Here is a 115343-nt window from a genome sequence, read left to right on the forward strand (position 1 = left end):
GCGCCCAAAGGTTCCCTCAGAATGGTTGGAAATCATTCGCAGAGTGTAAAGGCACAAGGGAGCTTGACTGCGAGACCTACAAGTCGAGCAGGGACGAAAGTCGGGCTTAGTGATCCGGTGGTTCCGCATGGAAGGGCCATCGCTCAACGGATAAAAGCTACCCCGGGGATAACAGGCTTATCTCCCCCAAGAGTCCACATCGACGGGGAGGTTTGGCACCTCGATGTCGGCTCATCGCATCCTGGGGCTGTAGTCGGTCCCAAGGGTTGGGCTGTTCGCCCATTAAAGCGGTACGCGAGCTGGGTTCAGAACGTCGTGAGACAGTTCGGTCCCTATCCGTCGTGGGCGCAGGAAATTTGAGAGGAGCTGTCCTTAGTACGAGAGGACCGGGATGGACGCACCGCTGGTGTACCAGTTGTTCTGCCAAGAGCATAGCTGGGTAGCTACGTGCGGACGGGATAAGTGCTGAAAGCATCTAAGCATGAAGCCCCCCTCGAGATGAGATTTCCCATAGCGCAAGCTAGTAAGAACCCTGAAAGATGATCAGGTTGATAGGTCCGAGGTGGAAGTGTGGTGACACATGGAGCTGACGGATACTAATCGTTCGAGGACTTAACCAAATGAATCAAGCATACTTGCCAAACTTACATTATCCAGTTTTGAAAGAATGATTTCTTTCTAACCAAATAGTCCGGTAATGATGGCGAAGAGGCCACACCCGTTCCCATTCCGAACACGGAAGTTAAGCTCTTCAGCGCCGATGGTAGTTGGGACGCGAGTCCCTGTGAGAGTAGGACGTTGCCGGGCTATTTTTTATATTGGAGGATTAGCTCAGCTGGGAGAGCATCTGCCTTACAAGCAGAGGGTCGGCGGTTCGATCCCGTCATCCTCCACCATTATTGTGAGCCATTAGCTCAGTCGGTAGAGCATCTGACTTTTAATCAGAGGGTCGAAGGTTCGAGTCCTTCATGGCTCATTTTTTTTAGATAAATAAGCGAGTGAGCAGGAACGATAACCTCATTGGCCTAAGTTCTTATCACTGCTTTACTGTATAATGCGGAAGTAGTTCAGTGGTAGAACATCACCTTGCCAAGGTGAGGGTCGCGGGTTCGAATCCCGTCTTCCGCTCCAATGCCAAGTTATATGCCGGGGTGGCGGAATTGGCAGACGCACAGGACTTAAAATCCTGCGGTAGGTGACTACCGTGCCGGTTCGAGACCGGCCCTCGGCACTCTATATGCGCCCGTAGCTCAATTGGATAGAGCGTTTGACTACGGATCAAAAGGTTAGGGGTTCGACTCCTCTCGGGCGCGCCATTATATCGGGAAGTAGCTCAGCTTGGTAGAGCACTTGGTTTGGGACCAAGGGGTCGCAGGTTCGAATCCTGTCTTCCCGACCATTTTAAAAATTTGGGGCCTTAGCTCAGCTGGGAGAGCGCCTGCTTTGCACGCAGGAGGTCAGCGGTTCGATCCCGCTAGGCTCCACCATAGTCCGGTAATGATGGCGAAGAGGCCACACCCGTTTCCATTCCGAACACGGAAGTTAAGCTCTTCAGCGCCGATGGTAGTTGGGACGCGAGTCCCTGTGAGAGTAGGACGTTGCCGGGCAGCCAAAACCAGTTCAAATTGAACTGGTTTTTTTGTATTTTAGGGAAAAAAGATCCTTTTTACAGGAAGGTTTCAGGGTTTTAAAAAAGGAAATTTGGGTAGAATTGAAGTATTGGTTTTTTATAAAAAGGTTAATTGTGCAGTATACATATAATAAGTTAGAGTAAAGTATAATGATTGCCAAATTGAGGATGCTTTTGTATAATTATAGTCAAATATAGTCAAAGTCAAAACAGTGAGAGGGGGAGCCTATATGAAAAATATATCCGATATTATTGAAAATTATTTGAAGAGCGTTCTCGATATAAGCGAGAAAGAATTGGTAGAGATAAAAAGAAGCGAAATTGCTGATAAGTTCCAATGCGTTCCCTCTCAAATTAATTATGTGATCAATACTCGTTTTACAATCGAAAGAGGTTATCTGGTAGAAAGTAAACGGGGTGGTGGGGGTTATATTCGTATAATGCGGGTACAGTCCCATGACAGAGCACATTTAATTGAACAAATCAGTAATTTGGTTGGACAGCGTATCTCTCAAAGTAATTCTGAAGATTTAATTGGCAGATTAGTTGAGGAAGAAGTTATATCTTCACGGGAAGCAAAAATCATGTTGAGTGTAATGGACCGTTCTGTACTCCATTATGATTTACCTGAACGAGATGAATTGCGCGCGCGAATCTTAAAAGCGATGTTTATGACATTAAGGTATAAATGAGTTGCTACGGAGAGGGTGAAAACAATGCTTTGTCAGGAATGTAACGAAAGACCCGCTACGATGAAGGTTACAAAAATCGTTAACGGCAAACAAATGGAAGTAAACCTTTGTGAATATTGTGCTGAAGAAAAAGGCGATTTTTTTTCATTCAATAATCTGTTAGCAGGTTTATTAAATATGGGATTAGGTATGAAATCAGCCGACTCTAAATCGCCCTTTAGTAATGAAGATCAACTGATATGTCCCCATTGTGGATTAACATACCGTGAATTTGTTAATATCGGTCGGTTTGGATGTTCGGAGTGCTATAAGACATTCAATCCATATTTGGAATCCATATTAAGAAAATTGCATGGAGGGAATGTTCATCATAACGGAAAAATTCCTAAACGTGCTGGCGGAACTTTACATATAAGAAAGCAAATAAATGATTTAAAGGCTCAAATCAATGATTATGTTGAGGCAGAGGAATTTGAGAAGGCTGCAGAAGTCAGGGATCAGATTCGTTCATTAGAGAAGGAAATTGAAGCCTCTCAAGAAGGGGGCGAACAAAAATGACAATTGAACACTTTATGGAGAATGCCATCAGCTCATGGATGAACCAGGAAGGGCCGGAATCGGATATTGTATTGAGCTCAAGAGTCCGATTGGCCAGAAACGTAAAAAATGTCGCCTTTCCGATCGTTTTTTCACAGGAAGAAGCCAAAAGATTACTAAAAAAAGTTGAAGATCGTATTGGCGGTCAGTATCTTTCAGGATTAGGACATTTGGAAATGGTAAAAATGATAGATCTAAATCCATTAGATAAGCAAGTACTGGTAGAAAAACATTTAATAAGCCCTCTGTTGGCAAAACATAAAGATGTAGGTGCCTGCCTTATTTCAGAAAATGAAGAAGTCAGCATAATGGTTAATGAAGAAGATCATATCCGAATTCAATGTCTTTATCCTGGACTGCAAATTTCTGAAGCTCTCGAAGTAGCAAGCAGAATTGATGATTGGGTAGAGAGTGAATTGGACTATGCATTTGACGAAAAGATTGGATATCTAACAAGTTGTCCAACGAATGTTGGAACTGGATTAAGAGCATCTGTCATGGTTCATTTACCGGGCATTGTGTTAACAAGACAGATAGACAGAGTGGTATCTGCTATTAATCAATTAGGATTGGTTGTGCGCGGTATCTATGGTGAGGGCAGCGAGGCACTGGGAAATATATTTCAAATATCCAATCAAATGACGCTCGGAAAGACCGAGGAAGACATCGTTGATGATTTAACCAGTGTAGTGGAACAGATTATTATGCAGGAAAAGGCAGCAAGGGACACATTAGTACAATCATCAAACATACAATTGGAAGATAGGGTTTTCCGTTCACTTGGTATACTGTCTCATGCCAGAATCATTGAATCCAAGGAAGCGGCAAAATGTTTATCAGATGTTAGATTAGGTATTGATTTAGGTTACATTCCTAATATATCTAAACATATATTAAATGAATTAATGATTGTTACTCAGCCTGGATTCCTTCAGCGATATGCAGGAGGGGAGTTAAATTCAAAAAACAGGGATATTCGAAGGGCTACTTTAATCAGGGATCGATTATTGATGGAAGATAAAACACAAGATGAATAGGAGGAAAACATAATGATGTTTGGTCGATTCACAGAAAGAGCACAAAAAGTATTGGCACTTGCACAGGAAGAGGCAATTAGGCTTGGGCATAATAATATTGGCACTGAACATATCTTGCTTGGTTTAGTGAGAGAAGGGGATGGAATAGCTGCTAAAGCGCTCTATGCTCTTGGGTTAAGTCCTGAAAAAATTCAGGAAGAGGTTGAGAGCCTGATTGGTAAGGGATCTGAGACTGTACAAACTATTCATTATACTCCTCGTGCTAAAAAAGTCATTGAATTGTCTATGGATGAAGCCAGAAAGCTGGGACATTCTTATGTAGGTACTGAACATGTCTTATTAGGGTTAATTCGCGAAGGCGAAGGTGTAGCAGCCCGTGTTCTGAATAATCTGGGTGTAAGTTTGAATAAAGCAAGACAACAGGTATTACAACTCTTAGGCAGCAATGAAGCAGGTATTCATCAGGGAGGATCATCTTCTGTAGCAAGCACGCCTACCTTGGATAGCCTTGCCCGGGATTTGACTGCGATTGCGAGAGAAGGCAGCCTGGATCCGGTAATAGGAAGAAATAAAGAAATACAACGGGTTATTGAGGTATTAAGTCGTCGTACTAAAAATAATCCTGTGCTTATTGGTGAACCGGGAGTCGGTAAAACAGCAATTGCAGAAGGACTCGCCCAACAAATCATTAATAATGAAGTTCCTGAGATCCTTCGAGATAAAAGAGTTATGACACTCGATATGGGGACAGTTGTTGCCGGTACGAAATATCGCGGTGAATTTGAAGATCGCCTTAAAAAAGTGATGGATGAAATTCGTGCTGCAGGTAATGTTATTCTGTTTATTGATGAACTCCATACCTTAATTGGTGCAGGCGGAGCCGAAGGAGCAATTGATGCCTCCAATATTCTAAAACCTTCATTGGCTAGAGGGGAGTTGCAATGTATCGGAGCCACAACACTTGATGAATATAGAAAATATATTGAAAAAGATGCAGCTTTGGAAAGACGCTTTCAGCCAATTCAGGTTGACGAGCCAACAATTGAGGAATCTATCCAAATACTTAAAGGCTTGCGCGATCGCTATGAGGCACATCACAGAGTATCAATCACAGATGAAGCAATCGATGCTGCAGTTAAGCTATCTGATCGGTATATCTCCGATCGGTTCCTACCAGATAAGGCAATTGACCTGATTGATGAATCAGGTTCCAAGGTAAGACTCCGTTCCTACACTACGCCGCCTAATTTAAAGGAACTTGAAGTTCGCCTGGAAGAGGCACGAAAAGAGAAGGATGCGGCTGTTCAAAGTCAGGAATTTGAAAAAGCGGCATCATTGCGTGATATCGAACAAAAATTACGTGAAGAACTTGAGAATACAAAACGTGAATGGAAAGAGAAACAAGGGAAAGAAAACAGCGAAGTTACTGTAGAAGATATTGCGCACGTTGTATCGAGCTGGACTGGTATACCGGTTACGAAGCTTGCACAAACTGAATCTGATAAGCTTCTGAATATGGAGGAGATTCTCCATAACCGTGTGATTGGTCAGGAAGAAGCAGTTATAGCTATTTCTAAAGCTGTGCGTAGAGCAAGAGCTGGACTGAAAGATCCTAAACGTCCAATCGGGTCATTTATCTTCCTTGGTCCTACAGGGGTTGGTAAAACAGAATTAGCTAGAGCACTGGCCGAATCAATGTTTGGCGATGAAGATGCAATGATTAGAATTGATATGTCTGAGTATATGGAAAAGCATTCAACATCCCGCCTTGTTGGGTCACCTCCAGGATATGTTGGGTATGAGGAAGGCGGACAATTAACAGAAAAGGTTCGTCGTAAACCATATTCCGTTGTGCTTCTTGACGAAATTGAAAAAGCGCATCCGGATGTCTTTAATATCCTGTTACAGGTATTAGAAGATGGACGTCTGACAGATTCAAAGGGTAGGACAGTTGATTTTCGTAACACAATTTTGATTATGACTTCCAATGTCGGAGCTCACAGTTTGAAAAAGAATCGTTATGTTGGGTTCAATATGCAGGATCAAGGCCAGGATTATAAAGATATGAAAGGCCAGGTTATGGAAGAATTAAAACGTGCTTTCCGTCCAGAATTCCTAAACAGAATTGATGAGATTATTGTGTTCCACTCTCTGGAAAAAGAGCATTTGAAATCGATTGTTACGTTGCTGGGTGACCAGCTGATTAAACGCTTGGCTGAGCAGGATATTAATCTTGAATTGACGGAAGCGGCAAAAGGAAAAATTGTAGAAGAAGGCTATGATCCTGATTATGGAGCACGTCCTTTGAGAAGATCTATCCAAAAACATGTTGAAGACTTCTTATCAGAACAACTGTTGAAAGGAAAGATTGAAAAAGGTAAAAAAATTACTATCGATGTGGTTGATGGTGAGTTTACTGCCAAAACAGGGGATGAAGTAATAGCTGCTAAGTAAGAAATATTGGTTTGAGGGCACTGCCATAGGGTTGTGCCCTTTCCTTACAGATAGCTATAAATACTTTATAATGACAAATAATAAGAATAAGAATAGCGATATAATCCGTAAAATAAAAAGAGAAGCACATAATTAGTTAATTTATTCCCCGGAGAGGATTAAAGAAATATGGCAAAAAAGAAAACGAAATTTATCTGCCAAAGTTGTGGATATGAATCAGCAAAATGGATGGGGAAATGCCCTGGCTGTAATGAATGGAATACCATGACAGAGGAAATTGAAATAACAGCTAATAAAAATCAGAGACGTACAGCTTTTACCCATTCGGATCAGGCAATGGCGAAACCTACATCGATTACTTCCATAGGTACGGAGCAGGAACCTCGCGTATTGACAGATTCAAATGAACTCAATCGTGTTCTTGGAGGAGGAATTGTACCTGGGTCCTTATTATTGATAGGTGGAGATCCAGGGATTGGAAAATCTACTTTATTACTGCAGGTTTCATCCCAGCTAGCGAATAATAATTACGATGTTTTGTACATATCTGGCGAAGAATCAGTGAAGCAAACAAAACTGAGGGCTGTTAGACTGGGGGTATCTTCAGACCATCTCTATGTTTATTCTGAAACAGATATGGGGATGATTGAACAAGCTATCAATGAAATGAACCCTAATTTTGTCATAATCGACTCTATTCAAACAGTATTCCATCCTGATGTAACATCTGCTCCAGGCAGTGTATCACAGGTTCGTGAATGTACAGCTGAATTAATGAGACTGGCTAAGACAAAGGGAATTGCAATATTTATTGTTGGCCATGTTACAAAAGAGGGTAATATTGCCGGACCGAGACTATTGGAACATATGGTGGATACCGTGCTCTATTTTGAAGGGGAACGTCATCATACTTATCGTATTTTAAGGGCAGTCAAGAACAGATTTGGTTCTACAAATGAAATGGGTATTTTTGAAATGAAGGAAGAAGGATTAGAGGAAGTTTTGAATCCTTCGGAGATATTCCTCGAAGAACGTTCTCAGGGCGCAGCGGGTTCAACTGTCGTAGCTTCGATGGAAGGAACACGGCCCATACTTGTAGAAATACAAGCCCTCATTTCTCCATCTATCTTCCCTAATCCAAGAAGGATGGCAACAGGAATTGACCATAATCGTGTCTCTTTGTTAATGGCTGTTCTGGAGAAAAGAGTTGGTCTCTTACTTCAAAACCAAGATGCATATTTAAAGGTCACCGGTGGAGTAAAGTTGGGTGAGCCTGCTGTAGATTTGGCTGTAATTGTCAGTATAGCTTCAGGCTTTAAAGACGTACCTACTAGAGCAACGGATTGTATTGTTGGTGAAGTTGGATTAACCGGTGAAGTTAGAAGGGTATCGCGGATAGAGCAAAGAGTAAAGGAAGCAGCGAAGCTTGGATTTGAGCGTATTATCGTGCCTGCCAATAATTTGGGTGGCTGGAAACCTCCGTCAGAAATCAAAGTGATTGGAGTCAATTCGGTAAGCGAAGCTTTAAAATATGCATTAGGGGGTTAAGGTAATGGATAAAAAGGCAGCAGAAAAAGCCAAGGCGCAAATCATTCAATTGGTATCCCCAGGCACACCCTTTAGAGAGGGCCTCGATAATGTTTTGCGTGCCAATACGGGTGGATTAATTGTGGTTGGATATAACGATAAAGTTAAAGCCCTTGTAGATGGAGGATTTAAAATCGGCTGCCCTTTTTCACCCAGTTATCTATATGAATTAGCTAAAATGGATGGAGCCATTATCCTTAATGAGAAAGTAGAGACCATTATGCTTGCGAATGCCCATCTTGTACCAGATAAAACGATACCTTCAATGGAAACCGGAATGAGACATCGAACAGCCGAGAGAATTGCTAAAGAGACGAAGGCATTGGTAATAGCCATTTCTCAACGAAGAAATATCATTACTCTTTATCAAGGAAACTTTCGATACGTGCTGAGGGAATTGTCTGTGATATTAACAAAGGCTAATCAAGCGATGCAAACACTTGAACGATATCGTTCTGTTTTGCAGGAAAGTATTCATAATTTAAGTAAGCTGGAATTTGAAGAGATGGTAACATATGCGGATATTCTATATGTAATGCAGAGGCTTATAATGGTTATGAGAATTAAAACCGAGCTTTTGATTTATATGAATGAATTAGGTGTTGAAGGAAGGCTGCTGCGTTTGCAATTACATGAAATGCTGCATGTGGTGGAACAGGAGGTAATGCTTGTCTTAAAGGATTACACAATTGATTCGGAGGGCCTTAAGCCAGAACAGGTTTTTCAGGCATTTGTTGATTTATCCTATTCAGAATCTGTTGAGGACACAGCTATTATGAAAACTCTTGGATATACAGGGTTTGTACCGATGGAACAGATCGTCTCACCCTGTGGGTATCGGGCCCTTCATAAGATACCAAGGCTGCCCTTTAGTATCATCCATAATCTCGTAAAGAGGTTTGGCAAGCTATCTAATTTGTTGAATGCAAGCGTAGCGGATTTGGATGACGTAGAGGGTATAGGAGAAGTAAGAGCTAAAAAAATCCACCATGGGCTGAGACATATAAAAACAGAAATTGGGCAGCACAGCTTATAAGATAAGATAAAATATGGAAGTTCTGACATCTGTCTGACGTATAATCAGGTTATAATAATAGATAATGCATAAAAAGGCTGATATATGCTTTTTGTTACAGTGTAATTACATCTTCTTTACAGCAAGTTAATTAATGGGTAAAAACTATTAAAGCAGGAAAGTCCTCGTTTATAATTATTAATGGGAGGTGAAGGAATGTTAAAAAGAATTATACAACTGTGTTTCTTAATCGTAGGAGGAGCTATAGGAATCATCGTATTGCCAGATTTATTTTCATTAATTACTGATAATTCATTTATTACTAATCCTATTTTTACTGGTTTCGCAGGTGCAATTATTTTTTATATCATTACTTTCTGGATGGTTGATCATGTAGTACATTTCATTAAATGGGTGGAAGAACAATTAATTATTGCTCCCATCACGGATATTATATTTGGAAGTATGGGGCTTTTACTTGGCCTTCTATTGGCCTTCCTTATTGGTCTTCCGCTGAATTCAATTCAGTTACCGATCATCAACACAGTCGCTCCAATTCTCTTGACTTTAATATTTGGTTATTTAGGCTTCCAGGTGGGCTTTAAAAAACGGGATGAGCTAACCAACCTTGTGACTAACTCGGTTAAAACAAGGAAAAAAGGTACAGAGCAAGATGGCGATACAGAAGCTGCTCCATCCAATATAAAAAGGAAAGTTCTCGATACAAGTGTAATTATCGACGGACGTATTGCAGATATTTGTAAAACTGGCTTTTTGGAGGGACCTATCGTTATTCCGCAATTTGTGCTTGGTGAATTGCAGCATATTGCTGATTCTTCTGATGCATTGAAAAGAACAAGGGGAAGAAGAGGGCTCGATATTCTGAATAAAATCCAAAAAGAGCTTCCAATTGAAGTCGAGATGTATGAAGGTGACTTTGAAGACGTACAGGAAGTAGATAGTAAGTTGGTCAAATTAGCCAAGGTATTGGACGGTATTGTTGTAACAAATGACTTCAATTTGAATAAAGTCTGTGAGTTCCAAAATGTCCAGGTATTAAATATTAATGATTTAGCAAATGCAGTTAAACCGGTGGTTATTCCTGGTGAAGAAATGCTCGTCCAAGTTATCAAGGATGGGAAAGAGCAAAATCAGGGTGTAGCGTATCTGGATGACGGAACGATGATTGTGGTTGAAGAAGGCCGAAATTATATCGGTAAGAAGATTGAGGTCATTGTTACATCCGTTTTACAGACTTCGGCTGGACGTATGATATTTGCGAAACCAAAATTATTGGAAAAAGCATTATAAGAGAAATAGCTATCGATGATATAGGAGTAGAAGATGGATTATGAAGTGATTATCCCTGCAGCTGGGCAAGGGAAAAGAATGAAGGCAAGTAAAAATAAGCTTTGGATTGAACTGAAAAATAGCCCGATTATCGCACATACCTTGTCTGTGTTTGGCACGGATAAGCATTGTAAACAAATTATTTTGCCAATCAATCCTGCTGAAAAAGAAGAATTTAATAGGCTGATCAAAACATTGTCACTACCGACTCCTATTGTATTGATAAATGGCGGCAGCGAGCGGCAATATAGTGTCAGTAATGGGTTGAAAGCCTTAAGTGACGAGGCAGAAATCGTCCTCGTGCATGATGGAGCAAGACCGTTTATTAATCATTCTATGTTAAGAAATTTAATTGCTGATGCAAAAGAGTTCGGTGCAAGTGTGTTAGCTGTACCTGTTAAGGATACGATTAAACAAGTCAGAGATACCATGGTAGAGAAAACAATCGATCGATCAAGCTTGTGGGCAATTCAAACCCCGCAAGCTTTTCGTGTGTCTCTGTTAAAAGAGGCACATGAGGCAGCGGTTAGCGCAAATTACCTTGGAACAGATGATGCGAGTTTGGTTGAGCAGATTGGGAAGAGAGTAGCCATAACAGAAGGAAATTACGATAATATTAAAATTACCACACCAGAGGATCTATATTTTGCTGAAGCGATTCTGGAGAAAAACTTAAAAGGAGACCGTCATGTTTAGAATAGGACAAGGTTTTGATGTACATCAATTAGTAGAAGGACGACCATTGATTATTGGGGGTATTACTATTCCTAATGATAAAGGATTGCTTGGGCATTCTGATGCGGATGTTCTGCTCCATACTGTAGCAGATGCATGTCTGGGTGCTGTCGCAGAGGGAGATATCGGCAAGCATTTTCCGGATACTGACCCGGCTTTTAAAGATGCCGATTCTAAAAAGCTTTTAACTCATGTATGGAAACTTGTAAAGCAAAAGGGATATAAGCTAGGCAATATTGATTGCACAATCATTGCAGAGCGGCCGAAAATGCGCCCTTATATCGATCAAATGCGTGAAGTGATAGCCGGTCTACTTGAAGGTGACATGGAACAAGTAAACGTAAAAGCTACTACAACTGAAAAGCTTGGATTTCCAGGCAGAGGTGAGGGCATAGCGGCTCAAGCTACGGTTCTTTTAATAAAAGAATAGAACTGGTGGTTTTAAACCAGATTAAAATAGTGGTAAAATGAATCCTACTTAGGTACTTTATCATTTGGGAGGAAATATTAATGACTAGCAGTATACGTGTTCGGTACGCTCCAAGTCCAACTGGACATCTTCATATCGGTAATGCCAGAACAGCTTTATTTAACTATTTATTTGCACGCAGCCAGGGTGGCAGCTTTGTTATAAGGATTGAAGATACAGACCAAAAAAGAAATATTGCCGGTGGAGAAGAAAGCCAATTAAAGTATTTGAAATGGCTGGGCATGGATTGGGACGAAAGTGTCGATGTACCTGGTGCATATGGACCTTATCGCCAATCAGAACGTACTCATATTTATGAGGAATATTATCGTGATCTTATTAAAAGAGATATGGCTTATAAATGCTATTGCACAGAAGAAGAACTAGAACAAGAACGTGCGGAACAGATGGAACGTAATGAAACTCCGGCTTATTCGGGTAAATGTCGCCATCTGACAGAAGAAGACCATGCAAGGCTCGAAGCGGAAGGCAGAAAGCCAAGCATTCGCTTTGTTGTTCCAAAAGGTAAAGTATACACATTCAATGATATGGTTAAAGGTGATGTATCGTTTGAATCTGATGGCATTGGAGACTTTGTCATTATTAAAAAAGATGGAATTCCTACGTATAACTTTGCAGTAGCAATTGATGATCATTTAATGGAAATATCTCATGTACTTCGCGGAGATGACCATATCACCAATACGCCTAAGCAATTGATGGTTTATGAAGCCTTTGAATGGGATCCTCCTGTTTTTGGCCATATGACATTGATTGTCAATGAGAGCCGTAAAAAATTAAGTAAGCGTGATGAATCCATTATTCAGTTTATCGAGCAATATGAAGAACTTGGCTATTTGCCTGAGGCTCTGTTTAATTTTATTGCGCTTTTAGGATGGTCTCCAAGCGGTGAGGAAGAAATCTTCTCGAAGGAAGAATTTATCTCAATCTTTGATGCAGACCGATTATCTAAATCACCAGCTTTGTTTGATAAACAAAAGCTTACGTGGATGAATAATCAATACATGAAAAAGGTTGATACGGAACGAGTGCTTGAATTGGCGTTGCCTCATTTACAGCAAGCAGGTCTTGTACCAACTGAAATGTCTGAGGAAGAACATCATTGGGTACAAAAGCTTATAGCTTTATATCAGGATCAAATGAGCTACGGAGCAGAAATCGTGGACCTATCAAGCATCTTCTTTAAGAAAGAGATTGTTTATAATGATGAAGCGAAGGAAATACTGGGAGAAGAACAGGTTCCTGAGGTATTGAAGGCCTTCCTTGATGAAGTAAAGAGTATGCCTGAATTTGTTGACAGTGAGATTAAGGCAGCAATTAAACGAGTGCAAAAAGAAACAGGCCATAAAGGCAAAAAATTATTTATGCCTATCCGTGTAGCGGTAACCGGACAAGCTCACGGTCCTGATCTGCCAAAAGCAATCGAGCTTTTCGGCCGCAATCGAGTGATTTCTCAATTAGAAGAACTTTTACGTTAACATTTTAACCGTAATATAATATAGTATAATTAAACATTCATACTTAAAGTGATGAATGGGGATAAGTAGGATTAAAGAAGATGTTTATTAGAGAATAACCATCATTGGCTGGAAATGGTTATAACCTCTCTTAATCTGAATGCACCCCTGAGCCCTTCTTTGAACGCCTGGTAATTTAGGTCAGTAGAGGAAGGCGGCATACCCACTGTCGTTAAAAAGGGGAAAGTTGGAGCTCGATACTTAAGCTCAAACAGAGTGGAACCGCGCCTATAAGCGTCTCTGTCTTTTGGACAGGGCGCTTTTTTTATGCAGAAAAATGGCCGATGATGGGAGAAACAGGATGTTTATTATACGATCTTTAGGAAGGATAAGTTACCGTGTTTCCATCTTTCGTAAAGTACATCTCTAGAGAAGAGAAAAGTACTGCTTGTTTTTGCTTTTATGCGTTTAAGGAGGGGTAACATCATGTGGAAACGGTTAAAAGAAGATATAGACGTTATATTTGAACAGGATCCTGCAGCAAGATCGACAATTGAAATCATCCTGACGTATTCAGGTTTACATGCTATCTGGAATCATCGAATTGCACATTTTTTTTATAAGAGAAATTTCAAATTTATTGCCAAGGTCATCTCCCAGTTTAGCCGATTTTTAACCGGTATAGAGATACATCCGGGAGCGACAATCGGCAGGCGCTTTTTTATTGATCATGGCATGGGTGTCGTTATTGGAGAAACTTGCGAGATTGGTGATAATGTGACTGTATACCAGGGGGTTACACTTGGAGGTACAGGTAAAGAGTCAGGCAAACGTCATCCAACAGTTGAGGATAATGTATTGATTGCAACGGGGGCTAAAGTGCTCGGCTCCATCGTCATAGGGGAAAACTCGAAGGTTGGAGCGGGTTCAGTGGTTTTAAAAAATGTCCCTGCCAACTCAACGGTAGTCGGCATTCCCGGTAAGGTAGTTATCAAAGATGGCGTACGATTAAAACAAGATTTAAATCATCGGGACCTTCCTGACCCTGTAGAAGATCATTGCAATCGAATGGAACAGGAAATTGATATATTAAAGAAAGAGATAATGGATTTGCGAAAGGAGTTAAATAAACGTGAGCGTTCAAATTTATAATACACTGACAAGAAAAAAGGAAACCTTTCAGCCGATTGAAGAGGGAAAGGTTAAGATGTATGTGTGCGGTCCGACTGTATACAACTATATTCATATAGGGAATGCGAGACCGGCGATTGTATTTGATACGGTCCGCAATTACTTACAATATAAAGGCTATGATGTAAAGTTTGTTTCTAATTTTACAGATGTTGATGACAAGTTAATCAAAGCAGCTCGTGAACTGGGAGAAGATGTACCGGCTACAGCTGACCGGTTCATTAAAGCTTATTTTGAGGATGTTGGAGCACTTGGATGCAAAAAAGCTGATGTGCATCCAAGGGTAATGGAAAATATGGACTTAATCATTGAATTTATTCAGGCCCTAATAGATAAAGGAATGGCTTATGAATCCAGTGGGGATGTGTACTACCGTACAAGAGATTTTAAAGATTATGGAAAGCTTTCGCACCAGTCCATTGATGAGCTGCGGGTAGGCGCGAGAATAGAAGTAGATGAGCGGAAACAGGATGCACTTGATTTCACTTTGTGGAAAGCGGCTAAAGATGGTGAAATTTCTTGGGATAGCCCATGGGGCAAAGGAAGACCGGGTTGGCATATAGAATGTTCTGCGATGGCTAAAGAATACTTAGGTGATACGATTGATATTCATGCTGGAGGACAGGACTTAGCATTCCCTCACCATGAAAATGAAATTGCACAGACAGAAGCTTTAACCGAAAAGCCATTCGCAAATTATTGGATGCATAATGGCTATATTAATATTGATAATGAAAAAATGTCTAAATCTCTCGGTAATTTTGTAATGGTACATGATATTATTAAGCATCATGATCCGGCAGTATTAAGATTCTTTATCCTGTCCGTTCATTACAGAAATCCAATTAATTACAGTGAAGAGTTATTAGAGTCAACGAAGATTTCATTGGACCGCTTGCGAACTACTTACGAAAACTTAAAACACCGCCAAACGGCAAGCACCAATATTACTCATAACGATGCGGAATGGTTCGAGAAAATCGGAGAATTACATGCAATGTTTGAAGAAGCAATGGATGATGATTTCAATACCGCAAATGCTATTTCGGTATTGTTTGAACTATCAAGGCAAGGAAATTATTATCTGTTAGAAAAAGTGACCTCCGATGCAGTTATTGAAGCATTTTTAAATGAGTTTCGCATTTTATTTGATGTACTCGGTATTAAGCTTGAGGTTGAACAATCGCTTGATGCTATGGTAGAAAAATTAATTGAAGAACGTAATCGGGCAAGAAAAGAACGTAATTTTACTCGCTCTGACGAGATTAGAGATGAGCTAAAAGCAATGAATATTATTTTGGAAGATACTGCCCAAGGTACACGCTGGAAACGGGGATAAAAAGAATGCTTGAGGACTTAAAGGAATTAGATGTAACGGCTTTGGGAAGTCTGGCTCTGGCCTATATTGGAGATGCGGTATATGAAGTATATATTCGCCATCATCTGCTATCTATTGGACAAGTAAAACCAAACAGGCTTCATAAAGAAGCAACGAAGTATGTATCTGCTAAATCACAGAGTGCAGTCGTACATTATTTATTAAATGAGCATCTTCTAACTGAAGAGGAAGAAGCTGTTATCCGCAGAGGGAGGAATGCTAAGTCAGGCACAATCCCAAAAAATACAGATGTGCAAACATATAGATACAGCACAGCTTTTGAAGCATTAATTGGTTATCTATATGGGAGCAAGAAACAGGAACGTCTTGATGAAATTATAGAGTTGGCGATTCAATTTAAAGAGAGGAGTGAAGTGCAGAGATGAGCGATGATTTAATTATGGGACGTAATACCGTCTTAGAGGCATTGCGATCGAAACGCGATATTCATAAGATTTGGATTGCAGAAGGAGCTACGAAAGGGCAGATTCAGCAGGTAATCGCGGTTGCAAAAGAAAATAAAATTATGATACAAACAGCACCAAAGAAAAAACTGGATCAAATGATTGAGGGGAATCACCAGGGAGTTATTGCTCAGGTGGCGGCCTATCAATATGCAGAAATTGACGACATGTTTAAGCTGGCGGAATCCAGACAGGAAGACCCATTCATTCTGTTGCTTGATGAATTGGAGGATCCGCACAATTTGGGTTCTATCTTAAGGACAGCTGATGCATCCGGTGTTCATGGTATCATTATTCCCAAGCGGAGAGCGGTTGGGTTAACAGCTACAGTTGCTAAATCATCGACCGGGGCAATTGAGCATATCCCGGTTGCACGCGTAACGAATTTATCACGCACGATAGAAGATTTAAAGGAACGCGGTGTATGGATTGCTGGTACAGATGCGAAGGGAAGCCAGGATTATCGGTTGATGGATGGAACGATGCCTCTTGGGATTGTAATTGGTAGTGAAGGGAAAGGAATCAGCCGGGTAATCAAGGAAAAATGCGATTTCTTATATCACTTGCCAATGGTGGGGCATGTTACCTCTCTCAATGCAAGTGTGGCAGCCAGCTTGCTAATGTATGAAGTATATCGAAAGCGATATCCGTTAGAGGGATAAAGATGGAAACCATACTGGTGGTAGATGGCTATAATATCATAGGTGCATGGCCTGATTTGCGCAAGCTGCGCGATCAGGACCTTGCTGCCGCTAGAGACCGTTTAATTGAAATGATGGCTGAATTTCAAGGTTTTTCCGGACACCGGGTTATAATTGTATTTGATGCTTACTTCGTACAGGGAATGGAGAAAAAGTATAGAAATTCAAAAGTTGATGTTATTTTTACAAAGGAAAATGAAACAGCTGATGAATGTATCGAAAGGCTGGCTTCTAAATTAATAAAAATAAATACTCGTGTGTATGTTGCGACATCAGATTACACGGAGCAGCGAACCATCTTTGCGCAGGGGGCTTATCGGAAATCTGCCCGTGAACTGTTGCAGGAGATGGAATATGTAGAAAAAGAGATTGAAAAAAAGGTCGTGCAAACAAAGGATGAACAGCCTGTATCAAGGATCCCGTTGAGTCGAGAAGTGTCGGAAATGTTCGAAAAATGGAGGAGAGGAAATCTGTGAGGGCATTGACGCTATAAAAGCGCTTACTGTATAATATTGCTATCTTTGGTATCTTACGGAGGGATCGGTGTGGCAATTTCTATCGGGGTAATGCTGGATGATGATTATGGTCATATGGAAGATGAACTGTTAGTCGACCGGGTTCATCAAGGGGACAGCGGGGCCCTGGATTTTTTGATCCACAAATACAGAAACTTTGTAAGGGCTAAAGCGAGAACCTATTTTTTAATAGGTGCAGATAAAGAAGATATTGTTCAGGAAGGTATGATTGGTTTATTCAAGGCCATCCGAGATTATAAGGAGGACAAGCTTACATCCTTTAAAGCGTTTGCTGAGCTCTGTATTACCAGGCAAATTATTACTGCTATTAAAACTGCGACAAGGCAGAAACATATACCGCTCAATTCCTATGTCTCTTTGGATAAGCCTATCTATGATGAAGAGTCAGATCGCACATTGATGGATGTTATAACAGGTGTTAAAGTTATGGATCCAGAGGAATTAATTATTAATCAAGAAGAATTTGATTATATTGAGCTTAAAATGAGCGAGCTGCTAAGTGATCTGGAACGAAAAGTCCTGTCTCTGTATTTAGATGGACAATCCTATCAAGAGATATCAGAGGAATTGGATAGACATGTTAAATCAATTGATAATGCATTGCAAAGAGTAAAGCGTAAATTGGAACGGTATCTAGAAGTTCGCTAGTTTAGTATATTCATAGGGTTATATCTTTAACCCGCTTTCTTTAACCCGCTTATTGACAGACAATTTCCTACATGATAAATTTGTATTGGACTTGTTAATTAAAATAAAGGTGCATTTTTATGAATAAAAAAGTTATCATCGCATGTACAAAATGCGGTTCAAGGAACTATTCAACGAATCATAACCAGTCTAACCAAGAAAAGGTGCGACTGGAGCTAAATAAATTTTGTAAAACTTGTAATACGCACACACCTCATAAACAAACAATCTAATGATTTGGATTGTAAAACTGTATTGGCTGGAGGTTTCAAATTAATGCGACGCATTCTAGAATTCTTCCGAGGCGTTTCTCGAGAAATGAAAAAGGTAAGCTGGCCTAAGAAAAAAGAGCTTACAACCTATACGATAACTGTTTTATCAACAGTCATCATTATGGCAGTGTTTTTTGCGGTTATTGATCTAGGGTTATCCGAACTTATTCGTGTCATTCTTAAATAGTGAATAAACAGCACAAAACATGGTATAATGAAAACTAGCATAAGAAAAGACTTGAAAGCCCGGAAACGGGTTTTTTAATTTGTCTAAAAAATAGATTCGATACTTAGCAGGAATCTGCTGGATTTAAAATTTGCGCAAAAATTAAAAAATAACAGCTGACAAGATATATTTGAATATCACTGTTTGCAAGGAGGGAAGGACGTTTAGTCCTAATAGAATATGGAGAAAAATTGGTATGTTGTTCATACGTATTCCGGATATGAAAATAAAGTTAAAGCGAACTTAGAAAAACGTGTAGAGTCAATGGGTATGCAAGATAAGATCTTCCGTGTCATTGTTCCGGAAGAAGAAGAAACTGATTTCAAAAATGGTAAGAAGAAAGTAGTTAAGAAAAAGGTATTCCCAGGATATGTACTCGTGGAAATTGTTATGACAGACGATTCTTGGTATGTTGTCCGCAATACACCAGGTGTAACTGGGTTTGTAGGTTCGACTGGATCAGGTTCTAAGCCGGTTGCGTTAATGCCTGAAGAAGCAGCAGTGATTCTGAAAAGAATGGGTATGGACGAAAAAAGAATTGAAATCGATTTGTTTATTGGCGATTCAGTTAAAGTTAAGGAAGGTCCTTTCGCTGAATTTGCTGGTACAATAGAAGAGTTGGACAAGGCTAAGGGTAAACTGAAAGTTCTTGTTAATATGTTTGGCCGCGATACCCCGGTTGAATTGGATTTTGACCAGGTGGAAAAATTATAATCCTGAAAAACTTGCCTTTCATATTAAAAAGTGATAATATTTCTAGGGTCAGTATGTCTCAAGACAGAGACCTGAACTAATGGTAAATTCTTTATGAGTGAAATAAAGAATGATTGTATATTTGAGTGGGAGGGCAAAGTCCAATTACCACATCACGGACGATAAGGAGGTGTGTCTCGTGGCTAAAAAAGTAATTAAAATCGTGAAATTGCAGATTCCTGCAGCTAAAGCTAATCCAGCTCCACCGGTTGGTCCAGCATTGGGTCAAGCGGGTGTTAACATCATGGGTTTCTGTAAAGAGTTTAATGCTCGTACAGCAGAACAAGCAGGTCTAATCATTCCTGTTGAAATCACAGTATTTGAAGACCGTTCTTTCACTTTTATTACAAAAACTCCTCCAGCGGCTGTTCTTCTTAAGAAAGCAGCAGGAATTGAGTCTGGTTCTGGTGAACCAAACCGTAATAAAGTGGCAACAGTTAAGCGTGACAAAGTACGTGAAATCGCTGAATCCAAAATGCCTGACTTAAATGCAGCAAGTGTTGAATCAGCTATGCGTATGGTAGAAGGTACTGCACGCAGTATGGGAATTGTCATCGAAGACTAATTGTTGTATGGAGGTTGCGAATGTACGGTACATCGCAACCTTTTTCGTGGGAGGTCAATTCCGTTAAAACCACAATATTAGGAGGATATAATAATGGCTAAGAAAACTAAAAAATACGCTGAAGCTATTCAGCTTATCGATCGTACAAAAGCTTATTCCGTAACAGAAGCAATTGAATTAGCGAAGAAAACAAGCTTCACTAAATTTGATGCAACTGTAGAAGTAGCATTCCGTCTTGGAGTTGATCCTAAGAAAGCTGATCAACAAATCCGTGGAGCGGTTGTACTTCCAAACGGTACTGGTAAAACACAACGTGTATTAGTATTTGCTAAAGGTGAAAAGCTTAAAGAAGCTGAAGCTGCAGGTGCTGATTATGTTGGAGATACTGACTACATCAACAAAATCCAACAAGGTTGGTTTGACTTTGATGTTATCGTAGCGACACCTGATATGATGGGTGAAGTTGGTAAATTAGGTCGTGTATTAGGACCTAAAGGTTTAATGCCAAACCCTAAAACAGGAACTGTTACATTTGATGTTGAAAAAGCAATCAATGAAATTAAAGCTGGTAAAGTAGAATACCGTGTTGATAAAGCAGGTAACATTCATGTACCTATCGGAAAAGTTTCCTTCGAAGATAGCAAGCTAGTTGAAAACTTCACTACAATTTTTGAAACTCTTCAAAAAGCGAAGCCAGCAGCAGCTAAAGGAACTTACATGAAGAATGTAGCTGTGACTACAACTATGGGACCTGGAATCAAGGTAGATCCATCTTCTTTCTAAGCTAAAAAATAAAATTTGACAACAGGGTAGTTATTTAATATAATTACAAATGTTGTTATAAATAAATTTAACATTTATGCCATAGACAGCAGGTGCTGGTTAAAGCTTAATTTCCTGCCGAGGTATTCGATCATAATAGAACTATTTTGTTCGGACTATCATCGTACCTCCATGTCTGTCATGATATGGAGGTTTTTTTACGGGTGTGAATGGTAACATTCTACAGGAGGTGTTAATATGAGCAATGCGAATAATGTTAATGCAAAGAAACAAATTGTTGATGAAATCGCTGGTAAACTGAAAGACAGTGTATCCACAGTTGTTGTTGACTACCGTGGTTTAAACGTTGCTGAAGTTACAGAACTTCGTAAACAATTACGTGAAGCTGGCATCGAGTTCAAAGTTTACAAAAACTCCATGACTCGCCGTGCTGCTGATCAAGTTGAACTTTCTGACCTTAACGAAGCTCTTACTGGACCAAATGCGATTGCATTCAGTACTGAGGACGTTGTAGCTCCGGCTAAAATCTTGAACGACTTCGCTAAAAAACACGAAGCTCTAGAAATTAAAGCAGGTGTAATCGAAGGAAACGTTGCAACTGTTGAAGAAGTTAAAGCTCTTGCAGAACTTCCATCTCGCGAAGGTTTGCTTTCTATGTTGCTCAGCGTGCTTCAAGCACCTATCCGCAACTTGGCGCTTGCTACAAAAGCAGTGGCAGAACAAAAAGAAGAACAAGGAGCTTAATTGCTTCTTGATTAGAAATACGTATACAACGATTTATTAAAAACTAAGGAGGAACTTATAATGACTAAAGAACAAATCATTGAAGCAGTTAAAAATATGACTGTTTTAGAACTTAACGATCTTGTAAAAGCAATTGAAGAAGAATTTGGCGTAACTGCAGCTGCTCCTGTAGCTATGGTTGGTGCTGCTGGCGGAGAAGCTGCAGCTGAAAAAACTGAATTTGATGTTGTTCTAGCTAGCGCTGGAGATCAAAAAATCAAAGTTATCAAAGTAGTACGTGAAATCACTGGCCTTGGTCTTAAAGAAGCTAAAGAAGTTGTTGATAACACTCCTAAAGCTATCAAAGAAGGCGTTTCTAAAGACGAAGCTGAAGAAATCAAAGCTAAACTTGAAGAAGTTGGCGCTGGTGTAGAAGTTAAGTAATTTTACACACATCATATGAAAAGGCTCGCTGCAAATACAGCGGGCTTTTTCTGACTTTAGAAATAAAAGTTGGAATTTAGGTTTTCGTTAAAACGATCCGAAATGCAATTGGTCAGGAGGGATCTGGGTTGTCAGATCATTATTATTCCCGCAATCCTCAGGTTGATAGTAATCCTGATGAATGGAGCTATACTTTAAGAGGGAAGACATTTCGTTTTAAAACAGATGCTGGTGTTTTTTCTAAACGTGAGGTTGATTTTGGTTCAAGATTGTTAATCGAGGCCTTCGTGGAACCTGAGGCTTCCGGCAAACAGCCAATCATTGATGTCGGCTGTGGATATGGCCCGATAGGTTTATCTTTGGCTGATTCTTTTTCTGACAGAACAATTCATATGGTAGATGTGAATGAAAGAGCTCTCCATTTGTCAGGGGAAAATGCTCGAATCAATGAGATCAAAAATGTTAAGATTTATGAGAGTTCTGTTTATCAAAATGTTACGGAAACTGAGTTTGCAGCGGTTGTTTCGAATCCGCCCATCAGAGCCGGAAAAAAAGTAGTTCATGAAATACTTGAAAGAAGTAAGAGTGTTTTACAGGATGGCGGCGAGTTGTGGATTGTCATTCAAAAGAAACAGGGAGCTCCATCCGCAATGGCTAAAATGGAAGATGTTTTTGGAAACGTGGAGGTCATTATAAAGAAAAAAGGGTACTATATTTTGAAGTCTAAAAAAGTTTGACTTGACAATATGCCTATGTTAATATTAAAAAATGCATATATATAATTTGGGACACCCTGCACATTTTGGTAAAGAAATAAATAAATGTGTATATGTTCTGGAAAATATGGAAAAAATAAACCAATACTATGCGTTTTTGAAATTGAGGTTTTCAGATTGAAACCCTTTTTCTTTTTTGTTCTATCAGCTTGTATAGTGCTGTTGGAATATAAATTCTATCATAAACGCTTTATTTGAGGGGTGAATCAGTTGACAGGTCAACTTGTTCAGTATGGACGACATCGCCAACGCCGGAGCTATGCGCGCATTAGCGAAGTGCTCGAATTACCGAATTTAATTGAAATTCAAACCTCTTCCTATCAATGGTTTCTTGATGAGGGCTTAAGAGAAATGTTCCAGGACATTTCCCCTATCGAGGATTTTACAGGAAATCTGTCTCTTGAGTTTATCGATTATAGCCTCGGAGACCCGAAATATCCTGTGGAAGAATCTAAGGAGCGGGATGTAACCTACTCCGCCCCATTACGGGTTAAAGTAAGACTTGTAAACAAAGAGACGGGAGAAGTTAAAGACCAAGATGTCTTTATGGGTGATTTCCCTCTCATGACGGAAACGGGAACGTTTGTTATAAACGGTGCCGAACGTGTTATCGTATCCCAATTAGTACGATCCCCGAGTGTATACTACAGCGGGAAGGTTGATAAAAACGGAAAGCGTGGATTCACAGCTACCGTAATTCCAAACCGCGGAGCATGGTTGGAATATGAAACTGACGCGAAAGATGTAGTTTACGTAAGAATCGATCGTACAAGGAAGTTGCCGGTAACGGTTCTTTTGCGTGCTCTTGGATTCGGCTCTGATCAAGAAATCATCGATCTAATCGGTGATAACGAGTACATCCGTAACACATTGGAAAAAGATAATACTGAAAGTACAGAAAAAGCTTTGCTTGAAATCTATGAGCGTCTTCGCCCAGGTGAACCACCTACGGTCGAAAATGCGAAAAGTTTGCTTGTATCACGTTTCTTTGATCCGAAGAGATATGATTTGGCAAATGTAGGACGCTATAAAATTAACAAGAAACTTCATATAAAAAATCGTCTTTTCAACCAAAAAGTAGCTGAAACTTTGGTGGACCCTGAAACAGGAGAAATCTTAGTTGAAAAAGATACTTTGTTGGATCGCCGTACTCTCGATAAAATCATCCCTTACTTAGAAAATGGGATTGGCTTCAAAACGTACAACCCTGTTGGGGGAGTCGTGGAAGAAGATGTACTGGTTCAAAATGTAAAAATCTATGCACCGAGCGATGCTGAAGGTGAAAAAGTAATTAATGTTATCGGCAATGCTTATGTAGAAAAGAAAGTTAAAAACATTACACCTGCTGATATTGTATCTACTATCAGTTACTTCTTTAACTTACTGCATGGTGTTGGCGACACAGATGATATCGATCATTTAGGTAACCGACGTCTGCGTTCAGTTGGTGAGCTATTGCAAAACCAATTCAGAATTGGTTTATCCCGTATGGAGCGTGTGGTTCGTGAGAGAATGTCCATCCAGGATACAAACACAATTACACCGCAGCAGCTTATTAACATTCGCCCGGTTATAGCTTCTATTAAAGAATTCTTTGGAAGCTCCCAGTTGTCTCAGTTTATGGATCAAACAAATCCACTTGCTGAATTGACACATAAACGGAGATTGTCTGCACTTGGACCTGGTGGTTTAACAAGGGAACGTGCCGGAATGGAAGTTCGTGACGTTCACTATTCCCACTATGGACGTATGTGCCCAATTGAAACACCTGAGGGACCAAACATTGGTTTGATTAACTCACTATCTACATTCGCAAAAGTAAACCCATACGGTTTCATTGAAACGCCATATAGAAGGGTAGACCCTGCGACAGGCAAAGTAACTGATCGAATGGATTACTTGACTGCTGATGAAGAGGATCTTTATGTAGTGGCACAGGCAAATGCCCCGCTAACTGAAGATGGTGGATTTATGAACGAGGAAGTTGTAGCTCGTTTCCGTGGTGAAAATACAGTTGTTAAACGTGATCGCGTTGACTATATGGACGTATCACCTAAACAGGTTGTATCAGCTGCAACAGCTTGTATCCCGTTCCTTGAAAACGATGACTCCAACCGTGCCCTTATGGGAGCGAACATGCAACGTCAAGCGGTTCCGCTTATTCGTCCGCAGGCTCCAATTGTTGGTACAGGTATGGAATATGTATCCGGTAAAGATTCCGGTGCTGCTGTAATTTGTAAGCACGATGGAATCGTAGAACACGTGGAAGCCAGAGAAATCTGGGTAAGACGTGTTAGTGAAGTAGATGGTGAAGAGGTAAAAGGTAATCTTGATAAATACCGTACCCTTAAATTCATCCGTTCTAACCAAGGAACATGTTATAACCAACGTCCGATCGTTAAATCGGGTGACCGTGTTGTTAAAGGAGAAATTCTTGCAGATGGTCCGTCCATGGAGCTTGGCGAATTGGCATTAGGCCAAAACGTACTTGTTGCCTTCATGACATGGGATGGTTATAACTATGAGGATGCCATCATTATGAGTGAACGTCTTGTTAAAGACGATGTATATACTTCTATTCATATCGAAGAATATGAATCTGAAGCTCGTGATACTAAACTTGGACCGGAAGAAATTACACGTGACATTCCAAACGTTGGGGAAGATGCTCTGCGCAACTTGGATGACCGTGGAATCATTCGCATCGGTGCCGAAGTTAAAGACGGTGACCTTCTAGTTGGTAAGGTAACTCCTAAAGGGGTTACGGAGCTGACTGCAGAAGAAAGATTGTTACATGCAATCTTTGGTGAGAAGGCTCGTGAAGTTCGTGACACATCTCTCCGTGTACCGCATGGCGGTGGAGGAATTGTCCATGATGTTAAAGTCTTTACACGTGAAGACGGTGATGAACTGCCACCAGGTGTGAACCAGTTGGTACGTGTATACATCGTTCAGAAACGTAAGATCCATGAAGGAGATAAAATGGCCGGTCGTCACGGTAACAAAGGGGTTATCTCCCGAATTTTACCTGAAGAAGATATGCCTTTCCTTCCGGATGGAACACCTGTCGATATCATGTTGAACCCATTAGGGGTACCATCACGTATGAATATCGGTCAGGTATTGGAATTGCACTTAGGTATGGCTGCAAGACAGCTTGGAATCCATGTGGCAACTCTCCTGTATTTGACGGTGCGCGTGAAGAAGATGTTTGGGATACAATCGAAGAGGCTGGTATGTCTCGCGATGCGAAAACAATTCTTTATGACGGCAGAACTGGAGAACCATTTGATAACCGTGTTTCCGTTGGTGTCATGTATATGATCAAACTGGCACACATGGTTGATGATAAACTTCATGCCCGTTCAACAGGACCTTACTCACTTGTTACGCAACAACCATTGGGTGGTAAAGCTCAATTCGGTGGTCAGCGTTTTGGTGAGATGGAGGTATGGGCACTTGAAGCATATGGTGCTGCATACACACTTCAAGAAATCCTTACAGTTAAATCTGATGATGTTGTTGGTCGTGTGAAAACTTATGAAGCAATTGTAAAAGGTGACAATGTACCTGAACCGGGCGTTCCGGAATCTTTCAAGGTTTTAATCAAGGAACTTCAAAGTTTAGGTATGGATGTTAAGATTCTTTCTGGTGATGATAAAGAAATTGAAATGCGTGATCTGGAAGATGATGACGATATTCACCAAGCAGATACATTAACCATAGATCCTGATGTGAAAAGTCCCGAATCAGAAACAGTTGGTACAATCGAGTAACCTTAGTGATATTGGGATACGGAAAGGGAGGTAGGCCCCTTGTTGGATGTAAACAATTTTGAATATATGAAAATAGGCCTTGCTTCACCGGATAAGATTCGCTCTTGGTCTTTCGGAGAAGTGAAAAAGCCAGAAACTATAAACTACCGTACACTTAAACCTGAAAAAGATGGGTTGTTCTGTGAGCGCATTTTCGGTCCTACAAAGGACTGGGAATGCCACTGCGGTAAATATAAAAGAGTACGCTACAAAGGTGTAGTTTGTGACCGTTGTGGTGTTGAAGTAACTAGAGCTAAAGTGAGACGTGAGCGTATGGGCCATATTGAATTGGCTGCTCCGGTTTCTCATATTTGGTACTTTAAAGGAATTCCAAGCCGTATGGGTCTTTTGCTTGACATGTCTCCGCGTGCCTTGGAAGAAGTAATTTATTTTGCTTCTTACGTTGTTACAGAAGCAGGAGATACTGCTTTAGAGAGAAAGCAGCTTCTATCTGAAAAAGAATACCGTGCATACCGTGATAAATACGGCAACAAGTTCCAAGCTGGGATGGGTGCAGAATCCATTAAAAAGCTTCTTCAGGATATCGATCTTAACAAAGAGGTAGAATCCTTGAAAGAAGAGCTTAAAACAGCTCAGGGACAACGCCGTACACGTGCGATTAAACGTCTTGAAGTATTGGAAGCATTCCGTCATTCAGGCAACGAACCTTCTTGGATGATTCTGGATGTACTTCCGGTTATTCCTCCTGAGCTTCGTCCAATGGTTCAATTGGATGGCGGCCGTTTTGCAACATCTGACTTGAATGACCTGTATCGCAGAGTAATCAACCGTAACAATCGTTTGAAACGTCTGCTTGATTTAGGTGCTCCAAGCATCATTGTTCAAAATGAAAAGCGTATGCTTCAGGAAGCAGTTGACGCATTGATTGATAACGGTAGACGTGGCCGTCCTGTAACAGGACCTGGTAACCGTCCGCTTAAGTCTTTGTCTCATATGCTTAAAGGTAAACAAGGTCGTTTCCGTCAAAACTTACTCGGTAAGCGTGTTGACTATTCTGGTCGTTCCGTTATCGTTGTAGGACCAAACTTGAAAATGTACCAATGTGGTTTGCCGAAGGAAATGGCAATCGAACTATTCAAGCCTTTCGTAATGAAAGAACTTGTTGAAAAAGGATTAGCTCATAACATCAAATCAGCTAAGAGAAAGATCGAAAGACATTCTCCTGATATTTGGGATGTGCTTGAAGAAGTAATTAAGGAGCATCCGGTTCTATTAAACCGTGCCCCGACACTTCACCGTCTAGGAATCCAGGCGTTCGAACCAACATTAGTTGAAGGTAGAGCTATTCGACTTCACCCGTTAGTATGTACAGCATATAACGCTGACTTTGACGGTGACCAAATGGCTGTTCACGTACCTTTATCTGCAGAAGCACAAGCGGAAGCCCGTCTATTGATGCTAGCTGCGCAAAACATCCTTAACCCTAAGGATGGTAAACCGGTTGTAACTCCATCACAGGATATGGTTCTTGGTAACTATTATCTGACAATGGAAAGACCAGGTGCAGTTGGGGAAGGTATGATCTTCAACGACACTAATGAAGCAGTACTTGCCTATCAAAACGGATATGTTCACTTACACACTCGTGTAGCTGTTCATGCTAGCTCTTTAAATAACGAAACGTTTACGGAAGAACAGAATAAGCAATTATTGCTTACTACTGTTGGTAAATTGATATTCAATGAAATTCTTCCTGAAACTTTCCCTTATATTAACGAACCAACAAGATCCAATCTGGAAGAAAAAACACCAGAGAAATATTTTGTTGAAAAGGGAGCAAATGTGAAGGAAATCTTAGCGAATCGCGAGAGAATCCAACCATTTAAGAAGAAAATTCTTGGTAACATTATTGCTGAAGTCTTTAAACGTTTTAAAATAACAGAGACATCCAAAATGCTTGACCGCATGAAGGATCTAGGATTTAAATATTCGACTCGTGCAGGTATTACTGTAGGGGTTGCAGATATCGTCGTTTTACCTGAAAAACAAGAAATTCTTGAAAAAGCTCAAGGTAAAGTAGACAGTGTCATGAAACAATTTAGACGTGGTTTGATCACAGAAGAAGAACGTTATGACCGTGTTATCTCAATCTGGAGTGAAGCGAAGGATGATATCCAAAGCAAACTGATGGCATCCTTACATCACTTGAATCCAATCTTTATGATGAGTGATTCCGGAGCCCGTGGTAACGCATCTAACTTTACGCAGCTTGCGGGTATGCGTGGATTGATGGCCAACCCGGCTGGTCGTATTATTGAGCTCCCAATCAAATCAAGTTTCCGTGAAGGCTTAACAGTATTGGAGTACTTCATCTCCACTCACGGTGCGCGTAAAGGTCTTGCCGATACAGCATTGAAAACAGCCGATTCCGGTTACTTAACAAGACGTCTGGTTGATGTTGCACAGGATGTTATCGTTAGAGAAGACGACTGTGGAACAGATCGCGGCTTAGAAGTAAGAGCTTTGAAAGATGGTACAGAAACAATTGAAAGCCTTGAAGAACGTCTTGTAGGACGTTATGCAAGGAAGAAAGTTAAACATCCTGAAACAGGCGAAGTTCTGATTAATGAGAACGAAATCTTCACTGAAGATCTTGCTCAAAAAATCGAAGAACTTGGTATTGAAGAAGTGACAATTCGCTCTGCGTTTACATGTAACACTCGCCATGGTGTATGTAAAAAATGTTACGGACGTAACCTTGCAACTGGTCAAGAGGTTGAAGTTGGTGAAGCAGTCGGTATCATCGCGGCTCAATCCATCGGTGAACCTGGTACACAGTTGACAATGCGTACTTTCCATACAGGTGGGGTTGCCGGAGACGACATTACACAAGGTCTTCCGCGTATTCAGGAGTTGTTTGAAGCACGTAACCCTAAAGGGCAGGCAGTTATTGCTGAAATCGAAGGTACGGTTACAGCGATTAACGAAGTCCGTGACAAACAACAGGAAATCACAATTCAAGGTGCAGTGGAAAGCCGCTCTTATACAGCTCCGTACTCTGCGCGCTTGAAAGTGAATGTAAATGACACAGTTGTTCCTGGTCAGGAACTTACAGAAGGTTCTATTGATCCAAAAGAACTTCTTAAAGTTACAAATGTACGTTCTGTACAGGAATACCTGTTAAAAGAAGTGCAAAAAGTATACCGCATGCAAGGGGTAGAAATTGGCGATAAACACGTAGAGGTTATGGTTCGTCAAATGCTTAAGAAAATTCGTGTTATCGATGCCGGAGAAACCGATGTATTGCCAGGAACATTACTGGATATTCATCAGTTCACAAAAGCAAACCATGAGGCGTTGCTTCAAGGTAAAAATCCTGCTACGGGACGCCCGCTATTGCTTGGTATTACAAAAGCATCTCTTGAAACGGATTCCTTCCTGTCCGCCGCATCCTTCCAGGAAACTACTCGTGTCCTTACAGATGCAGCGATTAAAGGAAAACGTGATGAATTGCTTGGACTTAAAGAGAACGTTATTATCGGTAAGTTAATACCTGCTGGTACAGGTATGCATCGTTACCGTAAAGCTGTTCCGGTTCTAACTGAACAAAAGGAAGAAACGGTTCCAGCTGAGTAACCAATCTACATCAGAAGAGGTAGCCGGATGATCAATCCGGCTAATCTTCTGTATATATAAAGTAAATAAGGGTAACAAATTAATTTTTTTCGTGCGATTGTTGACATTTATGTTTTATAAATGGTACTATAGCAAAGGTGCTCCTATTAACCTGTTACTTTGGAGGATATTAATGATGTCTTATGAAAAAGTATCTCAGGCAAAGAACCTGATAATAGGGACGAAACAAACAGTGAAAGCTCTCCGAACAGGAAATGCCGAAACAGTTATTATTGCTCTTGATGCTGATTCAACAATCACATCAAAAGTAATTGATGCTGCTAAAGAGTATTCCGTTCCAATCGATTATGTAGACTCGATGAGGTTGCTCGGAAAAGCATGCAAAATAGATGTTGGAGCAGCAGCTGTTGTCATTATGAAATAGAAAACTGTTTTTGCAGTTGATGCAAAAACTTTGTTTTTACCCTTTTATGAACCACCTGGATGTGTGGGACTAGGGGAACCAATTTTGAAGGGAGGAAACATCATGCCAACTATTAACCAATTGGTACGTAAGCCACGTAAATCTAAAGAAGAAAAATCAAAGTCTCCAGCTTTGAATAAAGGTTACAATAGCTTCAAGAAATCCCAAACAAACGTATCATCTCCACAAAAACGTGGGGTATGTACTCGTGTTGGTACAATGACTCCAAAGAAACCAAACTCCGCGTTACGTAAATATGCGCGTGTACGTTTGACTAATGGAATCGAGGTTACTGCTTACATTCCTGGTATCGGCCACAACTTGCAAGAGCACAGTGTTGTATTAATCCGTGGAGGACGTGTAAAAGACCTTCCAGGGGTACGTTACCACATCGTGCGTGGCGCTCTTGATACTGCAGGCGTTAACAACCGTATGCAAGGTCGTTCTAAATACGGTACGAAAAAACCTAAAGCAGCTAAAAAATAATTTTAAAACCAAAATAATTACTTCTTTGAAAGGAGGAACAAAATATGCCTCGTAAAGGACCTGTTTCAAAAAGAGATGTATTACCTGATCCGATATATAATTCCAAGCTTGTAACAAAATTGATCAACAAAATGATGATCGATGGAAAAAGAGGGACTTCCCAAAAAATCCTTTATGCTTCTTTCGATATCGTAAGAGAGCGTACTGGTAACGATCCAATGGAAGTTTTCGATCAAGCTTTAAAAAATATCATGCCAGTTCTAGAAGTTAGAGCACGCCGTGTAGGTGGAGCTAACTACCAAGTACCAGTTGAGGTTCGCCCTGACAGACGTACTACTCTAGGACTTCGTTGGTTAGTAAACTATGCTCGTCTTCGTGGTGAAAAAACTATGGAAGAGCGCTTAGCTAACGAAATCATGGATGCAGCTAATAACACTGGCGCTTCTGTTAAGAAACGCGAAGATACACATAAAATGGCTGAAGCTAACAAAGCTTTCGCTCACTATCGTTGGTAAAATCAAAACTACTAAAAATCTATATCCACAAGGAAGGAGAAAGACCCAATGGCTAGAGAGTTCTCCTTAGAAAAAACTCGTAATATTGGTATCATGGCTCATATCGATGCTGGTAAAACGACGACTACTGAGCGCGTTCTTTACTACACAGGTCGTATCCACAAAATTGGAGAAACTCATGAAGGTGCATCACAAATGGACTGGATGGAGCAAGAACAAGAGCGTGGAATCACGATCACATCTGCTGCAACAACAGCAGCTTGGAAAGAACACCGTGTAAATATCATCGACACACCAGGACACGTAGACTTCACAGTTGAAGTTGAACGTTCCCTTCGTGTACTTGATGGTGCGGTAGCAGTACTAGATGCACAATCCGGTGTTGAACCACAAACTGAAACAGTTTGGCGCCAAGCTACAACTTACGGAGTACCACGTGTTGTTTTTGTTAACAAAATGGACAAAATCGGTGCGGATTTCTTATACTCCGTAAAAACTTTACATGAACGCCTTCAAGCGAATGCACACCCAATTCAGATACCAATCGGTGCTGAAGATGACTTCGAAGCAATCATTGACCTAGTGGAAATGAACGCAGTATTCTATGGTAACGACCTTGGTACTGATATCGAAGTTCGTGAAATTCCTGAAGAGCACATGGCAATAGCAGAAGAATACCGTGAGAAGTTAATAGAAGCAGTAGCAGAACTTGACGAAGAATTAATGGAAAAATACCTTGGCGGTGAAGAAATCACTAAAGAGGAATTGAAAGCAGCTATCCGTAAAGGTACTGTAAACGTTGAATTCTACCCAGTTATCTGTGGTTCTGCATTCAAAAACAAAGGTGTTCAGTTAATGCTAGATGCTGTAATCGACTACCTTCCATCTCCATTAGATGTACCTGCAATCAAAGGTATTCTACCGGATACAGATGAGGAAGTTGAACGTCATGCTGATGACAGCGAGCCATTCTCTGCGCTTGCTTTCAAAGTTATGACTGACCCTTATGTTGGTAAATTAACATTCTTCCGTGTATACTCTGGTACTTTGAGCTCCGGTTCATACGTACAAAACTCTACTAAAGGAAAACGCGAGCGTGTAGGACGTATCCTGCAAATGCATGCGAACTCCCGTCAAGAGATCTCAGAAGTACACGCTGGGGATATCGCCGCTGCTGTAGGTCTAAAAGATACTACAACTGGAGATACTCTATGTGAAGAAAAGAACCTGGTTATCTTGGAATCCATGGAATTCCCTGAGCCAGTTATCTCTCTTTCAATTGAACCTAAATCTAAAGCAGACCAAGACAAAATGTCTACTGCTCTTCAAAAGCTTCAAGAGGAAGATCCAACTTTCCGCGCTCATACTGACCAAGAAACTGGTCAAACTATCATCGAAGGTATGGGTGAGCTTCACTTAGATATTCTTGTTGACCGTATGCGTCGTGAGTTTAAAGTAGAAGCTAATGTTGGTGCACCTCAGGTTGCTTACCGTGAGACTTTCCGTACACCTGCACAGGTTGAAGGTAAGTTTGCTCGTCAATCCGGTGGACGTGGACAATACGGTCACGTTTGGATCGAGTTCTCACCTAATGAAGAAGGAAAAGGCTTCGAATTTGAAAATGCTATCGTTGGTGGTGTAGTACCACGTGAATACGTTCCTGCTGTACAAGCTGGTCTAGAAGACGCTCTTGACCGCGGTGTACTTGCTGGCTACCCATTAATCGATATTAAAGCAAAACTATTTGATGGTTCTTACCATGACGTTGACTCCTCTGAGATGGCATTTAAAGTAGCAGCATCTTTAGCACTTAAAAATGCAGCGAAAAAATGTAATCCAGTTATCCTTGAGCCAATGATGAGCGTTGAAGTTGTTATCCCTGAAGAGTACATGGGTGACATCATGGGTAATATCACAGCTCGTCGTGGACGTGTAGAAGGTATGGAAGCACGCGGTAACGCACAAGTTGTACGTGCTATGGTACCTCTATCTGAAATGTTCGGTTACGCAACAACATTGCGTTCCAACACTCAAGGACGTGGCGTGTTCTCTATGACTTTCGATCACTACGAAGAAGTTCCTAAGAGCATCGCTGAAGAGATTATCAAAAAAAATAAAGGTGAATAATTGATTTTCATTCTTTATTAAAGTATAACTACTTATGTAAGCCAAGATAGAAGACATTGTCAACTGTCTTGGCACATAGTATAAAATAACAATTTTCTTATATTAAAGGAGGAAATTCCTAAAATGGCAAAAGCTAAATTTGATCGTTCTAAACCACATGTTAATATCGGAACAATCGGTCACGTTGACCATGGTAAAACAACTTTAACAGCTGCAATCACTTCTGTACTTGCAAAAGTAGGTGGAGCTGAAGCTCGCGCTTACGACCAAATCGATGGTGCTCCAGAAGAAAGAGAACGTGGTATCACAATCTCTACTGCACACGTTGAGTATGAAACTGAAACTCGTCACTATGCACACGTAGACTGCCCAGGACACGCTGACTATGTTAAAAACATGATCACTGGTGCAGCACAAATGGACGGCGGTATCTTAGTAGTATCTGCTGCTGACGGCCCAATGCCACAAACTCGTGAGCACATCCTTCTTTCTCGTCAAGTAGGTGTACCTTACCTTGTTGTATTCATGAACAAATGTGACATGGTTGATGACGAAGAACTTCTTGAACTAGTTGAAATGGAAATTCGTGACCTTCTTTCTGAATACGAATTCCCTGGCGATGATATCCCAGTAATCAAAGGTTCTGCTCTTAAAGCTCTTGAAGGAGAAGCTGAGTGGGAAGAAAAAATCAACGAGCTTATGGCTGCTGTTGACGAATACATCCCAACTCCAACTCGTGACACTGACAAACCATTCATGATGCCAGTAGAGGACGTTTTCTCTATCACTGGTCGTGGAACAGTTGCTACTGGCCGTGTTGAACGTGGTCAAGTTAAAGTTGGTGACGTTATCGAAATCATCGGTCTTGCTGAAGAACCAAAATCTACAACTGTAACAGGTGTAGAAATGTTCCGTAAGCTTCTTGATTACGCTGAAGCTGGTGACAACATCGGAGCTCTTCTTCGTGGTGTAGCACGTGAAGAAATCCAACGTGGACAAGTACTTGCTAAACCAGGTACTATCAACCCACACACAAAATTCAAAGCAGAAGTTTACGTATTGTCTAAAGAAGAAGGCGGACGTCACACTCCATTCTTCTCTAACTACCGTCCACAATTCTACTTCCGTACAACTGACGTAACTGGTGTTGTAAACCTTCCAGAAGGAACTGAAATGGTTATGCCTGGAGACAACATCGAAATGTCTGTTGAACTTATTGCTCCAGTTGCGATCGAAGAAGGAACTAAGTTCTCTATTCGTGAAGGCGGACGTACAGTAGGCGCAGGCGTAGTTGCTAGCATTACTGAATAATTCTTACTTATTAAAACAGGCGGGTGTACAACCGCCTGTTTTTTTTTTTTTTTTTCCTGCGAAATGTGGGAAGTTGGATACGTTAATTTGTTCATATTAGGATTCATTCCCCAGCAAATATCTACCCTTATCTATTAATACAACCTCATATACACAATTCTCCACGCTGTTTACAAAAAATTGAAATTATTTAACACCCATAAACTTCCTACGATGTAAAAAATCAGATACAATAGATATATGCAAATTTTTAGTGGGGGACAAAGGATGATAGGAACGTTAAAATCTATGCTTCACCCTCGAGAAACAAACATCGAGATGAGAAGCGTAATGACAAAAACTCATTACATACTTTGGTTTGGTGGATTACTTCTATTTAGTACGATTTTATTTGGGGTCTATGGATATCTAGGGTTGGGCAGCGAAAACTTGTCAGTATATATGGAGACTGTAAAAGAAAACAGATGGGAAATGACCAAGTTTTTATACTTCATTGGCAAACTAGCTGCTGGTCTCTTATATCCGTTATTATTCACACTATATTTTACAGTACTATTTTGGATCGTATTTGAGGACCTCTCATTTCGAGGAGTGTGGAAGCTTCAGCTTATTCCTTTAATAGTGATGCTCATAGCGAAAACAATAGAACTAATATTTATGCTGTTACTCAGGGTACCTGAACACTCATCACCATTTAGTCTAGGGATCATGACGCAAATGCTAACACCACAGATCTTTTGGGTAGAATTAGCTGCAAATATTACTATATTTGTACTGTTGGCAGGCTATCTTCAATATCGAATTTTCCACAAGTCACTTGATTATAGTAAAAAGAGAGTGATTATAACTGTATCATTATCCTGGATAATATATATATTGCTGGATGGTGCAACGGATACATTATTTAGAATCATGAAGGTGATTATATGAATTTTAGCATTAGGGAGAAAAAATGGTCTCTTGTATCCTTAGCTGTATTTTTATTTATACTTACAAATACCATTATTATTTACAAAATAGATAAAATTGATCGTACAGTCCTTATTACAGACCCTTATATCACGAAAAAAGGTACATTAAAGGAAACGCTTCAAACGGAAGGGAAGGCTGAGCCTTCTGAGATATATAAGATTTATTATGAAGAACCTAGAGGGATGCTCGATGAGATCCTGGTGGAAGAGGGAGAGGATGTCCAAGTAGGAACGCCATTGCTAACCTACATTATAGATAACGATAGCAGCGATGTTATAAAACAATTAGAAAATGCTAACAAACGTCTCTCTATGAAAATAGATAAATTAAATGAAGATATATCCGTGCTCCAGTCAGAAGTCCAAGAGTATGAAAGCTTGCAGACTGTTGAAGAAGAGGAGAAAGAACCGGATTTAGATAACACACGAATATTGGAGTATGAGATAAAAAACATAGAATATGAAATTAAGATGATCGAGCTGCAAATTGAGGATAATCAAACACAGATAGATATGGCCAACAGTGCTGAAGATCAAATTACAATAGAAAGTAAAATTGATGGAACTATTGTGCATAGGAATGATTTTAGCAGAACAGCAGATAATCCGTTATTGACTATTATGAATCAAGCCTCTTTAGTAGTGGACGTTTTGGTTGGGGAAGATGACATCCAGCGAATAAAACTGGATCAGGAGGTCATCATTAAACCAAAGCATTTGGATTCAAAATTGATTACTGGCAAGGTAATAAAAATAAGTGATGTTCCGTTTAGTGAGGATCATAAGAAAGATAAAAGCTTCTATAATATATCGATTCAACCAGAAAATCTAAGTGAATCATCAGAAGAAAGTACAGAGAGTCAGATTTTAATCGGATCACATGTGGCTGCTGATATCACATTGAAGGAACTTAACAATGTAGTAGTTCTTCCAAAGAAAACTTTGGCAGGAAATCATGTGGTGCTTCTTGAAAAGGGAAAGCTGAAACAAAAAAAGATTACGGCAGGATTAGAATTCGATGAAAAGGTAGCCGTAACCAAAGGGCTTAAAGAAAAACAACGTATACTTCCTGCAGCTGATGCGAGCATTAAGGGTGATACAAGGTACATAAAATTCGTGGACTTTGATCACATAAATAAGAAGGCTTATAAACAATTTAATAATGAAGAGAGATTGTGGTTACTGGCACGAGGTCTCATACAATAATCAGTTGGTGAGTGGTGAGAGAGGAACAAGCTTCCCTCTCTTTTGTTATTTACATGTAAGAGAAAGCTAGTATATTTATGGAAAGAAGAACGATAACTTGAAAAAGTAGAAGTGAGATTGTATACTAATATTCGTGTGATAGAAGAAATTATTTTTAACTGTTGCATACCCAGAAAGTATAATGTATAATAGACAATGTTGGTCTTTTCATTGCGATGATGTGGAAGGTTGCTGACACACCCGGCCGCTTTGCCATGGCGCGTGTGTAAGGAGATTTCCACGGAGAATGTCTATTACAAAATAGGCGATAAAGGAGGGAAAATAATGGCAAAACAAAAGATTCGCATTCGTTTAAAAGCATATGATCACAGAATTCTTGATCAATCTGCTGAGAAAATTGTAGAAACTGCAAAACGTTCTGGTGCAGCTGTTTCCGGTCCGATTCCACTTCCGACTGAGAAAAACGTGTACACGATCCTACGTGCGGTTCATAAATACAAAGATTCTCGTGAGCAATTCGAAATGCGCACACACAAACGTCTAATCGACATTGTAAATCCTACACCACAAACTGTAGATTCACTAATGCGTTTAGATTTGCCGTCTGGCGTAGATATCGAAATCAAATTATAATCGTTCTATAAAAATAAAAAAGAAAACACTAGGAGGTGTGACTCATGACCAAAGGAATCTTAGGTAGAAAAATCGGTATGACTCAAGTATTCGCTGAGAACGGTGAACTTATCCCGGTAACAGTTGTTGAAGCAGTACCAAACGTTGTTCTTCAAAAGAAATCTGTTGAAAATGATGGCTACGAAGCTATCCAACTAGGTTACGAAGATCTTCGCGAAATGCTTTACAACAAACCACAACAAGGACACGCTGCTAAAGCGAACACTGCTCCTAAGCGCTTCGCTCGCGAAATTCGCGATGCAGATCTCAATAACTATGAGGTAGGTCAAGAAGTCAAGGTAGATCTTTTCGCTGAAGGCGAAATCGTTGATGTAACAGGAATCTCAAAAGGTAAAGGTTTCCAAGGACCAATTAAGCGTCACAACCAATCTCGTGGCCCAATGTCTCACGGATCTCGTTACCATCGTCGTCCTGGTTCAATGGGACCAGTTGCTCCAAACCGCGTATTCAAAGGCAAAAAACTTGCTGGACGTATGGGTGGAACTCAAATCACTGTACAAAACCTTGAAATCGTTAAGGTTGATGCAGAACGTAACGTAATCCTTATCAAAGGTAACGTTCCTGGACCTAAAAAAGCTTTACTTAAAATCAAAAGCGCGGTTAAAGCGAACTAATCTATCGAGAAAGGAGGAAAATCGCAATGCCGAAAATTGCTCTTTTAAACCAAGCTGGTTCTCAAGTAGGCGATATCGAGCTTAATGAATCAGTATTTGGTATTGAACCAAATGAGAGTGTTGTAACTGAAGCAATCCTTATGCAAAGAGCGTCTTTGCGCCAAGGAACTCATAAAGTTAAAAATCGTTCTGAAGTAAGTGGCGGTGGCCGTAAACCATGGCGTCAAAAAGGAACTGGACGTGCTCGTCAAGGTTCTATCCGTTCCCCACAATGGCGTGGTGGTGGTGTGGTATTCGGACCAACACCAAGAAGCTACTCTTACAAACTTCCTAAGAAAGTACGTCGTTTAGCTATTAAATCTGTACTTTCCGCTAAAGTGAACGAAGAAAACGTAATCGTTCTTGATGCTTTAACTTTTGAAGCACCAAAAACTAAAGAATTCACAGCTGTATTAAAAGGCTTGAATACTGAAAACAAAAAAGCGTTGATCGTAACTGCGGATGTAGACGAAAACGTTGCACTTTCCGGTCGTAACATTCCGGGAGTAACAATCGTTGAAGCTAACGCTATTAACGTATTGGATGTTGTAGGGCATGAGAAGTTAATCATGACTAAAACAGCTGTTGAAAAAATAGAGGAGGTGCTTGGATAATGGAAGCACGTGATATTATTAAGCGCCCCGTCATTACTGAAAGCTCAGCTGACATCATGGCCGATAAAAAATACACTTTTGAAGTTGACGTAAGAGCTAATAAAACTCAAATCAAAGATGCTGTTGAAGAAATCTTTGAAGTTAAAGTTGAAAAAGTTAACGTTATGAACTACAAAGGTAAATTCAAACGCATGGGTAAACATGCTGGATATACAAACAAACGCCGTAAAGCGATTGTTAAACTAACTGCTGATAGCAAAGAAATCGAATTCTTTGAAGCATAATTTCTAAAGAAAAGGAGGGACACAACATGGCGATTAAAAAGTATAAACCTACCAGTAATGGTCGTCGCGGAATGACTGTTTCCGATTTCGCTGAAATTACAACGGATCAACCGGAAAAATCATTATTAGCACCTTTACACAGAAAAGGTGGCCGTAACAACCAAGGTAAGTTAACTGTTCGTCATCAAGGTGGCGGTCACAAGCGCCAATACCGTATCATTGATTTCAAACGTGATAAAGATGGCATTCCAGGACGCGTTGCTACTATCGAGTACGATCCAAACCGTTCTGCTAACATTGCACTAATCAATTATGTTGATGGGGAAAAACGTTACATTCTTGCTCCGAAAAACTTGGTGGTAGGCATGGAAATCATGTCTGGACCAGAAGCGGATATCAAAGTAGGTAATGCTCTTCCATTAATTAATATCCCAGTGGGTACTGTTATCCACAATATCGAGTTGAAACCTGGCAAGGGAGGACAATTAGTTCGTTCCGCAGGTACTTCTGCTCAAGTTCTAGGTAAAGAAGGACGCTACGTACTAGTACGTCTTAATTCCGGAGAGGTTCGTATGATTCTTGCTACTTGCCGTGCAACAATCGGTCAAGTTGGTAACGAGCAACACGAACTTATCAACATCGGTAAAGCGGGACGTTCTCGTTGGTTAGGTAAACGCCCTACTGTACGTGGTTCTGTAATGAACCCAGTAGATCACCCACACGGTGGTGGTGAAGGTAGAGCACCTATCGGACGTAAGTCTCCAATGACTCCATGGGGCAAACCAGCTCTTGGATTCAAGACTCGTAAAAAGAAAAACAAATCAGACAAATTTATTGTTCGTCGTCGTAAAAAATAACGCGGTTGTACTACGGTTCGCGTGTAGAACCGTAGAGCAATCACGAAGGGAGGCACAAACATGGGTCGCAGCCTAAAAAAAGGACCATTTGTTGACGATCATCTCATCAAGAAGGTTGAAGCATTGAATGAAGCTGACAAGAAACAAGTTATCAAAACTTGGTCAAGACGTTCTACAATCTTCCCACAATTCATCGGACACACAGTTGCTGTATACGATGGACGCAAACACGTACCAGTTTATGTAACGGAAGACATGGTAGGCCACAAGTTCGGTGAATTCGCACCAACTCGCGCTTACAAAGGTCATGCCGGAGACGATAAGAAAACAAGACGTTAATCAGAGAGGAGGGCATAAATATGCAAGCAAAAGCTGTTGCTAGAACAGTTCGTATTGCTCCTCGTAAAGCTCGTTTAGTATTAGATCTAATCCGAGGTAAGCAAGTAGGCGAAGCAGTTGCTATTCTTAACTTAACTCCGAAAGCAGCTTCCCCTGTTATCGAAAAAGTATTAAAATCTGCTGTTGCAAACGCAGAACACAACTACGATATGGACGTTAACTCGCTTGTCATTTCTGAAGCCTATGCTAACGAAGGACCAACACTTAAACGTTTCCGTCCACGTGCAATGGGTCGTGCAAGCGCGATTAACAAACGCACAAGCCACATCACAATCGTTGTATCAGAAAAGAAGGAGGGATAATCCGTGGGTCAAAAGGTAAATCCGGTCGGTATGCGTATCGGGATCATCCGTGATTGGGAATCCAAATGGTTCGCAGAAAAGGACTACGCTAAACTTTTGCACGAAGACATTAAAGTACGTGAGTACATTATGAAACGTCTTCACGATGCATCTGTTTCTAAAATCGAAATCGAACGTGCTGCAAACCGCGTGAACATTTCTATCCACACTGCAAAACCTGGTATGGTTATCGGTAAAGGTGGTACAGAAGTTGAAGCGCTTCGTAAAGCACTTAATCAATTAACTGAAAAACGTGTTCACATCAACATCATTGAAATCAAGAGAGCTGATTTGGACGCTAAATTAGTAGCGGAAAATATCGCGCGTCAATTAGAAAACCGTGTATCTTTCCGTCGTGCACAAAAACAAACTATCCAACGTGCAATGCGCGCTGGTGCAAAAGGTATCAAAACTCAAGTATCTGGACGTTTAGGTGGAGCTGATATCGCTCGTGCTGAACACTACAGTGAAGGAACTGTTCCACTTCATACTCTTCGCGCTGACATCGACTATGCTACAGCAGAAGCGGACACTACTTACGGAAAGCTTGGAGTAAAAGTATGGATCTATCGTGGAGAAGTCCTTCCTACCAAGAAGAAGTCTGTGGAAGGAGGAAAATAATATGTTATTGCCTAAACGCGTAAAACATCGCCGTGAACACCGCGGAAAGATGAGAGGCCGTGCAAAAGGCGGTACAGAAGTAGCATTCGGTGAATACGGTCTACAAGCTCTTGAGGCTTCTTGGATCACAAACCGTCAAATCGAAGCAGCTCGTATCGCAATGACTCGTTATATGAAACGTGGCGGTAAAGTTTGGATTAAAATTTTCCCTCACAAACCATACACTGCAAAACCTTTAGAAGTACGTATGGGTTCCGGTAAAGGGGCACCTGAAGGTTGGGTAGCAGTAGTAAAACCTGGTAAAATTATGTTCGAAATCGCTGGAGTATCTGAAGAGGTAGCACGTGAAGCCCTTCGTCTTGCAGCTCACAAACTTCCAGTAAAATGCAAGTTTGTAAAACGTGAAGAAATTGGTGGTGAAGCAAATGAAATCTAATGAGATCCGTGATTTAACCACTGCCGAAATAGAACAAAAACTTAAAGCACTTAAAGAAGAGCTTTTTAACCTTCGCTTCCAGCTTGCTACAGGACAATTAGAAAATCCTGCACGTATTCGTGAAGTTCGCAAAGCGATTGCACGTATGAAAACAGTTGTACGTGAAAGAGAGCTCAACGTAAACAATTGATAATGAGAGGAGGTTCACACAATGAGTGAACGCAACCAGCGCAAAGTATACACTGGCCGTGTTGTTTCTGACAAAATGGATAAAACAATCTCTGTTGTCGTTGAAACAAAGAAAACACATCCTTTGTATGGCAAACGCGTGAAATACTCCAAAAAATATAAAGCTCATGATGAAATGAATGAAGCAAAAGTTGGCGATATCGTTAAGATTATGGAAACTCGCCCATTATCCGCAACTAAACGCTTCCGTTTAGTAGAAGTTGTAGAAAAAGCGGTTATCATTTAATATAAATGTTTCGGATTTAGTAATTCCGAAGGGAGGTTACGCAGATGATTCAACAGGAATCTCGTTTGAAAGTAGCTGACAACTCTGGTGCTCGTGAAGTACTTACAATCAAAGTTCTTGGCGGTTCCGGTAGAAAAACAGCTAATATTGGTGATGTAATCGTATGTACGGTCAAACAAGCAACACCAGGAGGCGTTGTTAAAAAAGGTGACGTTGTGAAGGCAGTTGTTGTTCGTACTAAACGCGGCGTTCGTCGTACAGATGGTTCATACATTCGATTCGACGAAAATGCATGCGTGATTATTCGTGATGACAAGAGCCCTCGTGGAACACGTATTTTTGGACCTGTTGCTCGTGAACTTCGCGACAGCAACTTCATGAAAATCGTTTCACTAGCTCCTGAAGTTCTTTAATAAACAGTGATATAGACTTTTCAAGGAGGTGCGAATCTCGTGCATGTAAAAAAAGGTGATAAAGTAGTAGTCATCTCCGGCAAGGATAAAGGGAAACAAGGCGTAGTTCTTGAAGCATTCCCTAAGAAAGATCGTGTTCTTGTTGAAGGTGTAAATATTGTAAAGAAACACGCTAAGCCTTCTCAAGCGAACCCACAAGGTGGTATTTTCGAACAAGAAGCAGCGATTCATGTTTCTAACGTTATGATTATTGATCCTAAGACTGGTAACCCTACTCGTGTAGGCTATCAAACAGTCGACGGCAAAAAAGTACGTGTAGCAAAAAAATCAGGTGAATCTTTAGATAAATAAGTCATAAACGAAGGGAGGTACAACAAGTGAACCGCCTTAAGGAAAAATATCAAAAAGAAATTACTCCTGCTCTAATGAGCAAGTTTGAATACAATTCAGTAATGCAAGTTCCTAAACTTGAAAAAATCGTTGTGAACATGGGTGTCGGCGATGCCGTTTCAAACGCGAAAGCATTGGACACTGCTGTAGAAGAATTAGCAACTATCACTGGTCAAAAACCAGTTGTAACTAAAGCTAAGAAATCTATCGCTGGTTTCCGTCTTCGTGAAGGCATGGCAATCGGTTGTAAAGTAACTCTACGCGGAGAGCGTATGTATGAGTTCCTTGATAAATTGATTGCAGTTTCCCTACCACGTGTACGTGACTTCCGTGGAATCTCCAAAAAAGCATTCGACGGTCGTGGTAACTACACATTAGGTGTTAAGGAACAGTTGATTTTCCCTGAAATCGACTACGATAAAGTAAACAAAGTCCGCGGCATGGACATTGTTATCGTAACGACAGCTAATACTGACGAAGAAGCTCGTGAGCTTCTAACTCAATTCGGAATGCCATTCCAAAAGTAATCGCTAAATAAGGGAGGCGAAAAAGTGGCTAAGAAATCAATGATCGTGAAACAACAACGTACACCAAAGTTTAAAGTACAAGAGTACACACGTTGCGAACGCTGCGGCCGTCCGCATTCTGTATACCGCAAATTTAAACTTTGCCGTATTTGTTTCCGTGAACTAGCATATAAAGGACAAATTCCAGGCGTTAAAAAAGCTAGCTGGTAAAACCCGAAAACGGGAAGGAGGTTATCATTGTGGTAATGACAGATCCAATTGCAGATTTGCTAACTCGCATTCGTAATGCGAACATGGTTCGTCACGATAAATTGGAAGTTCCAGCTTCCAAAATGAAAAAGGATGTAGCTGATATCTTGAAACGTGAAGGTTTCATCCGTGACGTAGAATTTATTGAAGATAATAAACAAGGTATCTTGCGTATCTTCTTAAAATATGGTGCTAACAACGAGCGCGTAATTACTGGTATCAAACGTATCAGTAAACCAGGTCTTCGTGTATACGCAAAAGCAGGAGATGTTCCTCGCGTATTAAACGGTCTTGGAATCGCAATCGTATCTACTTCTCAAGGTGTTATCTCTGATAAAGAAGCACGCGCTAAGAAAATTGGCGGAGAAGTAATCGCGTACGTATGGTAATAAACATTTCACTGATGAATGGAGGTGCACGAAATGTCCCGCGTAGGTAAAAAACCTGTAGAAATTCCAGCTGGAGTTACAGTTACTTTGAACGGAAATACAGTAACTGTTAAAGGACCAAAAGGTGAATTGACTCGTACTTTTCACTCTGATATCGAAATCAAAGTTGAAGATAATATCGTAAATGTATCCCGTCCAACTGATGAAAAACTTCATCGTTCATTGCACGGTACTACACGCGCTATCATCGCTAACATGGTTGAAGGTGTCTCCCAAGGCTTCGAAAGAAATCTTGAGTTAATCGGGGTTGGTTATCGTGCTCAAAAACAAGGTAAGAAACTTGTATTGAATGTAGGATACTCTCACCCAGTTGAGATCGAACCAGAAGAAGGAATTGAAATTGAAGTTCCTGCTAACACAAAAATCACAATCAAGGGTACTGACAAGGAGCGCGTTGGAGCTTTAGCTGCTAACATCCGCGATGTACGTCCTCCTGAACCTTACAAAGGTAAAGGTATCCGTTATGCTGGCGAACAAGTTCGTCGTAAAGAAGGTAAAACTGGTAAGTAAAGGCCCTAAAGCTTAGGAAAGGAGTGTCGTAAATGATCACGAAGGCTAACAAAAACGCTACTCGTAAGAAAAGACATGCACGTGTCCGCGCTAAATTAGCGGGTACACCGTCTCGTCCGCGTTTAAATGTTTTCCGATCCAATAAGCACATTTATGCACAGCTTATTGATGATGCTAATGGTGTTACTTTAGCTAGTGCATCAACACTTGATAAAGAAATTAGCCTTGAGTCCACTAGTAACGTGGATGCAGCTAAAAAAGTTGGCGAAGTAATCGCTAAACGTGCTGTAGAAAAAGGTGTTTCCGAAGTTGTTTTTGACCGTGGAGGATACTTATATCACGGACGTATACAAGCACTTGCAGATGCTGCACGTGAAAACGGATTACAATTCTAATAGACAAAGGAGGGACATATTAGATGCGTCGCATTGATCCAAATAAATTAGAACTTGAAGAACGCGTAGTTACAGTCAACCGCGTAGCGAAAGTTGTTAAAGGCGGACGTCGTTTCCGTTTCACAGCGCTAGTGGTTGTCGGAGATAAAAATGGGCATGTAGGATTCGGTACTGGTAAAGCACAAGAGGTGCCAGATGCAATCCGTAAAGCTGTTGAGGATGCGAAGAAAAACCTGGTTACTGTACCAATGGTTGGAGTTACAATTCCTCATGAAGTAATCGGACGTTTCGGATCTGGTGAAATCTTAATGAAGCCAGCTTCTGAAGGTACTGGAGTTATCGCTGGTGGACCAGTTCGTGCCGTGCTTGAATTAGCAGGTATCGCTGATATCCTTTCCAAATCTCTAGGCTCTAACACACCTATCAATATGGTACGTGCTACTATTGATGGCATTAAACAAATGAAAAGTGCGGAAGAAGTTGCAAAATTGCGCGGTAAATCTGTAGAGGAACTGTTAGGATAAGGAGGGAAATCAAATGGCTAACAAATTAGAAATTACCCTCACGCGTAGCTTAATCGGTCGTCCTGAAGATCAACGCGTAACAGTAAATACTCTTGGTCTTAAAAAAATGCACCAAACTGTAGTGCATAACGACAATGACGCTATTCGCGGTATGATTAACAAGGTATCTCACCTTGTTACTGTTAAAGAAATCTAAGCTTACTAACGTTTATATAAGGAGGTGCCAGCATGAAACTTCATGAATTAAAACCTGCAGAAGGTTCTCGTAAAGAACGCAAACGCGTAGGCCGCGGTATTGGTTCAGGTCATGGTAAAACTGCCACTAAAGGACACAAAGGTCAAAACGCCCGTTCCGGCGGTGGAGTAAGACCAGGATTTGAAGGGGGTCAAACTCCTTTATTCAGACGTTTACCTAAACGCGGATTTACAAACATTCATCGTAAAGAATACGCAGCAGTTAACCTTGAAAAATTAAATCGCTTTGAAGATGGTACTGAAGTAACACCTGAATTGTTAATCGAAACAGGTGTTGTGAAAAGCGAAAAAGCAGGAATCAAAATTCTTGCAAAGGGTAATGTAGAGAAAAAATTAACAGTTAAAGCACACAAATTCTCTGCAGCTGCTAAAGAAGCGATTGAAGCCGCAGGCGGTAAAACTGAGGTGATTTAATGTTCCGTACATTGCGTAATTTCATGCGAGTGAAAGATATCAGGAATAAAATTCTCTTTACTCTTGCAATGCTGGTTATCTATCGCATCGGGTGCTTTATACCTGTTCCCGGTGTGAATGCAGACATTCTTGCAATGAACGATGAGTTAAGTGTATTTGGAGTTTTGAACTTCTTCGGTGGAGGAGCTTTAAGTAACTTCTCTATCCTTGCAATGGGGATCATGCCATATATTACGGCTTCGATCATCATCCAGCTATTGCAAATGGATGTAGTTCCTAAATTTGCAGAATGGGCAAAGCAAGGTGAAGTTGGAAGGCGTAAATTAGCTCAGTTTACCCGCTATGGAACCATAGTTCTTGGATTTATTCAAGCACTTGGAATGTCATATGGTTTTAATAACATGGCTAATGGAGCTTTGATTGATAATCCAGGAATTACGACATATCTGTTAATAGCTACTGTATTAACAGCCGGTACCGCATTTCTATTGTGGCTCGGTGAACAAATCACTTCTAAGGGAGTAGGAAACGGAATTTCGATCCTTATCTTCGCGGGTATCGTATCGGCAATTCCTTCTACGCTCAACCAGGTTTATGCATCCATGTTCGAAGATGCTGGAGATGCATTATTCCTTAATATAGCAATTGCTGTATTGATTGTACTTGCAATCATCGCTGTAGTTGTTGGTGTAATATTTATTCAACAGGCAAACAGAAAAGTACCTATTCAATACGCTAAGCAGGTTTCAGGTAAAAGTCCAGTCGGTGGACACAACACACATTTACCTTTAAAAGTAAACTCTGCTGGTGTTATTCCGGTTATCTTTGCAGTTTCCTTTATTATTACTCCGCCAACAATTGCATCATTTTTCGGTGAGAATAGTGTAACAACATGGATTACTAAAACATTTGATTACACACAACCCGTTGGAATGATCCTTTACGTTGCTTTGATTATTGCATTCTCCTATTTCTATGCTTTTATTCAGGTTAATCCGGAGCAATTGTCCGAAAATCTGAAGAAGCAAGGTGGATATGTACCAGGAATACGTCCAGGCAAAGCCACTCAGGAATACTTCACGAGAGTATTATACCGATTGACTTTTGTTGGGGCTCTATTCCTTTCATTCATCGCAGTGCTTCCTGTAATATTTATCAAGCTAGGCAATCTTCCATCATCTGCCCAAATAGGTGGAACGAGTCTCTTGATTATAGTTGGGGTAGCCTTGGATACAATGAAGCAATTAGAATCGCAACTTGTAAAAAGACATTACAAAGGTTTTATTAAATAAAAGGTTTCGGGGACTATTATGCTCCCCAAGCCTATTATTGTTTAGGGGGAAAAAGTGTGAATCTTGTATTAATGGGACTGCCAGGAGCCGGTAAAGGTACTCAGGCAGAAAGAATAGTAGAAGAATACAACATCCCTCATATCTCTACTGGAGATATGTTTCGGGCAGCTATGAAAGAGGAAACACCACTTGGTTTAGAAGCTAAATCATATATGGATAAAGGTGAACTGGTACCGGATGCAGTTACAATCGGTATCGTACGTGAACGTTTAGCTAAAGATGATTGCCAAAAAGGCTTTTTGCTAGATGGATTTCCACGCACAGTTGCTCAGGCTGAAGCACTTGAACAGCTTTTAGCTGAAATGGATCGTCAATTAGACTATGTCATTAATATACAAGTCAATAAAGATAGCTTGTTAGAACGATTGACAGGCCGCCGCATCTGTAAAGATTGCGGAGCTACCTACCACCTAGTATTTAATCCTCCTGCCAAAGAAGGCGTGTGCGACCGCTGTGGTGGAGAGTTGTACCAAAGAGCTGATGATAACATCGATACGGTGCAAACCCGTCTCGAAGTAAACATTCAACAGTCGCAGCCACTGATTACCTTCTATGAAGGAAAAGGATATTTACGAAATCTTGACGGACAACAACCGATTGATAAAGTCTTCGCGGATATAGAAGAGCTTCTCGGGAGCTTGTCTCGATGATCATTTGTAAAACCCAACGCGAGATTGAAATCATGCGTGAAGCTGGGCGTATTGTTGCTCTGACACATCAGGAACTGCAAAAATACATTAAACCCGGTGTTTCAACAAAGGAACTGGATGCTATTGCGGAAAAGTTTATACGCAAACATAATGCAATTCCGTCCTTTAAAGGGTATAATGGTTTTCGTGGCAGTGTTTGTACATCCGTTAACAACGAACTTGTACATGGCATTCCTGGGGATAAGACATTAAAAAACGGCGACATTATCAGCATTGATATTGGTGCACAACTTAATGGCTATCACGGCGATTCAGCATGGACCTATCCAGTTGGAGACATTGATGATGAAACCAGGAGACTGCTTCAAGTAACAGAAACATCCCTCTATAAGGGGATTTCGGAAATAAAGCCAGGCCAACGTCTCTCTAATATCTCACATGCTATTCAAACATATGTCGAGGAAAACGGCTTTTCTATAGTAAGAGAGTATGTCGGACACGGTATCGGTCAAGACTTACATGAAGCACCGCAATTGCCTCACTTTGGTCCGCCGAATAAAGGCCCAAGATTGAAGCCGGGAATGGTGCTGTGTGTTGAGCCAATGGTGAATGCAGGAAGCCGCTATGTTCAAACATTAGCCGACAACTGGACAGTTGTTACAGTTGATGGGAAGAACTGTGCTCATTTTGAGCATACCATTGCGATTACCGAAGAAGGCTATGAAATCTTAACATTAGTTTAAATGTAGGTGATCTTGATTGGTCCAAAAGGATAGATCTCCCCGGTTGGGACAATTTGTTCGGGTCACTCAAGGCAGGGATACCGATCAATATGCCATAATTGTAAAAATTATAGATGAAAAGTTTGTTTGTATTGCTGACGGAGACAAGCGTAAGTTTGATTCTGCCAAGCGTAAAAACATACTTCATCTTCATTTGTACGAAGACTGGTCTCAGGAAGTGGAGAGCAGTTTAGGGGAAACAGGTCGCGTAACGAACGGAAAGCTCCGTTTCGCTTTGACTTATTTTATGAAAAGCCAAGAGAAGAAGGGAGAAGAACTGTAATGGCAAAAGATGATGTTATTGAAGTTGAGGGTACAGTTACTGAGACTTTACCAAACGCTATGTTTAAAGTTGAATTAGAGAATGGCCATACTGTCCTTGCCCATGTATCAGGCAAAATCAGAATGCATTTCATTCGTATTCTGCCAGGTGATAAAGTGACGGTAGAGCTATCTCCTTATGACTTGACCCGCGGAAGAATTACGTATCGTTTTAAATAATCTCGGTTGCACTCCGCATTTTATAAGGAGGGAAAACAATGAAAGTCAGACCATCAGTAAAACCAATCTGCGAAAAATGTAAAGTTATCCGTAGAAACGGTAAAGTAATGGTTATTTGTGAAAACCCAAAACATAAGCAAAAACAAGGGTAATATTTGAAGGAGGTGCACATAAATGGCACGTATTGCAGGTGTAGATATTCCTCGTGAAAAACGAGTTGTTATTTCTTTAACTTATATTTTCGGTATTGGTAGACCAACTGCTGAAAAAGTACTTGCAGAAGCTGGAGTTTCTCAAGATACTCGCGTACGCGATCTTACTGAAGATGAATTGAACAAAATCCGTGATATTATCGATGGATACAAAGTAGAAGGTGACCTTCGACGTGAAGTTTCCTTAAACATCAAACGTTTAATGGAAATCGGTTGCTACCGTGGATTACGCCACAGAAGAGGACTTCCTGTTCGTGGACAAAACACTAAAAACAACGCACGTACTCGTAAAGGCCCACGTAAAACTGTTGCTAACAAGAAAAAATAATAAGTAAGGAGGTTTTGTCGATATGGCACGCAAAACGAACACACGCAAACGCCGCGTGAAAAAGAATGTAGAGTCAGGTATTGCTCACATTCGTTCTACTTTCAACAACACAATTGTTACAATTACTGATGCACACGGAAATGCTATTTCTTGGTCAAGTGCTGGTGCACTTGGTTTCAGAGGTTCCCGTAAATCTACACCATTTGCAGCGCAAATGGCAGCAGAAACTGCAGCTAAAACTTCTATGGAACATGGTATGAAAACTTTAGAAGTTACTGTTAAAGGCCCAGGATCTGGTCGTGAAGCAGCTATTCGTGCATTACAAGCAGCTGGTCTTGAAGTTACTGCAATTAAAGACGTAACTCCAGTACCTCATAATGGTTGCCGCCCGCCTAAACGCCGTCGTGTATAATATTGTTTGAATAGAATTTATTTCCCTGTCTATAATGGGGTAATATAGTGATTTTTCTTTTCTCAAGGAAATCACAAATATGTTGCGCACATTGGGAGTATATATTGGGGAATTTCGGTTAGATGCAAACCACTACCTTCTTCTAGCCGGGGTTTCGACGTTACGAAGGAGGGTATTGTTGAATGATCGAGATAGAAAAACCAAAAATTGAAACGGTTCAAATCAGCGAAGACGGAAAATATGGTAAGTTCATCGTTGAACCACTTGAGCGTGGATATGGAACAACTTTGGGTAACTCCTTACGTCGTATCCTACTATCCTCATTGCCTGGTGCTGCCGTTACATCTATTCAAATAGATGGTGTGCTCCATGAGTTCTCTACTATTGAGGGTGTAGAAGAAGATGTAACTGCTATTATCCTAAATATTAAGAAACTCGCATTAAAGATTTATTCTGATGAAGAAAAGACTCTTGAAATTGATGTTCAGGGGGAAGGGGCAGTAACGGCTGCAGATATTACACATGATAGCGATGTGGAAATCCTAAACCCGGATTTACTGATAGCTCACCTTTCTAAAAAAGCTCACTTGCGTATGCGCTTGGTAGCTAGAAGAGGAAGAGGCTACACGCCAGCTGATCAAAACAAACGTGATGATCAACCAATCGGTGTAATCCCTATTGATTCCATTTACACACCAGTATCTCGGATGACATATCAAGTTGAAAACACTCGTGTAGGTCAACTGACAAACTATGATAAACTTACAATCGATGTATGGACTGATGGAAGCACTGGTCCAAAAGAAGCTATAGCTTTAGGTGCGAAGATTGTAACAGAACATCTGAATATCTTTGTTGGTTTAACAGACGAAGCTCAAAATGCTGAAATTATGGTTGAAAAAGAAGAAGACCAAAAAGAAAAAGTTTTGGAAATGACAATTGAAGAGCTTGATCTTTCTGTTCGTTCTTACAACTGTTTAAAGCGTGCTGGTATTAATACAGTACAAGAGCTTGCTAATAAGACTGAAGAAGATATGATGAAAGTTCGTAATCTTGGCCGTAAATCACTTGAAGAAGTGAAAGCTAAGTTAGAAGAACTAGGTCTTTCCCTACGTAAAGACGATTAATGAATGAATAGATAGAATCAGTTATTTCAACAAAGGAGGGAAACTTTCATGGCATACAGAAAGTTAGGACGTACAAGCGCACAGCGTAAAGCAATGCTTCGCGATTTGGCTACTGATTTAATTATCAACGAGCGTATCGAAACGACTGAAACTCGTGCGAAAGAATTACGTTCCGTAGTCGAAAAAATGATTACTTTAGGTAAACGCGGAGATTTACATGCACGCCGTCAAGCTGCTGCATACATCCGTCACGAAGTAGCAAACGCTGAAACTGGGCAAGATGCAGTTCAAAAATTATTTGCTGATATCGCGCCTCGTTACGAAGAGCGTCAAGGTGGATACACTAGAATCATGAAAATTGGTCCACGTCGTGGAGACGCAGCACCAATGGTAATTATCGAGTTAGTTTAATGATGTAAGGGTAGGGGTGGACAGAGTATCTGACACCCATATCCTATATTAAATACCTTAATCCAATGATTCTGGTATAAGCTAACTAAAGCATCATGCGTTTACGCATGTGCTTTACTCTTATTTTACTGAATAATCCAAAAAACGATAGAGCGTTACGATAGGCATGAATTGGGTGACGATCCAATTGATGTTTGTCTAGCTCTCGCACCCCTTGTACAGACAAAACGTACGTTGTCTGACATTAAGATAAGTGAATGCTGCTCTTAATTCAGGAAATCCATTGGGATAATCCGGAAGGGGTGCAGCGTTTTTTTATATCCAAAAATAGTTGAGCTAAGCAGAGAATAGAGCAGCACAGGGAGGAAGCTATGAGTAAACCGTTGGCTGAAGTTAGTAATATATCCTTTCAATATGAAGCGAAGACGAATAAAGCTCTGGATAATGTATCGTTTAAAGTCCAGGAAGGTGAATGGCTCGCTATTGTTGGGCATAATGGTTCCGGCAAATCAACATTGGCCAAGCTATTAATAGGGCTCTATTTTGCTAATGAAGGAACGATCATGGTCAATGATATGGTCATGAGCGAAGGCACTGTTTGGGATATCCGACAGCATATTGGAATGGTCTTTCAAAATCCTGATAATCAGTTTGTAGGTACAACTGTGCAGGATGATGTGGCTTTTGGTTTAGAAAACGCCGGCATTGAGAGAGAGGATATGATAAACCGTGTCCAGGATGCATTAAGGAAAGTTCGCATGGATGAGTTTCTCGATCAAGAGCCGCACCATTTATCAGGTGGACAAAAGCAACGTGTTGCAATAGCAGGTGTACTCGCCTTGCGCCCATCTATTATTATTCTGGATGAAGCCACCTCCATGCTTGATCCTTTGGGTAGATCAGAAGTACTTGGCATTATTAGAGAATTGAAGGAAGACAAACAATTGACAGTAATATCGATCACTCATGACTTGGAGGAAGCTGCCCGAGCTGACCGGATGATTGTATTGAATCAGGGGAAAATATTTGCGGAAGGCAGTCCGGCTGAGATATTTAAGTTAGAGGAAGAACTTGTGAAATTAGGACTTGATATCCCGTTTTCTATAAAACTTTCTAAATCATTAAGAGAAAATGGTATCCAGGTTTCTGATCAAATCACCGAAGAAGGGCTGGTGAATGAACTATGCAAATATCACTTGAAGAAGTAGAGCATACCTATCAACTGGGGACGCCATTTGAGCATCGCGCTTTATATGATATTAATGTTCGTTTTCCAACTAATTCTTTTATAGGTGTAATTGGTCATACTGGCTCAGGCAAATCTACTCTCTTACAGCATTTAAATGCCTTGTTAAAGCCAACAAAAGGGAAAGTCACCATTGGAGAAAGAGTTATCTCCGCAGATAAGAAAGAAAAGAATTTGAAAGCCATCCGTCAAAAAGTAGGAATTGTCTTTCAGTTCCCTGAACACCAGCTTTTTGAGGAAACCGTATTAAAAGATATCTGCTTTGGACCCATGAATTTTGGTGTGAGTGAGGAAGATGCCAAAAAACGTGCGTATGCAGCGATCAAATTAGTGGGTCTGGACGATTCGATTATGGAGTCTTCTCCATTCGATTTATCCGGCGGTCAAATGCGAAGAGTAGCTATAGCAGGAGTACTGGCCATGGAACCGGAAGTTATTGTTCTGGATGAACCTACAGCCGGGTTGGATCCAAGAGGGCGAAAAGAAATTATGGATATGTTTCATGCCCTTCATAAGGAAAAGGCTCTTACAACCATATTGGTTACACATAGCATGGAAGATGCAGCAAGATACGCAGACGAACTGATTATCATGCATAGAGGAACGATTGTCAAAAAAGCCTCTCCAAATGAAGTATTCTCTGATCCAGAGGCGTTAATGGATTTAGGACTGGCAGTGCCTGATACCATTCGATTCCAGATGGAATTTGAACAAAAGAGCGGTTTAGTCCTCTCCAAGAAGCATCTGTCATTGGATGATTTGATTAGCGAGATATCAAATCTCCTGGGAGGTGGACAACAATGATGGATAAATTTATAATGGGGCGCTATGTTCCAACTGATTCAGTTGTCCACAGAATGGACCCAAGGGCAAAATTATTATTAGTCTTTTTCTATGTATGCATCGTATTCCTGGCTAATAACTGGATATCGTACGCCATTTTAATTACTTTTACCTTAGTATTGCTAGGATTAACAAAAATTAAACCGCTATTCCTATTACAGGGATTAAAGCCGGTAATCTTTTTAATCATTCTAACATTGCTTATACAACTGTTTTTCACAAAAAGAGGAGAGGTTGTCTTCTCGCTCGCCGGTATTGATATTTATGATGAAGGAATTAAGATGGGGATCTTTATATCCTTGCGTTTTACATTATTAATCTTAGTTACTTCTATCCTGACGCTTACGACAACGCCGATTGAGATAACGGATGGAATGGAATATCTATTGAACCCTTTAAGGAAAATTAAATTCCCGGTTCATGAGCTTGCATTAATGATTTCTATCTCATTACGCTTTATTCCAACGTTGATTGAAGAGACGGATAAAATTATGAAGGCACAAACCTCAAGAGGCGTCGATTTTTCATCGGGCCCGCTGAAGGAAAGATTGAGTGCAGTCGTCCCGCTCCTTGTTCCATTATTTGTAGGTTCTTTTAAACGTGCTGAGGAGCTGGCTACAGCGATGGAAGCAAGGGGATACAGGGGCGGAGAAGGCAGGACCAAATATCGTGCTCTTAAGTGGGAATTTCCTGACATGATCTTAATCATCTCTCTCATCCTCTTATCAATCGCTCTTATCCTCACTAGAAACTAATAGGGAGAGTACTGGAATGATACGTTACAAATGTACAATAGCTTATGATGGGACAAATTTTGCCGGCTACCAAATTCAGCCTGACAAGCGTACGGTTCAATTGGAATTGGAAAAGGTCCTAATGACCATGCATAAGGGAAGAGAGGTCAAGGTGGCTGCTTCAGGGCGTACAGATGCCGGTGTTCATGCCAAAGGGCAAGTCGTTCACTTTGACTCTCCACTTGAGCTGCCTGCGGAAAGATGGAAAAAAGCACTGGGAACTATGCTGCCTGCAGATATAGCCATCGTAGATATCGAGAAGGCAGATCCTGAATTTCATGCCAGGTTTAATGCGGTTGGTAAAGAATACCGTTATAGTATTTCGTTGGCTGAAGTAAAAGATCCCTTTATACGAAATTATGCCTATCACTATCCTTATAAACTCGATTTAGCTATGATGGAGAGAGCGACAGAGTATTTAACCGGGACCCACGATTTTACCAGTTTTTGCTCCGCTAAAACAGAAGTGGTGGATAAAGTAAGAACGGTCAAGTCAATTAATTTTCTTAAAGATGATCAACAATTGGTCATACGTTTTGTTGGAGATGGCTTTCTGTATAATATGGTACGGATTATGGTAGGTACTTTATTGGACGTTGGAATTGGTAAACGTCGTCCGGAGGATATGAAGGATATCATAGCTGCCCAAGATCGCACGAAAGCGGGGAGAACCGCACCAGGACACGGGCTATATTTATGGAAAGTAGATTATAAATAAAATCTAAATTCCATGACAACTAATCCAGGTGTAACATTTTCTTGACAATGGCCGAAAAACGGTATATCATATCCTTTGGTATGTTAAAACCACGAGAATAGCCCCGGAAACTATTTCGTGTTTAGATAGAGCCACAAATTTTATCAAAAAAATGAAACAATGAACTATTTTTAGGAGGGTAAATTAATGCGTACGACGTATATGGCGAAAGCTAGTGATGTAGAACGTAAATGGTACGTTGTAGATGCCGAAGGTCAAACTTTAGGTCGTCTAGCATCACAAGTAGCCTCAATTCTTAGAGGTAAACACAAACCAACTTATACTCCACATGTTGACACTGGTGACCATGTGATTATTATCAATGCATCTAAAATCGAACTGACTGGTAAGAAATTAACTGATAAAATTTACTACCGTCACTCCATGCACCCAGGTGGTTTGAAAACAAGAACTGCTCTTGAAATGAGAACTAACTACCCAGAGAAAATGTTGGAGCAAGCTATCAAAGGTATGCTTCCAAAAGGATCTCTTGGTCGTCAAATGGGTAAAAAATTAAACGTATATGCTGGAGCTGAGCATCCACATCAAGCACAAAAACCTGAAGTTCTTGAGCTTCGCGGTTAATATTAAAGGAGGATATAACATTGGCACAAGTACAATATTACGGTACTGGTCGACGTAAGAGCTCCGTTGCTCGTGTGCGTTTGATTCCAGGTGAAGGCCGCATCATTATCAATGATCGTCAAATCGATGACTACATTCCATTCGCAGCACTTCGTGAAGTAGTAAGACAACCTCTAGTTGTTACTGAAACAACAAACAGCTATGACATTTTAGTAAACGTTAAAGGTGGAGGCTACACAGGTCAAGCAGGCGCTATCCGTCACGGTATCGCTCGTGCATTACTTGAAGTAGATCCAGAATACCGTCCAGGACTAAAACGTGCAGGATTGTTAACTCGTGACCCACGTATGAAAGAGCGTAAAAAATACGGTCTTAAAGGCGCGCGTCGTGCACCTCAGTTCTCAAAACGTTAATTTTGCAATTGCGTTCAAAAGACTCTCAGACATTTGTCTGGGGGTCTTTTTTTGTTATGTTTGGACATATTGACCAACAGACGGCTTAGTTGTGTAAGCGAAGTTTGGTTTGGCTGGAGTGATCCAGATTAGCTCGGTTACGTATGATTAATATTCGGGATGGATTGGCTGGATTATGAGCTAATTCGGCTGGATTAATAATCCGTTTGGCCGGATCAAATAGAAAGTGGCTGGATTCATTAGATATTTGGCAGAATTAAATAAGAAGACGAGTATATTCTAAACAAAGTGGCTCGAAAAGAGACCCTGATAGCACATATCGATCCGATTAACACCTCCTTATATACGATATTTTATAACTTCTCCTTACATTTCCCATTTATCCCATGGCATGAGTCTATGCCATCCATCAAACAATAGAGTATATCTTAACTAAGTTCTATTGATGATTATATTTTGATTTAGAGGTGGTTTAATGAATACAGTTGTAAATCTTGCTGCTTTTCGTAAAGAAAAGCGGTTGAAATATGAGCGTGAGATACTGAAGGATTTTTCGCTTGAACTTTTAGGGAGGCAATATCGCCATCTTGCTAAAGGGTTAAAATGCTTTCCGGGATACTCGATTGAGCCTGCTGAAGAGCATTGCTATGATATTGCAGTGGAGGGATTCCTTCTAGGTGGATATTATAGTAAGTTTAATCGGTATGGAGAGTCGCCAGAGCGGATAAAAGAGAGAGCAAAAAAAGAAATTGATATGCTCTCACAGCAATTGTTTTACTACCTTTATCAATCGGAGGAAAATGGCTCTCCCTTTATACAAGAAACATTGCGCGGTTTGACGGATGAATATGTAACGGCATGGTGGATGGAAGGATACGCAAAAGGAATTAATCGCTATAAAATGAGGATGAAATAGATCTAGCTTGTTCTATCTAAACTCCTTGTCCCATAAGATATAGTAATAGTGGATTATGGGGTAAAGGGGATAAGATATGAATGTTCATAAGAAGGTTCTCACGACCTGTTTTGTGGTTGGGGCAGTTCTTCTGTTTTTAATGATGTCATACAGGATGAACCAGCGTGTATCATTTCAGCAGTGGAATCTGCCCTTGGCTGGAAAAGTTATTGTCATTGACCCGGGACATGGAGGGATAGATGGCGGGGCGACCTTTAATGGTGTAATCGAGAAAAATGTAACATTGCCAATTTCGTTAAGACTAAGGGATTACCTGCAGGAACAAGGTGCCCTTGTTTTAATGACAAGAGAAAAAGATGTAGATCTTGCTGGTTCTGACTCCAGGAGTATACGGGAAAGGAAGCGGACGGATTTAATTACACGAACTAAATTTATAAACAATTCTGAGGCGGATTTGTATATTAGCGTGCATGCCAATGCCTTTCCACAGGTAAATTCGAAGGGAGCCCAAACATTTTATTCACCTAAGTTTTCTGAAAATAAGCAAGCAGCTAAATTGGTCCAAGCAGAGTTTATTCGTAATTTAAAAAATACGAAAAGGCATGCCAAACCAATGGAAAGTGTATATTTAGTCAAGCATGCGAATAAACCGGGAGTTCTGGTAGAAGTAGGCTTTCTTTCAAATGATGAAGAAAGACGCAATTTACAAAACAAAGTGTATCAGGATGATATCGCACTCTCAATCTATACGGGAGTGATTAGATATTTTTTAAAGGAACATGAAGAAGATTGAAAATACAGAATCAATTTAGCAAATGATACCTATTGAATATGTTATACTAATAGCGGTTACAAATACATACAAGGTAGGTGTCGTTCGTGCTTACAGAAGCAAAGGTACGGGAATTACTTGAAGAATTAAAAGATCCATTTTTAAATAAAACCCTTAAAGAAACAAACGGTATTATAGAGATAAAGATTAAAGAGGAAAAGCGGCATGTGAGCGTGAAAATTGCCATTGCTAAAACAGGTACGGCTGAACAGCTGCAAATCCAACAAATGGTTGTAAATACATTAAAGGAGGCTGGGGCGGATACAGTTGGCATTCGTTTTGCTGACTTGCCAGAGGATGCCTTGGCTAAATTCCGTGAGTCTTTGCCGAAAGAAGAAAAAGGATTACTCGATAGTGACACTACCTTTATTGCAATTGCGAGTGGAAAAGGGGGAGTCGGCAAATCTACAGTCTCTGTAAATCTGGCAGTGGCTTTGGCGCGCCTTGGTAAAAAGGTTGGCCTGGTGGATGCTGATATTTATGGTTTTAGTGTTCCGGATATGATGGGGATTGATAAGCGTCCAACTGTTAAAGAGGAACGTATATACCCAGTTGATCGTTTCGGTGTAAAAGTGATCTCTATGGGGATGTTCGTTGAGGATAATGCACCAATTATATGGAGAGGTCCGATGCTTGGAAAGATGCTGAATAACTTTTTCCAGGAAGTAGAGTGGGGAGATTTGGATTATTTGTTGCTTGACCTTCCTCCTGGAACTGGAGATGTAGCCTTGGATGTTCATTCCATGCTGCCAACCTGTAAAGAAATCATCGTTACTACTCCGCACCCTACAGCTGCGTTTGTTGCTGCTAGAGCGGGTGCTATGGCAATTCGCACAGAGCATGAGGTAATTGGTGTTGTTGAAAACATGTCTTACTTTGAGAGTAAAACAACCGGCGAAAGAGAATACGTCTTCGGTAAAGGTGGCGGAGAAAAGCTAGCGGAAGAGCTTAATACAGAATTATTAGGCAAACTTCCTCTTGGACAGCCTGATTGGAATGATGAGGAGTTTGCGCCATCAATCTACGCAGAAGATCACCCGACCGGAAGGATGTTTACAGATATAGCTGAGAAAGTAACTGAAATGGTTAATAAATGATAAGTAAACGCCTCCGTTGAATGGAGGCGTTTTATTTATGTTTGATTTTCTTTCTTATTGTTTGAACTATTCTCTTTAGATTTTTCATCAGCCGCTTTTAGTAGGATATCTTCTATCTTTGCCTTATAGAGCGGGCTATCAATGACCTCTGTTAAGACGGATTGAAGCTCTTTGCGATAGTCCTTACCTTGCATAATTTCTGTGAATTCTTTTCTCATATCCGAATCCTTTAGGACATTTGTTAATAATGTCATATATTCCGGATCAGTCATTAAATCTTTAAGAATCTGTTTATGAGAGGATTCCAGTCCATTTGCAAGAGATTTTACAAACTTCGGATCCTTGAATGCATTCTCCCAGAACTTTTTTTCTTTGTCAGAAGTTAATACTGTCTCAATGGTATTTGAAATATCCTCCTGATTCATAATTAATTCGGTTTTAACTGATTCATCTTGAAGGATATCCTCTATTGCTTTCTTTCCTTCATCTGATTTTAAGACATCTACAATGATTTTTTTAGTTTCACTATAGTTTTCTTCGCTTGATTCTGTATTCGTTTCACTGCAGCTGGTTAAAGTGAACAGGCATAAGATAAGACCAAGAGCACACTTGAATATAGTAGTCATCTATTGAATCCTCCTCTAATAAATCTACATTGATAATATGAATCGAGAATAAAAAAATATACGTGTTTAAATGAATTAATAGATTTTCATGACAACGGTTGGTACAATTTAGTAGAACATACATAGAGGGTGGGGAAAAATGAGCAGTCGATATTGGGTGAAGCTATTTATGAATACCTTGCTGATAGGTGGTGTTACAGCGGGGGTCGTTGGTTTATTTGCAAAATGGAATGAGTTTTCACTTAAGACACCAGTTGAATTACTAGTTGGCTTTTTGTGGATGGCTGGAGTTGGGTTAATATTCAGTGTTATTAGCCAGATGTGTTTTTTTGCGTATTTAACCGTTCATAGACTGGGAATGGAAATGTTTAGATCTGTTTTTGTCTGGCATGCCATTCAATTGGTGCTTACTGTATTTGTATTAGTTGACCTAGCTTATTTACGGTTTGTGTTTTTTGGAAATAAAACAGAAGGTGCCTTTTCATATATATGGTACCCTATCTTAATTTTAGTAGTAGCGTTAATAGTAGGTGTGCTGAAAGTTAAACAAACAAATAAAAGTGCCTTTATACCTACCTTGTTTTTTATGGTTGTAGTAACAGTAATAGAATGGTTCCCGGTGCTTAGGGTAAATGATGAAAGTTATATGTATTTCATGTTAATCCCTTTGCTTATCTGTAACACTTATCAGCTGTTGATTTTGCCAAAATACCATGAGAAATCAAAAGAAGCTGCGAAGGAACGTATGAAACGCACGCAGCAAAAAGCCGCACACTCGTAAAGGAGTGCGGCTTTTTTAGTTTAATTGAAGAGTCTCCCTAATCATTAAATGACTACTGTTTACCATATAGGGTATCCTGCTAATTTCGTGGCTGGTTGATTTAGAGTTGGATATCATTTCAGAGACAGAGAGTAGTTTCAGATTTTTATTAGTCAATTCCTCTTTAATGAGGGGGATCGCTTTAGCGGTTTGTATGGCGGCATCAGAAGCGTGAAGTAAGATGATATCCCCTTTTTTGGCCTGAGCGACATTCTGGGCAATAATCTTTGTCCCTGGGTTTTTCCAATCCATAGAATTGACACTCCAATGAACCATTGTAAGGTTCGACTTCTCGGCAATTTTTAATACTCGTCTATCTACATCCCCAGTAGGAGTCCGTAATAGGAGCGGCTTTTCGATTCCAGCTTTTCGGAAGGCTTCAAGCCCTTTAGATATATCATTTTGGATGCCAGGCTCTTCAAGCTCCGTGTAATCGATATAGGAATATCCTAGAAGGCCAATCTCGTAGCCCTGTTCTTTAATCATCTTAACAATATGGGGATGCCGTTCAACCCAAGAGCCTGCTAAGAAAAACGTGGCAGCATGAATTTTTTCCTGTTTTAAAGCTTTTAGAATATCCTCAGCCTTTTCATCGCCCCAGCCGATATTAAAGGTCAAAGCTACTCCTTTTTCTCCTTTGTATATAATCTTGGGTTTCCCATTGATTGAGAAAGAGGGTGAGACTGCGAGGAATTCCACATAAAAAAATAGGGCTGTGAAGAATGTAATAATTAGTAATAATATTAGCTGCTTTCCTCTGCGTGCATTTGTTACATAAAAAAAGGGCATGTTATTCACCTCATCTAATTAATCAGCTTTTAATGTAATGTATTTGCTGGGTGGGACAAATATTACAGTTAAAAAAATAGCTTGTATAAAATTTAAAGGAATGATGTAACATATCCCTGTTGATCATTAGGTAGGAGGGATATCGTGCTGGGGGTTTTACTGACGGAAAAAGAAGGTATGGAATTAGAGTTTTTAATTAAGAGAGAAATGGATGAAATTCGTACGGATGAAAGAATAAAAATCCATCATCCAATTGTTCAAAGAGCAATTGAAGAAAGATATAAGCTTTTGTTAAAACTCCTAATTAGAATTGCTCCGAAAAGCGAGTATTTAAGGTATTTGAATACACCTATAAAAACAGAAAATAATTTTGATAAAAAGTGTTGACTTGGAATTTAAATGCTGATATATTTATATACGTTGTCACGAACGAAGTCGAAACGAAAGAAATCGACTAAAAAAACTTTTAAAAAAGTTGTTGACAACAAAAAGCGAATTTGATAATATATAAAAGTCGCTGAAACAAGCAACACAGATTGTTCTTTGAAAACTAAACAAAACGAAACGCCAAGCAAGTCTAAAAAACAAGAGATTTTTAAAATCTCGTCAATTTGCTTTAAAATTTAGCTAGATCAAACATCTTTCGGAGAGTTTGATCCTGGCTCAGGACGAACGCTGGCGGCGTGCCTAATACATGCAAGTCGAGCGAATCTGAGGGAGCTTGCTCCCAACGATTAGCGGCGGACGGGTGAGTAACACGTGGGCAACCTGCCCCTAAGATTGGGATAACTCCGGGAAACCGGTGCTAATACCGAATAGTTTCTCTTCTCACATGAGGAGAGAAGGAAAGTTGGCTTAGGCTAACACTTAGGGATGGGCCCGCGGCGCATTAGCTAGTTGGTGAGGTAACGGCTCACCAAGGCAACGATGCGTAGCCGACCTGAGAGGGTGATCGGCCACACTGGGACTGAGACACGGCCCAGACTCCTACGGGAGGCAGCAGTAGGGAATCTTCCGCAATGGACGAAAGTCTGACGGAGCAACGCCGCGTGAGCGAAGAAGGCCTTCGGGTCGTAAAGCTCTGTTGTCAGGGAAGAACAAGTACCGTTCGAATAGGGCGGTACCTTGACGGTACCTGACCAGAAAGCCACGGCTAACTACGTGCCAGCAGCCGCGGTAATACGTAGGTGGCAAGCGTTGTCCGGAATTATTGGGCGTAAAGCGCGCGCAGGCGGTCCTTTAAGTCTGATGTGAAAGCCCACGGCTCAACCGTGGAGGGTCATTGGAAACTGGGGGACTTGAGTGCAGAAGAGAAGAGTGGAATTCCACGTGTAGCGGTGAAATGCGTAGAGATGTGGAGGAACACCAGTGGCGAAGGCGACTCTTTGGTCTGTAACTGACGCTGAGGCGCGAAAGCGTGGGGAGCAAACAGGATTAGATACCCTGGTAGTCCACGCCGTAAACGATGAGTGCTAAGTGTTAGGGGGTTTCCGCCCCTTAGTGCTGCAGCTAACGCATTAAGCACTCCGCCTGGGGAGTACGACCGCAAGGTTGAAACTCAAAGGAATTGACGGGGGCCCGCACAAGCGGTGGAGCATGTGGTTTAATTCGAAGCAACGCGAAGAACCTTACCAGGTCTTGACATCCTCTGATAACTCTGGAGACAGAGCGTTCCCCTTCGGGGGACAGAGTGACAGGTGGTGCATGGTTGTCGTCAGCTCGTGTCGTGAGATGTTGGGTTAAGTCCCGCAACGAGCGCAACCCTTGATCTTAGTTGCCAGCATTCAGTTGGGCACTCTAAGGTGACTGCCGGTGACAAACCGGAGGAAGGTGGGGATGACGTCAAATCATCATGCCCCTTATGACCTGGGCTACACACGTGCTACAATGGGTGGTACAAAGGGCTGCAAAACCGCGAGGTCGAGCAAATCCCATAAAACCACTCTCAGTTCGGATTGCAGGCTGCAACTCGCCTGCATGAAGCTGGAATCGCTAGTAATCGCGGATCAGCATGCCGCGGTGAATACGTTCCCGGGCCTTGTACACACCGCCCGTCACACCACGAGAGTTTGTAACACCCGAAGTCGGTGGGGTAACCCTTACGGGAGCCAGCCGCCGAAGGTGGGACAGATGATTGGGGTGAAGTCGTAACAAGGTAGCCGTATCGGAAGGTGCGGCTGGATCACCTCCTTTCTAAGGAAAATAGACGGATTGGTTAGTAGTTTTGTTTAGTTTTGAAGGAGCAATCCTTCGCAATAATCGTTCTTTGAAAACTGGATAATGTAATGTAAGGCAAAGTAAATGCGTTTTAATAAAAACCGAGTAAGAGTTTTTTAACGGTTAAGTTAATAAGGGCGCACGGTGGATGCCTTGGCACTAGGAGCCGATGAAGGACGGGACTAACACCGATATGCTTCGGGGAGCTGTAAGTAAGCTTTGATCCGGAGATTTCCGAATGGGGAAACCCACTGCCCGTAATGGGGCAGTATCTTACACTGAATTCATAGGTGTATGAAGGCACACCCGGGGAACTGAAACATCTAAGTACCCGGAGGAAGAGAAAGCAAATGCGATTTCCTGAGTAGCGGCGAGCGAAACGGAATCAGCCCAAACCAGATGGCTTGCCATCTGGGGTTGTAGGACACTCATTGTGGAGTTACAAAGGAACGGGGTAGATGAAGCGACCTGGAAAGGTCCGTCAGAGAAGGTAACAACCCTGTAGTCGAAACTTCGTTCCCTCCCGAGTGGATCCTGAGTACGGCGGGACACGAGGAATCCCGTCGGAATCCGGGAGGACCATCTCCCAAGGCTAAATACTCCCTAGTGACCGATAGTGAACCAGTACCGTGAGGGAAAGGTGAAAAGCACCCCGGAAGGGGAGTGAAAGAGATCCTGAAACCGTGTGCCTACAAGTAGTCAGAGCCCTTTTATGGGTGATGGCGTGCCTTTTGTAGAATGAACCGGCGAGTTACGATCCCATGCAAGGTTAAGTTGATGAGACGGAGCCGCAGCGAAAGCGAGTCTGAATAGGGCGTTTGCAGTATGTGGTCGTAGACCCGAAACCAGGTGATCTACCCATGTCCAGGATGAAGTCCAGGTAACACTGGATGGAGGTCCGAACCCACGCACGTTGAAAAGTGCGGGGATGAGGTGTGGGTAGCGGAGAAATTCCAATCGAACCTGGAGATAGCTGGTTCTCTCCGAAATAGCTTTAGGGCTAGCCTCGAGTTTAGAGTCTTGGAGGTAGAGCACTGTTTGGACTAGGGGCCCTCATCGGGTTACCGAATTCAGACAAACTCCGAATGCCAAAGACTTATACTCGGGAGTCAGACTGCGAGTGATAAGATCCGTAGTCAAAAGGGAAACAGCCCAGACCACCAGCTAAGGTCCCAAAGTATACGTTAAGTGGAAAAGGATGTGGAGTTGCCCAGACAACCAGGATGTTGGCTTAGAAGCAGCCACCATTTAAAGAGTGCGTAATAGCTCACTGGTCGAGTGACTCTGCGCCGAAAATGTACCGGGGCTAAACGTATCACCGAAGCTGTGGATGCATACCGTATGGTATGCGTGGTAGGAGAGCGTTCTAAGGGCTGTGAAGCATGACCGGAAGGACATGTGGAGCGCTTAGAAGTGAGAATGCCGGTATGAGTAGCGAAAGAAGGGTGAGAATCCCTTCCACCGAATGCCTAAGGTTTCCTGAGGAAGGCTCGTCCGCTCAGGGTTAGTCGGGACCTAAGCCGAGGCCGAAAGGCGTAGGCGATGGACAACAGGTTGATATTCCTGTACCACCTCTCTTCCATTTGAGTGATGGGGGGACGCAGTAGGATAGGGTAAGCGCGCTGTTGGATATGCGCGTCCAAGCAGTTAGGCCGATGAGCAGGCAAATCCGCTCATCACATAAGGCTGAGCTGTGATGGCGAGGGAACTAGAGTACCGAAGTTCCTGATTCCACACTGCCAAGAAAAGCCTCTAGCGAGGAAGAAGGTGCCCGTACCGCAAACCGACACAGGTAGGCGAGGAGAGAATCCTAAGGTGATCGAGAGAACTCTCGTTAAGGAACTCGGCAAAATGACCCCGTAACTTCGGGAGAAGGGGTGCTCATTAGAGGTTTATAGCCTCGAAGAGCCGCAGTGAAAAGGCCCAGGCGACTGTTTAGCAAAAACACAGGTCTCTGCGAAGCCGCAAGGCGAAGTATAGGGGCTGACGCCTGCCCGGTGCTGGAAGGTTAAGAGGAGCGCTTAGCGCAAGCGAAGGTGCGAATTGAAGCCCCAGTAAACGGCGGCCGTAACTATAACGGTCCTAAGGTAGCGAAATTCCTTGTCGGGTAAGTTCCGACCCGCACGAAAGGCGTAACGATCTGGGCACTGTCTCAACGAGAGACTCGGTGAAATTATAGTACCTGTGAAGATGCAGGTTACCCGCGACAGGACGGAAAGACCCCGTGGAGCTTTACTGCAGCCTGATATTGAATTTTGGTACAGCTTGTACAGGATAGGTAGGAGCCTTTGAAGCCGGAGCGCCAGCTTCGGTGGAGGCATCGGTGGGATACTACCCTGGCTGTATTGACATTCTAACCCGCACCCCTGATCGGGGTGGGAGACAGTGTCAGGTGGGCAGTTTGACTGGGGCGGTCGCCTCCTAAAGAGTAACGGAGGCGCCCAAAGGTTCCCTCAGAATGGTTGGAAATCATTCGCAGAGTGTAAAGGCACAAGGGAGCTTGACTGCGAGACCTACAAGTCGAGCAGGGACGAAAGTCGGGCTTAGTGATCCGGTGGTTCCGCATGGAAGGGCCATCGCTCAACGGATAAAAGCTACCCCGGGGATAACAGGCTTATCTCCCCCAAGAGTCCACATCGACGGGGAGGTTTGGCACCTCGATGTCGGCTCATCGCATCCTGGGGCTGTAGTCGGTCCCAAGGGTTGGGCTGTTCGCCCATTAAAGCGGTACGCGAGCTGGGTTCAGAACGTCGTGAGACAGTTCGGTCCCTATCCGTCGTGGGCGCAGGAAATTTGAGAGGAGCTGTCCTTAGTACGAGAGGACCGGGATGGACGCACCGCTGGTGTACCAGTTGTTCTGCCAAGAGCATAGCTGGGTAGCTACGTGCGGACGGGATAAGTGCTGAAAGCATCTAAGCATGAAGCCCCCCTCGAGATGAGATTTCCCATAGCGCAAGCTAGTAAGAACCCTGAAAGATGATCAGGTTGATAGGTCCGAGGTGGAAGTGTGGTGACACATGGAGCTGACGGATACTAATCGTTCGAGGACTTAACCAAATGAATCAAGCATACTTGCCAAACTTACATTATCCAGTTTTGAAGGAATGATTTCTTTCTAACCAAATAGTCCGGTAATGATGGCGAAGAGGCCACACCCGTTCCCATTCCGAACACGGAAGTTAAGCTCTTCAGCGCCGATGGTAGTTGGGACGCGAGTCCCTGTGAGAGTAGGACGTTGCCGGGCAATTCATATTGTTCCGCAGTAGCTCAGTGGTAGAGCACTCGGCTGTTAACCGAGCGGTCGTAGGTTCGAATCCTACCTGCGGAGCCATTTTTTTGTCCTGTTTATTGTGCTTCCATAGCTCAGCAGGTAGAGCACTTCCATGGTAAGGAAGAGGTCAGCGGTTCGAGCCCGCTTGGAAGCTCTCGAAAGTAGTTATGACTTTAACATCTTATGAATGGCCCCTTGGTCAAGCGGTTAAGACACCGCCCTTTCACGGCGGTAACACGGGTTCGAATCCCGTAGGGGTCACCAATTAATATGGAGGATTAGCTCAGCTGGGAGAGCATCTGCCTTACAAGCAGAGGGTCGGCGGTTCGATCCCGTCATCCTCCACCATTTAAACCAAAAATATTACCAAAAAATACTTGGTGAAATTATAATCCATATAGGTTATACTAACTAAGTGTTCTTCAAAAGAAGGTTTAAAACTAATATGCCGGTGTAGCTCAATTGGTAGAGCAACTGACTTGTAATCAGTAGGTTGGGGGTTCAAGTCCTCTTGCCGGCACTCTTAATATCGGAGGGGTAGCGAAGTGGCTAAACGCGGCGGACTGTAAATCCGCTCCTTCGGGTTCGGCAGTTCGAATCTGCCCCCCTCCACCATTATTTTAATAAGCTTTGAGTAATGGACAAGATATTGTCCCTTTTTTTCTTTTTGGGCTATAGCCAAGCGGTAAGGCAACGGACTTTGACTCCGTCATTCGTAGGTTCGAATCCTGCTAGCCCAGCCATTTAGAGCCATTAGCTCAGTCGGTAGAGCATCTGACTTTTAATCAGAGGGTCGAAGGTTCGAGTCCTTCATGGCTCATTTTGCGGAAGTAGTTCAGTGGTAGAACATCACCTTGCCAAGGTGGGGGTCGCGGGTTCGAATCCCGTCTTCCGCTCCAAAATTTTATACGACTATTTTAAACCTTAAATGCATTGCATTTTAAGGTTTTTTTTATTATAAAAACCATTAAGCCCTGCGATAAGAAGAATTGGCACGCATCAAAAGCAAGAATTAAACTATTCAGCTACCGTTTTATTGGTACTAAAGAGGCTCTTTACTCTTGAGAAACGATTTGCGAGACTGAACTAAGCTAATAAGGTATGATAGAAGTTAAGTGTGTACTTTTAAAACCATTATATAAGCGATCTATAGATTAAAGAGTATTAGCATAAAGGTTCGGTGAATGACATTGCCTGATCGATAGGGGAAAAGGTGCTCTTTAAGTAATGCCAGTACGTTTGAAGAAGTTAATCTGGTTATGATATATATCAACAAATCCTGTCGATTATATATAGATGTTTTATAAAGAATCTACGGTTTGTTTGAGAGGTAGGTTAATTCAAGAATAAGGCATGGGGTCAAACGTAAAGAAAAACGACATTGAATGATAAATAGTGAAGGGCACAGGAGAAAATTTATATGACTGTCTTCTGGCTGTATACTTAGTACAGTAAAAGTTGACCCTTATCCGGAATGGATGAGGCAATGAATAGGGCCTATTCATTCTGGGTCTAAATATAATGAGTGAAACTAATACCAATTGGGATTTTGTTAGCCGTCAGTGGATACCAGAGATCATCATTCCACAAAGAAAAGCAGCAACCTTTTTAGGATTACTGCTTTACATATCTTGTGTGAGTTTGATAGAGATTGATTAATGAGTCCAGTTCAGTACTTGCTTTGATGACATCAGAGTCAAGCATTGAAGTTGAAGAGGCAAGTAGTATCATTCTTTGGCGGCATTGTTCAATATCCTTCATAAGTATATGTAGTTCCAAGTCTTCACTCCTATCTGCAAGAGGTTTTGTTACCTTTATTACCCATATTTATAAAGATTAAACAGTGTGTCAATGTAAAAAACAAAAATTATTTTTTATTGAAACTTTTCTCAAGGCCAGTGCGTATAAATGCTGAAGGCCGCCAATGCGGAGGATGGACAATTTGGAAGGACTTATTAAAGAAAGAATACAGGAAGTGCTGGGTGGTAAACAACAGGCATATGAAGACATCGTTCAGTTTTATAAAGACAGAGTATTTCAATTGTGCTATCGCATGCTGGGTGACCGCCATGAAGCAGAGGATGTGGCCCAGGAAGCTTTTTTACGGGCATATATGAATATACACACTTTCCAGATGAACCGAAAGTTCTCCACCTGGTTATACCGGATTGCTACAAATTTATGTATAGACCGTATACGTAAAAAGAAGCCGGATTATTATCTCGATGCAGAAGTAGCAGGTACAGAGGGGCTTGATATGTATTCACAGATTCCATCGGATACAAAGTTACCTGAGGATGAACTGGAGAGTTTAGAGCTTAAAGAAAAAATGCAAAAGGAAATTCAGAATCTGCCTGAAAAATACCGCTCAGTTATTGTATTAAAATATGTGGATGAGTTATCTCTGAAAGAAATTAGTGAAATCCTTAATTTACCGGTAGGAACCGTGAAAACACGAATTCATAGGGGAAGAGATGCACTGAGAAAATCGATGCGATCTATATAAATGAGGTGGATTAAAATGAAACAATGCCCAGAAAACATCGCAGATTATATGCATGATTATCTCGACGATGACATTAATGAAGAACATTCCAATGTGCTTCTTTCGCATATAGCAGAATGTGATGAGTGTAAGAAAACCTTTCACGAGTTGAGTAAAACAGTTGCCTTTCTTCAAAGTAACCATATTACAGCACCTAGCGGATTTACCGCAAATGTAATGAGAAATCTACCTAAACAATCGAAAAGGCGAAGGTTTGAAAAATGGCTGCAGCGCAATCCAGTGTTAATTGCCGCTTCGCTCTTTATTCTATTGATGGGCAGTAGCTTATTTTCCTATTGGGGAGAGGATGAACAGTTCTCATTCTCTAAAGACCCTAACTTGGTCGTCGAAGGACAAACTGTGATTGTTCCGGAAGGAAAGACGGTCAAAGGGGACCTTGTTGTCAAAAATGGAGATATAAAAGTTGAGGGCAAAGTCAATGGGAACGTAACGGTTATTAATGGAGATAACTATTTAGCAGGAGCCGGTGAAGTGACTGGAAATATAGAAGAGATTGATCAACTGTTTGAATGGATTTGGTTTCATACTAAGGATATAGCATCAAGAGTTTTTTAATCTATAGATAGAAATAGACCTATTTAAGGCAATCCACCGCGGATGGCCTTTTTCTTTTTCTATCAATGAATTTGGGACTGAATTCTTAGAGTTTGTGGAACAGTATGTTATAATAGTGGGGTTATACAACATAGCGGTATATACACCGTTCATGGGAAAGGACATGACTGGAGGAAATGACATGCCGTTTCTAAACAACTTTTCTTTATTAGATTATATTATCAACATAACCGACATCTTTCTCGTTTGGTTTGTTTTTTATAAATTATTGCAAATTATTAAAGGGACAAAAGCCGTACAGCTATTACGTGGAATCCTTTTAATTGTGATTGGACGCTTTGCGAGTGAAATCCTTGGCTTAAATACAATGAGCTATTTAATGGAAAATGTAATGACTTGGGGAGTTTTAGCCATCATTATTATCTTTCAGCCTGAATTACGACGAGCGCTCGAACAGTTGGGGAGAGGCCGTTTATTTTCCAGGACAAATTTTCAGGAAGAGAATGTGCAGGAGCAAACAATTGAAGCTATTATTAAATCGACAACCTATATGGCCAAGCGCCGGATTGGTGCCCTTCTTTCAATTGAAAGAGAGACGGGTCTTAATGATTATATTGAGACAGGTATACGTCTCGATTCCAGAGTGTCATCTGAGTTATTAATTAATATTTTTATACCGAATACACCACTGCACGATGGAGCGGTAATTCTGCAAAATGGCACAGTTGCTGCAGCAGCATGTTATCTTCCTTTATCTGAAAGCCCATTTGTTTCAAAGGAACTGGGAACAAGGCACAGGGCGGCGCTGGGAATAAGTGAAGTTACCGACAGCTTGACAATCGTTGTTTCGGAAGAGACAGGGAATATTTCTTTAACGAAAAACGGAGAGCTTTATCGGAATCTTTCGTTAGATGAACTGCAAAATATGCTTGAAAATGAATTGTCCATAAATAATAAAACGACCTCTTCGAATCTTTGGAATTGGAGGTCGAGAAAAGATGGATAAACTTATTTCTAGCAGTTGGTTTATGAAAATTGGGGCTTTTCTGATTGCACTATTCCTATTTTTCTCTGTCAATAGTAACCCAATCAATAATTCCAGTAATCCTTATAATACACCTTCAAGCACAGAAACAGCCACGATTAAAAACGTGCCTGTTGAGGTTTATTATGATACCGATAATTTAATTGTCAGCGGGATACCCGAAACTCTGGATATTACGATTGAGGGACCTAAGAGTATAGTTATAACTGCTAAATCTACAATGGACTTTGAGATTTATGTAGACTTATCCGATCCTAAAATTGGTTCTCAAAAGGTACCAATCAAGGTAAAGAATTTATCGGATAAAATTAACTATACACTGACACAGGCCAATGCAACAGCAGTGGTAGAGGAGAAGGTAACAGAGAACTTCAAAGTCGAGGCTGAATTTGATAAAACACTATTAGCAGAAGGATATTCATCAGACCCGCCATATCTAAGTCCAACAGAAGTGGAAATAACGGGTGCCAAGAGCCATGTCGATAAGGTTTCTGTTGTAAAAGCAACTGTTAAAACGGACTCACATGTAACGAATGATATTCTAACTGAAGCAACAGTACAGGCATTTGATAGCAATATGAACTTGTTAGATGTGAATATTGAACCTAGTACAGTTGATATCTCGATAAATGTAAACAGTCCTTCAAAAGAGGTCAGCCTATCTGCTAAAGCTACAGGAGCACCGCCTGAAGGAGTTAAAATTGAAAGTATTAAAATTGATTCGGAGACAGCTACCATCTATGGAGGAGAATCCATTCTTAAAGATATAAAGGAGATAACGGTACCTGTTGATGTCAGCAATATTGATGAGGATACTGTAATTGAAATTCCAGTCAGCTTGCCTGATGGAGTGGTTGGATCTTCTATAGATACGGTTAAAGTGACAATTAAGATAAAGAAGGAAAATACTCAAACAATCTCGAATATACCTATTGAAATAAAGGGACTAGACAATGAGAAATATGAGGCGGAAATTCTTAATCCTTCAAAAGGGATGGTGGACCTGGCCATTGAAGGCGAGGCATCTAAGATTAAATCCCTGAAATCCAGTGATTTTGATATATTTATCGAGGTAAAAGAGTTAAATGTAGGAAACCATACAGTACCCTTAAAGGTGAATGCACCAGATGAGGTACATTGGGAACTGCCTAACAATAGTAAGACAATTACAGTGGAAATCTCAGAAAAAAGTTCAGATGGATAACAACCTACACTCTTTCATAAGACAGTTAGGTATATATAGGCAATAAAATATGAAGTGTATTAGTAGAAGGAGAGATTTTTAATGGGTAAATATTTCGGTACAGATGGTGTGAGGGGTGTAGCAAATAGCGAACTGACACCGGAGCTTGCTTTTAAGCTAGGCCGATTTGGAGGATATGTGTTAACAAAACATAATGAAAACCGTCCAAAAGTAATCATTGGCCGTGATACAAGAATATCCGGCTTCATGCTGGAAAGTGCCCTTGTAGCAGGTCTGCTCTCAATTGGAGCGGAGGTCATGCGCTTGGGAATCGTTTCAACACCTGGAGTTGCTTATTTAACAAAAGCATTAGGCGCAGAAGCAGGTGTAATGATTTCTGCCTCCCATAACCCTGTAGCGGATAATGGTATTAAATTCTTCGGATCTGATGGGTTTAAGCTTTCAGATGATCAGGAAGAAGAGATTGAAGCATTATTAGATATGGAAGAAGATCAACTCCCAAGACCAATCGGAGAAAACATTGGTAGAATCAATGATTACCTCGAAGGTGGGCAAAAATATATTCAATACTTAAAACAAACGGCGGACGAGGATTTCACAAATATCCATGTAGCCCTCGATTGTGCACACGGAGCTACTTCTTCTTTAGCAACACACTTGTTTGCTGATTTAGATGCTGATGTTTCGACTATGGGTGCTTCACCAAATGGTCTTAATATTAATGAAGGAGTCGGATCCACGCATCCAGATAAGCTGGCTGAATTTGTTCTCGAAAAGGGAGCGGATGTTGGTCTGGCTTTTGATGGAGATGGAGATCGATTAATAGCTGTCGATGAGAAAGGTAAAATCGTTGATGGAGATCAAATTATGTTCATTTGTGCAAAATACATGAAAGAACATAACCGCCTTAAGCATAATACAGTTGTTTCAACAGTTATGAGTAATATGGGATTTTATAAAGAATTAGATGTAAACCAAATCTTAAGTGCGCAGACAGCTGTTGGAGATCGGTATGTTGTAGAAGAAATGAAAAAAGGTGGATATAATCTTGGCGGAGAGCAATCAGGGCATATTATTTTCCTTGATTACAATACAACAGGAGACGGATTGCTGACAGGTGTACAGCTCATTAATATTATGAAGCTGACAGGTAAGCCACTTTCAGAACTTGCAGGCGAAATGAAAGTTTATCCACAAAAACTTGTTAATATCCGTGTAACAGATAAGCATCATGTAACGGATAATGATAAAGTGAAGGCAATTATTGATCAAGTGGAAGAGGAAATGAGCGGAAACGGGAGAATTCTTGTTAGACCGTCCGGAACTGAACCACTCGTTCGTGTAATGGCTGAGGCACCTACACAGGAACAATGCGATCAATACGTTGAGAGAATTGCCGATGTTGTAAGGGCAGAGATGGGCTTATAATAATAATCAATAACAATTAATGCATAAGGGGAACAGTTCTTCCTCTTATGCATATTTTATATATGTATAGCTGAATTATGAGATTTAAATGTATATTTTTGTAAATGTTGACGGAATGAGAGCAAATAGTGTATGCTGAAAATTGAGTTCAAAATAGAAGAGGAGGGAAGATGTTATTTAGTTAGTAAAGCGCCAGGACTGGAGTAACCCAGTTGACGAGGTGGAGGTTATCGATCTTTCGGCGGATGCCTTCCGGTTGCATGCACAACTGACCCTCTTTTTACTAAATCAGTTTGGTGACAAATTGGACAGAATAAAAAGAGATGCATATATCAACTAAAAATTATTCGGAGATAAGGGGGCAAGTGTGCCCCCCTGGGCATTCTTGTTCCCTTCATCTTTTTTATAGGAGGATAAACAAGTATGTGTGGAATCGTAGGATATATTGGACATCAAGATGCTAAAGAAATTTTACTAAAAGGCTTAGAAAAGCTTGAATATAGAGGATATGATTCAGCTGGTATTGCTGTTATGAATGAGAACGGTGTACATGTGTTCAAAGAAAAAGGAAGAATAGCTGATTTACGTGAAAGCGTAGATTCATCTGTACAATCTTCCAAAGGAATTGGACACACTCGCTGGGCAACTCATGGAGTACCAAGCATAAGAAATGCTCACCCTCACCAAAGTTCGAATGGACGTTTTACGATCGTTCATAACGGTGTAATTGAGAACTATGAATTATTAAAGAGGGAGTACCTTCAAGATACTGATTTAGTGAGTGATACGGATACTGAGGTAATCGTTCAGCTTATCAGCAAATTTGTTGAAGAAGGACTTAACGTAGAAGCAGCTTTTGCAAAGGCTCTGGGTCTATTGCATGGTTCATATGCAATTGGCTTACTGGATGCACAAGATGAAGAAATCATTTATGTAGCTAAAAATAAAAGCCCATTATTAGTAGGTGTAGGTGCTGATTTCAATGTAATCGCTAGTGATGCGATGGCTATGCTGCAAGTAACAGACCAGTTTGTTGAACTTATGGATAAAGAAATTGTTCTTGTTACAAAAGATCAAATCACCATTAAACAATTGGACGGTACAGTAGTTACTCGTGAGCCTTACACAGCACAGCTGGATGCAAGCGATATTGAAAAAGGAACGTATCCGCACTACATGCTAAAAGAAATTGATGAGCAGCCACTAGTAACTCGTAAAATCATTCAAGCTTATCAGAATGAAGCGGGTGAGCTAAAAATAGACGACGCAATTATTAATGCGATAAATGAAGCGGATCGTCTGTACATTGTTGCTTGTGGAACAAGCTATCATGCTGGCCTTGTTGGAAAACAAATGTTTGAAAAAATGGCGAAAGTACCGGTAGAAGTTCATGTGGCTTCCGAATTTGGCTACAATATGCCTTTACTATCAGAAAAACCATTGTTCATTTTCATTTCCCAAAGCGGAGAAACAGCAGATAGCCGTGCCGTACTTGTGCAAGTAAAAGAGATGGGCTACAAAGCCTTAACGATTACTAATGTACCTGGGTCAACATTGTCTCGTGAAGCTGACTTTACGTTGTTATTACATGCTGGTCCTGAAATTGCGGTTGCATCTACTAAAGCATACACAGCACAAATGGCTGTATTAACAATCCTGGCGGCTGTTGTGGCGAAAGAAAAAAATCAATTAGCAGATTTTGATGTAGTAAAAGAATTGGGAATCGTTGCGAACGCAATGGAGGCTCTATGTGATGACAAAGATAAATTCGAAATGATTGCACGCGAATATCTTGCTGTTACACGTAATTGTTTCTTTATTGGACGTTCTGTCGATTATTTCGTTGGCCTTGAGGGTGCGTTGAAGCTAAAAGAAATTTCCTATATTCAAGCGGAAGGCTTTGCCGGCGGTGAACTAAAACACGGTACAATTGCCTTAATTGAAGAAGGAACACCTGTTATTGCTTTGGCAACACAGGAAGCTGTAAACTTAAGCATCCGTGGTAACGTAAAAGAAGTGGTTGCACGTGGCGCTAACCCTTGCATCATTTCCATGAAGGGACTTGATCAAGAAGGAGACGCATACGTACTTCCAGAAGTTAACCCAATGTTAACACCTCTTATCTCTGTAATACCATTACAACTAATTGCTTACTATGCATCCCTTCACCGTGGCTGTGATGTGGATAAACCTCGTAATCTAGCAAAATCGGTTACGGTTGAGTAAGGAATCAATATAGTATAAACTCAATACCCAGCTACTCTTCGTTTGAAGGGAGCTGGGTTTTTTGAATTTGATAGAGGAAATTTTAGATGTACAATTAGTAAACTCATCCTTACTAGGTTATTTCTAAAGGTTAAGACTAAATGGGCTGTACACAAGAGCAAGTATATCTGGCTTCCCAGTACAGCCTATTTGTATATTCATACTCCCTAATTTACGAAAAATATAGAGGAGAATACAAATATAAGTTTGATAGACTAATGAGTCTGCACATTTTACATATTACTAAGCCGGTAATGATTTAATTTTGTTGAAGAGTTAGTAACTGTTTTCTCAAACAAATCACTCTTATAACGGAATACTATCCTTTAATAAAATTATACAAAACTTATATTTTTTCTATATATTTTGGTTTAAGTATCCGTGATTACGTGAATATAGTAAATGATTACAAAAAACTTACAAAGGGGAAATGAAAATTGAGTATTCTACAGAAAATAGCACTTGTATTAACGATCATTGGAGCTATAAATTGGGGGCTGATAGGTTTGTTTCAATTTGATCTTGTAGCAACTTTATTTGGAGGACAGGATGCCATTCTTTCTCGAATCGTCTATGCGTTAGTAGGTATTGCTGGTTTAACTAATATTGGGTTGCTCTTTGCTCCATCAAAGGAATCACGTATTGCGGCTTAATGATAATTTTAATCTCCCCCCTCTTTAAAGAGGGGGGTTGTTTATGGGAAGATAGATGAGCTGACCAAAGATGAGGTCCTTTTCCTTGGACCTCTATTTGCCTAATGGGTGAACCTCAGGTGAGCTAATGAATTTTTATAGAGAAGAACGTAAGCGGTATATACATATTCTTGTTTAAGTTAGAAAATGGATAAAAAGTTCAAAATTGAGTAAGACACAGATAGCCCCGTGTAGTATCTTTTTATAGCTTCCCTCTTCATCCTCCTTTTAGCATAAATTTAAAAAGGTCGGCATATCGACCAAATTCATAAATGAAAATGATTGACAACATTCTGTAAAATCATGTAATGTATTATGTAACCGGTTACATATGGTACCGGTACCATATTTTGTTTGGAGATAAAATGGCTACTATAAAAGATGTTGCAAAGTATGCAGGAGTTTCTGTAGCGACTGTATCGAGATATTTAAATCAAGGCTACATAAGCGAAAAGGCACGTATGCAAGTAGAGGATGCAATTAAAGAATTAGGATATCGGCCCAGTATAATTGCTAGATCCTTGAATACAAAGCAGACAAATGCAATTGGGCTCATCATACCAGATATAACAAACCCTTTCTTTCCAGAGCTGGCAAGAGCAGTGGAAGACGCAGCATATGAAAATGGCTACACGGTTATTCTCTGCAATACAGATGAGCAGGCGGAGAAAGAACGCCAATACATTGAAACACTAACGAGAAAGTATATAGCAGGTATTATTTTGGCAACAAACGAGTTGGATAAGGAATATTACAAAAGCCTTAATGTCCCATTAGTGGCGCTTGATCGGTCAATTGGCGAAGGTTTTCCTACAGTAATGACCCAGAATATAGAAGGGGCGAAACTCGGATCTGAATTTTTGCTTAGGCAGCAAATCAATCATCTTGTTTGTTTACGCGGCCCAGATGGACTGAAGCCGGCTGATGATCGATTGAAAGGATTTTTACAAGCTACTGAAACCAGCCAGATTAAAACTACTATACTTGAGTGTCCATTTGATTTTAATGAGGCTGAGCAGATTGTTTTTAAATTATTGAAGGAGGACTCATCGATTGATGCAATTTTTGCCTGCAGTGATGTTTCGGCAATAGGAGCATTAAAAGCAGCCCATTCTCTCAAAATAACAGTGCCCGATCAATTGCAAATTCTCGGATTTGATGGGATTATGCTTGGGCAGATGACGACACCTGGGTTATCGACAGTAGCACAAAATATTTATGAGCTTGGTTCTAAAGCAACTAAATTACTGATTAAACAAATTGATGGAGAATTACTCGAACAAATGACTGAATTTGTAGCTCCGCAATTAACCATAAGAGATTCAACAAAGGGGGCAATTCAATGATTACCATAATAGGGAGTATAAATATGGACTTAGTTTGCCAATCAGGGCTATTCCCTCAGCAGGGTGAAACAGTACTGGGAGAGCGGTTTGAAACAATTCCTGGTGGAAAAGGAGCTAATCAAGCAGTTGCTGCAGCCCGCTTAGGCAGCCAGGTTGCGATGATCGGTGCAGTGGGTAACGATAGCTTTGGTGACATGCTGATTGATAACCTTGAAAAAGAAAAAATTGATACAAATGGTGTAAGCAAGGTATCTGAAAGCACTGGTATAGCTAATATCATTGTGCATAATCAGGATAACCGCATTATTGTTGTGCCAGGTGCGAATTTTAAAGTAGATAAGACCTTGATAGACAAACACCGCAGGACAATTGAACGGTCAAAACTGGTCATCATGCAGCTTGAAATTCCGGTGGAAACAGTAGAATACACTTTGGATTTATGTTCCGAATTAAAGGTTCCCGTAATTGTAAATCCTGCTCCAGCCCAAAATTTCCGAGTGGAATGGATGGATAAGATTACGTTTTTAACACCTAATGAAACAGAATGCAATGTAATATTGGGTCTTTCAGCAGAACAAGCAGTTAGAGAGTACCCAAATAAATTAATAGTGACCTTGGGAGATAAAGGAGCTATGTATAGTGATGGTAATGAGATTATCCATGTAGAAGGATACAGAACGACCCCGGTTGATACGACGGGTGCAGGCGACACATTTAATGGCGCTTTTGCTCATGCCTATGTAAACGGAAAATCTCTTAATGATGCAACTCATTTTGCCAATATTGCAGCTTCGTTATCGGTTGAAGGATTTGGCGCTCAAGGCGGAATGCCTGGAATAGATGCGGTTGAGGCAAGGTTAAGGGGGAAGCTTGATGAAGAAAAAGGGAATCATTAATCGTGAATTAGCCGGTATTTTTGCCAAGCTTGGCCATACAGATCAGATTGTGATTGCTGATTGCGGACTTCCAATTCCAGATGGAACTGTATGTATCGACTTAGCCTATAAGCTCGGAGAACCAGGATTCATTCCTGTTTTGGAAGAGGTTTTAAAAGATTTGGAAGTAGAGCAGGTCTTTATAGCAGAGGAAATGAAGGAAACAAATCCTGATATAAACCACTACGTTCATGAATGCTTCAATGATATACAGAAGGTAACGCATGAGCAATTTAAAATACAAACAAAGGCAGCTAAAGTAATCATTCGTACCGGTGAAGCTTCGCCATATGCAAATATTATTTTACAGAGTGGCGTTATTTTTTAACAGAGGGTGGGTGAACGGCAAATGATTCAGATGTCCGGTATTTCAAAAGCATTCAGTGGTAATGTCGTACTCAGGGATGTCCAATTTGAATTGCTTAACGGAGAAATTCATGCGCTTATGGGAGAGAATGGAGCAGGAAAATCTACACTGATGAAAATCATGTCAGGTATTTATACGAAGGACAGCGGAGAGGTAAGAGTCGACGGTCAATTGATGGATTTTAAGTCGGCGAAGGATTCTGAGAACCAGGGTATCCATGTGATTCATCAGGAGTTAAATATTTTACCTGACCTTACCGTGGCCGAAAATCTATTTCTCGGCAAGGAACTAGAGTATGGACTTGGAGTTTTGAAACGTAAAGAAATGGAACAGGAAACAAAAAGGCTATTGAAAAAGCTAGGCCTGGATGTTCATCCACGGACCAGAGCGGGAGACTTATCGGTCGGGAAGCAACAAATTATTGAGATTGCAAAAGCGATTGCTTCTGAAGCCAAATATATTGTTATGGATGAACCTACTGCTGCCTTGACAGACCGTGAAATCCAAACCCTGTTTAAAACAGTTAGAGAGCTGAAAAGCAAGGGAATTTCATTCGTCTATATTTCCCACCGTATGGAAGAGATATTTGCAATTTGTGATCGGATTACGGTATTGCGTGATGGAGAATATGTAGGAGTGAAGGAAATCTCGGAGACAACATTCGATGAAATCGTTGCTATGATGGTTGGACGTCAGTTAGGAGAACGATTCCCTTCCAGAAATGCCAAGATAGGCAACAAGAAGCTGGAGGTGAAGGGTTTAAGTGCGGATAATGCCTTTCAGGATGTGTCATTTACCTTGCATCAAGGGGAGGTATTGGCACTCTCAGGATTGATGGGGGCTGGTAGAACTGAAATAGCAGAAGCTCTATTTGGACATAGGAAATCTACCCAGGGGGAGATTTTTATTGATGGTCAGAAGGTCCAAATTAAAACTCCCATAGAAGCTATGAAGCTTGGAATTGGTTTGGTGACAGAGGATCGAAAATCAAAGGGATTAATATTAGATTTCTCAATTAAAGAGAATATTATGTTGGCAAATTTAGAAAAGGGCTCTAAAGCTAGCGTTATACAGCCAGGCAAGGAGAATGAGTTTGTTCAAAATTACATAAATCAGTTACGAATACGCTCCTCTGGTGCAGAACAAATCGTTAAGTCTCTATCAGGCGGTAATCAACAAAAGGTTGTTATTGCCAAGTGGCTCGGCACTCAACCAAAAATTCTGATTCTGGATGAACCGACACGAGGGGTTGATATTGGCGCTAAGAAGGAAATCTATCACATTATCAATCAATTAGCCGAGGCTGGGGTAGCTATTTTAATGATTTCTTCAGAACTACCGGAAGTCATAGGTATGGCGGATAGAGTGCTAGTGATGCAGGAAGGTAAATTGACAGGGGTAGTAGAGAAGAAAGATATGACACAAGAAAGAATCATGCATTTTGCGACAGGGGGAGAGAAGATTGTCTAAAGTGAACTACAAAAAGTGGCTTTCCAAGCTAGGTCCGCTATTTGGTCTATTGTTATTAATTGTGGTAATTACAATCATGAATCCGAGTTTCTTGACGGTCTCAAATATTTTAAACGTTTTACGACAAGTTACAATTAGCGGGCTGATTGCATTTGGGATGACATTTGTGGTCTTGACTGGGGGAATTGACCTTTCTGTCGGCTCTACATTGGCATTGACCGGTGCAGTGGCAGCAAGCCTTCTTGCCAGTGGTACAGATCCAATCATAGCAATGGGTGCTGCTCTAATACTTGGGTTAATCCTGGGTGCAATTAATGGAGTGATCATTACAAAAGGAAAAGTTGCCCCATTTATTGCTACTTTAGCAACAATGACTATTTATCGCGGATTAACGCTTGTTTATACGGAAGGAAAGCCAGTTTCGGGGCTGGGTGACTCTCTTACTTTCCAAATGTTTGGTAAAGGATATTTATTAGGAATTCCTGTTCCTGTTGTTACAACAATTTTGGCCTTCATTATATTATATTTCATTCTCCATAAGACAACTTTTGGCCGCCGAGTTTATGCTGTAGGTGGAAATGAAGACGCTTCCAAGCTATCTGGAATCAATACGGATCGAGTGAAAATTTGGGTTTACGCAATTACAGGTCTTTTAGCCTCTGTCTCAGCATTAATTTTAACATCACGTCTGAATTCAGCTCAGCCGACTGCTGGAGAATCCTATGAGTTGGATGCGATTGCCGCAGTTGTTTTAGGGGGTACTTCGCTAACTGGAGGACGTGGTTGGATATTCGGTACATTAGTAGGTGTATTGATAATCGGAGTACTGAATAATGGAATGAATTTAATTGGGGTTTCATCATTCTTCCAACAGGTTGTGAAGGGTGCAGTTATATTAATGGCAGTTCTTTTAGATCGCAAAAAACAAGCATAAAAGGGAGTGTATTAAATGAAAAAGTATTCATTAATTCTGTTGGCAGCAATGTTATCTGTTGTGTTGGCAGCCTGTTCAATGGAATCAGGAAGCAAATCAGAATCCAAGTCATCCAAGGAAAAAGGAGATATGGTTATCGGGTTCTCAGTATCTACATTAAACAATCCGTTCTTCGTGTCACTAAGCGAAGCTGCTGAAGAAAAAGCGGATAGCCTTGATGCAAAGATAACAGTAGTAGATGCTCAAGATGATGCTTCTAAGCAAGCGTCTGACGTAGAGGATTTAATTCAGCAAAAAGTTGATATGATCATGATTAATCCTGTAGATTCTTCTGCGGTTTCTTCAGCGGTTGAATCAGCTAATAGCGCTGGGATTCCAGTTATTACAGTAGACAGATCATCTGAGGGTGGAGAAGTTATATCTCATATAGCATCCGATAATAAGGCGGGCGGTAAATTAGCAGGCGAATATTTACTTACTTTAGTAGAAAAAGGTGCTCAGGTTGCTGTGTTAGAAGGGATAGCTGGTTCATCAGCTGCTATTGACCGTGGAGAAGGATTTAATGAAGCAGTAAAAGAATCAGTAGAGATTAAAGCTAGCCAAACTGCTAATTTTGATAGATCAGAAGGATTAACAGTTATGGAAAACATTCTTCAGGCTAATCCAGATATTGAAGCAGTATTCGCACAAAATGATGAGATGGCTCTTGGAGCTCTAGAAGCAATTGAAGGAAGCGGTAAAGATATTATCGTTATTGGCTTTGATGCGACAGATGATGCATTGAAAAAGGTTGAATCCGGTGAGATGGCTGCTACCGTTGCTCAACAGCCAGATTTAATTGGTGAAAAAGCAGTTGAGGCTGCCGTAAATCATTTAGACGGCAAAGAAATCGATAAAGCTATACCTGTAGAGCTTAAGCTTATAAAAAAATAATAGATTTCTGTATATTTGTTAACTGAAAGAATAGATTTAGAGTGTCTTTACAATGGACAGTTGTCGATAGAGTCGGCAGCTGTTTTTTTGTGTGCATATTAATAAAACGGGAACTCTTTTACCCTTCAAAATCATTTGCCAGTAGATAGAAGAAAGACGTACTTTTATTGCTGTATCTTTCATATAAATATAAAACTTGGACAATATGGAGGAATGCAAATGAACTGGGATGAAGAATATGACGTTATAGTAGTAGGCAGTGGTGCGGGAGGATTGGTAGCAGCTATTACATCTGCGTATGGCGGTCTTCGCACAGCTATTATTGAAAAAGGATCTGTATGGGGTGGTTCATCGGCTTTATCTGGCGGAGGTTTGTGGATTCCAAATAATCATGTTTCGAAAAATGCTGGCTTACAGGACAGTGAAGAAGAAGCTCTTACTTATATGCAAGAAATAATAGAGGACACAGGGCCAGCATCTACGTATGAGCGAAAAGAGGCCTATGTGAAAAATGGTCACAGGATGGTAAAGTTTTTAGAGGATTTAGGGATGAAGTGGGTAGCGGGCTCATTGTATCCAGATTATTATCCTGAAAGACCTGGTGGTAAAATAGGTCGCTCCATTGAGGCGGAAATTGTTGATGCTAGGCTTTTAGCAGAGAACGAAGAGACCTTGCGAACGGGTGAGCTTGAGGCTCCGATGCCCATCTATTCCGGCAAAGTAGCCTCTTTACCAAAAGCCTTTACAAATGCAAAAGATTTTAACACGGTTGTCGGTATGTTCCTGAATGGATTTAAGCATAAGATCAAAGGTGAACATGCTATATCGATTGGAGGCGGATTGGTCAGCCGTTTACTCATAATTGCAAAGAAATATCAAGTCCCACTGATGTTATCTACACCCTTAAAGGATTTAATCATGGAGGAAGATAAAATTGTAGGGGTCGAGGCAGAAAAAGAGGGGAAACCATATTTTATCAAGTGTCGGTCAGTGATTTTGGCGGGTGGAGGATTTGAACGAAATCTGGAGCTGCGCAAAAAATATCATCATGTAGGAACAGACTGGACAGCTGCAAGTCCGGATAACACAGGAGATATGCTGTTAATCGCAGAAAAGCATAACTTAGATACTGCTTTATTGGATGATGCCTGGTGGGGACCTACAGCGATTGACGCAAGCGGTGCCCGAAAATTCCTTGTGCATGAACGTTCAATGCCACATTGTATAATAGTGGATCAAACGGGAGAACGTTATTTTAACGAGTCACAATCTTATACAGATGCTGGCCATGCGATTCTTGAAAGGCAAGAAAAGAATGGGAAAGCGATTCACTCATGGCTTATTATGGAGAGCAGACATCGAAATAAGTATTTGTTTGGTAACATGCTCCCAAGAAGAACTCCTAAAAGTGCAATTGAAAGCGGATTCTTAATTAAAGCGAATTCCATTGAAGAATTGGCGGAGAAATGCAAAATTAACATAGAGGGGTTAAAAAATACGGCTAACAGGTTTAATGATTTTTCAAAAAAAGGGTTGGATGAAGATTTTGGGCGTGGAAACTCAGTTTATGATAATTATTACGGCGATCCTACTTATAAAAATCCTAACCTGGGTGCTATTGAAAAACCGCCATTCTATGCCTGTAAAATTTATCCTGGTGATTTAGGGACAAAAGGCGGAATTGTAGCTAATGAACATGGGCAAGCTCTTCGCAATGGATTACCGATAGAAGGGTTATATGCAACTGGAAATTGTTCAGCATCCGTTATGGGACGTGTATATGCTGGTCCAGGTGCCACATTAGGACCATCAACGGTATTTGGCTATATATCCGCTAACCATATTAAAGAGAAACTACTAGTATCAGCTGAATAAGCCTTAGAGCTCGATATTTCACCAACGCACTCTGTATTAAGTATTAAAATCAACTCCGGTTTGAAAGTCTTCCTCTACTTGATAAAGGAAGACTTTTTGAGTTCGCTAAAATTCTTTCTTATTATTAGTTAAAATGATTTTTTCTATTAAATCAGCCATCATACATGCTTGTTTTTTTCCAAGATTTATATAAAGACGGTGCCTCCCTAACAAGATGAAGCTTATAATAGACTCAGGACATATTGTACTTGAAAGTAGGAATGTAATTCATGAGTTCGAATGAAGATAAACCTTTTCGGGATATGGGGATAAAAGAAAAGATTACAACTGTGGTGATTATCTGCCTAATTGTACTCATTCCTTTGTCGTTTGTGTTGGGTGTTACTTACTTTAGTTTTGCGGGCTTTTTTAGATTGTTTGGGGGAGAGTATGACTCTCGATTTACACTCTTCCTATTTGTTGTGTTTCTCTTTTTGCTTGGTTTGGTGTTGGATTTGTTTTCAATGGTGCTTGTTAAATTATCAAAACTCTATATATCTGGGACCTACCAATTATTCGCTGTGAAGTTTCTGTTTAACTGTATCTTTAGTTGGCTGACTATTTATACAGTAGACGAATTTATGGGTCGCATTACAGTTCCTTTTATAGTGGAAATAATCGTGGTTATTTTTATGTTCTTCCTTGAAGAGGCTTTAGAGCAGAAGGAAACTTGAAAGACTATTAATATTTAAATACATATAATTGGTAAAAAATTTTATTATTAATCTGCTTAATTTTTAATTGGGAGGAGATTGTGATGGAAGAGGTTAATAGTAACGAGGTTTCAGGATATAAAGAAAAGCGAATTCGTTATTCCATTTTCAGTACAAATAAAGATTCACGTAGCCTGGTCATTATGTTTCCTGGGTTGGGATATACGGTTCATGGACCTCTTTTTCATTTTGCCACAGGGTTATATTTAAACAAAGGGATAGATGTATTGCAATTAGAGTACCCATATGGAGATTCTTTTTATGAGGATTTCACCTACAAACAGCTAGTTGAAGCGGTTATCTATGATTCCGGAGCAATGATTGATCATGCTCTGAAGGATAGAGAGTATGAAAATTTCTACCTGATTGGAAAATCACTTGGTACGATCGCGATGAGCAATGAGCTGAAAAAATCTCAATTCAAGGATGCAAAAGCTGTTTGGCTGACACCTTTACTAAAAAGAGATGATGTATGGAGTGCTATGAAAGACAGTTCTGTCAAAGGATTATGCTTTATTGGCGACCATGATCATCAATATATAGAGGATAGATTCAAACAATTGGATTATCATCCAAGTATGAAAACAAGGCTCTACCCAAAGGTGTACCACGGCATGGATTATGAAGGAGATATACTTAAGTCGATAGATGTATTAAAGGATATCATAGGTGAGATTGATCAATTTTAATTTCCATATAGGATGGAAAGTTTAAAAGCTTCATGCTGGGAGAGAAAGAATTTAAATCGTTTATGTGAATGAAATGCATAGGGACTATACCTTTTTTACATAATAAGAAAAATAAACAACTTAGGAGGATTCTTTATGAGAAAAAGAAGTATAGCAGTACTATTGGCATTCCTATGTATGTTCAGTTCACAGGTTCAGGCGGAAATTGGTCCTAAGGAAAAGGACTATTATGATAATTATCGAAGTATTTTGCAGGTTATGAAGGAAAGTATGTCTGAGGCTCCTAAAACAGGGGATCCATCGCTCGATTTTTTGTATGAAATGATTCCGCATCATGAAGCAGCTGTTTCTATGGCAGAAAATTTATTAAAATATGACGGTGCCAATAATCAGCTGAAAAGACTGGCAGATACGATAATTAAGGAACAGTTAAATGGTATAAGACAAATGGAGGAACTGAAAAATAAGCTAAAAAATAATCCTCAAGTGAATAAGCAGGCAGAAGCTGCTTATCTACAGACCTATAATAACATTTATAGCTCAATGATCACTCAATTGGAGGCTGCGAAACCAACGGGAAATGTTAATAGAGACTTCCTGACTGAAATGATTCCACATCATGAGGCTGCTATTGAAATGGGCAAAAATATATTAAGGTATACTCAAAATCCTGAATTAAGGACTATCGTACAAAAGATGATTGTTACACAACAAAGGCAAGTTGCAGAAATGAATAATTTATTAAAAACTATTCGATAAGCATAAAGAAGGTGACGTGAGAGTAAATCACGTCACCTTCTTGCTTTTTTTAGCATTCATATTAATCGTTATTGCGTGCTTCTCCGCCTTTTTTGCCGATCTCGCGGTAGAACTCTTTATCATGGTTATCGGAAGTAGCTTCTCCGCCCTTTTTACCGATTTCTTGGTAAAACTCTTTATCATGATTATCAGAAGTGGATTCTCCACCTTTTTGTCCGATTTCTTGGTAGAATTCTTTATCATGATTTTCGGAAGTAGCCTCTCCGCCTTTTTGTCCAATTTCTTGGTAGAATTCTTTATCATGGTTTTTCGAAGTAGCTTCTCCGCCTTTTTTGCCAATTTCTTGGTAGAATTCTTTGTCTTGCTTTTTAGATGTAGCTTTTCCGCCTTTGCGTCCTGCTTCTTCTCTAGACATTTTGTCTGCCATAATAAATCGCTCCTTTGGGTTTATTTTAATTGTTTTGTTGTATACTCTGTATATTTCCAACGTGAGTATAGTAAAAACGCTAAATTGAGTCTTTAATTCAAATGTAACGTGTTTGTAAATAGTTGAAAAAAAGAATCCTTTTTGAGGAAATTGAAATGTATTAGTAAGTCTGTAAGCCTAATAGAGTCAACAATTCGGTTCATAAATTTCTATGTTTATACCAATATGCTTTGAACTATTTTATTAATTTAAAAGTGTATTTAAAAGATTGAGAGTTATAGGATATTCGAATTGTATTGAAGAATAAGTAAATCTATTCCTTTTTAAAACAGAATTCGCATTTATATTTGAGAGATATTGATATAATGGATGAGTTGAGACTAGAAAAGAGAGGAATAAAAGGATGCTGGGGAAATTTTTTTCATATTATAAACCGCATAAGCGGCTATTTTTGATTGACTTTACTAGTGCCATTATAGTTGCGTTGCTGGAGTTGGCTTTTCCGATGGCAGTCCAATGGTTTGTTGATGAATTGCTGCCGACAGGAAATTGGAGCATGGTCGTGACGGTCAGCATTTTATTATTAGCTGTTTATTTACTGAGTACATTCCTGCAATTTATTGTGAACTATTTGGGGCATAAGCTAGGAATAAATATTGAAACAGACATGCGACAGGAGCTCTTTAATCACGTTCAGCGGCAATCATTTCGATTTTTTGACAACACAAAAACCGGCCACATAATGAGCCGAGTGACAAATGATTTATTTGATATTGGTGAATTTGCCCACCATGGACCTGAGGATCTTTTCATCGCAATTATGACATTCTTCGGTGCCTTTGCCATCATGTTTAATATTAATCCTACTTTAGCGATCGTGGCGGTTATTCTAATTCCATTTTTAATATGGCTGGTGACATTCAGCAATATGAAAATGAACGCAGCATGGAAGAATATGTACGGAAGTATTGCTGATGTAAATGCTCGGGTGGAAGACAGTGTAGCAGGTGTGCGCGTTGTTCAATCGTTTACTAATGAAGCGTTTGAAATTGATCGCTTTGAATTGAATAACAGGTTATTCCGTTCTGCCAAGCTTGTTGCATACAAGGTGATGTCGTGGACACATTCTTCTATTTATATGATAACAAGGATGCTGACATTGTTGGTTCTTGTAGTAGGAGCCTGGCTCAGCTTTAATGGAACATTATCTTATGGAGAGTTGATAAGCTTCGTATTATATACGAATGTATTAATTAAGCCTGTTGATAAAATCAGTGCACTGCTTGAGCTATATCCAAAAGGAATGGCAGGCTTCAAGCGTTTTCGCGAGCTTATTGAACAGGAGCCAGATATACAAAATAAAGAAAATGCCATCTCAGTAAGTGGTTTGAAGGGGGATATTTCCTTCAGTCATGTTGATTTCAGCTATGATGAATCCAAACCAGTCTTACACGATGTCAATCTTGATTTAAAGGCAGGAGAAACAACTGCATTTGTTGGTCCATCCGGTGCCGGAAAAACCACGATATGCTCACTTATCCCACGTTTTTATGACGTGGATGCAGGGTCTATTAAAATAGATGGAATGGACATTCGCGATATGACAACTGAGTCACTCCGTAAACATATTGGAATTGTACAGCAGGATGTTTTTTTATTCACAGGAACCATTCGCGAGAATATTGCTTATGGGAAACTGGATGCCTCATTTGAGGAAATTGTAGAAGCGGCCCGAAAAGCTCATTTGGAAAAGATGATTGAACAGCTGCCGGATGGATACTATACGCAGATTGGCGAGCGGGGGTTGAAGTTATCTGGAGGGCAGAAACAGAGGCTTGCAATTGCACGTATGTTTTTAAAAAATCCGCCAATCCTTATTTTAGATGAGGCTACATCTGCCTTAGATACGGAAACGGAAAGAATCATTCAGCAATCGTTAAATGAATTGGCAGCGAACCGTACTACGTTAGTAATCGCACATCGCCTGGCAACCATTCGTAATGCCGACCGTCTGATTGTTGTAACTGAGGATGGGATAGCTGAAGATGGGTCATATGAAGAATTGCTGAATCAAAATGGGATATTTGCAAACCTGCATAGAATTCAATTTGGGAAAGAGACTGTTTGATAAAACATTAAAAAAACAGGTAGAAGATGAACGGCGTCTCCAATTGTTTAACAATCGGGAGCTTTGTTCAGACAGCTACCTGTTTTTTTGTATTATTAGTTGTTTACAATCTGCCTTGGAGTGCCACCATTGTGCGGTGAGTTTGGTTTAGAGTTCGGTTGGGCAGGCTTCTGTTGGTCAAATGATGATCTGTTCTTTTCGTTGTTTAATTGATTAGCTTTTTGTTTTTCTCTCACTTGTTGTTTGGCTTTTTCATTCTCTTTGGCTTGCTGCTCTTTTAACTCTTTTGCAGCCTTCTCTTTTTCTTGTTCCATTCTTTTTTGATCTTCAGCTTTTTTGGCAGCTTCTTCTTCCTTGGTGAGAGCGTCTGTTACTTCTTTCTGTAATTCAGCTATTTTAACTTTAAAGTTATTTTCCCATTTCATATAAGTTGGGTACTTACTTAGATTCTTTTTCTTTAAATCTATGGATTTTTTCTCAAGTGCAGGCAGCTTGTTTAAGTTCTTTTGGGCGTCCGTAAACTTATTTTCCTTCACTTGTCCTTCTATTAAAACGAGTAAGTTATAGCGTTCCACATCATATTTAGTGTCTTCAGCCGTACGTTTTGCTGGTGTAACATATTTCTGTGTAAACAGAGTACGAGCACCTTTGCCATAAAGCGGGGTCACTTTTTTCTGCATTTGCGTAATAGTTTGGTTTAATTTTTTATGTGAATCAGGTAATTTTGAGCTTACTATACCATCATTTATCATTTTGACTACTGCTTTGTCAGCAGTTTGAAGAGTGGATCCATATTTGACCGCATTCATAAAGGTCAATGAACGTGATGTATATGTTTTCATGGCGGTGATATCTGCCTTAATTGATTTCGTATGCTTGCTTGGCAGTTTATTTACTTTAGATTGCAGGGCTTTAATATCCTTTGTCACTGTATTATAGAGCTTCTGGTGAGCGTCTGTTATTTTTAGGTTAGAGGTACTCTTAATGTCAGTATAATAGTATTTTTCGAGTTTCTTAGCCGTTTTTAATTTAGCAGCGGAGTCTTTTTTCAATGTGGCTGCCGACTTTTTATCCCGTGCGTCTTTTAGCTTTATGCTCTCCTGTGCAACGTATAGGCCTACTCCCTGATTTTCTTTCCAAATCTGAGAAAACTGTGACACGGGTAGGTTTGTTTCACCTGCAGGTTTCCCAATCTCAGGTGTAAAGCTAGGCCTTTTTTTAGTACTGATAAACCAATCCGAAAATCCACCGCCTGAAGGGTTTTTGCCTGGATACACCAATGAGTAGCCTGTCATTTTGCCAATCTTCTTAGCGTATACATGATCTCTATTATAATTGGTTTTACTTTGTTTATAATTCCAATACAGAATACGGCCGCTGCTATGATAGGCAACAGTCATTTCTGGATTAATTTGATTAACAAATTTTACAACAGCCTTTACTTCCTTCGCTGATTCAGGTGCTTTCCCTTTATAGTTCTTGTAGCTTGGAGATTTCGGAGAGTTTTTGATTTTACCCCAATCTGCCTTATATTGTCTATTTAAATCAATCCCTTTGGCATTTGCCTTCCATCGTTTAAAGTTTTTGCTTCCATTATTCATTTTGATAATTGCTTTATGAGTGCTCTTAGGAAATGCCTTTAAACCTTGTTGCTGAAGAGTTACTCCATCAGGATTCACCATTGGAACAAACCAAATAGTGGAGGAATTAAGAAGACTTTTTGCGTTGTATCCGCTGATTTTTTTATTGCCCTTATAGGCCGCTGCATATTTTTCAATCATGTACATATTTAAGCTGGTCGTCAGCCATTCACGAGCATGATGGGAACCATTGATAAAAACATTGGTACTTCCCTTTCCAAGACCTACAGCATATATTTTTCTGCCGTATTCAGATGCACCAATTGTCTTTACTTGTACCAAATCCGGGTAAGCTTTCTTTAAGGTTGTAATGTCTTTCCCCATTTGTGTGTATGTATACGTCTTATTCGGATTGACAATCGTTTTCGAAGCAGCTTTCGTTTCCCCGGGTAGCTGAATCAAAAGTGAGAGTACTAGCATCATGACAATTAACTGACTTATTTTTTTCAAATATCCCCAACCCTTTCTAGTTTTGTAATCATTAACCATCTATAAGTATATTATATTTACTTAGTTAGCAGAACTTTAAGATATAGGATTGTCGAAAATTTGGTTATTTTGGAGGGATACCTAGAGTTTGTTGTCTAGCTACTAAATTTTATAGGTCAATATCACTGTTAGAAAGAATAAGACAATGGATACAGTAAATTCCTATTCATTTTTATATAGAGAGGTATAGAGACATTGTTGGGGGGATTTTTTATCCAGTAGATTTATAAACAAGAAGTTTTGCTTCCGCCATTTGCAGGGTAGATATACTCTCATTTATAGTGAATCTTTGGAGGTGCGGATTTGGCTATTCTGTCTATACCAATTTTAACAGCAGTTTCAGTTTATGAACTCCAAAAAACAGCCTGGACGTTTAATCAGTCCAGGCTGTTTCAACTTATTCTATTAAAATGCTTCTTGCTGTGATTCAGCAGGAGGGGAGAATGCTTTTTCTGATTTGGAGATTACCACTGATGCAAGAGCATTACCCAGTACGTTTACAACCGTTCTACCCATATCAAGGATACGGTCAATACCAGCGATGAACGCTAAACCTTCAACTGGAATACCTACAGTACCTAGGGTAGCTAATAAGACAACGAAGGAGACTCCGGGTACGCCTGCTATACCTTTAGAGGTAATCATTAACACAAGCATTAGAGTTACTTGCTCCATTATGGATAAATCAATATTGTACATTTGTGCAATAAACAGTGCTGCTAAGGCTTGATAAAGAGTAGAACCATCCAGGTTAAAGGAATAACCTGTTGGAATAACAAAGGTAGCAATATGCTTTGGACAGCCCTCTTGTTCCATCTTATCCATGATTCTAGGTAAAACGGCTTCAGAGCTTGCTGTAGAGAAAGCAAGGATTAGTTCGGCTTTTAACACTTTAAACAATCTGAAAATACTGTAGCCGACTGCCTTGGCAATTAATCCTAAAATAATGATCACAAAGAAAATCATCGTTCCATAGACCGTTATAACTAACTTACCTAAGGGGATAAGAGATTCCAATCCAAATTTAGAAATTGTAACACCAATTAATCCAAATACACCAATCGGTGCAAATTTCATAATGAGGTTAGTTATATAAAACATAATCTGGGCCACGCCATCAAAGAAGTTATAAACAGGCTTTGCTTTATCACCTACAGCAGCAACACCAAGTCCAAAAAGGACAGAGAAGAAGATAATAGCAAGCATATCTGTTGTAACAAATGCTTCAAATGGGTTGGCTGGGACAATATGAACGATCATATCAATAATAGATTGATCTTCCTTAGCTTCAGCAGACCCAACATAGCTGGATATATCCGTTTGCTCCAAATTTTCCATGTTTACGCCTTTTCCGGGCTGGAAAATATTTGCGGATACTAGTCCGACAACAATGGCTACCATAGTTACACATACAAAGTAAAGTAACGATTTACCACCAAGTTTCCCGACTGCTTTTATGTCTCCAACGCCAGCTATAGCAACAATAATACTTGAGATAATGATAGGTACGACAATCATTTTAATTAAATTGAGGAAAATATCTCCAAGCGGCTGTAGGTACGTTTGTGCTGTTGTGTTCTCATAAAAAATTGCACCAACAATAATTCCTAATACTAAGCCGATTAAAATTTGAGTAGCTAATGAAAATTTAAGTTTAGATGTTTTCATATAGTTAGCTCCCTTCTTTGGATGTTTTTTAGGATAAAAGCGTTTCGTGTTGAAATTCTTACTTCCTATCTATCATAAAGAGGAATATTAAAAGAGTGCGGATAGAAAGAGAGAGCAAGAAATATGAGTAGTTAGCTATGTAATAAACTAACTAAATCCTTTTAGACAGAATTAACAAAACAATAGAGGTATTACCACGGAGAGGCAAATTTAACAGCTAAGGGTATTAATGGCACAATAAACACATTTTAACACAAATGTTCAGAAAAGAGGAAATTTGAGAAACCGAGCATTTAAGATAGTATATTTAGGACTGGTAAATTAAAAGGTAAGGGTAGACTTCATTACAGAACTGTACAAGAAAATATATACATCAATGTTATTTAACAGTTGTTTTCAGGACTTAGGACACATTTTTAAAAATAATTGTTTATTTTTGGGAATGGATGGTATGGAGATACAAAAGGAGGAAGCGATCTATGTTAAAGAAAAAAGGGATGTTCTTCGTACTGTTCATACTAATTTTATTGGTAGCCTGCAATAAAGACGTAGCCGAGCAAACAACGAATGATACAAAGAATAGTGGCTCGGATAAGGTAGAGAGTAAAGTGATAGATATATACAATAATAAAGAAGAGAATATTGGAACAGCAGAGCTTAGTGAGGTAGCGAAGGGAGTAGTGATAGAACTGAAAGCAGATGGACTGCCGCCAGGACTGCATGGATTCCATTTTCATGAAACAGGAAAGTGTGAGGCACCTAGTTTTGAGACTGCAGGCAGTCATTTTAATCCAACTGATGCGAAGCATGGCATGGAGCACGAGGATGGTCCGCATGCCGGCGATCTTCCTAATTTGGAAGTGGGTGAGGATGGGTCCGTTAATGTGACGGTAAACGCAGAAAATGTGTCACTATCTAAAGGGGCCGATGCTGCTTTAGTAGATTCTGATGGAACCGCCTTGATTATACATGAAAATCCAGATGACGGAAAAACTCAGCCAACAGGCGATGCCGGTGATCGGTTGGCGTGCGGAGTCGTAAAATAAAATGAATCATAGGAAGAGTGTCATAAGGAGAGAAATATCAGGTAGGCTGAATCGTACTGGTTCAGCTTTTCTTTTTAACCAGTAATTTTTTATAAAAAAGAGATTAGACAGGGGTTCTCTCTTGAATTATAGTAAATAATATACATATTAATCCCGTATTGGAGGTATTACATCAATGACAGAACCTCTTTTTTTAAAACCTGTCTTTCAGGAGAGAATTTGGGGTGGAACAGAGCTGAAAACTAAATTTGGCTATGAGATTCCATCTGAACATACAGGTGAATGCTGGGCGATATCCGGTCATAAAAACGGCCCGTCCATTATCGAAAATGGCCCTTATGCAGGCAAGACTTTAATCGAATTGTGGAATGAGGAACGCCATTTATTTGGTGAGATGGAAGGGAATGTGTTCCCTCTGTTAACAAAAATATTAGATGCCAATGCAGATTTATCCGTGCAGGTTCATCCGAATGATGAATATGCAAACATTCATGAAAATGGTGAACTTGGCAAAACAGAATGCTGGTATATCATTGATTGTAAGGATGGCGCTGAAATGATTTACGGGCATACCGCGCAATCCAAGGAAGAGTTTGCTTCCATGATTGAGAAGGGCGAGTGGAATCATTTACTGCGTCGCGTTTCCATAAAGCCAGGAGATTTCTTCTATGTTCCAAGTGGAACGGTCCATGCTTTATGTGAAGGGACGCTTGTACTTGAAACACAGCAGAGCTCAGATACAACCTACCGTGTATATGACTACGACCGCACGGACCAAAACGGACAAAAACGAGAGTTGCATATTGAAAAATCAATTGATGTGAGTATGGTGCCGCATCAGGATGCAGAAGTGCAGGTTTCCAAGACCGTATTGCCAGGGGCAGAATTGACTACGTTTGTGGAAACGGAGTTTTTCTCAGTTTATAAATGGGATATTAGTGGATTATCTTCATTTGACCAGAATCAGCCCTTTATGCTTTTTAGTGTTATTGATGGAGAAGGGGCTCTTAGAATGAATGAGGAGACTTATCCGTTAGAAAAAGGTGCTCACTTTATTCTTCCATCGGGTACAGGTAATTTTGAACTTGAGGGGAATCTTTCCTTGATTGTGTCACATCCATAAAGAGAAGCGTAAGGGGAATATCCTCTTACGCTTTCATTTTTTCTGTGAATCGCTTTGTGATTTGCTGAGGTCTTGTTATTGCACCGCCTACAACAACAGAATGGGCACCAACCTCTAAACAGCGCTTAGCCATTTCAGGAGTTAGAATATTTCCTTCTGCAATGACTGGGATTTTGACGGTTGATACAAGATCCCGCAATAATTTGAAGTCATCATTATAAATGAATTTCCCCTTTGAATAAGGTGTATAACCAACTAGTGTGGTTGATATACAATCAAATCCAATTCGTTCTGCTTCAATTGCTTCGCCCAGAGTGGAGATGTCAGCCATAAGTAATTGATTAGGGAAGTGCAGGCGAAGAGATTGGACAAAAAATTCAAGTTCCACATTAGATGGTCTGGGACGATAAGTTGCATCCATCGCGATCATATCTGCTCCGGCAGATACAATATCGCTTACCTCTCGGAGCGTCGGAGTGATATAGACAGGTGAATCAGGATATTCACGCTTCACAATTCCTATAACAGGTAAGGGGACCTCCTGTTTGATTGCAACGATGTCATCATGTGAGTTGGCGCGTATTCCGCCAGCACCCCCCTGCATGGCAGCAAGCGCCATTTTCCCCATAATCATTGGGCTGTGCAGCGGTTCATCTTCAAGTGCTTGGCATGAAACGACTAAACGTCCTTTGATAGCCTGTAACATATGTAATCAAGACCTCCTGTAATAAATATACGAGTTACTATCCAATTCTATTTTACACAGTTGAGCTAATCATGTTTAGGATAATTAATTAAATATTATCCTGCGTTGTAATCTGTTGAGAGAGGAGTTGATTTTGTATGAAAAATATTTCACTTTATATGAGTGCTACATTAAGAGATATACCAGAAGCTATCTTACCAAGCGGTTTTAATTTTCGACTGTTCAGAGAAGGTGATGAACAATATTGGGCTGAAATCAATACGGCTACAAAGGAGTTTACCAATATGAAATCCGCTCTGAAACGGTTTGAGTCTGAATTTATGCCATATAGGATAGAGGCGAAAAAAAGGGTAATCATTCTTGAGACAGACGAAGGAAAACCGGTGGGAACCGCTGCTGCCTGGTTTGGCGATTTTAACGGTAAACAAACTGGCAGGCTACATTGGGTTGAAATACTGCCTGAATATCAGGGAAGGAAATTAGGTAAACCCCTTGTAATAAAGGCACTCGAAATTCTGAGCTCTTTCCATAATGAAGCCTATCTGAAAACCCAGACAACGAGTCTGACTGCTATCCATATTTATCTTAAACTCGGGTTTAAGCCGGTCATCAGAAACGCTGAGGATCAGGAGGGGTGGAACTTAGTGTTTTCTCATTTTCAATGTAAAAAATAGCGGTCCTGTTGACTGCCTTTTTAGATATGGATAAAAAATATATCAAGAAGATGATAAACATCTTTTTCGAATATTACTTGCAATAAGTGTGCTTGGAACAAATTATCCATACCTACGAGATAAGCTAATGTACATACTATCTAGTGAAACCGCCGTATGGAAAAGATTCCCGTTTCGTGGAAACGGGTGGAATTGAGGGGCATTCTTTTTTGTAAGAATAGTAGTGATAGAATTAATAATAGTGTAAAGGAGGGAACTCGTTGAATCAGGAATTTTTATATATTGTCATCATTATTGCACTCGGTTACCTTCTAAAAAGGACTGGAATTCTAAAGGAATCTGATGGAGAGGTAATTTCGAGAATCATCTTTAACATCACCTTGCCATCCCTAGTCATTGTATCCCTGCAAACCTCCACTATAACGGTATCTTTATTGGGAATCACTCTTATTGTTATTCTTTACGGGATTCTTTCTACAATAGTGGCCTATTTTGTGTTTAGGAATGAGACACGTGAGATTAAAGGAACTTTTATGATGCTTGCCTCAGGATATAATGTCGGACTGTTCGCCTTTCCGCTTGTTGAGGCCTTTTGGGGCACAGAGGGATTACTGTATTTTGGTATGTTTGATGTTGGTAATTCTTTTATTGTATTTGGATTGGCCTATATAGTAGGAAGTTATTTTTCTGAAAATGGAATGAAGCTGGAGGGGCGCGCCATCCTTATGAAATTTGGTAAGTCCATTCCTTTAATGACATACATTGTTATGAGTGTCTTGAATTTTGGTCATATCCAGCTTCCATCGGCGCTTTTAGAAGTAGCAACAATCATATCTAAAGCGAATATGCCACTGGCCTTATTGCTGCTCGGAATATATTTGAAATTTTCTTTTGAAAAACAGTATATACGCCCAATTATAAAATACTTATCATTCCGATATGGCTTTGCATTGCTGGTCGGTATTTCATTATATTTTGTTCTTCCAGTTGATGATATGTTTAAATACACGATACTACTCGGTTTAGTCCTGCCAATTGGCCTCGCTGTTATACCGTATGCCCATGAATTTAAATATCGAACGACAATGATGATAGGTACGGTCTCAAATTTATGTATCCTCATCAGCATGATCTTAATGTATTTATTTTCCCTGTTTATTTTATAAGTACAATAGAAAACCCCTTTTTCAGCTATGTGAAAAAGGGGGCCTTTACATCTATATTAATTGATGGGGGTTACCAGTTGGAAGCCATCTTGCTCGATTTTTACCGGATGAGCCTGCTCCTTTGTTTTGTGGATAAGAGAGCGGTCTGCCAGCACGCTTTGAATTCCTCTCAGCATGAGGTTCAGAGAAAACAAGCTAAGTATAAAACCAAGTGATGGGCCAAGGACAATCCATTTATTGTAACGCAGTTCATGATAGGAGAGACCGATCATCCCGGACCATTCATGTGAAAGAGAGGTGGCAACATTATAAGGATCACTCATTGGAGCACTAAGGTCTATTGTTTCATAACCCCCAATCACGCACATAAAAGCGCCTAGCTGAACTAGCAGCACTAATGATTGGGCGATTTGCTGAAGAAAAATGACAATCAACCTTGATCTTAAATGATGCCTAATATGGACCTTTACAATCCACCATTTAGATCCTCCCAACAGACGGGATGCATCGATGAATTCATTTTTTAAGTAATACCGAAGTTCATCTCCTATTACGGAGGTTAAAGGAAGAAAGGTAATCAATGAAAGCATTAAGCATTGCTGAAAAATCACATCTATTCCACTTTCAGATATAAAAAACATCATGGCAATCAATATGGTTGGAATAAAACGAAATGCTCGAGTCAAAGGTTCTATTACCCAGTTGAAACGCTGATGATACAATCCATATAAGATTCCACTTCCCATTCCTAAAAACATCCGCAAAAGTCCAATTAATACAGCAATGAATAATGTATATTTAGCTCCTTCAATTACGTTCCAAAATGTATCCTGACCAAGTCTGTCTACACCGAAGGGATGCGTTAAGCTTGGTGGATAAGCCGGTTGATCAACAAGTTTTCCATCTTCATAAATAAGCTCAGGCGGAGGCTCGAGATGCGGTTTAATCCAAGCGGGATAGAGAAGGCTGGTTACAATAAGGATGAATAAAAATAGAAAACCAATCATAAAAGAAGGATTTTTAAGTAATTTTTTTATCATCCGTGTTCACCGCCCATCACTCGTTTTACAATCGTTTCCCCCCATATATCTAATAAATAGAAGGGGATAAATAAGAAGGTCAATCCTACAGCTATAAACTTGATGTCCAGCCCGTTTATAAAGGAGAATAGTCCATCCATATTTAATAAGCGCTCCAGAATGAGCAGGCTTGAGATGATGAACCACAGTAGATATTGCAGATTTGAAAAAATAGTGATTGTCGTGTTGCGAAGGATATGTTTGAAAAATATCTCTCTTTTGGACAAGCCCTTTGCATAAGCATATTCCACATACATCTTTTGTTGCTCTTCACTGACAGATAAATCAATCATTTGGAATAGCATAAAAATCGGCAAGATAGATAGAGCGATAATAGGTAGAAGGTAGACATGATCCTCTCCTAAAGCAACGGGATCCAGAATGAGCAAGCCTGTTTTTTTGAAAATCCATATTGAAAATAATTGAATCGCGAAGATCATGATGACATCTGGGATAGACTGAATAAAGAAGGCAATTTCACGAAAAAAATTCTGAAGGATTCTTGGTGAAAAGTAATGGAATACTTCAAATAATAGAGCGGCAATAAATGTTGCTAGTAAAGTGCCTCCTAAAATAAGAAGTGAATAAATAAACGGGTCTTTGAGACTGACCCAGAACAGTGAAAATTTCGGTATTCCTTGAGAAAAACTATAGTCTACCATGATTTGAATTTGATCGATAAATAAAAATGCCTCATAAATATCCTTGGCCTGGTTTGAGAAAGCCTTCCACCAGCTAATGGATGGATCTGCATTATTCCATACCCATAAAGAACTAAAAAAAAGAATAATAAGGTTTATAGCCAGAATGGTTAATATAAAATCTAATAAATGGGCAGAAATTTTTTTAAACTGTTTCATATGTATATTCACCTACTCCAACATGCTTTCTATATTGGCAAAATCTGAGACCAACTCCCATGACTTGTGTTGGCTTTTGCCATCTGTTTCTTTATCAAAGGTTGTCAAAATTCCATACATAACAATCCCGTCCACTTTTTTTCCGTCATATGTATAAGACCTGTATCCCAGACTGTCTTCTCTGATATACTCTCCAGATTCTCCATATATCTCTTTTACAGAAGCGGGTTGTTTATCAGGTACAAAGAGGACTTCAAGTTTATACTGCTCTGAAATTTTAGGGCGTTTGAATTCATATTTTATGTAGCCGTCTTCTTTGACTTTTGTTTCACCTTCCCATGCGATTTGGTCACTGCCGTTTTCTTTTAAGGTCACATGGAGAATAGAATTTTCATGAAGTGTACTTGAAAGTGATAAAATAACACTTCTATCACTATATTCCTTTATTGATCCCATAATTAAAACATCCTGTCTCAATTGGCCTCTGCATCCTATTAAACTGCAGAATAGGGAAATTATGAAAACTCCCATAACCCACTTCTTAAGCATCTCAATCTACCCCCCCTTTTTATCCCGGTATGTTGGCACTATAATGTTCATTCTATCCAAAGATTAATCAATATGTAAACAAAATATTTTGAATTTTTAATTAATCGATTGATTAAAAAAATACAGCTTCCATTTGGAAGCTGCATTCCTTTTATCTATTTAAATCGCTTATCCCTGGAGCGTGCTCGTTTGGCATTTCCGGTAGCTGTGGAACAGGGAATCCTTGCGGTGGAGGAGTGACTGACAAGGTTCCACCGTTTCTGCTCGGTGTTTGTCCCTGGAAAACTTCGGCGATTCTAGTTGGATCTAATCGGAAGTTAAACTGAGCATTATGGAAGCCCATATCCACGAACTTTTTGCATTCAGGATATTTATTTATATCATAATTTGGAACAGGGAAAATTTTGCCCCAATCCACACCTAAGGTTTCAAGTGCTTTAGCAAAAGCATTTTGATGAGCATTATCCCGGACAATTAAAAACCCGAGAGTCTCACGAAACGTTTGATTATTACTCATTTCATATATTCTTGTTTTCTGAAGTACACCTGTTGATTCGAGCATCAAATTATTCAGCAGATTAGCAATTAAATTACCATGGTCATAAACCCATGAGCCATTCCATGGATTGCCGCCTGCATCTACTGGAAGAGATGACTGAGCTCCCATAATATAATGGTGTGGATTGGCATGTTTGATTGCTTCATCTAGAGGAGCTCCATCTGAGCCACCATCACCAGGTTGTGAAGAAAGGCCAGAATCATTTAATAGTTGATTAATGGTGTTCTGAACAAGCTCGACATGACTGATTTCTTCTAAAAAGATCCCTCGAAGCAAATCCTTATACTGAGTGTCTTTGCCCCTGAAATTGTTACTCTGAAAGAAAAATTGCATCATTGTGCGCATTTCACCAAATTGACCGCCTAAGGTCTCCTGTAAGACTTTAGCAGCAGCAGGATCTGGCTTATCTGGTTTAATTATATTGATTAGCTCTTCTTTGTAATAATACATGCAGGCTTCTCTTCTTTCTTAATGAATTTATTAGTCAGTTGTCGTTACAACATGAAGAGGAGGCGGAACTAACCAGCCTTTTTCTTTGTTTATTTTTAATAATGCGGCCCCGAATTGTGCCTTTTTCATATGGAATTGTCCAAACATTAAGCCGATGTCTTCACGAATACATTGAGCCATTGCCTGAGCACAGGCAACGAGTCCAGCAGCAATATCAGCCGATACAAGTCCAGAAACCTCTTGATCTGTAAACCGTGCACCAGGAGGAATAGCCTCGATTTGGCTTTCCGGTTTTTCAGGTGGTGCAGGCGGCAGAGCAATACCATTATGTTTTAGTAATTCCTGCAGTTGTTTTACATCTGATCTAGCATTGGCGATCATGTCATCTAATAAATCTTTTAAATCATCATCACCAGTATGGTTTTTAAGGGTTTGAAAGCCAGGAATCATGGCCTGTGCACCCATTAATTGTGACCATACAGCAAATACCTCACCATAATGCATTGGTTCTTTTTGCGGATTTCCACTTAAAATGCCCATTAATCAGTCGACTCCTTATATTTAAATTTGAAGAACTCATCTGTTAATATGAACCAATTAACTACCAATTATACGTAAAAGAGGCAACCGATTGAACGGCTGCCTCTACATTGAATATTTTAATGATGGTGTCCATGTCCGCCTTTATGAGGGTTTGTTATTTCAAAACCTGGTTCAGGTAGATGGAAGTACTTAATCCACACTCCATCCAGGAATTCTTCTCGCTTATCAAGCAAGACATCAATATCCTTATCAGTCTTAACAATTTCGTCATGCTCAGTTGGTGTACTCAATTCAATATCATAGTGAGCATGGTCGCCATGCATATGGGAAATCACTACACGAATCATTTTCCCGTCGGCTTCCTCTGTACTCAATAATTTTTTTAATTCTTTGGCGGCATTCCGATTTATTTTACAATTCATTCTATCTCCTCCAATCTACTAGATCTCTTATAAGTGTAACTTAAAAATTTCCATTATTAAAATAATGAAGTATAATATAACCATAAAACTAGTTTTATGGTTATGTGAAGAGGAGGGGAATGTAAATGTCTTGGGTAATGAAAACAGATCATCGAATGCGCTGTATATGCGAAGAAGGTAAACAACAGCTACCAGCCGTTCATAATGAACAATCATTACTGGAGCTAGCAGAAATGTTTAAGGCACTTGGTGATTCTACTCGCCTGGAGATTCTGTCATTATTATTAATTGAAGATTTATGTAAATGTGAAATTGTTACAGCTCTTTCGCTTCCTAATTCCACGGTCAGCCATCATATTAAAATTATGGAAAAAGGCGGAGTTATTAAAGGAAGAAGAGAGGGGAAATATACAATTTATCGATTATGCGAAGAAAGGCTGGAGTCAATTATCAGCTTTTTACGTAAGCAGTAAAAAAGATAGGGGGAAACAAGATGAAGGGTGCTTATAACTTAACAGAAAATGCAATCTCCTCATCTCTTCTGAAGCTTTCCGTTCCTATAATAGCAACAAATTTTATTCAAACCACATATGGAATGGTCGATATGATTTGGGTTGGCAAGCTTGGCAGCGGTCCAGTTGCTGCCATAGGTACGGCAAGTTTCTTCGTTAATTTGGCGCTGGCTCTTGCAACAATGGTCTCGATTGGGAGCGGAGTCAAAATCGCTCATTGTATGGGGGCGAACAAAAAAGAGGAAGCGGCTGAATACATAAAAAACGGGTTTATCATGTCACTGATCCTGGCTATTTTATATACGCTTGTTGTATTTATCTATAAAGATTCATTTATTGGCTTCTTTGAGCTGGGCGATTCTCAGGTGGAGAGAATGGCTGTGCAATTTTTAGTCATCTCTATGATTGGTGTTATATTTTCTATTATAAATTTACTGTACAGTATGATTTTAAATAGTATGGGAAACAGTAAAACGCCATTTCGCGTCTACACTATTGGTTTTCTCGTTAACATGATCTTGGATCCTTTTTTAATTTTTGGGATCGGATTTATACCTGGAATGGGGGTTGTTGGAGCTGCGCTTGCAACATTAACAGCAAACATTATTGTTACGCTCCTTTTCTGGTTTAATTCTAAACGATTCATATCATTAGGGAGCCATACAAATTGGAACGGACGTAAGATGATAGAAGTAATTAAAATGGGGATTCCAATTACAGTCCAAAGAGTAGTATTCATCGGCATATCCATCATTATTGCAAAGATTATTGTGCAATGGGGAGCAGAGGCGATTGCTGTTCAAAAAGTTGGTATCCAAATTGAGTCGATTTCCTATATGACTATTGGGGGGCTGCAGGGTGCGATTGCCGCCTTTATTGGACAAAACTATGGTGCAAACAAAATGGACCGAATCCATGCAGGGTATAAAATAGCATTGGCTATGACCATAGGGTTCGGTTTACTTACGTCACTACTATTTATCCTGTTTCCAGAGCAGCTTTTTTCTATTTTTATCAGTGAGCCTGATAGTATAAAACTCGGAGCAGACTATATGAGAATCCTTGGATACTCGCAGGTATTTATGTGTATGGAGCTTTTAACAGTCGGAGCATTTAATGGGTTGGGGAAAACCTATATTCCGCCTATTTTTAGTATCACCTTTACAGTGCTCAGAATCCCGATGGCCATCCTTCTTTCCGTTCCATTTGGATTAAATGGGGTATGGATGAGTATCGCAATCAGCAGTCTTTTGAAGGGTGTTGTATTGGTAATTTGGTTTATGTTTACATTGCGAAAAATAAAAAATAAGACAGCAAGAATACACGCATAAGAACGGTTGGTAAGGAGAGTACATATATGACAAATATAGACCATAGACTTCTAAAGCTCATGAAAGAAAAACACCTATCGGAAACATTGTTTAGGGGAAATTTTGGCCTTGAAAAAGAAAATAATAGGGTTCATAAAAATGGGACATTAGCTTTAACACCACACCCGTCTTCATTCGGTGACAGAGCAAAGCACCCGTACATTACAACCGACTTTTCTGAGTCTCAGATAGAGATGGTGACTCCGGTGTTCCCGACGATTGATGAGGCGTTTGAGTTTCTGGAAAATATACATGATATTGTGAGTTTAGAATTATCTAAGCAAGGAGAATACTTATGGCCAGGCAGTAATCCTCCTATTCTTCCCGATGAATGCTTGATTCCAATCGCCAAGCTGGAAAACGATCAGGAGACCGAGTACCGATATAAACTTGCACAGAAATACGGAAGAAAAAAGCAATTAATAAGCGGTATCCATTACAATTTCTCGTTCTCTGACGAACTATTGCACGTATTGTATGATGAACAATCCAGCCATAAAACATATAAAGAGTTTAAAAATGATATTTATTTAAAAATCAGCCGTAATTTTAACCGCTATCGAGATTTATTGGTTGATGTGACTGGGGCCAGTCCAGTGTTTCATAATACTTATAACCAAGACTGCGTCTTAAGGGCAGAGCAATTAAATCAAGGAAGTTATTATCTCCCTCAAGTTCATTCATTTAGAAACAGCGTATGTGGTTATAAAAATCGAAAGGACTACCAGGTTTCCTATCAATCAGTTGAAGAATATGTTGAGGATATTCACAATTTGATTCAGAAACATGAATTGTTGAGCGCAAAAGAATATTATCATACGCTCCGCTTGAAGGCAGGTGCTGGTGAAGATCCCCTGCAAGGTCTTTTAGATAAAGGGATTCAATATATTGAGATTCGGTTGTTAGATTTGAACCCTCTGTTTAAAATCGGTACAAGTAAAGAGAATCTCTATTTCATTCACTTATTTATTTTGTATATGCTTCTGCTTGAAGAAGAGGAAAAGACCGATTTGAATTATTTATCCATCATAGCTGAAATGAAGGAAATGGCACGAGAATTATCTCTAGCTGATAAATACATCCATATACTGGTCGAAGTTGAAAATATGCTAATTGATCCGGAACTCTCTTATGCAGCAAGAATAAAGGAAGGTATAAAGCAGTCATCCTACGAATTGTTTCATATGAAACATTCTTTTGATTATTTACACGAAAGTGAAAAACATTCATTCACTTTATTGGGATATGAGGATATGGAGCTTTCAACGCAAATTTTAATTAAAGATGCTATTAAAAGAGGAATAGGAATCGAGATTGTTGATCGAGATGAAAACTTTATTGCTTTATCTGATGGGAAGAAAACAGAGTATGTGAAGCAGGCGACCAAAACATCGCTCGATTCATACAGTACTGTTTTGGTTATGGAGAATAAGCTTGTTACGAAGAAGATTCTTCGAAATGCTGGGATGAGAGTTCCGAATGGAGGGGCTTATCAATCTCTAGAGGAAGCAGTTATGGATTATGAGAAATATAAGGCCAAGCAAATTGTAATCAAGCCGAAATCAACAAATTTTGGTTTGGGAATTACGATTTTCAAAGATTCATTTTCAAAAGAGGACTATGAAAAAGCATTAGGGATGGCTTTTCTTCATGATCGTACTGTGTTGGTTGAGGAATTCCTCAGTGGAAAGGAATATCGGTTTCTTGTAATGGGAGATGAAGTGACAGGGATCCTTCATCGTGTCCCAGCCAATGTGAAAGGTGATGGACAATCCAGTATTGCTGAATTGGTTACAGCGAAAAATAAAGATCCTTTACGGGGAAAGGGCTATAAAACACCCTTGGAGAAGATTCAGTTAGGGGAAAGTGAAGCACTTTTCCTAAAGGGACAGGGAAAGGATTTCGATTATATCCCGGCGGAAGGAGAGCTTGTTTATTTAAGAGAGAATTCTAATATCAGCACTGGCGGGGATAGTCTAGATCTTACTGATGCTATATCAGGGAGCTATAAGGAATTGGCCATTCAAGCTGCAAAAGCTGCTGGTGCTACAATCTGTGGAGTCGATATGATGATTGATGATCCGACTGCCAATGTCAGTGAACAAAATTATGGAATTATCGAACTTAATTTTAATCCTGCGATCCATATTCATTGTTATCCTTACAAAGGAGAAAATAGAAGAGCAGGGGAGCGAATTCTTCAATTACTTTTTGGGAAGTAAAAAGCGGCCGCAACAGGTTTAGTAATATCTGTTGCGGCCTTTTGCTAAATATAAGAAAATAAACTCCTGCCATATTGATTTAGGCAGTCATGCTGAGACAAGCATCAGCGCATTTGAAGCAAGCCCCGGCACATTTTTGGCAATGGTCATGATCGTGCTTTTGACATTCCTCGCCGCAAGCTTTACAAATCACTGCACAAAGATTACAGATTTCTTTTGCAAAAGGACTGTTAGATTGCATTGATTTAACCGCCAATGCACAAATGTCCGCGCATTCTCGATCCAGGCGGATGCAATCTGCCATCATCTTCATATAATCCTCTTCTAAGCAAGCATCGAAACATACATTACAAGCATCTATACATTCAATACAGGCATCTATACAGACTTGGTACATGTCTTTATTCATAAAAAAACCTCCTCATTAAAAATGGTTATATCCCTATCTATTCACATTCCCTTGCTGGAAGGGAATAAACTCAATATGGATGTTGACGTTCGCTAATCTCATTAAAATATCTAAAATGCTTTGACTCTAACGTTACGTCATCATTTACGATATAGGAAGGGAGGGGTGAGAGAGGTGTATAAGATAAAGGAAGTCTCCGAGCTTGCTGGAGTCAGTGTTAGAACTTTACATTATTATGATGAAATTGATCTGTTAAAACCAGCTCATATTGAGGAGAATGGATATCGTTTATATAATGAGGGAAATTTAGCACGCCTTCAGCAAATATTATTTTTTAAAGAAATGGACTTACCGCTAAATAAGATCAAAGCTATTCTGGATGATCCCCAATTTGACCACTTGGATTCCTTGATGAAACATAAAAAGGTTCTGGAGGAAAAGCAGAAGCGGCTGGAGAAAATTATTCAATCCATAGATCAGACCGCCCAGGCAATTAAAGGAGGAAGGAAAATGTCAAGGCAGGATATGTTCGAGCCATTTGATATGAGTAGAGTTGAAGCACATCTAAAAAAGTATGAAAAAGAAGTTAAGGAAAAGTATGCAGACACGGAGGCATTTCGCCAATCCCAGCAAAAAACAAATGGCTATCAAGCAGATGATTGGAAGGCAATTGAAATAGAAAGACAACAAATTTATCAGTCTTTAGCTGAATTAATGGACCGGGATCCTGCGGATAGTGAGGTTCAACAAATCGTCCATGAATGGCGAATGCATATTTGTAAACATTTTTATAATTGCACACCGGAAATATTTAAAGGGCTTGGCGAGATGTATATTTCTGACAAACGTTTTACTGATAATATCGATAGTACAAAGCCGGGGCTTGCCCGATATTTACATGATGCTATTCAAATCTATTGCCGCTAATTAAATAGAATGACGTATAGGTGCCTGAAAAGATAGGCACCTATTTTTTATAAAATTTAAAAATCTTATTTTGCTATATATTTTTGTTGATGTTTCCTAAAAATGTTGTATAATAATCTGAGTTTGGTAGTAAACATTAAGTTTGATAATAATAAACTTTCTCTAGTTAGAGTTTACTTATAATAAACGAAATTGAGGTCATACCATGTTAATGGAAATCGGAAGCAAAATTAAAAATTTAAGATTAAAAAAAGGTCTGACTCAAGAAGAACTTGGTGAAAGAACAGATTTAAGTAAAGGGTATATTTCACAACTTGAAAGAGGTCTCAGTTCACCATCTATCGAAACATTCTTCGATATACTCGAGGTTCTCGGCTGTACCCCAAAGCAATTTTTTGATGAGGAAGAACGTGAACAAAAAGTAGTATACGGAAAAAATGATACGACAGATTTTATAGATGAAGATCGGGGTTATCAAATCCAATGGCTTGTTCCAGAATCAAATGAAAAAGAAATGGAACCCATATTGCTTACATTGCAGGAAAAGGGAGAGTTCAAAAAATTTGAGCCCTCACTTTCAGAGACATTTGGCTATGTATTAAAAGGGAGAATCATGATAACACTCGGCAGAAGGACATACTTTGCCAAGGCAGGAGAAGCAATTTATTTTAACGCAACCGAAGAACATCAGATAATTAATGATTTCAACGGGATTTCAGAATTATTGCTTGTAGCGACGGATTCTTATCTATAATTAATATCCACAAGAAGGAGTAATGAACATGAATGATCATACAATTATTCGTTTTGAGAACGTCACGAAGCAATATGATGACGATCCAGCGGTATTAAATGATGTTAGCTTTGAAATTGAAAGAGGGAAATTCTATACACTCTTAGGACCATCAGGTTGCGGAAAAACGACGATTCTCCGCTTAATTGCCGGATTTATGCAGCCCTCTGAAGGAAAGATTTACTTTAACGGTAAATTAATAAATAATGTCCCGGCCAATGAGCGCCAGGTAAATACAGTATTCCAGGATTACGCCCTATTTCCACATCTAAATGTATTTGAAAATGTTGCATTTGGTTTACGCATTAAAAAAATGAAAAATGCAGACATTGCCAAGAAAGTGACAGAAGCATTACGCTTTGTTAACCTGGCTGGTTATGAAAACCGTGAAATTAAAGAAATGTCCGGTGGACAGCGTCAACGTGTAGCCATTGCCCGTGCGATTGTAAACGAACCGGAAGTAATCTTACTTGATGAACCTTTATCGGCGCTCGATTTAAAGCTTCGTACTGAAATGCAATATGAATTGCGTGAGCTTCAACGCCGCCTTGGTATTACCTTCATCTTTGTTACGCATGACCAAGAAGAAGCATTGGCGATGAGTGATGAGATTTTTGTTTTGAACAAAGGCAGAATTCAGCAAAGCGGTACGCCAACTGATATCTATGATGAGCCTGTTAACCGATTCGTCGCAGACTTTATCGGAGAATCCAATATTGTTCCCGGTAGAATGATTGCCGACTATATAGTAGAATTTGCAGATAAACGTTTTGACTGCGTAGACGGCGGTTTCAGAGAAAATGAGTCTGTAGAAGTGGTAATCCGTCCTGAGGATTTAGAGATTACTACACTCGAACAAGGAAAAATGCAGGTACGCGTTGATTCCCAATTATTCCGTGGTGTTCACTATGAAATTTGCTGTTTTGATGAAGCAGGTAATGAGTGGCTAGTACACTCTACGAAAAAAGCGGTTGTTGGGGAAGAAATTGGGTTGAGTTTTGATGAAGAAGCCATTCATGTCATGCTGCCGGGGGAAACGGAAGAAGAATTCGATAAACGCTTAGAAGCATATAATGAGGCCGGCCATGAAGAATAAAGCGAAAACTCTCTATCTGATTCCATACTCTATTTGGATTGCATTGTTTGTTGTATTCCCGATTATCCTGGTTGTCTATTACTCCTTTATTGGGATTGACGGCCAATTCACGTTGGATAATTACAGCAACTTCTTTACACCAGTCTATTTGAAAATGACATTAAGTTCGTTTTGGTATGCTTTCTTAGTTACAGTTATTTCTTTATTAATTGCATACCCAACGGCATTTTTATTAACGAAAACAAAGCATAAGCAATTATGGCTCTTATTAATTATCTTACCAACCTGGATTAATCTACTTTTAAAAGCATATGCCTTTATTGGTATTTTTGGCACATATGGTGCTGCCAACGCCTTTTTAGAGGTTTTTGGAATAGGAACAAAGCAAATTCTATTTACTGATTTTAGTTTCATCTTTGTTTCTACCTATATATTTATACCGTTTATGCTATTGCCAATTTACAATGCGCTAGAGGAAATGAACCAATCCTATGTAGATGCAGCCAGTGATCTTGGAGCATCCAAATGGATGACTTTCCGCCGTGTCATTTTCCCTCTGACACTCGACGGAGTGAAATCAGGTGCACAGGCTGTCTTTATCCCAGCCCTGTCATTGTTTATGATTACTCGTTTGATTGCAGGTAACCGAGTGATTACATTGGGAACAGCAATTGAACAGCATTTTCTCGTTACGCAAGATTGGGGAATGGGAGCTACGATAGCGGTATTCCTAATTATCGCAATGGCATTAATCATGATTCTGACAGGCAGAAGAAAGTGAGGGATGGACAATGAAAAAGAAATTTAAGCTATCAAATCTATATCTAATCTTAGTGTTTGCCATCCTTTATGCACCAATTTTCTATCTGATGTTCTATTCATTTAACAGCGGCGGAAAAATGCATGGCTTTGATGGTTTTACGCTGCAATGGTATAAAGAAGTATTCGCCGATACGCGATTGCTTATTATTGTGTTGAATACACTGGTTATTGCTCTGCTTTCAGCTACAATTTCTACAGTGATTGGTGTTTTTGGAGCACTGGCCATACATGAGGTACGCAAGAGAAGGACGAAAAATACATTACTTTCCTTGAACAATGTTTTGATTGTAAGCCCTGATGTCATTATTGGTGCTTCCTTCTTAATTATGTTCACCATTATTGGGATTAAACTTGGCTTTATGTCCGTTCTTTTATCCCATATTGCTTTCAGTGTTCCGATTGTTGTAATTATGGTATTGCCTAAACTTCAGGAAATGAGCCCGACATTGATCGATGCGGCTCGTGACTTGGGGGCGAGCCAGTGGAATGTGCTGACAAAGGTTATTCTGCCTTACATCACATCCGGTATTTTTGCTGGTTTCTTTATGGCATTGACCTATTCACTGGATGATTTTGCCGTAACCTTCTTCGTGACAGGGAATGGATTCTCCACACTATCCGTAGAAATCTACTCCATGGCTCGTCAAGGTATATCGTTAACGATTAATGCATTATCAACCTTGCTATTCTTATTTACAATTTTATTGGTTATTGGATATTACTTTATTACACAAAGAAGCACCAAGCCGCGAATGGGGGTTAAGGAATGAGCAAGCTAACCCGTACCCTGATTCTGATTTTGGTTGTATCATTCGGCCTTTTATATTTGATCAATCGATTAAATGCACATGAAGGATATGCCGGAGATAATACCTTAACGGTTTACAACTGGGGAGATTATATCGATACGGATTTAATTGAAAAATTTGAAGAGGAAACAGGCATTAAAGTCATATACCAAACCTTCGATTCAAACGAAGCGATGATGACGAAAATCGAACAGGGCGGTACGTCCTATGATGTAGCTGTTCCTTCAGAATATGCAATCAGCAAAATGAAGGAAGAAAACCTGTTGATTGAAATAGATCACGATAAAATACCAAATTTAAAGCACATTGATTCTCGCTTCCTAGACCTTTCCTTTGATAAGGGAAATAAGTATTCCATTCCATATTTTTGGGGAACAGTCGGAATTGCTTATAATACAAAGCTCCTTCCGAATAAAGAATTCAAAAGCTGGAATGATTTATGGGACGAAGAATTAGAAAATAAAATCTTGCTTGTTGATGGTGCTCGTGAAGTCATTGGAATGGGATTGAATAGCCTTCATTATTCATTAAATGACACGAATGAAGAGCATTTGCAGGAAGCTAAGGATAAATTAGATACATTAACTCCGAACATTAAAGCAATCGTGGGTGATGAGATCAAAATGCTTCTCGCTCAGGAGGAGGCAGCAGTCGGGCTGGTTTGGTCCGGTGATGCAGCTGATATTATGTGGGATAATGAAAACATTGATTATGTAGTGCCGGAAGAAGGCTCTAATCTCTGGTTTGATAATATGGTTATTCCGAAAACATCCAAAAATGTGGACGGAGCACACCAATTCATTAACTTCATGCTGGATCCTGAAAATGCTGCTCAAAACGCAGACTATGTAGGCTATTCCACACCAAATAATGCAGCGTTAGAAATTTTAGGAGAAGAAGTTTCAGGGGATGAACGCTTCTATCCACCTGCTGAGCTAACAGACCGACTTGAGGTCTACGATAATCTCGGCAAAAAGATGCTCGCGCATTATAATGAACTTTTCCTTGAATTTAAAATGCATAAAAAATGACACTTTGAAAACCGATTTCACCTGGGGGTGGGGTCGGTTTTTCTGTTTATCTAAAGAAATGATTTTCTTGAAGTAGCCAGCAAACCAGAATGTAAAAGAGGGACGTAAAATTATGTTATATTTTTCACAATCCAAAAGGAATTTTGCCAGCCATGAACGAAAGAGTAATGTATTAACTTATTAAGGAGGAAAAATACTTGTCCAACACTCTGAATCAATTTGAAATAACTTCAATTTATCACATTACCAATAGAGGGGTTAGAAAGGAGCCAATATTCCATAATATGATCGATAAGCATAGATTCATGATTATTCTTGCTGAAGCCCATAGTAAATATGATTTTAAACTCCATGCGTACTGCCTTATGAACAACCACTTTCACCTTCTCTTAGAAACCTCCAATTCTCCTTTAAGCAAAATCATGCAAACCATTCAACAAAGATATGCCATGTATTTTAACCATACCTACAAATCTCAGGGGCATGTATTTCAAGCAAGTTACTATTTCAGAATCGTTGATAGCTCAAATGATTTTTTAAATGTCAGTAAATATATCCATATAAATCCTGTTGTGGCAGGATTGGTTACAAACCCTCAGGATTATCAGTGGAGCAGCTATGCCACATTCTCCAATCACTCACCTCGCAATCATCCACTAATCGAAACGGATACTACCTATTCTTTTTATCCAAATAATTCAAAAGAATTATATAAAAAATTCATTGAAAAACAATCATAATGGTTGTCATAGACTAAAAATTGCTCATTCATTGAGCACTTTTTTTGTGGAAGAGCATATGAGCATTTCTGGTCCACCTTTATGCAGTCATAAAAAGTTCCCTATATTATGTGGAAGGTGGGTGAAAGGCAGGTGAAGTCCGGGGGAAAGCTGAGCTCTAGCCGAGCTATGAGGCACATATGGACCGGCTATACCGGGGTAAAGGTGGATGAAAGGTGGTTGAAGTCCAGAGGAAAGGACCTATCCCCGAGCTATGAGGCACCTATGGACCGGCTATACCGGGGTAAAGGAGGGTGAAAGGCGGTTGAAGTCCAGAGGGAAGCACCTATCCCCAAGCTATGAGGTACCTATGAACCAGCTATACCGGGGTAAAGGAGGGTGAAAGGCGGTTGAAGTCCAGAGGGAAGCACCTATCCCCGAGCTATGAGGCACCTATGGACCAGCTATACCGGGGTAAAGGCGGGTGATAGGTAGTTGAAGTCCATGACGAAGCTAAAATACGTAAAAAAACCCTCCCATTGATGGAGGGTTCAACATAGTTAGGGATATTATAACTGACTTCCAAAGAACTCTCGTGTCCGTTCTTCTTTAGGATTTTCAAATATTTGCTCAGGAGTGCCTTTTTCCAGGATGTTTCCTTCGTGCATAAAGAGGATTTGGTCAGCAACTTCGCGTGCAAAGCCCATTTCGTGAGTGACAATAACCATCGTCATTCCATCCTGGGCGAGTTCCTTCATGGTGGTCAATACTTCACCAACCAGCTCTGGATCCAGGGCAGAGGTTGGTTCATCGAATAGCATGATATCAGGTTTCATCGCCAGGGCACGGGCGATGGCTACACGTTGCTTTTGTCCACCGGATAGTTTATTTGGGTAAACATCTGACTTGTCATCAAGGCCAACCTTTTTTAATAGCTCTAATGCTTCTTGTTTAGCTGTATCTTTGGCTATTTTCTTTACCATAATAGGTGCTTCAATTATATTTTCCAGTACAGTCTTATGAGGAAAGAGGTTAAAGTGCTGAAAGACCATCCCGATTTTTTGGCGTACTTCATTAATATTATGGGTTGTTGTTTCGATTTGTTCACCTTCAATAATGATGGAGCCGCTATCCTTTTTTTCAAGATAATTTAAGCAGCGCAGCAATGTACTTTTACCAGATCCGCTTGAACCAAGTAAACAGACAACATCGCTTTCATAGACAGTCAAACTAATATCTTTTAATACATGCAGATCTCCAAAGGATTTATTCAGATTTTCGACTTTTATCATTTCTCGTAATTCATTCATTTTTGTTTCCCCCTCTTACTAATCGCTAATTGCCATTCTTTTTTCAAGTGCTCGAAGACCCAGTGTTAACACAGCAACCAATATTAGATAGTAGACAGCAACAATGAGTAAATAGGTCATCTCGTCAAAATTATTGGATCCGAGAGTGGTCGCCACATTAAACAGCTCATTCAATGAGATGAAAGCAGCGAGAGAAGAATCCTTTAGACCGATAATAAATTGGTTACCGAGTGGCGGGAGGGCTCTTCGTAAGGCTTGAGGGAAAATGATTCGGCGCATGGCGAGTCCGCGTGTCATACCAAGCGAGCGGCCAGCCTCCATTTGTCCTTTATCAATGGATTGAATTGTTCCCCGGAAAATCTCAGCAATATAGGCCCCGTTATGAAAGGCGAGAGCCAATGATGCTGCCCAGAAATCCGGTATAAGAAAGATGCCGCTGAACCCAAAATAAAGAATGAAAATTTG

At 40.1% G+C, this 115343-nt stretch carries 122 protein-coding genes, 16 tRNA genes, 6 rRNA genes, 1 pseudogene and 1 other annotated feature (2 of these 146 cut by a window edge); of the genes and pseudogenes, 129 read left to right on the forward strand and 16 right to left on the reverse strand.

Going from position 1 to position 115343, the window contains the following annotated elements:
* From F7984_RS00430 to F7984_RS00840, 83 genes and pseudogenes are all read left to right on the forward strand, one after another.
* A 23S ribosomal RNA gene (locus F7984_RS00430) occupies window positions 1-620 on the forward strand; it begins 2316 nt to the left of the window's first position.
* Window positions 621-690: 70 nt separating this feature from the next.
* Window positions 691-807, forward strand: a 5S ribosomal RNA gene (rrf, locus tag F7984_RS00435).
* Window positions 808-820: 13 nt separating this feature from the next.
* Window positions 821-896: transfer RNA gene (locus tag F7984_RS00440), tRNA-Val, on the forward strand.
* Window positions 897-903: 7 nt separating this feature from the next.
* Window positions 904-976 (forward strand) — tRNA-Lys (locus tag F7984_RS00445).
* An 80-nt stretch (window positions 977-1056) separates the two neighbouring features.
* Window positions 1057-1131: transfer RNA gene (locus F7984_RS00450), tRNA-Gly, on the forward strand.
* Window positions 1132-1145: 14 nt separating this feature from the next.
* A tRNA-Leu gene (locus F7984_RS00455) sits at window positions 1146-1231 on the forward strand.
* 8 nt (window positions 1232-1239) lie between these two features.
* Window positions 1240-1316: transfer RNA gene (locus tag F7984_RS00460), tRNA-Arg, on the forward strand.
* Between the two features lie 6 nt (window positions 1317-1322).
* Window positions 1323-1399: transfer RNA gene (locus tag F7984_RS00465), tRNA-Pro, on the forward strand.
* Window positions 1400-1411: 12 nt separating this feature from the next.
* Window positions 1412-1487: transfer RNA gene (locus tag F7984_RS00470), tRNA-Ala, on the forward strand.
* 3 nt (window positions 1488-1490) lie between these two features.
* Window positions 1491-1607, forward strand: a 5S ribosomal RNA gene (gene rrf / locus F7984_RS00475).
* Window positions 1608-1860: 253 nt separating this feature from the next.
* Entirely contained in the window at window positions 1861-2322 is a 462-nt protein-coding gene (locus F7984_RS00480; RefSeq protein WP_066103078.1) for a CtsR family transcriptional regulator, read from the forward strand.
* A gap of 24 nt (window positions 2323-2346) precedes the next feature.
* The gene (locus tag F7984_RS00485) at window positions 2347-2880 is read left to right on the forward strand and encodes a protein-arginine kinase activator protein McsA (protein WP_140462334.1); all 534 of its coding nucleotides are present in this window, start codon (window positions 2347-2349) and stop codon (window positions 2878-2880) included.
* A complete protein-coding gene (locus tag F7984_RS00490; protein ID WP_066103072.1) occupies window positions 2877-3956 on the forward strand; it encodes a protein-arginine kinase McsB in 1080 nt (359 codons plus the stop codon). Before F7984_RS00485 ends, F7984_RS00490 begins: the two co-directional genes overlap by 4 nt.
* A gap of 12 nt (window positions 3957-3968) precedes the next feature.
* The gene (clpC, locus tag F7984_RS00495; protein ID WP_066103069.1) at window positions 3969-6410 is read left to right on the forward strand and encodes an ATP-dependent protease ATP-binding subunit ClpC; all 2442 of its coding nucleotides are present in this window, start codon (window positions 3969-3971) and stop codon (window positions 6408-6410) included.
* Window positions 6411-6578: 168 nt separating this feature from the next.
* On the forward strand, window positions 6579-7958 hold the full coding sequence (gene radA / locus F7984_RS00500) for a DNA repair protein RadA (RefSeq protein ID WP_066103066.1): 1380 nt from the start codon (window positions 6579-6581) through the stop codon (window positions 7956-7958).
* Window positions 7959-7962: 4 nt separating this feature from the next.
* Window positions 7963-9033 carry a DNA integrity scanning diadenylate cyclase DisA gene (disA, locus tag F7984_RS00505; RefSeq protein WP_066103063.1) on the forward strand — a complete coding sequence of 357 codons (1071 nt, stop codon included), beginning with the start codon at window positions 7963-7965 and terminating at the stop codon, window positions 9031-9033.
* A gap of 195 nt (window positions 9034-9228) precedes the next feature.
* The gene (locus F7984_RS00510; protein WP_066103060.1) at window positions 9229-10323 is read left to right on the forward strand and encodes a PIN/TRAM domain-containing protein; all 1095 of its coding nucleotides are present in this window, start codon (window positions 9229-9231) and stop codon (window positions 10321-10323) included.
* 33 nt (window positions 10324-10356) lie between these two features.
* Window positions 10357-11058, forward strand: a complete 702-nt coding sequence (ispD, locus tag F7984_RS00515; RefSeq protein WP_140462333.1) for a 2-C-methyl-D-erythritol 4-phosphate cytidylyltransferase — start codon at window positions 10357-10359, stop codon at window positions 11056-11058.
* The gene (gene ispF / locus F7984_RS00520; protein WP_066103055.1) at window positions 11051-11527 is read left to right on the forward strand and encodes a 2-C-methyl-D-erythritol 2,4-cyclodiphosphate synthase; all 477 of its coding nucleotides are present in this window, start codon (window positions 11051-11053) and stop codon (window positions 11525-11527) included. Before ispD ends, ispF begins: the two co-directional genes overlap by 8 nt.
* Window positions 11528-11607: 80 nt before the next feature.
* Window positions 11608-13065 carry a glutamate--tRNA ligase gene (gltX, locus tag F7984_RS00525; protein ID WP_066103052.1) on the forward strand — a complete coding sequence of 486 codons (1458 nt, stop codon included), beginning with the start codon at window positions 11608-11610 and terminating at the stop codon, window positions 13063-13065.
* Between the two features lie 465 nt (window positions 13066-13530).
* Window positions 13531-14196: a serine O-acetyltransferase gene (gene cysE / locus F7984_RS00530; protein ID WP_066103049.1), complete on the forward strand. Its 666-nt coding sequence runs from the start codon at window positions 13531-13533 to the stop codon at window positions 14194-14196.
* Entirely contained in the window at window positions 14177-15574 is a 1398-nt protein-coding gene (gene cysS, locus F7984_RS00535) for a cysteine--tRNA ligase (protein WP_066103047.1), read from the forward strand. Before cysE ends, cysS begins: the two co-directional genes overlap by 20 nt.
* 5 nt (window positions 15575-15579) lie before the next feature.
* Window positions 15580-15999 (forward strand): Mini-ribonuclease 3, encoded by a 420-nt coding sequence (locus F7984_RS00540; protein ID WP_066103044.1) that lies wholly within the window; start codon window positions 15580-15582, stop codon window positions 15997-15999.
* Window positions 15996-16739, forward strand: coding sequence for a 23S rRNA (guanosine(2251)-2'-O)-methyltransferase RlmB (gene rlmB / locus F7984_RS00545; RefSeq protein ID WP_066103041.1), 744 nt, complete (start codon window positions 15996-15998; stop codon window positions 16737-16739). Before F7984_RS00540 ends, rlmB begins: the two co-directional genes overlap by 4 nt.
* Before the next feature lie 2 nt (window positions 16740-16741).
* Complete coding sequence (locus F7984_RS00550) at window positions 16742-17254, forward strand: NYN domain-containing protein (protein ID WP_066103038.1); 513 nt, start codon at window positions 16742-16744, stop codon at window positions 17252-17254.
* A 90-nt stretch (window positions 17255-17344) separates the two neighbouring features.
* Complete coding sequence (gene sigH, locus F7984_RS00555; protein WP_066103081.1) at window positions 17345-17962, forward strand: RNA polymerase sporulation sigma factor SigH; 618 nt, start codon at window positions 17345-17347, stop codon at window positions 17960-17962.
* Window positions 17963-18081: 119 nt separating this feature from the next.
* The gene (rpmG, locus tag F7984_RS00560; RefSeq protein WP_077248002.1) at window positions 18082-18234 is read left to right on the forward strand and encodes a 50S ribosomal protein L33; all 153 of its coding nucleotides are present in this window, start codon (window positions 18082-18084) and stop codon (window positions 18232-18234) included.
* Window positions 18235-18277: 43 nt separating this feature from the next.
* A complete protein-coding gene (gene secE, locus F7984_RS00565) occupies window positions 18278-18460 on the forward strand; it encodes a preprotein translocase subunit SecE (RefSeq protein ID WP_066103034.1) in 183 nt (60 codons plus the stop codon).
* A 219-nt stretch (window positions 18461-18679) separates the two neighbouring features.
* Complete coding sequence (gene nusG / locus F7984_RS00570; RefSeq protein WP_066103031.1) at window positions 18680-19213, forward strand: transcription termination/antitermination protein NusG; 534 nt, start codon at window positions 18680-18682, stop codon at window positions 19211-19213.
* A 178-nt stretch (window positions 19214-19391) separates the two neighbouring features.
* On the forward strand, window positions 19392-19817 hold the full coding sequence (gene rplK, locus F7984_RS00575) for a 50S ribosomal protein L11 (protein ID WP_066103028.1): 426 nt from the start codon (window positions 19392-19394) through the stop codon (window positions 19815-19817).
* A 93-nt stretch (window positions 19818-19910) separates the two neighbouring features.
* Window positions 19911-20600, forward strand: a complete 690-nt coding sequence (rplA, locus tag F7984_RS00580; protein WP_066103025.1) for a 50S ribosomal protein L1 — start codon at window positions 19911-19913, stop codon at window positions 20598-20600.
* A 61-nt stretch (window positions 20601-20661) separates the two neighbouring features.
* Window positions 20662-20807: a sequence feature (ribosomal protein L10 leader region), on the forward strand.
* 30 nt (window positions 20808-20837) lie between these two features.
* Window positions 20838-21344 carry a 50S ribosomal protein L10 gene (gene rplJ / locus F7984_RS00585; RefSeq protein ID WP_066103022.1) on the forward strand — a complete coding sequence of 169 codons (507 nt, stop codon included), beginning with the start codon at window positions 20838-20840 and terminating at the stop codon, window positions 21342-21344.
* Between the two features lie 60 nt (window positions 21345-21404).
* On the forward strand, window positions 21405-21767 hold the full coding sequence (rplL, locus tag F7984_RS00590) for a 50S ribosomal protein L7/L12 (protein ID WP_066103019.1): 363 nt from the start codon (window positions 21405-21407) through the stop codon (window positions 21765-21767).
* 128 nt (window positions 21768-21895) lie between these two features.
* Complete coding sequence (locus F7984_RS00595; protein WP_066103016.1) at window positions 21896-22504, forward strand: class I SAM-dependent methyltransferase; 609 nt, start codon at window positions 21896-21898, stop codon at window positions 22502-22504.
* 249 nt (window positions 22505-22753) lie between these two features.
* Window positions 22754-26319, forward strand: a pseudogene (gene rpoB / locus F7984_RS00600) (DNA-directed RNA polymerase subunit beta).
* A gap of 39 nt (window positions 26320-26358) precedes the next feature.
* Window positions 26359-29955 (forward strand): DNA-directed RNA polymerase subunit beta', encoded by a 3597-nt coding sequence (gene rpoC, locus F7984_RS00605; RefSeq protein WP_066103009.1) that lies wholly within the window; start codon window positions 26359-26361, stop codon window positions 29953-29955.
* A gap of 175 nt (window positions 29956-30130) precedes the next feature.
* Window positions 30131-30379 (forward strand): 50S ribosomal protein L7ae-like protein, encoded by a 249-nt coding sequence (locus F7984_RS00610; protein ID WP_066103006.1) that lies wholly within the window; start codon window positions 30131-30133, stop codon window positions 30377-30379.
* 102 nt (window positions 30380-30481) lie between these two features.
* On the forward strand, window positions 30482-30904 hold the full coding sequence (gene rpsL / locus F7984_RS00615; protein ID WP_049672552.1) for a 30S ribosomal protein S12: 423 nt from the start codon (window positions 30482-30484) through the stop codon (window positions 30902-30904).
* Window positions 30905-30948: 44 nt separating this feature from the next.
* Complete coding sequence (gene rpsG, locus F7984_RS00620) at window positions 30949-31419, forward strand: 30S ribosomal protein S7 (protein ID WP_066103004.1); 471 nt, start codon at window positions 30949-30951, stop codon at window positions 31417-31419.
* 48 nt (window positions 31420-31467) lie between these two features.
* Window positions 31468-33546 carry an elongation factor G gene (gene fusA, locus F7984_RS00625; RefSeq protein WP_066103001.1) on the forward strand — a complete coding sequence of 693 codons (2079 nt, stop codon included), beginning with the start codon at window positions 31468-31470 and terminating at the stop codon, window positions 33544-33546.
* Window positions 33547-33669: 123 nt separating this feature from the next.
* Entirely contained in the window at window positions 33670-34857 is a 1188-nt protein-coding gene (gene tuf, locus F7984_RS00630; protein ID WP_066102999.1) for an elongation factor Tu, read from the forward strand.
* Window positions 34858-35124: 267 nt separating this feature from the next.
* Window positions 35125-35787, forward strand: coding sequence for a hypothetical protein (locus F7984_RS00635; RefSeq protein ID WP_140462332.1), 663 nt, complete (start codon window positions 35125-35127; stop codon window positions 35785-35787).
* The gene (locus F7984_RS00640) at window positions 35784-37034 is read left to right on the forward strand and encodes an efflux RND transporter periplasmic adaptor subunit (protein WP_140462331.1); all 1251 of its coding nucleotides are present in this window, start codon (window positions 35784-35786) and stop codon (window positions 37032-37034) included. Before F7984_RS00635 ends, F7984_RS00640 begins: the two co-directional genes overlap by 4 nt.
* A 324-nt stretch (window positions 37035-37358) precedes the next feature.
* Window positions 37359-37667 (forward strand): 30S ribosomal protein S10, encoded by a 309-nt coding sequence (gene rpsJ / locus F7984_RS00645; protein ID WP_066102989.1) that lies wholly within the window; start codon window positions 37359-37361, stop codon window positions 37665-37667.
* Between the two features lie 44 nt (window positions 37668-37711).
* Window positions 37712-38341, forward strand: a complete 630-nt coding sequence (rplC, locus tag F7984_RS00650) for a 50S ribosomal protein L3 (RefSeq protein ID WP_066102983.1) — start codon at window positions 37712-37714, stop codon at window positions 38339-38341.
* Window positions 38342-38367: 26 nt separating this feature from the next.
* Window positions 38368-38994: a 50S ribosomal protein L4 gene (rplD, locus tag F7984_RS00655; protein WP_066102980.1), complete on the forward strand. Its 627-nt coding sequence runs from the start codon at window positions 38368-38370 to the stop codon at window positions 38992-38994.
* Complete coding sequence (rplW, locus tag F7984_RS00660; protein ID WP_066102977.1) at window positions 38994-39278, forward strand: 50S ribosomal protein L23; 285 nt, start codon at window positions 38994-38996, stop codon at window positions 39276-39278. Before rplD ends, rplW begins: the two co-directional genes overlap by 1 nt.
* 26 nt (window positions 39279-39304) lie before the next feature.
* Complete coding sequence (rplB, locus tag F7984_RS00665) at window positions 39305-40135, forward strand: 50S ribosomal protein L2 (RefSeq protein WP_066102974.1); 831 nt, start codon at window positions 39305-39307, stop codon at window positions 40133-40135.
* A gap of 60 nt (window positions 40136-40195) precedes the next feature.
* On the forward strand, window positions 40196-40474 hold the full coding sequence (gene rpsS / locus F7984_RS00670; RefSeq protein ID WP_066102971.1) for a 30S ribosomal protein S19: 279 nt from the start codon (window positions 40196-40198) through the stop codon (window positions 40472-40474).
* Between the two features lie 20 nt (window positions 40475-40494).
* Window positions 40495-40836 (forward strand): 50S ribosomal protein L22, encoded by a 342-nt coding sequence (rplV, locus tag F7984_RS00675; RefSeq protein WP_066102967.1) that lies wholly within the window; start codon window positions 40495-40497, stop codon window positions 40834-40836.
* 3 nt (window positions 40837-40839) lie between these two features.
* Window positions 40840-41496: a 30S ribosomal protein S3 gene (rpsC, locus tag F7984_RS00680; RefSeq protein ID WP_066102964.1), complete on the forward strand. Its 657-nt coding sequence runs from the start codon at window positions 40840-40842 to the stop codon at window positions 41494-41496.
* A gap of 1 nt (window position 41497) precedes the next feature.
* The gene (gene rplP / locus F7984_RS00685) at window positions 41498-41932 is read left to right on the forward strand and encodes a 50S ribosomal protein L16 (protein ID WP_066102961.1); all 435 of its coding nucleotides are present in this window, start codon (window positions 41498-41500) and stop codon (window positions 41930-41932) included.
* Window positions 41922-42122: a 50S ribosomal protein L29 gene (gene rpmC, locus F7984_RS00690; RefSeq protein WP_066102959.1), complete on the forward strand. Its 201-nt coding sequence runs from the start codon at window positions 41922-41924 to the stop codon at window positions 42120-42122. Before rplP ends, rpmC begins: the two co-directional genes overlap by 11 nt.
* 21 nt (window positions 42123-42143) lie before the next feature.
* Window positions 42144-42407: a 30S ribosomal protein S17 gene (rpsQ, locus tag F7984_RS00695; RefSeq protein ID WP_066102957.1), complete on the forward strand. Its 264-nt coding sequence runs from the start codon at window positions 42144-42146 to the stop codon at window positions 42405-42407.
* Window positions 42408-42451: 44 nt separating this feature from the next.
* Window positions 42452-42820: a 50S ribosomal protein L14 gene (rplN, locus tag F7984_RS00700; protein WP_066102954.1), complete on the forward strand. Its 369-nt coding sequence runs from the start codon at window positions 42452-42454 to the stop codon at window positions 42818-42820.
* Between the two features lie 39 nt (window positions 42821-42859).
* Window positions 42860-43171, forward strand: a complete 312-nt coding sequence (gene rplX, locus F7984_RS00705) for a 50S ribosomal protein L24 (RefSeq protein ID WP_066102951.1) — start codon at window positions 42860-42862, stop codon at window positions 43169-43171.
* Window positions 43172-43197: 26 nt separating this feature from the next.
* A complete protein-coding gene (gene rplE / locus F7984_RS00710; protein WP_066102948.1) occupies window positions 43198-43737 on the forward strand; it encodes a 50S ribosomal protein L5 in 540 nt (179 codons plus the stop codon).
* Between the two features lie 24 nt (window positions 43738-43761).
* Window positions 43762-43947 carry a 30S ribosomal protein S14 gene (gene rpsN, locus F7984_RS00715; RefSeq protein WP_053591330.1) on the forward strand — a complete coding sequence of 62 codons (186 nt, stop codon included), beginning with the start codon at window positions 43762-43764 and terminating at the stop codon, window positions 43945-43947.
* 29 nt (window positions 43948-43976) lie between these two features.
* On the forward strand, window positions 43977-44375 hold the full coding sequence (gene rpsH, locus F7984_RS00720; protein ID WP_066102945.1) for a 30S ribosomal protein S8: 399 nt from the start codon (window positions 43977-43979) through the stop codon (window positions 44373-44375).
* Window positions 44376-44408: 33 nt separating this feature from the next.
* A complete protein-coding gene (rplF, locus tag F7984_RS00725; protein WP_066102944.1) occupies window positions 44409-44945 on the forward strand; it encodes a 50S ribosomal protein L6 in 537 nt (178 codons plus the stop codon).
* Window positions 44946-44977: 32 nt separating this feature from the next.
* Window positions 44978-45340 (forward strand): 50S ribosomal protein L18, encoded by a 363-nt coding sequence (rplR, locus tag F7984_RS00730; RefSeq protein WP_066102942.1) that lies wholly within the window; start codon window positions 44978-44980, stop codon window positions 45338-45340.
* Window positions 45341-45363: 23 nt separating this feature from the next.
* A complete protein-coding gene (gene rpsE, locus F7984_RS00735; protein WP_066102939.1) occupies window positions 45364-45864 on the forward strand; it encodes a 30S ribosomal protein S5 in 501 nt (166 codons plus the stop codon).
* A 13-nt stretch (window positions 45865-45877) separates the two neighbouring features.
* Entirely contained in the window at window positions 45878-46060 is a 183-nt protein-coding gene (rpmD, locus tag F7984_RS00740) for a 50S ribosomal protein L30 (protein WP_066102935.1), read from the forward strand.
* A gap of 32 nt (window positions 46061-46092) precedes the next feature.
* A complete protein-coding gene (gene rplO, locus F7984_RS00745; RefSeq protein ID WP_066102932.1) occupies window positions 46093-46533 on the forward strand; it encodes a 50S ribosomal protein L15 in 441 nt (146 codons plus the stop codon).
* Window positions 46533-47825 carry a preprotein translocase subunit SecY gene (gene secY / locus F7984_RS00750; protein WP_066102930.1) on the forward strand — a complete coding sequence of 431 codons (1293 nt, stop codon included), beginning with the start codon at window positions 46533-46535 and terminating at the stop codon, window positions 47823-47825. Before rplO ends, secY begins: the two co-directional genes overlap by 1 nt.
* A gap of 56 nt (window positions 47826-47881) precedes the next feature.
* A complete protein-coding gene (locus F7984_RS00755; protein ID WP_066102927.1) occupies window positions 47882-48535 on the forward strand; it encodes an adenylate kinase in 654 nt (217 codons plus the stop codon).
* The gene (gene map / locus F7984_RS00760) at window positions 48532-49278 is read left to right on the forward strand and encodes a type I methionyl aminopeptidase (protein ID WP_066102924.1); all 747 of its coding nucleotides are present in this window, start codon (window positions 48532-48534) and stop codon (window positions 49276-49278) included. Before F7984_RS00755 ends, map begins: the two co-directional genes overlap by 4 nt.
* Window positions 49279-49294: 16 nt before the next feature.
* Window positions 49295-49600, forward strand: coding sequence for a KOW domain-containing RNA-binding protein (locus tag F7984_RS00765; protein WP_140462330.1), 306 nt, complete (start codon window positions 49295-49297; stop codon window positions 49598-49600).
* On the forward strand, window positions 49600-49818 hold the full coding sequence (infA, locus tag F7984_RS00770; protein ID WP_040372572.1) for a translation initiation factor IF-1: 219 nt from the start codon (window positions 49600-49602) through the stop codon (window positions 49816-49818). Before F7984_RS00765 ends, infA begins: the two co-directional genes overlap by 1 nt.
* Before the next feature lie 38 nt (window positions 49819-49856).
* On the forward strand, window positions 49857-49970 hold the full coding sequence (gene rpmJ, locus F7984_RS00775; protein WP_017473641.1) for a 50S ribosomal protein L36: 114 nt from the start codon (window positions 49857-49859) through the stop codon (window positions 49968-49970).
* 22 nt (window positions 49971-49992) lie between these two features.
* On the forward strand, window positions 49993-50358 hold the full coding sequence (gene rpsM / locus F7984_RS00780) for a 30S ribosomal protein S13 (RefSeq protein ID WP_066102920.1): 366 nt from the start codon (window positions 49993-49995) through the stop codon (window positions 50356-50358).
* Between the two features lie 22 nt (window positions 50359-50380).
* The gene (gene rpsK / locus F7984_RS00785) at window positions 50381-50770 is read left to right on the forward strand and encodes a 30S ribosomal protein S11 (RefSeq protein WP_049672521.1); all 390 of its coding nucleotides are present in this window, start codon (window positions 50381-50383) and stop codon (window positions 50768-50770) included.
* A gap of 182 nt (window positions 50771-50952) precedes the next feature.
* A complete protein-coding gene (locus tag F7984_RS00790; RefSeq protein WP_066102914.1) occupies window positions 50953-51897 on the forward strand; it encodes a DNA-directed RNA polymerase subunit alpha in 945 nt (314 codons plus the stop codon).
* 48 nt (window positions 51898-51945) lie between these two features.
* Window positions 51946-52308, forward strand: a complete 363-nt coding sequence (gene rplQ, locus F7984_RS00795; RefSeq protein WP_066102910.1) for a 50S ribosomal protein L17 — start codon at window positions 51946-51948, stop codon at window positions 52306-52308.
* Between the two features lie 371 nt (window positions 52309-52679).
* Window positions 52680-53516 carry an energy-coupling factor ABC transporter ATP-binding protein gene (locus F7984_RS00800; protein ID WP_066102907.1) on the forward strand — a complete coding sequence of 279 codons (837 nt, stop codon included), beginning with the start codon at window positions 52680-52682 and terminating at the stop codon, window positions 53514-53516.
* Window positions 53492-54358 (forward strand): energy-coupling factor ABC transporter ATP-binding protein, encoded by an 867-nt coding sequence (locus F7984_RS00805; protein WP_066102904.1) that lies wholly within the window; start codon window positions 53492-53494, stop codon window positions 54356-54358. Before F7984_RS00800 ends, F7984_RS00805 begins: the two co-directional genes overlap by 25 nt.
* Window positions 54355-55152, forward strand: a complete 798-nt coding sequence (locus tag F7984_RS00810; RefSeq protein WP_140462329.1) for an energy-coupling factor transporter transmembrane component T family protein — start codon at window positions 54355-54357, stop codon at window positions 55150-55152. The genes F7984_RS00805 and F7984_RS00810 overlap by 4 nt, the downstream gene beginning before the upstream one ends.
* Before the next feature lie 16 nt (window positions 55153-55168).
* Window positions 55169-55909, forward strand: coding sequence for a tRNA pseudouridine(38-40) synthase TruA (gene truA, locus F7984_RS00815; protein WP_140462328.1), 741 nt, complete (start codon window positions 55169-55171; stop codon window positions 55907-55909).
* A gap of 186 nt (window positions 55910-56095) precedes the next feature.
* The gene (gene rplM, locus F7984_RS00820; protein WP_066102895.1) at window positions 56096-56533 is read left to right on the forward strand and encodes a 50S ribosomal protein L13; all 438 of its coding nucleotides are present in this window, start codon (window positions 56096-56098) and stop codon (window positions 56531-56533) included.
* A gap of 20 nt (window positions 56534-56553) precedes the next feature.
* On the forward strand, window positions 56554-56946 hold the full coding sequence (rpsI, locus tag F7984_RS00825; protein ID WP_066102893.1) for a 30S ribosomal protein S9: 393 nt from the start codon (window positions 56554-56556) through the stop codon (window positions 56944-56946).
* A 475-nt stretch (window positions 56947-57421) separates the two neighbouring features.
* Window positions 57422-57862, forward strand: a complete 441-nt coding sequence (locus tag F7984_RS00830; RefSeq protein ID WP_066102892.1) for a DUF2521 family protein — start codon at window positions 57422-57424, stop codon at window positions 57860-57862.
* A gap of 76 nt (window positions 57863-57938) precedes the next feature.
* Window positions 57939-58655: an N-acetylmuramoyl-L-alanine amidase CwlD gene (cwlD, locus tag F7984_RS00835; RefSeq protein WP_140462327.1), complete on the forward strand. Its 717-nt coding sequence runs from the start codon at window positions 57939-57941 to the stop codon at window positions 58653-58655.
* A gap of 86 nt (window positions 58656-58741) precedes the next feature.
* Window positions 58742-59791: an Mrp/NBP35 family ATP-binding protein gene (locus F7984_RS00840; RefSeq protein WP_066102886.1), complete on the forward strand. Its 1050-nt coding sequence runs from the start codon at window positions 58742-58744 to the stop codon at window positions 59789-59791.
* 35 nt (window positions 59792-59826) lie between these two features.
* On the opposite strand, the gene gerD is transcribed toward F7984_RS00840, so the two are convergent.
* The gene (gerD, locus tag F7984_RS00845; RefSeq protein WP_140462326.1) at window positions 59827-60417 is read right to left on the reverse strand and encodes a spore germination lipoprotein GerD; all 591 of its coding nucleotides are present in this window, start codon (window positions 60415-60417) and stop codon (window positions 59827-59829) included.
* A 139-nt stretch (window positions 60418-60556) separates the two neighbouring features.
* Here gerD and F7984_RS00850 point away from each other — a divergent pair, with 139 nt between their 5' ends.
* Window positions 60557-61198 carry a KinB-signaling pathway activation protein gene (locus tag F7984_RS00850; protein WP_066102880.1) on the forward strand — a complete coding sequence of 214 codons (642 nt, stop codon included), beginning with the start codon at window positions 60557-60559 and terminating at the stop codon, window positions 61196-61198.
* Window positions 61199-61213: 15 nt separating this feature from the next.
* Here F7984_RS00850 and F7984_RS00855 read toward each other — a convergent pair whose 3' ends face one another.
* On the reverse strand, window positions 61214-62026 hold the full coding sequence (locus F7984_RS00855) for a polysaccharide deacetylase family protein (protein ID WP_140462325.1): 813 nt from the start codon (window positions 62024-62026) through the stop codon (window positions 61214-61216).
* Window positions 62027-62170: 144 nt separating this feature from the next.
* Between F7984_RS00855 and F7984_RS00860 the strand changes: the two genes are divergently transcribed.
* The 13 genes from F7984_RS00860 to F7984_RS00920 all read left to right on the forward strand — a co-directional run bounded on the left by F7984_RS00860 (window position 62171) and on the right by F7984_RS00920 (window position 68413).
* Window positions 62171-62413, forward strand: a complete 243-nt coding sequence (locus tag F7984_RS00860; protein WP_066102874.1) for a hypothetical protein — start codon at window positions 62171-62173, stop codon at window positions 62411-62413.
* A 253-nt stretch (window positions 62414-62666) separates the two neighbouring features.
* A 16S ribosomal RNA gene (locus tag F7984_RS00865) occupies window positions 62667-64219 on the forward strand.
* A 145-nt stretch (window positions 64220-64364) separates the two neighbouring features.
* A 23S ribosomal RNA gene (locus F7984_RS00870) occupies window positions 64365-67300 on the forward strand.
* Between the two features lie 70 nt (window positions 67301-67370).
* Window positions 67371-67487, forward strand: a 5S ribosomal RNA gene (rrf, locus tag F7984_RS00875).
* The 16S, 23S and 5S rRNA genes sit together here with 9 tRNA genes alongside, the layout of an rRNA operon.
* 12 nt (window positions 67488-67499) lie before the next feature.
* Window positions 67500-67574 (forward strand) — tRNA-Asn (locus tag F7984_RS00880).
* Window positions 67575-67595: 21 nt separating this feature from the next.
* Window positions 67596-67668 (forward strand) — tRNA-Thr (locus F7984_RS00885).
* A 35-nt stretch (window positions 67669-67703) separates the two neighbouring features.
* Window positions 67704-67778: transfer RNA gene (locus F7984_RS00890), tRNA-Glu, on the forward strand.
* Window positions 67779-67786: 8 nt separating this feature from the next.
* A tRNA-Val gene (locus F7984_RS00895) sits at window positions 67787-67862 on the forward strand.
* Window positions 67863-67961: 99 nt separating this feature from the next.
* A tRNA-Thr gene (locus F7984_RS00900) sits at window positions 67962-68034 on the forward strand.
* 11 nt (window positions 68035-68045) lie between these two features.
* Window positions 68046-68129 (forward strand) — tRNA-Tyr (locus F7984_RS00905).
* 53 nt (window positions 68130-68182) lie between these two features.
* Window positions 68183-68257: transfer RNA gene (locus tag F7984_RS00910), tRNA-Gln, on the forward strand.
* A 4-nt stretch (window positions 68258-68261) separates the two neighbouring features.
* Window positions 68262-68334, forward strand: a tRNA-Lys gene (locus F7984_RS00915).
* A gap of 4 nt (window positions 68335-68338) precedes the next feature.
* Window positions 68339-68413 (forward strand) — tRNA-Gly (locus tag F7984_RS00920).
* Window positions 68414-69128: 715 nt separating this feature from the next.
* Here the strand turns inward: F7984_RS00920 and F7984_RS00925 are convergent.
* Window positions 69129-69293 (reverse strand): aspartyl-phosphate phosphatase Spo0E family protein, encoded by a 165-nt coding sequence (locus tag F7984_RS00925; protein WP_077247995.1) that lies wholly within the window; start codon window positions 69291-69293, stop codon window positions 69129-69131.
* Window positions 69294-69447: 154 nt separating this feature from the next.
* On the opposite strand from F7984_RS00925, the gene sigW reads away from it, so the two are divergent.
* The 17 genes from sigW to F7984_RS01010 all read left to right on the forward strand — a co-directional run bounded on the left by sigW (window position 69448) and on the right by F7984_RS01010 (window position 87329).
* The gene (gene sigW, locus F7984_RS00930) at window positions 69448-70020 is read left to right on the forward strand and encodes an RNA polymerase sigma factor SigW (RefSeq protein ID WP_375138423.1); all 573 of its coding nucleotides are present in this window, start codon (window positions 69448-69450) and stop codon (window positions 70018-70020) included.
* A gap of 15 nt (window positions 70021-70035) precedes the next feature.
* Window positions 70036-70635, forward strand: coding sequence for an anti-sigma factor family protein (locus F7984_RS00935; RefSeq protein ID WP_140462300.1), 600 nt, complete (start codon window positions 70036-70038; stop codon window positions 70633-70635).
* A 181-nt stretch (window positions 70636-70816) separates the two neighbouring features.
* A complete protein-coding gene (cdaA, locus tag F7984_RS00940; RefSeq protein WP_066102658.1) occupies window positions 70817-71641 on the forward strand; it encodes a diadenylate cyclase CdaA in 825 nt (274 codons plus the stop codon).
* Window positions 71634-72884 (forward strand): CdaR family protein, encoded by a 1251-nt coding sequence (locus F7984_RS00945; RefSeq protein ID WP_066102655.1) that lies wholly within the window; start codon window positions 71634-71636, stop codon window positions 72882-72884. The genes cdaA and F7984_RS00945 overlap by 8 nt, the downstream gene beginning before the upstream one ends.
* An 81-nt stretch (window positions 72885-72965) precedes the next feature.
* The gene (gene glmM / locus F7984_RS00950) at window positions 72966-74312 is read left to right on the forward strand and encodes a phosphoglucosamine mutase (RefSeq protein ID WP_066102649.1); all 1347 of its coding nucleotides are present in this window, start codon (window positions 72966-72968) and stop codon (window positions 74310-74312) included.
* Between the two features lie 423 nt (window positions 74313-74735).
* Window positions 74736-76538, forward strand: a complete 1803-nt coding sequence (glmS, locus tag F7984_RS00955; protein WP_066102646.1) for a glutamine--fructose-6-phosphate transaminase (isomerizing) — start codon at window positions 74736-74738, stop codon at window positions 76536-76538.
* A gap of 476 nt (window positions 76539-77014) precedes the next feature.
* On the forward strand, window positions 77015-77230 hold the full coding sequence (locus tag F7984_RS00960) for a DUF378 domain-containing protein (protein WP_066102643.1): 216 nt from the start codon (window positions 77015-77017) through the stop codon (window positions 77228-77230).
* Between the two features lie 404 nt (window positions 77231-77634).
* Complete coding sequence (locus F7984_RS00965; RefSeq protein ID WP_066102639.1) at window positions 77635-78615, forward strand: LacI family DNA-binding transcriptional regulator; 981 nt, start codon at window positions 77635-77637, stop codon at window positions 78613-78615.
* On the forward strand, window positions 78612-79511 hold the full coding sequence (gene rbsK / locus F7984_RS00970) for a ribokinase (protein WP_066102636.1): 900 nt from the start codon (window positions 78612-78614) through the stop codon (window positions 79509-79511). The genes F7984_RS00965 and rbsK overlap by 4 nt, the downstream gene beginning before the upstream one ends.
* Window positions 79489-79878 carry a D-ribose pyranase gene (gene rbsD, locus F7984_RS00975; RefSeq protein ID WP_066102633.1) on the forward strand — a complete coding sequence of 130 codons (390 nt, stop codon included), beginning with the start codon at window positions 79489-79491 and terminating at the stop codon, window positions 79876-79878. Before rbsK ends, rbsD begins: the two co-directional genes overlap by 23 nt.
* Before the next feature lie 21 nt (window positions 79879-79899).
* Window positions 79900-81387, forward strand: a complete 1488-nt coding sequence (locus tag F7984_RS00980) for a sugar ABC transporter ATP-binding protein (RefSeq protein WP_139892853.1) — start codon at window positions 79900-79902, stop codon at window positions 81385-81387.
* Window position 81388: 1 nt separating this feature from the next.
* The gene (locus F7984_RS00985) at window positions 81389-82321 is read left to right on the forward strand and encodes an ABC transporter permease subunit (RefSeq protein ID WP_373925508.1); all 933 of its coding nucleotides are present in this window, start codon (window positions 81389-81391) and stop codon (window positions 82319-82321) included.
* 15 nt (window positions 82322-82336) lie between these two features.
* Window positions 82337-83254 (forward strand): ribose ABC transporter substrate-binding protein RbsB, encoded by a 918-nt coding sequence (rbsB, locus tag F7984_RS00990; protein ID WP_139892854.1) that lies wholly within the window; start codon window positions 82337-82339, stop codon window positions 83252-83254.
* Window positions 83255-83473: 219 nt separating this feature from the next.
* Window positions 83474-85129: an FAD-dependent oxidoreductase gene (locus F7984_RS00995; protein ID WP_175354242.1), complete on the forward strand. Its 1656-nt coding sequence runs from the start codon at window positions 83474-83476 to the stop codon at window positions 85127-85129.
* A gap of 269 nt (window positions 85130-85398) precedes the next feature.
* Complete coding sequence (locus tag F7984_RS01000; RefSeq protein WP_140462299.1) at window positions 85399-85842, forward strand: YrvL family regulatory protein; 444 nt, start codon at window positions 85399-85401, stop codon at window positions 85840-85842.
* An 83-nt stretch (window positions 85843-85925) separates the two neighbouring features.
* Window positions 85926-86570 carry an alpha/beta fold hydrolase gene (locus tag F7984_RS01005; RefSeq protein WP_139892856.1) on the forward strand — a complete coding sequence of 215 codons (645 nt, stop codon included), beginning with the start codon at window positions 85926-85928 and terminating at the stop codon, window positions 86568-86570.
* A 135-nt stretch (window positions 86571-86705) separates the two neighbouring features.
* Window positions 86706-87329: a DUF305 domain-containing protein gene (locus F7984_RS01010; RefSeq protein WP_066102612.1), complete on the forward strand. Its 624-nt coding sequence runs from the start codon at window positions 86706-86708 to the stop codon at window positions 87327-87329.
* Window positions 87330-87390: 61 nt separating this feature from the next.
* Here F7984_RS01010 and gsiB read toward each other — a convergent pair whose 3' ends face one another.
* The gene (gene gsiB, locus F7984_RS01015) at window positions 87391-87756 is read right to left on the reverse strand and encodes a glucose starvation-inducible protein GsiB (RefSeq protein ID WP_066102606.1); all 366 of its coding nucleotides are present in this window, start codon (window positions 87754-87756) and stop codon (window positions 87391-87393) included.
* Between the two features lie 403 nt (window positions 87757-88159).
* Between gsiB and F7984_RS01020 the strand changes: the two genes are divergently transcribed.
* Window positions 88160-89884, forward strand: a complete 1725-nt coding sequence (locus F7984_RS01020) for an ABC transporter ATP-binding protein (protein ID WP_140462298.1) — start codon at window positions 88160-88162, stop codon at window positions 89882-89884.
* A 95-nt stretch (window positions 89885-89979) separates the two neighbouring features.
* Here the strand turns inward: F7984_RS01020 and F7984_RS01025 are convergent, their stop codons facing one another.
* A complete protein-coding gene (locus tag F7984_RS01025; RefSeq protein WP_225983638.1) occupies window positions 89980-91974 on the reverse strand; it encodes a M14 family zinc carboxypeptidase in 1995 nt (664 codons plus the stop codon).
* A 444-nt stretch (window positions 91975-92418) separates the two neighbouring features.
* On the reverse strand, window positions 92419-93681 hold the full coding sequence (locus F7984_RS01030; RefSeq protein WP_140462296.1) for a cation:dicarboxylate symporter family transporter: 1263 nt from the start codon (window positions 93679-93681) through the stop codon (window positions 92419-92421).
* Between the two features lie 479 nt (window positions 93682-94160).
* On the opposite strand from F7984_RS01030, the gene F7984_RS01035 reads away from it, so the two are divergent.
* Together F7984_RS01035 and manA are read left to right on the forward strand one after the other, a co-directional pair.
* A complete protein-coding gene (locus tag F7984_RS01035; protein WP_066102594.1) occupies window positions 94161-94727 on the forward strand; it encodes a superoxide dismutase family protein in 567 nt (188 codons plus the stop codon).
* 175 nt (window positions 94728-94902) lie between these two features.
* The gene (gene manA / locus F7984_RS01040) at window positions 94903-95850 is read left to right on the forward strand and encodes a mannose-6-phosphate isomerase, class I (RefSeq protein WP_066102591.1); all 948 of its coding nucleotides are present in this window, start codon (window positions 94903-94905) and stop codon (window positions 95848-95850) included.
* Between the two features lie 25 nt (window positions 95851-95875).
* Here the strand turns inward: manA and F7984_RS01045 are convergent, their stop codons facing one another.
* Window positions 95876-96556 (reverse strand): N-acetylmannosamine-6-phosphate 2-epimerase, encoded by a 681-nt coding sequence (locus tag F7984_RS01045; RefSeq protein WP_066102587.1) that lies wholly within the window; start codon window positions 96554-96556, stop codon window positions 95876-95878.
* A gap of 137 nt (window positions 96557-96693) precedes the next feature.
* On the opposite strand from F7984_RS01045, the gene F7984_RS01050 reads away from it, so the two are divergent.
* Both F7984_RS01050 and F7984_RS01055 read left to right on the forward strand, forming a co-directional pair.
* Window positions 96694-97230 (forward strand): GNAT family N-acetyltransferase, encoded by a 537-nt coding sequence (locus tag F7984_RS01050; RefSeq protein WP_066102583.1) that lies wholly within the window; start codon window positions 96694-96696, stop codon window positions 97228-97230.
* A 260-nt stretch (window positions 97231-97490) separates the two neighbouring features.
* Window positions 97491-98396: an AEC family transporter gene (locus F7984_RS01055; RefSeq protein WP_140462295.1), complete on the forward strand. Its 906-nt coding sequence runs from the start codon at window positions 97491-97493 to the stop codon at window positions 98394-98396.
* A 56-nt stretch (window positions 98397-98452) separates the two neighbouring features.
* Here F7984_RS01055 and F7984_RS01060 read toward each other — a convergent pair whose 3' ends face one another.
* The 6 genes from F7984_RS01060 to F7984_RS01085 all read right to left on the reverse strand — a co-directional run bounded on the left by F7984_RS01060 (window position 98453) and on the right by F7984_RS01085 (window position 102858).
* Window positions 98453-99436 carry an ABC transporter permease gene (locus F7984_RS01060; RefSeq protein WP_066102578.1) on the reverse strand — a complete coding sequence of 328 codons (984 nt, stop codon included), beginning with the start codon at window positions 99434-99436 and terminating at the stop codon, window positions 98453-98455.
* Window positions 99433-100335 (reverse strand): ABC transporter permease subunit, encoded by a 903-nt coding sequence (locus F7984_RS01065; protein ID WP_140462294.1) that lies wholly within the window; start codon window positions 100333-100335, stop codon window positions 99433-99435. Before F7984_RS01065 ends, F7984_RS01060 begins: the two co-directional genes overlap by 4 nt.
* 12 nt (window positions 100336-100347) lie before the next feature.
* Window positions 100348-100884, reverse strand: coding sequence for a hypothetical protein (locus F7984_RS01070; protein ID WP_140462293.1), 537 nt, complete (start codon window positions 100882-100884; stop codon window positions 100348-100350).
* Window positions 100885-101035: 151 nt separating this feature from the next.
* Window positions 101036-101893, reverse strand: coding sequence for a manganese catalase family protein (locus tag F7984_RS01075; protein ID WP_066102570.1), 858 nt, complete (start codon window positions 101891-101893; stop codon window positions 101036-101038).
* A gap of 30 nt (window positions 101894-101923) precedes the next feature.
* Entirely contained in the window at window positions 101924-102433 is a 510-nt protein-coding gene (locus F7984_RS01080) for a DUF3231 family protein (RefSeq protein ID WP_066102568.1), read from the reverse strand.
* A gap of 119 nt (window positions 102434-102552) precedes the next feature.
* Complete coding sequence (locus tag F7984_RS01085) at window positions 102553-102858, reverse strand: iron-sulfur cluster assembly accessory protein (protein WP_066102565.1); 306 nt, start codon at window positions 102856-102858, stop codon at window positions 102553-102555.
* Window positions 102859-102983: 125 nt separating this feature from the next.
* Here F7984_RS01085 and F7984_RS01090 point away from each other — a divergent pair, with 125 nt between their 5' ends.
* The 3 genes from F7984_RS01090 to gshAB are packed head-to-tail and all read left to right on the forward strand — an operon-like array spanning window position 102984 to window position 106962.
* Window positions 102984-103331, forward strand: a complete 348-nt coding sequence (locus tag F7984_RS01090) for an ArsR/SmtB family transcription factor (protein ID WP_066102562.1) — start codon at window positions 102984-102986, stop codon at window positions 103329-103331.
* A 20-nt stretch (window positions 103332-103351) separates the two neighbouring features.
* Entirely contained in the window at window positions 103352-104701 is a 1350-nt protein-coding gene (locus F7984_RS01095; protein ID WP_066102559.1) for an MATE family efflux transporter, read from the forward strand.
* Between the two features lie 26 nt (window positions 104702-104727).
* A complete protein-coding gene (gene gshAB, locus F7984_RS01100; RefSeq protein WP_140462292.1) occupies window positions 104728-106962 on the forward strand; it encodes a bifunctional glutamate--cysteine ligase GshA/glutathione synthetase GshB in 2235 nt (744 codons plus the stop codon).
* Window positions 106963-107041: 79 nt separating this feature from the next.
* Here gshAB and F7984_RS01105 read toward each other — a convergent pair whose 3' ends face one another.
* Window positions 107042-107371, reverse strand: a complete 330-nt coding sequence (locus F7984_RS01105; protein WP_140462291.1) for a four-helix bundle copper-binding protein — start codon at window positions 107369-107371, stop codon at window positions 107042-107044.
* Window positions 107372-107545: 174 nt separating this feature from the next.
* Here F7984_RS01105 and F7984_RS01110 point away from each other — a divergent pair, with 174 nt between their 5' ends.
* From F7984_RS01110 to F7984_RS01140, 7 genes are all read left to right on the forward strand, one after another.
* Window positions 107546-108298: a MerR family transcriptional regulator gene (locus tag F7984_RS01110; RefSeq protein WP_139892864.1), complete on the forward strand. Its 753-nt coding sequence runs from the start codon at window positions 107546-107548 to the stop codon at window positions 108296-108298.
* Between the two features lie 211 nt (window positions 108299-108509).
* Window positions 108510-109052, forward strand: a complete 543-nt coding sequence (locus tag F7984_RS01115) for a helix-turn-helix domain-containing protein (protein WP_066102679.1) — start codon at window positions 108510-108512, stop codon at window positions 109050-109052.
* Between the two features lie 28 nt (window positions 109053-109080).
* Window positions 109081-110187 (forward strand): ABC transporter ATP-binding protein, encoded by a 1107-nt coding sequence (locus tag F7984_RS01120; RefSeq protein ID WP_066102548.1) that lies wholly within the window; start codon window positions 109081-109083, stop codon window positions 110185-110187.
* Window positions 110177-110968 carry an ABC transporter permease gene (locus tag F7984_RS01125; RefSeq protein WP_066102545.1) on the forward strand — a complete coding sequence of 264 codons (792 nt, stop codon included), beginning with the start codon at window positions 110177-110179 and terminating at the stop codon, window positions 110966-110968. Before F7984_RS01120 ends, F7984_RS01125 begins: the two co-directional genes overlap by 11 nt.
* 10 nt (window positions 110969-110978) lie before the next feature.
* Entirely contained in the window at window positions 110979-111779 is an 801-nt protein-coding gene (locus tag F7984_RS01130; RefSeq protein WP_066102542.1) for an ABC transporter permease, read from the forward strand.
* Window positions 111776-112849 (forward strand): ABC transporter substrate-binding protein, encoded by a 1074-nt coding sequence (locus tag F7984_RS01135; RefSeq protein WP_139892865.1) that lies wholly within the window; start codon window positions 111776-111778, stop codon window positions 112847-112849. The genes F7984_RS01130 and F7984_RS01135 overlap by 4 nt, the downstream gene beginning before the upstream one ends.
* Before the next feature lie 197 nt (window positions 112850-113046).
* Window positions 113047-113589 (forward strand): REP-associated tyrosine transposase, encoded by a 543-nt coding sequence (locus F7984_RS01140; protein WP_066102534.1) that lies wholly within the window; start codon window positions 113047-113049, stop codon window positions 113587-113589.
* Between the two features lie 548 nt (window positions 113590-114137).
* On the opposite strand, the gene F7984_RS01145 is transcribed toward F7984_RS01140, so the two are convergent.
* Window positions 114138-114878, reverse strand: a complete 741-nt coding sequence (locus tag F7984_RS01145; RefSeq protein ID WP_140462290.1) for an amino acid ABC transporter ATP-binding protein — start codon at window positions 114876-114878, stop codon at window positions 114138-114140.
* A gap of 18 nt (window positions 114879-114896) precedes the next feature.
* Window positions 114897-115343, reverse strand: the 3' portion of a protein-coding gene (locus F7984_RS01150; protein WP_066102526.1) for an amino acid ABC transporter permease. 216 nt of this gene lie beyond the right edge of the window; the window shows 447 of its 663 coding nt (coding positions 217-663); the start codon falls outside the window, past its right edge; its stop codon occupies window positions 114897-114899.

The organism is Pradoshia sp. D12, assembly GCF_008935075.1.
Classification (GTDB): Bacteria; Bacillota; Bacilli; order Bacillales; family Pradoshiaceae; genus Pradoshia.

What these genes read in the sequence shown, in the direction of transcription:
- rpsJ (WP_066102989.1), top strand. Translation starts at nt 37,359, where the DNA reads ATGGCAAAACAAAAGATTCGCATTCGTTTAAAAGCATATGATCACAGA.
- gltX (WP_066103052.1), top strand. Translation starts at nt 11,608, where the DNA reads ATGACTAGCAGTATACGTGTTCGGTACGCTCCAAGTCCAACTGGACAT.
- tuf (WP_066102999.1), top strand. Translation starts at nt 33,670, where the DNA reads ATGGCAAAAGCTAAATTTGATCGTTCTAAACCACATGTTAATATCGGA.
- fusA (WP_066103001.1), top strand. Translation starts at nt 31,468, where the DNA reads ATGGCTAGAGAGTTCTCCTTAGAAAAAACTCGTAATATTGGTATCATG.
- rplB (WP_066102974.1), top strand. Translation starts at nt 39,305, where the DNA reads ATGGCGATTAAAAAGTATAAACCTACCAGTAATGGTCGTCGCGGAATG.
- rbsK (WP_066102636.1), top strand. Translation starts at nt 78,612, where the DNA reads ATGATTACCATAATAGGGAGTATAAATATGGACTTAGTTTGCCAATCA.
- F7984_RS01105 (WP_140462291.1), bottom strand. Translation starts at nt 107,371, where the DNA reads ATGAATAAAGACATGTACCAAGTCTGTATAGATGCCTGTATTGAATGT.
- F7984_RS00800 (WP_066102907.1), top strand. Translation starts at nt 52,680, where the DNA reads ATGAGTAAACCGTTGGCTGAAGTTAGTAATATATCCTTTCAATATGAA.
- F7984_RS00550 (WP_066103038.1), top strand. Translation starts at nt 16,742, where the DNA reads ATGGAAACCATACTGGTGGTAGATGGCTATAATATCATAGGTGCATGG.
- F7984_RS00935 (WP_140462300.1), top strand. Translation starts at nt 70,036, where the DNA reads ATGAAACAATGCCCAGAAAACATCGCAGATTATATGCATGATTATCTC.
- F7984_RS01070 (WP_140462293.1), bottom strand. Translation starts at nt 100,884, where the DNA reads ATGCTTAAGAAGTGGGTTATGGGAGTTTTCATAATTTCCCTATTCTGC.
- infA (WP_040372572.1), top strand. Translation starts at nt 49,600, where the DNA reads ATGGCAAAAGATGATGTTATTGAAGTTGAGGGTACAGTTACTGAGACT.
- gsiB (WP_066102606.1), bottom strand. Translation starts at nt 87,756, where the DNA reads ATGGCAGACAAAATGTCTAGAGAAGAAGCAGGACGCAAAGGCGGAAAA.
- F7984_RS00640 (WP_140462331.1), top strand. Translation starts at nt 35,784, where the DNA reads ATGAATTTTAGCATTAGGGAGAAAAAATGGTCTCTTGTATCCTTAGCT.
- map (WP_066102924.1), top strand. Translation starts at nt 48,532, where the DNA reads ATGATCATTTGTAAAACCCAACGCGAGATTGAAATCATGCGTGAAGCT.
- F7984_RS00850 (WP_066102880.1), top strand. Translation starts at nt 60,557, where the DNA reads ATGAGCAGTCGATATTGGGTGAAGCTATTTATGAATACCTTGCTGATA.
- rpmG (WP_077248002.1), top strand. Translation starts at nt 18,082, where the DNA reads ATGAATAAAAAAGTTATCATCGCATGTACAAAATGCGGTTCAAGGAAC.
- F7984_RS01060 (WP_066102578.1), bottom strand. Translation starts at nt 99,436, where the DNA reads ATGATAAAAAAATTACTTAAAAATCCTTCTTTTATGATTGGTTTTCTA.
- rplP (WP_066102961.1), top strand. Translation starts at nt 41,498, where the DNA reads ATGTTATTGCCTAAACGCGTAAAACATCGCCGTGAACACCGCGGAAAG.
- gerD (WP_140462326.1), bottom strand. Translation starts at nt 60,417, where the DNA reads ATGACTACTATATTCAAGTGTGCTCTTGGTCTTATCTTATGCCTGTTC.
- rplL (WP_066103019.1), top strand. Translation starts at nt 21,405, where the DNA reads ATGACTAAAGAACAAATCATTGAAGCAGTTAAAAATATGACTGTTTTA.
- rplV (WP_066102967.1), top strand. Translation starts at nt 40,495, where the DNA reads ATGCAAGCAAAAGCTGTTGCTAGAACAGTTCGTATTGCTCCTCGTAAA.
- F7984_RS01050 (WP_066102583.1), top strand. Translation starts at nt 96,694, where the DNA reads ATGAAAAATATTTCACTTTATATGAGTGCTACATTAAGAGATATACCA.
- sigH (WP_066103081.1), top strand. Translation starts at nt 17,345, where the DNA reads ATGCTGGATGATGATTATGGTCATATGGAAGATGAACTGTTAGTCGAC.
- rplD (WP_066102980.1), top strand. Translation starts at nt 38,368, where the DNA reads ATGCCGAAAATTGCTCTTTTAAACCAAGCTGGTTCTCAAGTAGGCGAT.
- cysE (WP_066103049.1), top strand. Translation starts at nt 13,531, where the DNA reads ATGTGGAAACGGTTAAAAGAAGATATAGACGTTATATTTGAACAGGAT.
- F7984_RS01095 (WP_066102559.1), top strand. Translation starts at nt 103,352, where the DNA reads ATGAAGGGTGCTTATAACTTAACAGAAAATGCAATCTCCTCATCTCTT.
- F7984_RS00995 (WP_175354242.1), top strand. Translation starts at nt 83,474, where the DNA reads ATGAACTGGGATGAAGAATATGACGTTATAGTAGTAGGCAGTGGTGCG.
- secY (WP_066102930.1), top strand. Translation starts at nt 46,533, where the DNA reads ATGTTCCGTACATTGCGTAATTTCATGCGAGTGAAAGATATCAGGAAT.
- rpsS (WP_066102971.1), top strand. Translation starts at nt 40,196, where the DNA reads ATGGGTCGCAGCCTAAAAAAAGGACCATTTGTTGACGATCATCTCATC.
- cdaA (WP_066102658.1), top strand. Translation starts at nt 70,817, where the DNA reads ATGCCGTTTCTAAACAACTTTTCTTTATTAGATTATATTATCAACATA.
- rpsE (WP_066102939.1), top strand. Translation starts at nt 45,364, where the DNA reads ATGCGTCGCATTGATCCAAATAAATTAGAACTTGAAGAACGCGTAGTT.
- F7984_RS01125 (WP_066102545.1), top strand. Translation starts at nt 110,177, where the DNA reads ATGAAGAATAAAGCGAAAACTCTCTATCTGATTCCATACTCTATTTGG.
- rplR (WP_066102942.1), top strand. Translation starts at nt 44,978, where the DNA reads ATGATCACGAAGGCTAACAAAAACGCTACTCGTAAGAAAAGACATGCA.
- secE (WP_066103034.1), top strand. Translation starts at nt 18,278, where the DNA reads ATGCGACGCATTCTAGAATTCTTCCGAGGCGTTTCTCGAGAAATGAAA.
- F7984_RS01115 (WP_066102679.1), top strand. Translation starts at nt 108,510, where the DNA reads ATGGAAATCGGAAGCAAAATTAAAAATTTAAGATTAAAAAAAGGTCTG.
- F7984_RS00540 (WP_066103044.1), top strand. Translation starts at nt 15,580, where the DNA reads ATGCTTGAGGACTTAAAGGAATTAGATGTAACGGCTTTGGGAAGTCTG.
- F7984_RS01120 (WP_066102548.1), top strand. Translation starts at nt 109,081, where the DNA reads ATGAATGATCATACAATTATTCGTTTTGAGAACGTCACGAAGCAATAT.
- manA (WP_066102591.1), top strand. Translation starts at nt 94,903, where the DNA reads ATGACAGAACCTCTTTTTTTAAAACCTGTCTTTCAGGAGAGAATTTGG.
- F7984_RS01090 (WP_066102562.1), top strand. Translation starts at nt 102,984, where the DNA reads ATGTCTTGGGTAATGAAAACAGATCATCGAATGCGCTGTATATGCGAA.
- rplW (WP_066102977.1), top strand. Translation starts at nt 38,994, where the DNA reads ATGGAAGCACGTGATATTATTAAGCGCCCCGTCATTACTGAAAGCTCA.
- glmM (WP_066102649.1), top strand. Translation starts at nt 72,966, where the DNA reads ATGGGTAAATATTTCGGTACAGATGGTGTGAGGGGTGTAGCAAATAGC.
- rplF (WP_066102944.1), top strand. Translation starts at nt 44,409, where the DNA reads ATGTCCCGCGTAGGTAAAAAACCTGTAGAAATTCCAGCTGGAGTTACA.
- gshAB (WP_140462292.1), top strand. Translation starts at nt 104,728, where the DNA reads ATGACAAATATAGACCATAGACTTCTAAAGCTCATGAAAGAAAAACAC.
- rplO (WP_066102932.1), top strand. Translation starts at nt 46,093, where the DNA reads ATGAAACTTCATGAATTAAAACCTGCAGAAGGTTCTCGTAAAGAACGC.
- F7984_RS00635 (WP_140462332.1), top strand. Translation starts at nt 35,125, where the DNA reads ATGATAGGAACGTTAAAATCTATGCTTCACCCTCGAGAAACAAACATC.
- F7984_RS00980 (WP_139892853.1), top strand. Translation starts at nt 79,900, where the DNA reads ATGATTCAGATGTCCGGTATTTCAAAAGCATTCAGTGGTAATGTCGTA.
- rpmJ (WP_017473641.1), top strand. Translation starts at nt 49,857, where the DNA reads ATGAAAGTCAGACCATCAGTAAAACCAATCTGCGAAAAATGTAAAGTT.
- rplQ (WP_066102910.1), top strand. Translation starts at nt 51,946, where the DNA reads ATGGCATACAGAAAGTTAGGACGTACAAGCGCACAGCGTAAAGCAATG.
- rpsQ (WP_066102957.1), top strand. Translation starts at nt 42,144, where the DNA reads ATGAGTGAACGCAACCAGCGCAAAGTATACACTGGCCGTGTTGTTTCT.
- clpC (WP_066103069.1), top strand. Translation starts at nt 3,969, where the DNA reads ATGATGTTTGGTCGATTCACAGAAAGAGCACAAAAAGTATTGGCACTT.
- nusG (WP_066103031.1), top strand. Translation starts at nt 18,680, where the DNA reads ATGGAGAAAAATTGGTATGTTGTTCATACGTATTCCGGATATGAAAAT.
- F7984_RS01130 (WP_066102542.1), top strand. Translation starts at nt 110,979, where the DNA reads ATGAAAAAGAAATTTAAGCTATCAAATCTATATCTAATCTTAGTGTTT.
- F7984_RS00790 (WP_066102914.1), top strand. Translation starts at nt 50,953, where the DNA reads ATGATCGAGATAGAAAAACCAAAAATTGAAACGGTTCAAATCAGCGAA.
- F7984_RS00810 (WP_140462329.1), top strand. Translation starts at nt 54,355, where the DNA reads ATGATGGATAAATTTATAATGGGGCGCTATGTTCCAACTGATTCAGTT.
- cwlD (WP_140462327.1), top strand. Translation starts at nt 57,939, where the DNA reads ATGAATGTTCATAAGAAGGTTCTCACGACCTGTTTTGTGGTTGGGGCA.
- F7984_RS01075 (WP_066102570.1), bottom strand. Translation starts at nt 101,893, where the DNA reads ATGTATTATTACAAAGAAGAGCTAATCAATATAATTAAACCAGATAAG.
- F7984_RS00510 (WP_066103060.1), top strand. Translation starts at nt 9,229, where the DNA reads ATGTTAAAAAGAATTATACAACTGTGTTTCTTAATCGTAGGAGGAGCT.
- radA (WP_066103066.1), top strand. Translation starts at nt 6,579, where the DNA reads ATGGCAAAAAAGAAAACGAAATTTATCTGCCAAAGTTGTGGATATGAA.
- truA (WP_140462328.1), top strand. Translation starts at nt 55,169, where the DNA reads ATGATACGTTACAAATGTACAATAGCTTATGATGGGACAAATTTTGCC.
- rpmC (WP_066102959.1), top strand. Translation starts at nt 41,922, where the DNA reads ATGAAATCTAATGAGATCCGTGATTTAACCACTGCCGAAATAGAACAA.
- F7984_RS01010 (WP_066102612.1), top strand. Translation starts at nt 86,706, where the DNA reads ATGAGAAAAAGAAGTATAGCAGTACTATTGGCATTCCTATGTATGTTC.
- rlmB (WP_066103041.1), top strand. Translation starts at nt 15,996, where the DNA reads ATGAGCGATGATTTAATTATGGGACGTAATACCGTCTTAGAGGCATTG.
- F7984_RS00485 (WP_140462334.1), top strand. Translation starts at nt 2,347, where the DNA reads ATGCTTTGTCAGGAATGTAACGAAAGACCCGCTACGATGAAGGTTACA.
- ispF (WP_066103055.1), top strand. Translation starts at nt 11,051, where the DNA reads ATGTTTAGAATAGGACAAGGTTTTGATGTACATCAATTAGTAGAAGGA.
- F7984_RS01000 (WP_140462299.1), top strand. Translation starts at nt 85,399, where the DNA reads ATGAGTTCGAATGAAGATAAACCTTTTCGGGATATGGGGATAAAAGAA.
- F7984_RS01080 (WP_066102568.1), bottom strand. Translation starts at nt 102,433, where the DNA reads ATGGGCATTTTAAGTGGAAATCCGCAAAAAGAACCAATGCATTATGGT.
- F7984_RS00945 (WP_066102655.1), top strand. Translation starts at nt 71,634, where the DNA reads ATGGATAAACTTATTTCTAGCAGTTGGTTTATGAAAATTGGGGCTTTT.
- F7984_RS01085 (WP_066102565.1), bottom strand. Translation starts at nt 102,858, where the DNA reads ATGAATTGTAAAATAAATCGGAATGCCGCCAAAGAATTAAAAAAATTA.
- F7984_RS00830 (WP_066102892.1), top strand. Translation starts at nt 57,422, where the DNA reads ATGAATACAGTTGTAAATCTTGCTGCTTTTCGTAAAGAAAAGCGGTTG.
- sigW (WP_375138423.1), top strand. Translation starts at nt 69,448, where the DNA reads ATGGACAATTTGGAAGGACTTATTAAAGAAAGAATACAGGAAGTGCTG.
- glmS (WP_066102646.1), top strand. Translation starts at nt 74,736, where the DNA reads ATGTGTGGAATCGTAGGATATATTGGACATCAAGATGCTAAAGAAATT.
- F7984_RS01030 (WP_140462296.1), bottom strand. Translation starts at nt 93,681, where the DNA reads ATGAAAACATCTAAACTTAAATTTTCATTAGCTACTCAAATTTTAATC.
- rbsB (WP_139892854.1), top strand. Translation starts at nt 82,337, where the DNA reads ATGAAAAAGTATTCATTAATTCTGTTGGCAGCAATGTTATCTGTTGTG.
- rplC (WP_066102983.1), top strand. Translation starts at nt 37,712, where the DNA reads ATGACCAAAGGAATCTTAGGTAGAAAAATCGGTATGACTCAAGTATTC.
- F7984_RS01020 (WP_140462298.1), top strand. Translation starts at nt 88,160, where the DNA reads ATGCTGGGGAAATTTTTTTCATATTATAAACCGCATAAGCGGCTATTT.
- rplA (WP_066103025.1), top strand. Translation starts at nt 19,911, where the DNA reads ATGGCTAAGAAAACTAAAAAATACGCTGAAGCTATTCAGCTTATCGAT.
- F7984_RS01005 (WP_139892856.1), top strand. Translation starts at nt 85,926, where the DNA reads ATGGAAGAGGTTAATAGTAACGAGGTTTCAGGATATAAAGAAAAGCGA.
- rbsD (WP_066102633.1), top strand. Translation starts at nt 79,489, where the DNA reads ATGAAGAAAAAGGGAATCATTAATCGTGAATTAGCCGGTATTTTTGCC.
- rplN (WP_066102954.1), top strand. Translation starts at nt 42,452, where the DNA reads ATGATTCAACAGGAATCTCGTTTGAAAGTAGCTGACAACTCTGGTGCT.
- F7984_RS00480 (WP_066103078.1), top strand. Translation starts at nt 1,861, where the DNA reads ATGAAAAATATATCCGATATTATTGAAAATTATTTGAAGAGCGTTCTC.
- rpsG (WP_066103004.1), top strand. Translation starts at nt 30,949, where the DNA reads ATGCCTCGTAAAGGACCTGTTTCAAAAAGAGATGTATTACCTGATCCG.
- rpmD (WP_066102935.1), top strand. Translation starts at nt 45,878, where the DNA reads ATGGCTAACAAATTAGAAATTACCCTCACGCGTAGCTTAATCGGTCGT.
- F7984_RS00805 (WP_066102904.1), top strand. Translation starts at nt 53,492, where the DNA reads ATGCAAATATCACTTGAAGAAGTAGAGCATACCTATCAACTGGGGACG.
- F7984_RS01065 (WP_140462294.1), bottom strand. Translation starts at nt 100,335, where the DNA reads ATGAAACAGTTTAAAAAAATTTCTGCCCATTTATTAGATTTTATATTA.
- F7984_RS01135 (WP_139892865.1), top strand. Translation starts at nt 111,776, where the DNA reads ATGAGCAAGCTAACCCGTACCCTGATTCTGATTTTGGTTGTATCATTC.
- rpsM (WP_066102920.1), top strand. Translation starts at nt 49,993, where the DNA reads ATGGCACGTATTGCAGGTGTAGATATTCCTCGTGAAAAACGAGTTGTT.
- F7984_RS01045 (WP_066102587.1), bottom strand. Translation starts at nt 96,556, where the DNA reads ATGTTACAGGCTATCAAAGGACGTTTAGTCGTTTCATGCCAAGCACTT.
- F7984_RS00965 (WP_066102639.1), top strand. Translation starts at nt 77,635, where the DNA reads ATGGCTACTATAAAAGATGTTGCAAAGTATGCAGGAGTTTCTGTAGCG.
- rplM (WP_066102895.1), top strand. Translation starts at nt 56,096, where the DNA reads ATGCGTACGACGTATATGGCGAAAGCTAGTGATGTAGAACGTAAATGG.
- F7984_RS00490 (WP_066103072.1), top strand. Translation starts at nt 2,877, where the DNA reads ATGACAATTGAACACTTTATGGAGAATGCCATCAGCTCATGGATGAAC.
- disA (WP_066103063.1), top strand. Translation starts at nt 7,963, where the DNA reads ATGGATAAAAAGGCAGCAGAAAAAGCCAAGGCGCAAATCATTCAATTG.
- rplJ (WP_066103022.1), top strand. Translation starts at nt 20,838, where the DNA reads ATGAGCAATGCGAATAATGTTAATGCAAAGAAACAAATTGTTGATGAA.
- F7984_RS00855 (WP_140462325.1), bottom strand. Translation starts at nt 62,026, where the DNA reads ATGCCCTTTTTTTATGTAACAAATGCACGCAGAGGAAAGCAGCTAATA.
- rpsL (WP_049672552.1), top strand. Translation starts at nt 30,482, where the DNA reads ATGCCAACTATTAACCAATTGGTACGTAAGCCACGTAAATCTAAAGAA.
- F7984_RS01035 (WP_066102594.1), top strand. Translation starts at nt 94,161, where the DNA reads ATGTTAAAGAAAAAAGGGATGTTCTTCGTACTGTTCATACTAATTTTA.
- rpsK (WP_049672521.1), top strand. Translation starts at nt 50,381, where the DNA reads ATGGCACGCAAAACGAACACACGCAAACGCCGCGTGAAAAAGAATGTA.
- ispD (WP_140462333.1), top strand. Translation starts at nt 10,357, where the DNA reads ATGGATTATGAAGTGATTATCCCTGCAGCTGGGCAAGGGAAAAGAATG.
- F7984_RS01145 (WP_140462290.1), bottom strand. Translation starts at nt 114,878, where the DNA reads ATGAATGAATTACGAGAAATGATAAAAGTCGAAAATCTGAATAAATCC.
- F7984_RS00610 (WP_066103006.1), top strand. Translation starts at nt 30,131, where the DNA reads ATGTCTTATGAAAAAGTATCTCAGGCAAAGAACCTGATAATAGGGACG.